This is a genomic window from Kitasatospora fiedleri, from assembly GCF_948472415.1.
GTDB classification, from domain to species: Bacteria; Actinomycetota; Actinomycetes; order Streptomycetales; family Streptomycetaceae; genus Kitasatospora; species Kitasatospora fiedleri.
Map to the genome: position 1 here is coordinate 4,664,259 of NZ_OX419519.1, position 112,775 is coordinate 4,777,033.

101 protein-coding genes, 1 tRNA gene and 5 pseudogenes (1 of these 107 only partly in view) are annotated in these 112,775 nt (G+C 73.0%); 63 read left to right on the forward strand and 44 right to left on the reverse strand.

The features are described 5' to 3' along the window. Positions 1 to 88 precede the first annotated feature (88 nt). A tRNA-Leu gene (locus QMQ26_RS21570) sits at positions 89 to 170 on the reverse strand. 350 nt (positions 171 to 520) lie between these two features. Between QMQ26_RS21570 and QMQ26_RS21575 the strand changes: the two genes are divergently transcribed. Further along, positions 521 to 1,294, forward strand: coding sequence for an ABC transporter ATP-binding protein (locus tag QMQ26_RS21575; RefSeq protein WP_100836591.1), 774 nt, complete (start codon positions 521 to 523; stop codon positions 1,292 to 1,294). Positions 1,295 to 1,366: 72 nt separating this feature from the next. Next, the gene (locus QMQ26_RS21580; protein ID WP_282202392.1) at positions 1,367 to 3,931 is read left to right on the forward strand and encodes an ABC transporter permease; all 2,565 of its coding nucleotides are present in this window, start codon (positions 1,367 to 1,369) and stop codon (positions 3,929 to 3,931) included. A gap of 62 nt (positions 3,932 to 3,993) precedes the next feature. On the opposite strand, the gene QMQ26_RS21585 is transcribed toward QMQ26_RS21580, so the two are convergent. Beyond that, positions 3,994 to 4,521, reverse strand: a complete 528-nt coding sequence (locus QMQ26_RS21585) for a peptidylprolyl isomerase (protein WP_100836589.1) — start codon at positions 4,519 to 4,521, stop codon at positions 3,994 to 3,996. A 169-nt stretch (positions 4,522 to 4,690) separates the two neighbouring features. On the opposite strand from QMQ26_RS21585, the gene QMQ26_RS21590 reads away from it, so the two are divergent. Further along, positions 4,691 to 5,572 carry a Bax inhibitor-1/YccA family protein gene (locus QMQ26_RS21590; RefSeq protein WP_282202393.1) on the forward strand — a complete coding sequence of 294 codons (882 nt, stop codon included), beginning with the start codon at positions 4,691 to 4,693 and terminating at the stop codon, positions 5,570 to 5,572. A 109-nt stretch (positions 5,573 to 5,681) separates the two neighbouring features. Then, a complete protein-coding gene (locus tag QMQ26_RS21595) occupies positions 5,682 to 6,095 on the forward strand; it encodes a hypothetical protein (RefSeq protein WP_282202394.1) in 414 nt (137 codons plus the stop codon). A 107-nt stretch (positions 6,096 to 6,202) separates the two neighbouring features. Here the strand turns inward: QMQ26_RS21595 and QMQ26_RS21600 are convergent, their stop codons facing one another. From QMQ26_RS21600 to QMQ26_RS21610, 3 genes are all read right to left on the reverse strand, one after another. Further along, the gene (locus QMQ26_RS21600; protein WP_282202395.1) at positions 6,203 to 7,141 is read right to left on the reverse strand and encodes a hypothetical protein; all 939 of its coding nucleotides are present in this window, start codon (positions 7,139 to 7,141) and stop codon (positions 6,203 to 6,205) included. 278 nt (positions 7,142 to 7,419) lie between these two features. Further along, entirely contained in the window at positions 7,420 to 8,640 is a 1,221-nt protein-coding gene (locus QMQ26_RS21605; RefSeq protein ID WP_282202396.1) for an acetyl-CoA C-acetyltransferase, read from the reverse strand. A gap of 57 nt (positions 8,641 to 8,697) precedes the next feature. Continuing rightward, positions 8,698 to 9,798 carry an SGNH/GDSL hydrolase family protein gene (locus tag QMQ26_RS21610; protein WP_282202397.1) on the reverse strand — a complete coding sequence of 367 codons (1,101 nt, stop codon included), beginning with the start codon at positions 9,796 to 9,798 and terminating at the stop codon, positions 8,698 to 8,700. Between the two features lie 196 nt (positions 9,799 to 9,994). On the opposite strand from QMQ26_RS21610, the gene QMQ26_RS21615 reads away from it, so the two are divergent. From QMQ26_RS21615 to QMQ26_RS21640, 6 genes are all read left to right on the forward strand, one after another. Next, on the forward strand, positions 9,995 to 11,419 hold the full coding sequence (locus QMQ26_RS21615) for a cystathionine beta-synthase (protein WP_404813931.1): 1,425 nt from the start codon (positions 9,995 to 9,997) through the stop codon (positions 11,417 to 11,419). A gap of 484 nt (positions 11,420 to 11,903) precedes the next feature. Next, entirely contained in the window at positions 11,904 to 12,230 is a 327-nt protein-coding gene (locus tag QMQ26_RS21620; protein WP_100836583.1) for a hypothetical protein, read from the forward strand. A 190-nt stretch (positions 12,231 to 12,420) separates the two neighbouring features. Next, positions 12,421 to 13,701 carry a L,D-transpeptidase gene (locus QMQ26_RS21625; RefSeq protein ID WP_282202398.1) on the forward strand — a complete coding sequence of 427 codons (1,281 nt, stop codon included), beginning with the start codon at positions 12,421 to 12,423 and terminating at the stop codon, positions 13,699 to 13,701. Positions 13,702 to 13,976: 275 nt separating this feature from the next. Further along, entirely contained in the window at positions 13,977 to 15,176 is a 1,200-nt protein-coding gene (locus QMQ26_RS21630) for a hypothetical protein (RefSeq protein ID WP_282202399.1), read from the forward strand. 139 nt (positions 15,177 to 15,315) lie between these two features. After that, a complete protein-coding gene (locus QMQ26_RS21635) occupies positions 15,316 to 15,900 on the forward strand; it encodes a DUF1203 domain-containing protein (RefSeq protein WP_318552003.1) in 585 nt (194 codons plus the stop codon). Positions 15,901 to 16,445: 545 nt separating this feature from the next. Then, entirely contained in the window at positions 16,446 to 17,600 is a 1,155-nt protein-coding gene (locus QMQ26_RS21640; protein ID WP_100836579.1) for a cystathionine gamma-synthase, read from the forward strand. A gap of 21 nt (positions 17,601 to 17,621) precedes the next feature. Here QMQ26_RS21640 and QMQ26_RS21645 read toward each other — a convergent pair whose 3' ends face one another. Next, a complete protein-coding gene (locus QMQ26_RS21645) occupies positions 17,622 to 18,185 on the reverse strand; it encodes a MarR family winged helix-turn-helix transcriptional regulator (protein WP_282202400.1) in 564 nt (187 codons plus the stop codon). A gap of 90 nt (positions 18,186 to 18,275) precedes the next feature. Here QMQ26_RS21645 and ilvA point away from each other — a divergent pair, with 90 nt between their 5' ends. The 3 genes from ilvA to QMQ26_RS21660 all read left to right on the forward strand — a co-directional run bounded on the left by ilvA (position 18,276) and on the right by QMQ26_RS21660 (position 21,609). Next, positions 18,276 to 19,487: a threonine ammonia-lyase gene (ilvA, locus tag QMQ26_RS21650; RefSeq protein WP_282202401.1), complete on the forward strand. Its 1,212-nt coding sequence runs from the start codon at positions 18,276 to 18,278 to the stop codon at positions 19,485 to 19,487. A 240-nt stretch (positions 19,488 to 19,727) separates the two neighbouring features. Then, positions 19,728 to 20,747: an ATP-binding cassette domain-containing protein gene (locus QMQ26_RS21655; protein WP_100836576.1), complete on the forward strand. Its 1,020-nt coding sequence runs from the start codon at positions 19,728 to 19,730 to the stop codon at positions 20,745 to 20,747. 1 nt (position 20,748) lies between these two features. Continuing rightward, the gene (locus tag QMQ26_RS21660) at positions 20,749 to 21,609 is read left to right on the forward strand and encodes an ABC transporter permease (protein WP_282202402.1); all 861 of its coding nucleotides are present in this window, start codon (positions 20,749 to 20,751) and stop codon (positions 21,607 to 21,609) included. A 140-nt stretch (positions 21,610 to 21,749) separates the two neighbouring features. Here the strand turns inward: QMQ26_RS21660 and greA are convergent, their stop codons facing one another. Then, positions 21,750 to 22,247: a transcription elongation factor GreA gene (gene greA, locus QMQ26_RS21665; protein ID WP_100836574.1), complete on the reverse strand. Its 498-nt coding sequence runs from the start codon at positions 22,245 to 22,247 to the stop codon at positions 21,750 to 21,752. Between the two features lie 378 nt (positions 22,248 to 22,625). Continuing rightward, positions 22,626 to 23,063 carry a DUF4307 domain-containing protein gene (locus QMQ26_RS21670; RefSeq protein ID WP_282202403.1) on the reverse strand — a complete coding sequence of 146 codons (438 nt, stop codon included), beginning with the start codon at positions 23,061 to 23,063 and terminating at the stop codon, positions 22,626 to 22,628. Positions 23,064 to 23,219: 156 nt separating this feature from the next. Between QMQ26_RS21670 and mca the strand changes: the two genes are divergently transcribed. Together mca and QMQ26_RS21680 are read left to right on the forward strand one after the other, a co-directional pair. Beyond that, a complete protein-coding gene (gene mca, locus QMQ26_RS21675; RefSeq protein ID WP_100836572.1) occupies positions 23,220 to 24,089 on the forward strand; it encodes a mycothiol conjugate amidase Mca in 870 nt (289 codons plus the stop codon). A gap of 69 nt (positions 24,090 to 24,158) precedes the next feature. After that, on the forward strand, positions 24,159 to 24,350 hold the full coding sequence (locus tag QMQ26_RS21680; RefSeq protein WP_100836571.1) for a hypothetical protein: 192 nt from the start codon (positions 24,159 to 24,161) through the stop codon (positions 24,348 to 24,350). A gap of 76 nt (positions 24,351 to 24,426) precedes the next feature. Here QMQ26_RS21680 and QMQ26_RS21685 read toward each other — a convergent pair whose 3' ends face one another. From QMQ26_RS21685 to QMQ26_RS21700, 4 genes and pseudogenes are all read right to left on the reverse strand, one after another. Further along, positions 24,427 to 24,960 (reverse strand): hypothetical protein, encoded by a 534-nt coding sequence (locus tag QMQ26_RS21685; protein ID WP_282202404.1) that lies wholly within the window; start codon positions 24,958 to 24,960, stop codon positions 24,427 to 24,429. Positions 24,961 to 24,986: 26 nt separating this feature from the next. Further along, complete coding sequence (locus tag QMQ26_RS21690) at positions 24,987 to 26,966, reverse strand: hypothetical protein (protein ID WP_282202405.1); 1,980 nt, start codon at positions 26,964 to 26,966, stop codon at positions 24,987 to 24,989. After that, positions 26,963 to 28,126 (reverse strand): 5'-methylthioadenosine/S-adenosylhomocysteine nucleosidase family protein, encoded by a 1,164-nt coding sequence (locus QMQ26_RS21695; protein ID WP_282202406.1) that lies wholly within the window; start codon positions 28,124 to 28,126, stop codon positions 26,963 to 26,965. Before QMQ26_RS21695 ends, QMQ26_RS21690 begins: the two co-directional genes overlap by 4 nt. Continuing rightward, a pseudogene (locus tag QMQ26_RS21700) lies at positions 28,127 to 28,869 on the reverse strand (NUDIX hydrolase). Positions 28,870 to 29,289: 420 nt separating this feature from the next. On the opposite strand from QMQ26_RS21700, the pseudogene QMQ26_RS38730 reads away from it, so the two are divergent. The 3 genes and pseudogenes from QMQ26_RS38730 to QMQ26_RS21710 form a co-directional block, all read left to right on the forward strand. Then, a pseudogene (locus tag QMQ26_RS38730) lies at positions 29,290 to 29,616 on the forward strand (IS256 family transposase); the annotation flags it as partial. Then, positions 29,608 to 29,817: pseudogene (locus tag QMQ26_RS38735) on the forward strand (IS256 family transposase); the annotation flags it as partial. The pseudogenes QMQ26_RS38730 and QMQ26_RS38735, both read left to right, overlap by 9 nt. Further along, on the forward strand, positions 29,814 to 30,281 hold the full coding sequence (locus QMQ26_RS21710) for a hypothetical protein (RefSeq protein ID WP_282202408.1): 468 nt from the start codon (positions 29,814 to 29,816) through the stop codon (positions 30,279 to 30,281). The pseudogene QMQ26_RS38735 and the gene QMQ26_RS21710, both read left to right, overlap by 4 nt. A 169-nt stretch (positions 30,282 to 30,450) precedes the next feature. Here QMQ26_RS21710 and QMQ26_RS21715 read toward each other — a convergent pair whose 3' ends face one another. Then, positions 30,451 to 30,750 (reverse strand): hypothetical protein, encoded by a 300-nt coding sequence (locus tag QMQ26_RS21715; RefSeq protein ID WP_282202409.1) that lies wholly within the window; start codon positions 30,748 to 30,750, stop codon positions 30,451 to 30,453. 235 nt (positions 30,751 to 30,985) lie between these two features. Continuing rightward, positions 30,986 to 31,316: pseudogene (locus QMQ26_RS21720) on the reverse strand (DNA-binding protein); the annotation flags it as partial. A 167-nt stretch (positions 31,317 to 31,483) separates the two neighbouring features. Between QMQ26_RS21720 and QMQ26_RS21725 the strand changes: the two are divergent. Then, on the forward strand, positions 31,484 to 33,517 hold the full coding sequence (locus QMQ26_RS21725; protein ID WP_282202410.1) for a thioredoxin domain-containing protein: 2,034 nt from the start codon (positions 31,484 to 31,486) through the stop codon (positions 33,515 to 33,517). Between the two features lie 16 nt (positions 33,518 to 33,533). Here QMQ26_RS21725 and QMQ26_RS21730 read toward each other — a convergent pair whose 3' ends face one another. Further along, positions 33,534 to 33,842 carry a putative quinol monooxygenase gene (locus tag QMQ26_RS21730; protein WP_111557041.1) on the reverse strand — a complete coding sequence of 103 codons (309 nt, stop codon included), beginning with the start codon at positions 33,840 to 33,842 and terminating at the stop codon, positions 33,534 to 33,536. Positions 33,843 to 33,958: 116 nt separating this feature from the next. On the opposite strand from QMQ26_RS21730, the gene QMQ26_RS21735 reads away from it, so the two are divergent. Next, positions 33,959 to 34,324: an ArsR/SmtB family transcription factor gene (locus QMQ26_RS21735; RefSeq protein ID WP_282202411.1), complete on the forward strand. Its 366-nt coding sequence runs from the start codon at positions 33,959 to 33,961 to the stop codon at positions 34,322 to 34,324. Positions 34,325 to 34,370: 46 nt separating this feature from the next. Next, complete coding sequence (locus QMQ26_RS21740; protein WP_282202412.1) at positions 34,371 to 35,222, forward strand: GNAT family N-acetyltransferase; 852 nt, start codon at positions 34,371 to 34,373, stop codon at positions 35,220 to 35,222. A gap of 30 nt (positions 35,223 to 35,252) precedes the next feature. Here the strand turns inward: QMQ26_RS21740 and QMQ26_RS21745 are convergent, their stop codons facing one another. After that, positions 35,253 to 36,185, reverse strand: a complete 933-nt coding sequence (locus QMQ26_RS21745) for a hypothetical protein (protein WP_100836564.1) — start codon at positions 36,183 to 36,185, stop codon at positions 35,253 to 35,255. A gap of 242 nt (positions 36,186 to 36,427) precedes the next feature. On the opposite strand from QMQ26_RS21745, the gene QMQ26_RS21750 reads away from it, so the two are divergent. Together QMQ26_RS21750 and QMQ26_RS21755 are read left to right on the forward strand one after the other, a co-directional pair. Further along, positions 36,428 to 37,072, forward strand: a complete 645-nt coding sequence (locus QMQ26_RS21750; protein WP_282202413.1) for a papain-like cysteine protease family protein — start codon at positions 36,428 to 36,430, stop codon at positions 37,070 to 37,072. 11 nt (positions 37,073 to 37,083) lie between these two features. Continuing rightward, positions 37,084 to 37,983 (forward strand): hypothetical protein, encoded by a 900-nt coding sequence (locus QMQ26_RS21755; protein ID WP_282202414.1) that lies wholly within the window; start codon positions 37,084 to 37,086, stop codon positions 37,981 to 37,983. 100 nt (positions 37,984 to 38,083) lie between these two features. Here QMQ26_RS21755 and QMQ26_RS21760 read toward each other — a convergent pair whose 3' ends face one another. Continuing rightward, positions 38,084 to 39,100 (reverse strand): GlxA family transcriptional regulator, encoded by a 1,017-nt coding sequence (locus QMQ26_RS21760; protein WP_404813932.1) that lies wholly within the window; start codon positions 39,098 to 39,100, stop codon positions 38,084 to 38,086. A 211-nt stretch (positions 39,101 to 39,311) separates the two neighbouring features. Between QMQ26_RS21760 and QMQ26_RS21765 the strand changes: the two genes are divergently transcribed. Next, on the forward strand, positions 39,312 to 40,244 hold the full coding sequence (locus QMQ26_RS21765) for an NADP-dependent oxidoreductase (RefSeq protein ID WP_282206584.1): 933 nt from the start codon (positions 39,312 to 39,314) through the stop codon (positions 40,242 to 40,244). Between the two features lie 244 nt (positions 40,245 to 40,488). Continuing rightward, positions 40,489 to 40,758: a hypothetical protein gene (locus QMQ26_RS21770; protein WP_282202415.1), complete on the forward strand. Its 270-nt coding sequence runs from the start codon at positions 40,489 to 40,491 to the stop codon at positions 40,756 to 40,758. A 36-nt stretch (positions 40,759 to 40,794) separates the two neighbouring features. On the opposite strand, the gene trhA is transcribed toward QMQ26_RS21770, so the two are convergent. Continuing rightward, a complete protein-coding gene (gene trhA, locus QMQ26_RS21775) occupies positions 40,795 to 41,463 on the reverse strand; it encodes a PAQR family membrane homeostasis protein TrhA (RefSeq protein WP_282202416.1) in 669 nt (222 codons plus the stop codon). Positions 41,464 to 41,727: 264 nt separating this feature from the next. On the opposite strand from trhA, the gene QMQ26_RS21780 reads away from it, so the two are divergent. Then, the gene (locus QMQ26_RS21780) at positions 41,728 to 43,557 is read left to right on the forward strand and encodes a phosphoenolpyruvate carboxykinase (GTP) (RefSeq protein ID WP_282202417.1); all 1,830 of its coding nucleotides are present in this window, start codon (positions 41,728 to 41,730) and stop codon (positions 43,555 to 43,557) included. A gap of 98 nt (positions 43,558 to 43,655) precedes the next feature. On the opposite strand, the gene QMQ26_RS21785 is transcribed toward QMQ26_RS21780, so the two are convergent. Further along, entirely contained in the window at positions 43,656 to 44,870 is a 1,215-nt protein-coding gene (locus QMQ26_RS21785; RefSeq protein WP_100836557.1) for a pyridoxal phosphate-dependent aminotransferase, read from the reverse strand. Between the two features lie 130 nt (positions 44,871 to 45,000). Between QMQ26_RS21785 and QMQ26_RS21790 the strand changes: the two genes are divergently transcribed. After that, on the forward strand, positions 45,001 to 45,666 hold the full coding sequence (locus QMQ26_RS21790; protein WP_159073081.1) for a prepilin peptidase: 666 nt from the start codon (positions 45,001 to 45,003) through the stop codon (positions 45,664 to 45,666). 130 nt (positions 45,667 to 45,796) lie between these two features. Here the strand turns inward: QMQ26_RS21790 and QMQ26_RS21795 are convergent, their stop codons facing one another. Next, positions 45,797 to 47,383 carry a chitinase gene (locus tag QMQ26_RS21795; protein WP_282202418.1) on the reverse strand — a complete coding sequence of 529 codons (1,587 nt, stop codon included), beginning with the start codon at positions 47,381 to 47,383 and terminating at the stop codon, positions 45,797 to 45,799. 334 nt (positions 47,384 to 47,717) lie between these two features. Here QMQ26_RS21795 and QMQ26_RS21800 point away from each other — a divergent pair, with 334 nt between their 5' ends. From QMQ26_RS21800 to QMQ26_RS21815, 4 genes are all read left to right on the forward strand, one after another. Then, a complete protein-coding gene (locus QMQ26_RS21800) occupies positions 47,718 to 48,512 on the forward strand; it encodes an isoprenyl transferase (RefSeq protein WP_282202419.1) in 795 nt (264 codons plus the stop codon). Positions 48,513 to 48,703: 191 nt separating this feature from the next. Then, the gene (locus tag QMQ26_RS21805) at positions 48,704 to 50,035 is read left to right on the forward strand and encodes a PhoH family protein (protein ID WP_282202420.1); all 1,332 of its coding nucleotides are present in this window, start codon (positions 48,704 to 48,706) and stop codon (positions 50,033 to 50,035) included. 409 nt (positions 50,036 to 50,444) lie between these two features. After that, positions 50,445 to 51,119, forward strand: coding sequence for an aggregation-promoting factor C-terminal-like domain-containing protein (locus tag QMQ26_RS21810; protein ID WP_100836552.1), 675 nt, complete (start codon positions 50,445 to 50,447; stop codon positions 51,117 to 51,119). A gap of 421 nt (positions 51,120 to 51,540) precedes the next feature. After that, positions 51,541 to 53,013 carry an AI-2E family transporter gene (locus QMQ26_RS21815; protein ID WP_282202421.1) on the forward strand — a complete coding sequence of 491 codons (1,473 nt, stop codon included), beginning with the start codon at positions 51,541 to 51,543 and terminating at the stop codon, positions 53,011 to 53,013. Positions 53,014 to 53,128: 115 nt separating this feature from the next. Here QMQ26_RS21815 and QMQ26_RS21820 read toward each other — a convergent pair whose 3' ends face one another. Then, positions 53,129 to 53,662, reverse strand: a complete 534-nt coding sequence (locus QMQ26_RS21820) for an alkyl hydroperoxide reductase (protein WP_282202422.1) — start codon at positions 53,660 to 53,662, stop codon at positions 53,129 to 53,131. A gap of 4 nt (positions 53,663 to 53,666) precedes the next feature. After that, a complete protein-coding gene (locus QMQ26_RS21825; RefSeq protein WP_014137851.1) occupies positions 53,667 to 54,218 on the reverse strand; it encodes a peroxiredoxin in 552 nt (183 codons plus the stop codon). Positions 54,219 to 54,383: 165 nt separating this feature from the next. Here QMQ26_RS21825 and QMQ26_RS21830 point away from each other — a divergent pair, with 165 nt between their 5' ends. From QMQ26_RS21830 to QMQ26_RS21840, 3 genes are all read left to right on the forward strand, one after another. After that, positions 54,384 to 55,385: a LysR substrate-binding domain-containing protein gene (locus QMQ26_RS21830; protein WP_282202423.1), complete on the forward strand. Its 1,002-nt coding sequence runs from the start codon at positions 54,384 to 54,386 to the stop codon at positions 55,383 to 55,385. Positions 55,386 to 55,474: 89 nt separating this feature from the next. Continuing rightward, entirely contained in the window at positions 55,475 to 56,371 is an 897-nt protein-coding gene (locus QMQ26_RS21835; RefSeq protein ID WP_404813933.1) for an AAA family ATPase, read from the forward strand. Then, the gene (locus QMQ26_RS21840; RefSeq protein WP_282202424.1) at positions 56,368 to 57,120 is read left to right on the forward strand and encodes an HNH endonuclease; all 753 of its coding nucleotides are present in this window, start codon (positions 56,368 to 56,370) and stop codon (positions 57,118 to 57,120) included. The genes QMQ26_RS21835 and QMQ26_RS21840 overlap by 4 nt, the downstream gene beginning before the upstream one ends. Here QMQ26_RS21840 and QMQ26_RS21845 read toward each other — a convergent pair. From QMQ26_RS21845 to QMQ26_RS21855, 3 genes are all read right to left on the reverse strand, one after another. Continuing rightward, the gene (locus QMQ26_RS21845; protein ID WP_282202425.1) at positions 57,117 to 58,877 is read right to left on the reverse strand and encodes an ATP-binding SpoIIE family protein phosphatase; all 1,761 of its coding nucleotides are present in this window, start codon (positions 58,875 to 58,877) and stop codon (positions 57,117 to 57,119) included. The two genes, QMQ26_RS21840 and QMQ26_RS21845, sit on opposite strands and share 4 nt — an antisense overlap. Before the next feature lie 52 nt (positions 58,878 to 58,929). After that, positions 58,930 to 59,667, reverse strand: coding sequence for a class I SAM-dependent methyltransferase (locus tag QMQ26_RS21850; protein ID WP_282202426.1), 738 nt, complete (start codon positions 59,665 to 59,667; stop codon positions 58,930 to 58,932). A 581-nt stretch (positions 59,668 to 60,248) separates the two neighbouring features. Further along, complete coding sequence (locus tag QMQ26_RS21855) at positions 60,249 to 63,230, reverse strand: AfsR/SARP family transcriptional regulator (RefSeq protein WP_282202427.1); 2,982 nt, start codon at positions 63,228 to 63,230, stop codon at positions 60,249 to 60,251. Positions 63,231 to 63,441: 211 nt separating this feature from the next. Between QMQ26_RS21855 and QMQ26_RS21860 the strand changes: the two genes are divergently transcribed. Then, positions 63,442 to 63,651, forward strand: a complete 210-nt coding sequence (locus QMQ26_RS21860) for a hypothetical protein (protein WP_100836544.1) — start codon at positions 63,442 to 63,444, stop codon at positions 63,649 to 63,651. Positions 63,652 to 63,726: 75 nt separating this feature from the next. On the opposite strand, the gene QMQ26_RS21865 is transcribed toward QMQ26_RS21860, so the two are convergent. After that, positions 63,727 to 65,388, reverse strand: coding sequence for a fumarate hydratase (locus tag QMQ26_RS21865; protein ID WP_282202428.1), 1,662 nt, complete (start codon positions 65,386 to 65,388; stop codon positions 63,727 to 63,729). 161 nt (positions 65,389 to 65,549) lie between these two features. Here QMQ26_RS21865 and QMQ26_RS21870 point away from each other — a divergent pair, with 161 nt between their 5' ends. Together QMQ26_RS21870 and QMQ26_RS21875 are read left to right on the forward strand one after the other, a co-directional pair. Further along, entirely contained in the window at positions 65,550 to 66,290 is a 741-nt protein-coding gene (locus QMQ26_RS21870) for a DUF1707 SHOCT-like domain-containing protein (protein ID WP_100836542.1), read from the forward strand. Between the two features lie 243 nt (positions 66,291 to 66,533). After that, positions 66,534 to 66,884 carry a WhiB family transcriptional regulator gene (locus QMQ26_RS21875; protein ID WP_100836541.1) on the forward strand — a complete coding sequence of 117 codons (351 nt, stop codon included), beginning with the start codon at positions 66,534 to 66,536 and terminating at the stop codon, positions 66,882 to 66,884. A 109-nt stretch (positions 66,885 to 66,993) separates the two neighbouring features. Here the strand turns inward: QMQ26_RS21875 and glpX are convergent, their stop codons facing one another. Then, positions 66,994 to 68,034 carry a class II fructose-bisphosphatase gene (gene glpX, locus QMQ26_RS21880; protein WP_100836540.1) on the reverse strand — a complete coding sequence of 347 codons (1,041 nt, stop codon included), beginning with the start codon at positions 68,032 to 68,034 and terminating at the stop codon, positions 66,994 to 66,996. 237 nt (positions 68,035 to 68,271) lie between these two features. On the opposite strand from glpX, the gene QMQ26_RS21885 reads away from it, so the two are divergent. Next, positions 68,272 to 68,799, forward strand: coding sequence for a DUF4245 domain-containing protein (locus QMQ26_RS21885; protein ID WP_282202429.1), 528 nt, complete (start codon positions 68,272 to 68,274; stop codon positions 68,797 to 68,799). Positions 68,800 to 68,919: 120 nt separating this feature from the next. On the opposite strand, the gene QMQ26_RS21890 is transcribed toward QMQ26_RS21885, so the two are convergent. From QMQ26_RS21890 to QMQ26_RS21915, 6 genes are all read right to left on the reverse strand, one after another. Beyond that, positions 68,920 to 69,513 carry a malonic semialdehyde reductase gene (locus QMQ26_RS21890; RefSeq protein ID WP_100836538.1) on the reverse strand — a complete coding sequence of 198 codons (594 nt, stop codon included), beginning with the start codon at positions 69,511 to 69,513 and terminating at the stop codon, positions 68,920 to 68,922. 147 nt (positions 69,514 to 69,660) lie between these two features. Further along, positions 69,661 to 69,900, reverse strand: coding sequence for an exodeoxyribonuclease VII small subunit (locus QMQ26_RS21895; RefSeq protein ID WP_282202430.1), 240 nt, complete (start codon positions 69,898 to 69,900; stop codon positions 69,661 to 69,663). 132 nt (positions 69,901 to 70,032) lie between these two features. After that, positions 70,033 to 70,413: an RNA polymerase sigma factor gene (locus tag QMQ26_RS21900; protein WP_282202431.1), complete on the reverse strand. Its 381-nt coding sequence runs from the start codon at positions 70,411 to 70,413 to the stop codon at positions 70,033 to 70,035. Beyond that, positions 70,392 to 70,751, reverse strand: coding sequence for an RNA polymerase sigma factor (locus QMQ26_RS21905; protein WP_282202432.1), 360 nt, complete (start codon positions 70,749 to 70,751; stop codon positions 70,392 to 70,394). The genes QMQ26_RS21900 and QMQ26_RS21905 overlap by 22 nt, the downstream gene beginning before the upstream one ends. Before the next feature lie 167 nt (positions 70,752 to 70,918). Then, positions 70,919 to 72,205 (reverse strand): exodeoxyribonuclease VII large subunit, encoded by a 1,287-nt coding sequence (gene xseA / locus QMQ26_RS21910; protein WP_282202433.1) that lies wholly within the window; start codon positions 72,203 to 72,205, stop codon positions 70,919 to 70,921. Between the two features lie 30 nt (positions 72,206 to 72,235). Further along, positions 72,236 to 73,600 (reverse strand): APC family permease, encoded by a 1,365-nt coding sequence (locus QMQ26_RS21915; RefSeq protein WP_282202434.1) that lies wholly within the window; start codon positions 73,598 to 73,600, stop codon positions 72,236 to 72,238. A gap of 74 nt (positions 73,601 to 73,674) precedes the next feature. Here QMQ26_RS21915 and QMQ26_RS21920 point away from each other — a divergent pair, with 74 nt between their 5' ends. Then, complete coding sequence (locus QMQ26_RS21920) at positions 73,675 to 74,649, forward strand: 4-hydroxy-3-methylbut-2-enyl diphosphate reductase (RefSeq protein WP_100836532.1); 975 nt, start codon at positions 73,675 to 73,677, stop codon at positions 74,647 to 74,649. A 153-nt stretch (positions 74,650 to 74,802) separates the two neighbouring features. Continuing rightward, a complete protein-coding gene (gene ppgK, locus QMQ26_RS21925) occupies positions 74,803 to 75,576 on the forward strand; it encodes a polyphosphate--glucose phosphotransferase (protein ID WP_100836531.1) in 774 nt (257 codons plus the stop codon). A gap of 27 nt (positions 75,577 to 75,603) precedes the next feature. Here the strand turns inward: ppgK and QMQ26_RS21930 are convergent, their stop codons facing one another. Continuing rightward, positions 75,604 to 76,038, reverse strand: coding sequence for a DUF6542 domain-containing protein (locus tag QMQ26_RS21930; protein WP_282202435.1), 435 nt, complete (start codon positions 76,036 to 76,038; stop codon positions 75,604 to 75,606). 325 nt (positions 76,039 to 76,363) lie between these two features. Between QMQ26_RS21930 and ychF the strand changes: the two genes are divergently transcribed. Further along, a complete protein-coding gene (gene ychF, locus QMQ26_RS21935) occupies positions 76,364 to 77,437 on the forward strand; it encodes a redox-regulated ATPase YchF (RefSeq protein ID WP_282202436.1) in 1,074 nt (357 codons plus the stop codon). A gap of 387 nt (positions 77,438 to 77,824) precedes the next feature. Continuing rightward, complete coding sequence (locus tag QMQ26_RS21940) at positions 77,825 to 78,502, forward strand: 2-phosphosulfolactate phosphatase (protein ID WP_282202437.1); 678 nt, start codon at positions 77,825 to 77,827, stop codon at positions 78,500 to 78,502. A gap of 1 nt (position 78,503) precedes the next feature. Here the strand turns inward: QMQ26_RS21940 and QMQ26_RS21945 are convergent, their stop codons facing one another. After that, positions 78,504 to 79,079 carry a Uma2 family endonuclease gene (locus QMQ26_RS21945; RefSeq protein WP_282202438.1) on the reverse strand — a complete coding sequence of 192 codons (576 nt, stop codon included), beginning with the start codon at positions 79,077 to 79,079 and terminating at the stop codon, positions 78,504 to 78,506. A 53-nt stretch (positions 79,080 to 79,132) separates the two neighbouring features. Here QMQ26_RS21945 and QMQ26_RS21950 point away from each other — a divergent pair, with 53 nt between their 5' ends. The 4 genes and pseudogenes from QMQ26_RS21950 (at position 79,133) to QMQ26_RS21965 (ending at position 81,662) form a co-directional block, all read left to right on the forward strand. Next, the gene (locus tag QMQ26_RS21950) at positions 79,133 to 79,708 is read left to right on the forward strand and encodes a TetR/AcrR family transcriptional regulator (protein WP_282202439.1); all 576 of its coding nucleotides are present in this window, start codon (positions 79,133 to 79,135) and stop codon (positions 79,706 to 79,708) included. A gap of 35 nt (positions 79,709 to 79,743) precedes the next feature. After that, positions 79,744 to 81,082, forward strand: a pseudogene (locus tag QMQ26_RS21955) (MFS transporter). A 12-nt stretch (positions 81,083 to 81,094) separates the two neighbouring features. Continuing rightward, positions 81,095 to 81,472, forward strand: a complete 378-nt coding sequence (locus QMQ26_RS21960) for a VOC family protein (RefSeq protein WP_159073079.1) — start codon at positions 81,095 to 81,097, stop codon at positions 81,470 to 81,472. A 52-nt stretch (positions 81,473 to 81,524) separates the two neighbouring features. Continuing rightward, positions 81,525 to 81,662: a hypothetical protein gene (locus tag QMQ26_RS21965; RefSeq protein WP_282202440.1), complete on the forward strand. Its 138-nt coding sequence runs from the start codon at positions 81,525 to 81,527 to the stop codon at positions 81,660 to 81,662. Here QMQ26_RS21965 and QMQ26_RS21970 read toward each other — a convergent pair. The 4 genes from QMQ26_RS21970 to QMQ26_RS21980 form a co-directional block, all read right to left on the reverse strand. After that, the gene (locus tag QMQ26_RS21970; protein ID WP_100836523.1) at positions 81,654 to 82,310 is read right to left on the reverse strand and encodes an HAD-IA family hydrolase; all 657 of its coding nucleotides are present in this window, start codon (positions 82,308 to 82,310) and stop codon (positions 81,654 to 81,656) included. The two genes, QMQ26_RS21965 and QMQ26_RS21970, sit on opposite strands and share 9 nt — an antisense overlap. Positions 82,311 to 82,380: 70 nt before the next feature. Next, positions 82,381 to 82,896, reverse strand: coding sequence for a deaminase (locus QMQ26_RS37495; RefSeq protein ID WP_318552006.1), 516 nt, complete (start codon positions 82,894 to 82,896; stop codon positions 82,381 to 82,383). Further along, positions 82,883 to 83,578, reverse strand: coding sequence for a RibD family protein (locus QMQ26_RS37500; protein ID WP_318552007.1), 696 nt, complete (start codon positions 83,576 to 83,578; stop codon positions 82,883 to 82,885). The genes QMQ26_RS37495 and QMQ26_RS37500 overlap by 14 nt, the downstream gene beginning before the upstream one ends. 93 nt (positions 83,579 to 83,671) lie before the next feature. Further along, the gene (locus QMQ26_RS21980; protein WP_100836520.1) at positions 83,672 to 84,256 is read right to left on the reverse strand and encodes a pyridoxamine 5'-phosphate oxidase family protein; all 585 of its coding nucleotides are present in this window, start codon (positions 84,254 to 84,256) and stop codon (positions 83,672 to 83,674) included. Between the two features lie 138 nt (positions 84,257 to 84,394). On the opposite strand from QMQ26_RS21980, the gene QMQ26_RS21985 reads away from it, so the two are divergent. The 5 genes from QMQ26_RS21985 (at position 84,395) to QMQ26_RS22005 (ending at position 89,684) form a co-directional block, all read left to right on the forward strand. After that, positions 84,395 to 85,213, forward strand: a complete 819-nt coding sequence (locus tag QMQ26_RS21985; RefSeq protein WP_282202441.1) for a methyltransferase domain-containing protein — start codon at positions 84,395 to 84,397, stop codon at positions 85,211 to 85,213. A gap of 131 nt (positions 85,214 to 85,344) precedes the next feature. Continuing rightward, positions 85,345 to 85,533, forward strand: a complete 189-nt coding sequence (locus tag QMQ26_RS21990) for an SPOR domain-containing protein (RefSeq protein ID WP_282202442.1) — start codon at positions 85,345 to 85,347, stop codon at positions 85,531 to 85,533. 105 nt (positions 85,534 to 85,638) lie between these two features. Next, positions 85,639 to 86,109, forward strand: coding sequence for a CYTH domain-containing protein (locus QMQ26_RS21995; RefSeq protein WP_282202443.1), 471 nt, complete (start codon positions 85,639 to 85,641; stop codon positions 86,107 to 86,109). Positions 86,110 to 86,184: 75 nt separating this feature from the next. Further along, positions 86,185 to 86,586 (forward strand): NUDIX hydrolase, encoded by a 402-nt coding sequence (locus QMQ26_RS22000; protein ID WP_282202444.1) that lies wholly within the window; start codon positions 86,185 to 86,187, stop codon positions 86,584 to 86,586. Positions 86,587 to 86,867: 281 nt separating this feature from the next. Then, a complete protein-coding gene (locus QMQ26_RS22005) occupies positions 86,868 to 89,684 on the forward strand; it encodes a SpoIIE family protein phosphatase (RefSeq protein WP_100836516.1) in 2,817 nt (938 codons plus the stop codon). Between the two features lie 7 nt (positions 89,685 to 89,691). Here QMQ26_RS22005 and QMQ26_RS22010 read toward each other — a convergent pair whose 3' ends face one another. Further along, on the reverse strand, positions 89,692 to 92,424 hold the full coding sequence (locus tag QMQ26_RS22010) for a PKD domain-containing protein (protein WP_282202445.1): 2,733 nt from the start codon (positions 92,422 to 92,424) through the stop codon (positions 89,692 to 89,694). Between the two features lie 297 nt (positions 92,425 to 92,721). Between QMQ26_RS22010 and QMQ26_RS22015 the strand changes: the two genes are divergently transcribed. Next, positions 92,722 to 95,184: a SpoIIE family protein phosphatase gene (locus QMQ26_RS22015; protein WP_404814193.1), complete on the forward strand. Its 2,463-nt coding sequence runs from the start codon at positions 92,722 to 92,724 to the stop codon at positions 95,182 to 95,184. Positions 95,185 to 95,202: 18 nt separating this feature from the next. On the opposite strand, the gene QMQ26_RS22020 is transcribed toward QMQ26_RS22015, so the two are convergent. Beyond that, a complete protein-coding gene (locus QMQ26_RS22020; protein WP_282202446.1) occupies positions 95,203 to 96,330 on the reverse strand; it encodes a tetratricopeptide repeat protein in 1,128 nt (375 codons plus the stop codon). Positions 96,331 to 96,541: 211 nt separating this feature from the next. Here QMQ26_RS22020 and typA point away from each other — a divergent pair, with 211 nt between their 5' ends. From typA to QMQ26_RS22075, 11 genes are all read left to right on the forward strand, one after another. Then, on the forward strand, positions 96,542 to 98,446 hold the full coding sequence (gene typA / locus QMQ26_RS22025) for a translational GTPase TypA (RefSeq protein WP_282202447.1): 1,905 nt from the start codon (positions 96,542 to 96,544) through the stop codon (positions 98,444 to 98,446). A gap of 354 nt (positions 98,447 to 98,800) precedes the next feature. After that, positions 98,801 to 100,429, forward strand: a complete 1,629-nt coding sequence (locus tag QMQ26_RS22030; RefSeq protein ID WP_100836512.1) for a peptide ABC transporter substrate-binding protein — start codon at positions 98,801 to 98,803, stop codon at positions 100,427 to 100,429. Between the two features lie 140 nt (positions 100,430 to 100,569). Next, positions 100,570 to 101,496: an ABC transporter permease gene (locus tag QMQ26_RS22035; protein WP_282202448.1), complete on the forward strand. Its 927-nt coding sequence runs from the start codon at positions 100,570 to 100,572 to the stop codon at positions 101,494 to 101,496. After that, positions 101,489 to 102,439, forward strand: coding sequence for an ABC transporter permease (locus tag QMQ26_RS22040; protein WP_282202449.1), 951 nt, complete (start codon positions 101,489 to 101,491; stop codon positions 102,437 to 102,439). The genes QMQ26_RS22035 and QMQ26_RS22040 overlap by 8 nt, the downstream gene beginning before the upstream one ends. A gap of 17 nt (positions 102,440 to 102,456) precedes the next feature. Beyond that, entirely contained in the window at positions 102,457 to 103,509 is a 1,053-nt protein-coding gene (locus QMQ26_RS22045) for an ABC transporter ATP-binding protein (protein WP_282202450.1), read from the forward strand. Next, a complete protein-coding gene (locus tag QMQ26_RS22050) occupies positions 103,502 to 104,521 on the forward strand; it encodes an ABC transporter ATP-binding protein (RefSeq protein WP_100836508.1) in 1,020 nt (339 codons plus the stop codon). The genes QMQ26_RS22045 and QMQ26_RS22050 overlap by 8 nt, the downstream gene beginning before the upstream one ends. 151 nt (positions 104,522 to 104,672) lie before the next feature. Then, on the forward strand, positions 104,673 to 106,298 hold the full coding sequence (locus tag QMQ26_RS22055) for a peptide ABC transporter substrate-binding protein (protein WP_282202451.1): 1,626 nt from the start codon (positions 104,673 to 104,675) through the stop codon (positions 106,296 to 106,298). Positions 106,299 to 106,380: 82 nt separating this feature from the next. Continuing rightward, positions 106,381 to 107,307, forward strand: a complete 927-nt coding sequence (locus QMQ26_RS22060) for an ABC transporter permease (protein ID WP_100836506.1) — start codon at positions 106,381 to 106,383, stop codon at positions 107,305 to 107,307. Beyond that, positions 107,300 to 108,313, forward strand: coding sequence for an ABC transporter permease (locus QMQ26_RS22065; protein WP_282202452.1), 1,014 nt, complete (start codon positions 107,300 to 107,302; stop codon positions 108,311 to 108,313). Before QMQ26_RS22060 ends, QMQ26_RS22065 begins: the two co-directional genes overlap by 8 nt. Positions 108,314 to 108,329: 16 nt before the next feature. Beyond that, entirely contained in the window at positions 108,330 to 109,382 is a 1,053-nt protein-coding gene (locus tag QMQ26_RS22070; RefSeq protein ID WP_282202453.1) for an ABC transporter ATP-binding protein, read from the forward strand. Next, positions 109,372 to 110,457 (forward strand): ABC transporter ATP-binding protein, encoded by a 1,086-nt coding sequence (locus tag QMQ26_RS22075; RefSeq protein ID WP_404813935.1) that lies wholly within the window; start codon positions 109,372 to 109,374, stop codon positions 110,455 to 110,457. Before QMQ26_RS22070 ends, QMQ26_RS22075 begins: the two co-directional genes overlap by 11 nt. 70 nt (positions 110,458 to 110,527) lie before the next feature. On the opposite strand, the gene QMQ26_RS22080 is transcribed toward QMQ26_RS22075, so the two are convergent. The 3 genes from QMQ26_RS22080 to QMQ26_RS22090 form a co-directional block, all read right to left on the reverse strand. Further along, positions 110,528 to 111,598, reverse strand: a complete 1,071-nt coding sequence (locus QMQ26_RS22080) for an ABC transporter ATP-binding protein (RefSeq protein ID WP_282202454.1) — start codon at positions 111,596 to 111,598, stop codon at positions 110,528 to 110,530. A 10-nt stretch (positions 111,599 to 111,608) separates the two neighbouring features. Beyond that, positions 111,609 to 112,676 carry an ABC transporter ATP-binding protein gene (locus QMQ26_RS22085; protein ID WP_282202455.1) on the reverse strand — a complete coding sequence of 356 codons (1,068 nt, stop codon included), beginning with the start codon at positions 112,674 to 112,676 and terminating at the stop codon, positions 111,609 to 111,611. 61 nt (positions 112,677 to 112,737) lie between these two features. Continuing rightward, positions 112,738 to 112,775: the final stretch of an ABC transporter permease gene (locus tag QMQ26_RS22090; RefSeq protein ID WP_100836500.1), read on the reverse strand. 940 nt of this gene lie beyond the right edge of the window; the window shows 38 of its 978 coding nt (coding positions 941-978); the start codon falls outside the window, past its right edge — the gene reads right to left on this strand; the stop codon is at positions 112,738 to 112,740.

Consider the following 112,775-nt stretch of genomic DNA (forward strand, 5'->3'; position numbering starts at 1 on the left):
GTTCCGGGGCCCGTGGCCGGGCCGCCACCCCGGCCCGGGGGCCCGTGACCGGGCCATCACCCCAGGTCACCGAGGGTGGGCAGGAGAGTGCCCAGAGCCGGACTCGAACCGGCACGGCCTCACGGCCAAGCAGTTTTAAGCTGCCCGTGTCTGCGTTCCACCATCTGGGCCTGGGAGCGCGGCGAACTCAGTCACTGAGCCTAGTCGGCCGGGCGAGTGTTTCGCATATTTCCCGGGACGGAAGTTGTCATGCTTCCATGCCATCTGACGAAGCGTCCGCCGTTTCGGCCACCCGGCGGCGGTTCTCGGCCACCCGGGTCCCGGGCGGAGGTCGGGGGAGGGGTCATCCCGCAGGAGGAGACGGCGGGAGGGGCCGTACGCCTGGCGGCGGTGGGGCAACCGTTCGGCGGAGCGACGTGGGCGGGCCCGGGCGGCGGTGAGGATGGAGTAGCGGTCGGAGGAGCCTTCCCGTCCGGTCGCGCCGTGACGAACCCCGACCCTCCGGACAGGAGTCCCCACCGTGAGCACCTCGACCGCGTACGCAGCCCACACCGGCCTGGCGGCGGCCCGCGCCACCGGTCTGCACAAGGTCTACGGCGAGGGCGAGACCCGCGTCGTGGCACTGGACGACGTCTCGGTCTCCTTCGGGCGGGGCGAGTTCACCGCGATCATGGGGCCGTCCGGCTCCGGCAAGTCGACGCTGATGCACTGCATGGCCGGGCTGGACAAGGTCACCTCGGGGTCGGCCACGATCGGCGAGACCGAGCTGGTCGGGCTGAAGGACAAGCAGCTGACCAAGCTCCGCCGGGACAAGATCGGCTTCGTCTTCCAGGCGTTCAACCTGCTGCCCACGCTGACCGCGCTGGAGAACATCACGCTGCCGACGGACATCGCGGGCCGCAAGGTCGACCGGGCCTGGCTGGACCGGGTGGTGGAGACGGTCGGCCTGTCCGGCCGGCTCTCGCACCGCCCGGCCCAGCTCTCCGGCGGCCAGCAGCAGCGGGTGGCGTGCGCCCGGGCGCTGGCCTCCAAGCCGGAGATCATCTTCGCCGACGAGCCCACCGGCAACCTGGACTCCCGCTCCGGCGCGGAGATCCTCTCCTTCCTGCGCAACTCGGTGCGCGAACTCGGCCAGACCGTGGTGATGGTGACGCACGACCCGGTGGCCGCCTCGTACGCGGACCGGGTGGTGTTCCTGGCCGACGGCCGGATCGTCGACGAGCTGTTCGGGCCGACCGCCGACACCGTCCTGGACCGGATGCGCCGCTTCGACGCCAAGGGCCGCACCAGCTGACGCCGCGCCAGCCGCGTCCGCCGCGTCAGCCCCCGTCGAACCGACCGCACCCCTCTCCCCAGGACTGACCCCATGCATCGCACCGCACTGCGCAACGTGCTGGCCCACAAGGGCCGACTCCTGATGACGGTACTGGCCGTGCTGCTGGGCACCGCCTTCGTGGCCGGCACCCTGGTGTTCTCCGACACCATGGGCCAGGCCATGCGCAACAGCTACTCCACCAGCTTCTCGGACGTCTCGGTGCTGGTCTCCGCCACCGGCGCGGACGACGGCGGCCCCACCGACGGCGACGCCCCGCGGCCGGAGCGGAACTCGCTGACCCAGGACACCGTCCAGCAGCTGGCCGCGCTGCCCGGCACCGAGCGGGCCCGCGGCGTGGTCTCCGGCTTCACCGGCGTCGCCGACAAGAAGGGCGACCTGGTCGGCCAGGTCTGGGGCGCCCGCGGCGCCAACTTCGTCCCGGACGCCTCCGGCGCGGACACCCGCTACCCGATGGCCGAGGGCCGCGGCCCGCGCGCCGGGGGCGAGATCGCGCTGAACCGGCAGGCCGCCGACAAGGCCGGCTACCACCTCGGCGACACCGTCCGGGTGGCCGGCAACGGCGCCGCCCGGGACGCCGTGCTGACCGGCGTCTTCACCACCGACGACCCGCAGGTCACCTCCGGCGGCACCCTGGTGCTGATGGACACCGCCACCGCCCAGCGGGAGCTGCTGGAGCCGGGCCGGTTCAGCTCGGTGGTGCTCACCGCCAAGGCCGGCACCTCCGAGCAGGCGCTGCTGGAGCAGGCCCGGGCGAAGACCGGCACCGACGGCGTCGAGCTGCAGACCGGCCAGGAGCTCAAGGACGAGCAGACCAGGATGGTCGCCGACTCGGTCAGCACCACCAAGACCATGCTGCTGGTGTTCGCCGGCATCTCGCTGTTCGTCGGCGTCTTCATCATCGTCAACACCTTCACCATGCTGATCGCCCAGCGGCTCCGGGAGCTGGCGCTGCTGCGGGCGGTCGGCGCCAGCCGCGGCCAGGTCACCAGGTCGGTGCTGGTGGAGGCGCTGGCGATCGGCCTGGTCGCCTCGGCCGGCGGCCTGCTCGCGGGCGTCGGCATCGGCGCGGGCCTGCAGTCCCTGCTGCACGCCTTCGACGAGGGCATGCCCACCGGCTCGCTGGTGGTCGCCCCGGCGACGGTGGTCGCCACCCTGGTGGTCGGCGTGGTGGTCACCGTGCTGTCGGCGCTGCTGCCGGCCGTCCGGGCCTCCCGGATTCCCCCGGTGGCGGCGATGAGCAGCGGCGAGCAGCCCAGCACCCAGCGCGGCCTGCTGATCCGCAACACGATCGGGGTGCTGCTGGCCGGCGCCGGGCTGGGCCTGATCCTGGCCGGCGCGAACGGCAGCGGCTCGGGCGCCCAGCACCTGCTGGAGCTCGGCGCCCCGGTCACCCTGATCGGCGTGTTCGTGCTGCTGCCGCTGCTGTCGCGGCCGGTGATCGCGCTGGTCGGTCCGGTGCTGGCCCGGCTGTTCGGCACCCCCGGCAAGCTGGCCCGGCTGAACGCGGTGCGCAACCCGCGCCGCACCGCCAGCACCGCGGCCGCGCTGACCATCGGCCTGACCCTGGTCACCGCGCTGACCGTGATCGGCAACTCGGTCACCAGCGCCGTCACCTCGATGGTCGCCGGGTCGATGAAGGCCGACTACGTGGTCGCCATGGCCAACGGCCGCCAGCTGTCCCCCGAGCTGACCGGGCTGGTGGCCGGGGCGAAGGGCGTCGAGGCGGTCAGCCGGGTCGACAACGTCTGGTGGCACCTGGACGGCTCCGACCAGGCCAAGGCGATCGAGGGCTACGACGCCGACGCCTTCGACCAGTTGGTCGGCCTGACCATGGCCTCCGGCTCCACCGGGGCGCTCAAGCAGGGCCAGGTGCTGGTCAACGACGAGTTCGCCGCCACCCACCACCTCGCGGTCGGCTCCACCCTGTCGGCCACCGCCCCGAAGGGCCAGGCCGTGACGCTCACCGTCGGCGGCGTCTTCGAGCGCAACGACGGGGTCTCCCCGGTGCTGGCCCCCAACCAACTGGTCGAGCGCTACGACCCCGACCCGCTGGTCCAGCAGATCCTGGTGAAGGGCGTCGACGGCCCGAGCGACGCGCTGAAGCAGTCGATCAAGGACGCCACCGGCCGCAACCCGGTGATGGAGGTCCGGACCATGAAGGACATGGTCGACGAGTTCAGCCGGATCATCTCGACCATGCTCAACCTGATGTACGGCCTGCTCGGCATGGCGGTGGTCGTCGCCGTCCTCGGCGTGGTCAACACGCTCGCCATGTCGGTGTTCGAGCGCAAGCGCGAGATCGGCATGCTGCGGGCGATCGGCCTGGAGCGGCGCGGCATCAAGCGGATGATCCGCCTGGAGTCCGTGGTGATCTCGGTCTTCGGCGCCTTCGTGGGCGTCCTGCTCGGCTGCTTCCTCGCCTGGGCCGCGACCCGGACCCTGGCTTCCGAACTGAAGGGACTGACCACCGTGATCCCGTACGGCAGCGTGCTGCTCTTCCTCGCCCTCGCCGCCCTGGTCGGCATGGTCGCCGCCCTCTGGCCGGCCCGCCGGGCCGCCCGGATGGACATCCTGACCAGCATCAAGACCGACTGACCCGACGTCGGGAAGCCGCCCGTCCCGGTCGCGGGGCGGGCGGCTTCCGGGTGCCGGACCGGTCAGCGGGTCTCGATCGCGACCTTCTCGATCACCACGTCCTGCACCGGGCGGTCGTTGCGCGGGTTGGTCGCGGTGGTGGCGATCGCGTCGACGACCTTCCGGCTGGCCTCGTCCGCGACCTCGCCGAAGATGGTGTGCTTGCCGGTCAGCCAGCTGGTCGCGCCGACCGTGACGAAGAACTGCGAACCGTTGGTGCCCGGGCCCGCGTTGGCCATCGCCAGCAGGTACGGCTTGGTGAAGGCCAGGTCCGGGTGGAACTCGTCGGCGAACTCGTAGCCCGGGCCGCCGGTGCCGTTGCCCAGCGGGTCGCCGCCCTGGATCATGAAGCCCTCGATCACCCGGTGGAAGACCGTGCCGTCGTACAGCGGCGCGTTGCTGGGCTGCCCGGTGTTCGGGTCGATCCACTGGCGCTCACCCGTCGCCAGCTCCACGAAGTTCTTGACCGTCTTGGGCGCGTGGTTCGGCAGCAGCCGGATCACGATGTCGCCCCGGTTGGTCTTCAGCGTGGCGTACAGCTCCTCGGCCATCGGGGGCCGCCTTTCTGGGTATGCGTCAGTTGCGCCACCCACCCTGCCCCCTCGGTGGCCCCCCGCGCAGCCGACACGGATCATCCTCACGACCGACGCGGAATACTTTGCCAAACCATTACTCTTGTGCTCTGTGTGGGTGGTGCCGTACCGCCCCGGAGGGAATGTGATGAGAAGCAGGAACCCGGTCTTCTCGCGGGAGGGGTCCTTCACCCGCGACAACCAGTACGCGGGGTTCGGCACGCAGCCGGCCGCCCAGCCCGGGCAGCCGGCCTACGGGTCCCCGTACGCGGGCGGCCCGTACGGCGGCCCGCAGGCCGCCGGGCAGCCGCCGCTGACGGACGACCAGCTCGCCGCGATGTACGGCGCGCCGTCCGCCGGTCCGGCCCGGACCGGCCGGATGACGATGGACGACGTGGTGGCCCGGACGGCCATGACGCTGCTCACCCTGGTCGCCTTCGGCGCGGTGGCCTGGTTCACCGTGCCGGTGGACAACTTCGCCCCGGCGATCGGCGCCGCCCTGGTCGCCATGGTCATCGGCCTGGTGGTGAGCTTCAAGCGCAGCGTCAACCCCGGCCTGATCCTGGCTTACGCGGCGCTGGAGGGCTTCTTCCTCGGCGCGCTCAGCAAGGCCTTCGAGACGCTCTTCGAGGGCATCGCCATCCAGGCCGTGCTGGGCACCGCCGCGGTGTTCGCGGCCACGCTGATCGCCTACCGGAGCGGCCGGATCCGGGTCACCCCCCGGTACACCCGGATCGGCCTCACGATCGCCATGGGCTTCCTGCTCCTGATGCTGGTCAACCTGGTCGCGATGCTCTTCGGCGCCGACTTCGGCCTGCGCTCGGGCCCGCTGGGCATCGTGGTCGGCCTGATCGGCATCGCGCTCGGCGCGTTCTTCCTCACCCTCGACTACGCCGAGATCGAGGAGGGCATCCGGCAGGGCGCCCCCGAGAAGGAGGCCTGGCGGGCCGCCTTCGGCCTGACGCTGTCGCTGGTGTGGATCTACCTGGAGATGCTGCGCCTGATCGCCATCCTGCGCGGCGACGACTGACCGCGCCGGCACGACCGACCGCGCCGCACGGCGCGGACCGCGGCGGGCCCCGGAGGAACGATCCTCCGGGGCCCGCCGCACGCCCCGGCGAGGGCCTACCCTCGGGGGCATGTCCGAGCACCTCCCCGCCGCCCCGCAGCCCCCCGCCGAGCACCCGCCCGCCGAGGGCCTTCCCGCCGAGGACCTCGCCGCCGACGCCGCGCGGCTGACCGCCGCCGTCGACCGGCTCGCCGACCGCTTCCGGGCGATGCCGCAGAGCCGCCTGCTGGCCGTCGTCCCCGGGCACCCGTCCCGGGCCGCCGCCGCGCTCGACCTGGCCGGTCGGCTGGCCGACCGGGCCCGGGCGCTGGAGGGCCTGCCCGCGCTGGCGGTGCCCGACTGCGGGGCGTTCGCGGTGGGCGACCAACTCGCGGTCACCGGGCACGACCTGGCGCTCGCCGCGGGCACCGGCCACCCGGACGCGCCGGCCGCGCTGGCCGCCGCGCTCGCCGAGGTCGAGCGGACCGACCGGCTCACCGCCTGACGCCCCGTCAGGGCCGTCCGGGCGCCGGAACGCCGACGGGGCGCCGAGCCGGCCCGGGCAACCCCTTGCCGGGCGGTCGGCGCCCCGTCGCGGGCGCGGGCGGGCGGTCAGATCGAGGCGACCACCCGGTCGGCGAGCACGTAGACCGTCTCGTCGTCGGTGGAGAAGGTCAGCGAGTACGAGCCGGAGAACCGGGACCCGCCGAGCAGCCGGACGTCCTCGCCGGCCCGGACGGCGTCGATCAGCCGGTAGGCGGCCTCCCGGTCGCCGGGGGCGACGCAGAGCGTGGTGCCGTCGGCGAAGGCGTACACGTCCAGGGTGCCGAGCGGGCCGGGGCGGACGTCGGTCAGCGCGATCCGCTCCTCGGCGAGCGCGGCCAGCCGGTCGTCGGTCCACTCGCGGGACGGGGTCGGGCTGGGGATGAAGTCCGGGTGCGAGGGGTGCCGGCGCGGGTCGGGCGCGGCCGCGGGCTCTCCCTCGGCGTCCAGCAGCCCGGCCTCCAGGCCGGTGGCCAGCAGGTCGGCCTCCCGGCGGGCCTGCACGTCGCCGTTGTCGCCGGGCGCCGGGAAGCCGCCGCCCTGCGCGGGGTGCGCCGGGTGTGCGGGGTGCGCCGGGTGCGGGGCGCGGGCGCCGCCGGCCGGGCCGCCGTCCGCCGGGGCGTCCTTGATCAGGTCCTCCAGCGCGTGCCGCAGCGCCTCGCCGAACTCCGGGTCCATCACGCCGTTGTCGGCGGCCTCCTGCGGCCCGGTCGGGCGCGGGAAGAAGATCGGCCAGTCCTCGCCGATGGTGGTGAACGGGGTGTCGAACAGCGGGGAGTCCTCGGCGGCGCGGGCCTCCTGCTCGGCCCAGAACGCCCGGGCCTCGGTGATCTCCCGCTCCCGGTCGGCGGCCAGGGCTTCGGCGACGGCGCGGCGTATCAGCGCCTCGTCCCACTGCGGGTTCGGCTGCCGGTCTGCCAACTTCCCAGCCAGTGCGCGGAGGTGGAGCAGGACAGCGGTGGTCAGGGCGATCAGTACCAGCAGCAGGGAGAGGAAGACGGCGCTCACGGAACGTACTCCCAACGAGGAGCGGAACGGGGTTACGCCTCCACACTGCCGTATCGGCGGCCGTTACTGCAGTGGCTGATGTCGGATTTGTCGTGCACTTTCCCACTTGTCCTCAAATTGTTAGGTAATACCTTTCTACGCTGCGGAGTTGATCCAATCCGGTGCGTCGACAATCCGGTCCCGGAAGGACGAAAAACGGGCCGGATCGCACCTCGGGTGTGATCCGGCCCTCAATCACGCTGCGTCACTCCAGATGGGTGAGACGCGCGTCACAACGCTCAGCTCAGGCGCTCGATGACCATCGCCATGCCCTGCCCGCCGCCCACGCACATGGTCTCCAGGCCGAACTGCTTGTCGTGCCACTGGAGGGAGTTGATCAGCGTGGTGGTGATCCGGGCACCGGTCATGCCGAAGGGGTGGCCGACCGCGATCGCGCCGCCGTTCACGTTCAGCCGGTCCAGGTCCACGCCCAAGTCCCGGTAGGACGGGATGACCTGGGCCGCGAACGCCTCGTTGATCTCCACCAGGTCGATGTCGCCGATCGACAGCCCGGCCCGCCGCAGCGCCTGCTTGGACGCCTCCACCGGGCCGTAGCCCATGATCTCGGGGGAGAGGCCGGACACGCCGGTGGACACCACCCGGGCCAGCGGCGTGATGCCCAGCTCGCGCGCCTTGGTGTCCGACATGACCACCAGCGCCGCCGCGCCGTCGTTCAGCGGGCAGCAGTTACCGGCCGTCACGGTGCCGTCGGGGCGGAACACCGGCTTCAGGCCGGACACGCCCTCCAGCGTCACGCCCGCGCGCGGGCCGTCGTCCGCGCTCACCACGGTGCCGTCCGGCAGCGTCACCGGGGTGATCTCGCGCTGCCAGAAACCGGCCTCGATCGCCGCCTCGGCCAGGTTCTGCGACCGCACGCCGAACTCGTCCTGCTCGGCCCGGGTGATCCCCTTCAGCGCGGCCAGGTTCTCCGCGGTCTGGCCCATCGCGATGTACGCGTCCGGCAGCAGGCCGTCCTCGCGCGGGTCGTGCCACTCGCCGCCGCCGGTCTCGGCGCGGTGCTTCGTGCGCGCCTGGGCCTCGTCGAACAGCGGGTTCGTGGTGCCCGGCATGCCGTCCGAGGTGCCGTTGACCGAGCGCGAGACGGTCTCCACGCCCGCCGAGACGAAGACGTCGCCCTCGCCCGCCTTGATCGCGTGCAGTGCCATCCGGGTGGTCTGGAGCGAGGACGAGCAGTAGCGGGTGACCGTCGCGCCCGGCAGGTAGTCCATGCCCATCTGGACGGCCACGATCCGGGCCAGGTTGTGGCCCTGCTCGCCGCCCGGCAGGCCGCAGCCCAGCATCAGGTCGTCGATCTGCCGCGGGTCCAGCTGCGGGACCTTCGCGAGCGCGGCACCGATGATCTGTGCGGTCAGGTCGTCCGGGCGGACGTCCTTCAGCGAACCCTTGAACGCCCGGCCGATCGGCGAACGGGCGGCGCTGACGATGACGGCTTCGGGCATGGCGGGCTCCTCGCTGAGTGACCTCGGGACGCGATCCGGTGGATCTCCCCGGGAAAGTTACCGCTTGGTAGCTCCGGCGTCATCCGCCTCCGGATGTGAGTTCGCCGACGCGATCGCCCGCGACGGGCGGCCGCCCGCCACCCGCGCGGGCGCGGCGTCCTCCCCGCCGGGCAGGGCCAGCCGGAACCGCTGCTTCAAGGTCGCCCACCGCCAGGTGCCGTTCACCGGACCCGCCGCCGTCACCTCGGTGCCCGAACGCCCGGCCGCCGCGGCGGCGGCCACCGCCACCGGCAGCACCGCCTGCGGCTCCACCACGCCGCCCGCCTCCGGCGACTCCTGCGGCCACAGCCCCAGCGCCGCGCAGAGCGAGGGCAGCAGCGCCATCGCCGCCGTCGCGTAGCCCTGCGCGGACGGGTGGTAGCGGTCCTCGGCGAACAGCTCCGGCCGGGACGCGAACTCCGGACCCAGCAGCGAACCCAGCGAGACCGTCCGCCCGCCCGCCCCCACCACCGCGATGGTCTGCGCCGCCGCGAGCTGCCGGCTCACCCGCCGCGCCACCCAGCGCAGCGGCGGCCGGACCGGCTTGATGGTGCCCAGGTCCGGACAGGTGCCCACCACCACCCGGCAGCCCGCCGAGACCAGCGCGCCCACCGCCTCGCCCAGCTCGCGCACGCTGCGGGCCGCCGGGGCGTGCCGGGTCACGTCGTTCGCGCCGATCATCACCACCGCGACGTCCGGCCGGTGCGCCAGCGCCGCCTCCAGCTGCCGGGCCAGGTCCGACGAGCGCGCCCCCGACTTCGCCACGTTCACCAGCCGCACCCGGCGCTCCGCGACCGAGGCCAGTCCCGAGGCCAGTAGCGCACCCGGCGTCTCCTGCGAGCGCTGCACCCCCAGCCCCGCCGCCGTCGAGTCACCCAGGAACGCCAGCACCAGCGGCGGGTGCACGTCCTGCGGATCGGCGAAACCCTCGCCGTACACCCCGTCCGCGAACGGCGGCTCCCCGTCCAGCACCCCGATCGCCCGGACCGCCATCCGGCTCTCGGTCAGCAGCACCCCGGCCAGCCCCACCCCCAGCAGCCCCAGCCCCCCGCCCCCGTACGCCGCCGCCGTGGCGATCCGCCGCGCCACCCGGGCCCTCGACGCCTGCGAGCCGGCCATGGGCCCACCCCCTCTCCGCTCCGCACAACCGCTACCACCCTGGATACCCCCCGACCGCACCGCCGTACCGGCCCGCCCCCGCAGAACCACCCGCCCGCCGGACCGCGCCGCACCGCGGGCACCCCGGCGGCGGGGGCCGCGCGGGGCGGTCGGGGCCGGGAGGGGGGCCTAGGCTGGGGGTTTCGGCAGAACAGTGATGCCACGGACCGGGAGGACCCCCGTGCGGTACCACAATTCGATCATCGAGCTGGTCGGCGACACCCCGTTGGTGAAGCTCAACAAGGTCGCCGAGGGGATCAGCGCCACCGTGCTGGCCAAGGTCGAGTACTTCAATCCGGGCGGTTCGGTGAAGGACCGGATCGCCGTGCGGATGATCGAGGCGGCGGAGGCTTCCGGCGCGCTCAAGCCCGGCGGCACCATCGTCGAGCCCACCAGCGGCAACACCGGGGTGGGGCTGGCGATCGTGGCCCAGCAGAAGGGCTACCGCTGCATCTTCGTCTGCCCGGACAAGGTGTCGACGGACAAGATCAACACCCTGCGGGCGTACGGCGCCGAGGTGGTGGTCTGTCCGACCGCGGTCGCCCCGGAGCACCCGGACTCGTACTACAACGTCTCGGACCGGCTGGTCCGGGAGACCCCGAACGCGTGGAAGCCGGACCAGTACTCCAACCCGGAGAACCCGGCCTCGCACTACCACTCCACCGGTCCGGAGCTGTGGGAGCAGACCGGGGGGCGGATCACCCACTTCGTGGCGGGCGTCGGCACCGGCGGGACGATCTCCGGCACCGGCAACTACCTCAAGGAGGTCTCCGGCGGGAAGGTGCAGGTGATCGGCGCGGACCCGGAGGGCTCGGTGTACTCGGGCGGCACCGGGCGGCCGTACCTGGTGGAGGGCGTCGGCGAGGACTTCTGGCCGACCGCCTACGACCGGCAGGTCGCGGACCGGATCGTCGCGGTCTCCGACAAGGACTCGTTCCAGATGACCCGCCGCCTCGCCAAGGAGGAGGGCCTGCTGGTCGGCGGCTCCTGCGGGATGGCCGTGGTGGCGGCGCTGGAGGTGGCCCGGGAGCTGGGGCCGGAGGACGTGGTGGTGGTGCTGCTGCCGGACGGCGGCCGCGGCTACCTGTCGAAGATCTTCAACGACGACTGGATGGCGGACTACGGCTTCCTGCCGACCGCCACCGACGAGGCGCACATCGGCGAGGTGCTGGGCCGCAAGGACGCCGTCGAGCACGAGGGCATCCCGCAGTTCGTGCACATGCACCCCAACGAGACGGTCGCCGAGGCGGTCCGGGTGCTGCGGGACTTCGGCGTCTCGCAGATGCCGGTGGTCTCCCCGGGCGCCGGGCACCCGGACATCATGGCCGGCGAGGTGATCGGCTCGGTGGTCGAGCGGGAGCTGCTGGACGGCCTGTTCAGCGGACGCATCCAGCTGACCGACACGCTCGACGGGGTGATGTCGAAGCCGCTGCCGGTGGTCGGCTCCGGCGAGTCGGTGACCAACCTGATGGCGGTGCTGGAGAAGGCCGACGCGGTGGTGGTGCTGGTCGAGGGCAAGCCGCAGGGCATCGTGACCCGCCAGGACCTGCTGTCCTTCCTGACCGCCCGGGCCGGCCACTGACCGTCCGCCCGGGCGGCTCCGCCCGCCGTCCGGGTGAGGAATCCGGGCCCCGGAACAGTTGGTACTCGGACGTCACAGCTGCGCATCATCCGGTTAACACGGGCACGGCATCTTTGAAGCACGGCAAGAAGCCGAGAGCGGTGACAGCGCAGGACGGGAGCGGCTCCCCATCCTGAGCGGTCACCCAGGACACGACCGGTCGGCCCTGACCCGGCCCACCGTGTCCGGACCGTGGGAGGCGCCGTCGTCCCGCCCCTGTCATCAGGGTGCGGCGGCTCCCGCGGCTAGAGATCGCGCCGCGAGGCGCGGCTCCGCGAGCTCCCGGGTGGGGGAGTCCGAGCGGAGGAAGAAGGGCCGGTCCGGGTTCGCCCGGGCCGGCCCTTCCTCATGCCCGCCGCCGCACCCCGCTCCGTACCGGCTCCGGGTCCGGCTCCCGGCCCCGTCTCGTTTCCGGAAGGGTGTGCGAGGCCCTAGGCTCGCTGACATGACCAGCACCGACCTGCCCGAGCAGGACGCACCGCGCTACGTTCGCCTCACCATCGAGCTGATCGCCGAGATCACCGACGAGGGGGCCCTCAAGGCCGCCGCGCTCACCCAGGTCTCCGACGACGAGTACCTGGACGACGACGAGCGGGCCCAGGCCGTCGAGGCGATCGAGGTGGACCCGACCGGTTCCCTCGCCCACTTCGTCGACCCGGTCGCCCTGCTCGGCGACGTCCCCGGCGTGGAGCTCGCCTCCGCGACCTGGGAGTCCGCCAGCACCGACTACGACCCCGACGACGAGAGCTGGGACGAGTACGAGGTGCAGTGACACCGCGTCCCGTCCGGGGCCCGTCCCCGGGTCCCGGACGCGCGGGGCCCGAACACGCGGGTCCCGCCCGCGTTCCAGCCGTGCGAGAGCCCGGTCCGGCAGTCCCGGACCGGGCTTTTGTCCTTTCTGCCCACTGCTTGGGTACCCTCGTACGATCTGCACACATATGCGTGATCTTGGAACGAGGAGCGTGGACGTGACCGCACCGGAGAAGCAGGACCGGCCGCGTGGCGGCAACTGGAGTCGGCGCGGCGTGCTCTCCGGGTTGCTGGGCGCCCCCGTGCTGCTGGTCGCGGCCTGCACGGGCGGCGGCGGGAAGTCCGGCCCCGCCGGCGCCTCCGGCTCGGCCCCCGCCGCGGGCGGGGCCTCCGCCACCCCGTCCACCAGCCCGAAGGCCTCGGTGGCGGAGATCACCATCAAGCCCGCCGACGGCGTCACCGCCGCGCCGTTCACCGAGCCGGTCACCGTCACCGTGCTGAACGGCACCCTGACCTCGGTGACCGTCACCGACCGGTCCGGGCAGCCGATAGGAGGATCGCTCTCCGACGACGGCGCGAGCTGGACCTCCACCGACCAGCTCGCCAGCGGCACCGCGTACACCGTCGCCGCCTCCGCCGTGGACGCCGAGCAGCGCCCGGCCGACGCCAACGCCAGCTTCTCGACCGCCTCCCCGGCCAACACCTTCGTCGGCTACTTCACCCCCGAGGACGGCAGCACCGTCGGCGTCGGCATGCCGGTGTCGATCAACTTCAACAAGGCGATCACCGACCGGAAGGCCGTGCAGCAGGCGATCACCGTGGTCGCCGACCCGCCGGTGGAGATCGTCGGCCACTGGTACGACGCCACCCGGCTCGACTTCCGCCCGCGCGACTACTGGGCGAAGGGCACCAAGGTCACCCTCAAGCTGCGGCTCAAGGACGTGGCCGGGGCCAAGGGCGTCTACGGCACGCAGTCCAAGGACGTCGGCTTCACCGTCGGCCGCAGCCAGGTCTCCACCGCCGACCTGAAGGCCGACACCCTCACCGTCCGCACCGACGGGCGGGTCACCGCGACCTACCCGGTGATCGGCGGCGCGCCCGAACACCGCACCTGGGGCGGCAAACTGGTGATCTCCGAGCGCTACCAGCAGACCCGGATGAACTCCAGCACGGTCGGCCTGGGCAGCGAGTACGACATCCCGGACGTGCCGCACGCCCAGCGGCTGACCAGCTCGGGCACCTTCATCCACGGCAACTACTGGTCGCCCGCCGGGCAGTTCGGCAACGACAACACCAGCCACGGCTGCATCGCGCTGCAGGACGTCCAGGGCGGGAACGACCCGAGCACCGACGCCGCGCAGTTCTACGCGAGTTCGATGATCGGCGACGTGGTCGAGGTGGTGAACTCCGGCGACCGCACCGTCAACCCCGGCAACGGCCTGAACGGTTGGAACATGGCCTGGTCGGACTGGGTGGCCGGGAGCGCCGTCTGACGCGTGCACGGAGAGGGCACGGTTCGGACACGGAAGGTGGGGGGCCGGTGAGAGTGTCCTAAACGAATGGTAAAAATATTCGCGTGCGGGGGGACGCGCCACTGTGCTGAGCTTGCCTCCGCGGCAGGGCCGACCGGGCCCGAACCGTCTCCAGGTAGCAGGAGCAAGCCATCAACACCGTCATCCGCCGCCGCACCGTCCGCGCGGGCATAGCCGTCACCACCGGAGCCGTCCTCCTCGGCGGCGGCCTCGCCGCCTGCGGCACCGTCGAGCAGTTGACCGCCGGTCAGAAGCTCGACAAGGCGTTCGACAAGCTCGGTGACGCCAAGACCGTCACGGTCGACCTCTCGCTCGACGCCAGCTCCTCGCAGCTGATCGCGTTCGGCGAGGCGATCGACGACCCGATCGAGAAGCAGGCCGCCGACCTGCTCTCCGACCTCAAGCTGTCCGTGTCGGTCGGCTACGACAAGCCGCTCAAGGACGCCGGGGGCTTCAAGTCCGGCTGCGCCGCCGGCGGGAGCGGTGGGAGCGCCAAGAACGAGGGCGTCACGCTCGGCTACGCGCTGAACAGCAAGAAGGACGGCAAGACCTACGCCGACTTCCGGCTGGTCGGCGACAAGGCGTACCTCAAGGTCGACGTGCGCGGCATCGCCCAGCTCGCGGGCGAGGACAGCTCGGAGTTCGAGTCCGGCCTCGACCAGCTGCCGCCCGAGGCCGCCCCGCTCAAGGACCTGGTCGGCGGCAAGTGGGTCTCGGTGGACGTCGCCAAGCTCCAGGAGCTGTCCCAGCAGACGGCCGGCGGCGCGGCCGGCAAGGGCGCCACCCCGAAGCCCTCGCCCAGCCTCGACCCGTCCGTGCTCAACGACTTCTGCGACTCGCTGAGCGACGCCCTCTCCGACAACGTCACGCTGGAGGACAAGGGCAAGAGCGCCGACGCCGACGACGTGATCCGGGTCTCCGCGCCCGCCCGCCCGCTGGTCGAGGCGCTGTACAAGTCGTTCGCCGGCGTCGCCAAGAGCATCCCCGGCTCCCCGGGGCTCCCGACCGAGGACGACTTCTCCGACGTCCCGGACCGCAAGCTCTCCGCCGACGTGCAGATCAAGGACGGCCGCCCGCAGGCGGTCACCTTCGACTTCGCCCAGCTCGTCGAGAAGTCCGACTGGTCGGCGCACCTGCCGCTGCGGATCGGCATCTCCACCGGCGGCACCACCCAGGGCGCCCCGACCGGCGCCACCGAGATCGACCTCGGCCAGCTCCAGGAGATGTTCGCCTCGATGGCCGGCGGCGGCTTCGAGGACGGCACCGACCCCGACATCGACCTCGGCGGCATCGACCTGGGCCAGGCCGCCCCGCTGACCGACGCGCAGTACGCCGAACTGGGCAAGCTCGGCATCGACCGGAGCGTCGCCGAGTCGATGAACCACAGCGGCCTCAGCTTCGAGGAGATCAAGGAACTGGCCCCCGAGCTGACCTGATCCGCCGTCAGCACACCGGTACGGCACGGCCCGCCGCGGGAAGCCCCCGCGGCGGGCCGTCGCGCGTTCCGGGCCCCGGCCGCAGCGCGACGTCCGGAAGCCGCCGGACCGCGGCGGGCGTCGGGCGCAGGCTGGACGCATGGAAACCGCCACCGCCACCGCAATTCCGTCCGCCGCCACCGCAATTCCGTCCGCCGCCACCGTGGTTCCGGCCACCGCAGCTCCCGCCACCGCAGCTCCCACCACCGCCCCGGCGCTCGACGTCCGCGCCGTCCCCGGGCCCGTGCTGGACGCGCTGCGCCGCACCGACGACGCCGGGCGCGCCCGGACGGCCGCCGTCACCGAGCAGGGCGGCGAACCGCTGCGCTGCTGCCTGACCAGGGCCCGGCCCGGCGAGCGGATCACCCTGCTGTCGTACGCGCCGCTGCTGCGCTGGGCCGCCGAGACCGGCTGCGACCCCGGGCCGTACCTGGAGACCGGCCCGGTGTTCGTGCACGCCGAGCCGTGCCCGGGCCACCCCGGCGGCTGGCCGGCGGGCTTCCACGGCGGGCCGCGGGTGCTGCGGGCCTACGCGGCGGACGGCCGCATCCTCGGCGGCCGACTCGGCGGGCCGGCCGAACTGCCCTCGCTCGCGGCCGAACTGCTGGCCGACCCGGCGACCGCCGTACTGCACGTGCGGGCCGTCGAGTTCGGCTGCTTCCTGCACGAGGTGCGCCGCGGGTAGCCGTCGGACGCCCGGCTCCGCGCAGTACGGCGCCCCCTGTCGGTCGAGCACCGCGCGCGCCTGCGCGGGCCTGCGCGCGCCTGCGCGGGCCCACGGCGTGGGGCCGGGCGGCCCGGGGCGACTCCGGATCGCGGCCACCGGCCATCGGCCATCGGCCACCGGCACGGGCCGTGGACGGCGGGCGGCGGGCCATGGGCGGCGGGCCGCGGGTCGGGGGCACCACCCGCAGCACCGGGGAGCCGGCGGCGGCGCTCAGCAGCCACGGCTTCACCGGGCCCGGCTGGGACCGGTCCGACCCGGCGGCCAGGGCCCGGCCGGAGCGGCGTGAACCGGTGGACATTCCGCGTCCCCGCGTCCCTCCGTGTCCCCCCGTGTCCCCCCGTGTCCCCCGGGTGTCGATCGGGCGTGCGGTCGGTCGATCGTGGCGGTACGACCCTTGGTGCTGCGAGACTTCACCGGTCGCGGACCGCCGGTCCGGCGTCCGGGTCCGGCGTCCCGTCGCGGCACGCCCCGGGGAACCCTCCCGTCGCACTAGGCTCGGGCGCATGACCGAGCACCAGCTTTCCCACGGCTTCGAGACACTCGCCATCCACGCGGGCCAGGAAGCGGACCCCCGGACCGGGGCAGTCGTGACGCCGATCTACCAGGTGTCCACCTACAAGCAGGACGGCGTCGGCGGACTGCGCGAGGGCTACGAGTACAGTCGCTCCGCCAACCCGACCCGCACCGCGCTGGAGGAGTGCCTGGCCGCGATCGAGGGCGGCGCGCGCGGCCTCGCCTTCGCCTCCGGGCTGGCCGCCGAGGACACCCTGCTGCGCACCCTGCTCAAGCCCGGCGACCACATCGTCATCCCCAATGACGCCTACGGCGGCACCTTCCGGCTGTTCGCCAAGGTGCTGACCCGCTGGGGCGTCGAGTTCTCCGTCGCCGACACCCACCACCCCGAGAAGGTCCGCGAGGCGATCCGTCCGACCACCCGCGCGGTGTGGGTGGAGACCCCGTCCAACCCGCTGCTCGGCATCACCGACCTCGCCGCGGTCGCCGAGATCGCGCACGCCGCCGGCGCCAAGCTGGTGGTCGACAACACCTTCGCCAGCCCCTACCTCCAGCAGCCGATCTCGTTCGGCGCGGACGTCGTGGTGCACTCCACCACCAAGTACATGGGCGGGCACTCCGACGTGGTCGGCGGTGCCCTGGTGGTCGCCGACGCGGGCCTGGCCGAGGAGGTCGCCTACCACCAGAACGCGATGGGCGCGGTGGCCGGGCCGTTCGACGCCTGGCTGGTGCTGCGCGGCATCAAGACGCTCGGCGTCCGGATGGACCGGCACTCGGAGAACGCCGAGAAGGTCGCCGAACTGCTGGCCGGGCACCCGAAGGTGAGCCAGGTGCTCTATCCGGGCCTGCCCGGCCACCCCGGGCACGACGTCGCCGCCAAGCAGATGAAGGCGTTCGGCGGCATGGTCTCGTTCCGCGTCGCGGGCGGCGAGCAGGCCGCCGTCGAGGTCTGCAACCGGGCCGAACTGTTCACCCTGGGCGAGTCGCTGGGCGGCGTCGAGTCGCTGATCGAGCACCCCGGCCGGATGACCCACGCCTCCGCGGCCGGCTCCCCGCTGGAGGTGCCCGCCGACCTGGTGCGCGTCTCGGTGGGCATCGAGTCCGCCGCCGACCTGCTCGCCGACCTGGAGCAGGCCCTCGGCTGACGGCCGGTCCGGCTCCCCGGTTCAACGGCGGTCCAGCAGGCCGTCGTTGAACCGGGCCAGCAGCGCGCAGAACACCGCCCGCTCGCGGGTCGTCCAGCCCGCCGTCAGCTCGGCGATCAACTCCCGCCGCCGCTCCCGGACCTGGGCCAGCCGACCGGCCCCCAGCGGCGTCAGCGCCAGCTGCACCGCGCGCCGGTCCGCCGGGTACGGCAGCCGCGCCACCAGGCGCTCCCGCAGCAGCGGCGCGGCCTGCCGGGTCACCGTCGAGGAGTCCACACCGAGCGCCGCCGCCAGTGTCTTCACCTTGGCCGGACCGGTGGCGGCGAGCTGCTCCAGCAGCAGGAACGAGGCCCGGTCCAGCTCCCCGGCGGCGCAGATCCGCCGGGCGAACACCGCGACCTGGTAGGGGAGTTGGCGGTCCGCGTCGGGGCGGTCCGCGTCGGGGCGGTCCGGGCGTCCGGCGCGGTCGGGACGTCCGGCGCGTCCGGCGCGGTCGGTACGTCCGGCGCGGTCGGGGCCGTCATTGCCTTCGGCGCGGCCGGGGCCGTCGGGATCGGAGGGTCCGTCGGACGGGGGCAGGGTCATCGCGGCTCACGGGGGGTGCGGGCGACTCGTCCCAGCAGCGTACGCGCGCCGGGCGACCGGCGGAACAGCGCGCGCCCTACGCTGGCCCCCATGCACAGGTGGCCGATCACGGTGGACGACGTCCGGGGCGCGCAGAAGATGCTGGCGGGGGTGGCCCGGGTCACCCCGATGCAGACCAGCCGCCACCTCTCCGGGACGGCCGGCACCCCCGTCCACCTCAAGTGCGAGAACCTCCAGCGCACCGGCTCGTTCAAGCTGCGCGGCGCGTACGTGCGGATCGCCGGGCTGTCCCCGGTCGAGCGGGCCGCCGGGGTGGTCGCGGCCAGCGCGGGCAACCACGCGCAGGGCGTCGCGCTGGCCGCCTCGCTGCTCGGGGTGCGCTCCACCGTCTTCATGCCGGTCGCCGCGCCGCTGCCGAAGGTCGCCGCCACCCGCGAGTACGGCGCCGAGGTCCGGCTGCACGGCGCCAACGTCGACCAGGCGCTGCGGGCCGCCCGGGAGTACGCCGAGGACACCGGCGCGGTCTTCATCCACCCCTTCGACCACTGGGACGTGATCACCGGCCAGGCCACCGTCGGCCTGGAGGTCCTGGAGCAGTGCTCCGAGGTGCGCACCGTGCTGGTCGGCACCGGCGGCGGCGGGCTGCTGGCGGGCGTGGCGATCGCGATCAAGGCGCTGCGCCCGGACGTCCGGGTGATCGGCGTGCAGGCCGCCGCCGCGGCCGCGTACCCGCTGTCGCTGGCGGCCGGGCGCCCGGTCGCGCTGGAACGGTTCGCCACCATGGCGGACGGCATCATGGTCGGCCGCCCCGGGGACATCCCGTTCGAGGTGGTGGAGGCCCTCGCGGACGGGGTGCTGACGGTCTCCGAGGACGCGCTCTCCCGGGCCCTGCTGGTCGGCCTGGAGCGGCTCAAGCTGGTGGTCGAACCCGCCGGGGCGGCGCCGATCGCCGCGCTGATGGCCGAACCCGGGCGGTTCGAGGGCCCGGTGGTGGCGGTGCTCTCCGGCGGCAACATCGACCCGCAGCTGATGCAGCGGGTGCTCCGGCACGGCCTGGCCGCGGCGGGCCGCTACCTGTCGCTGCGGGTCCGGCTGACCGACAAGCCGGGCGCGCTGGCCGACCTGCTGGGCGTGCTGACCCGGATGGACGCCAACGTGCTGGACGTCGCGCACGTCCGGATCGACCCGCAGCTGGGCCTGACCGAGGTCGAGGTGGACCTGCACCTGGAGACCAAGGGGCCCGAGCACTGCGCGGCGGTGATCGGCGAGCTGCGGGAGGACGGGTACGTGGTCAGCCGCTGAGGCCCGTCGGGGCCCGCTGAGGCCCACCGGGGCCCGCTGGGGCCCAGTGGCACCGGGTGGGCCCGGGTTGTCAGTGGTGACTGGGAGGCTGTGACCCGCCTCACCTGCGGCGCTTGACGCGATATATCGCGAGTGACAGCATCTTGCGATGTATCGCGAGCTTCGCCGCCGGCGGGCCCGGGTACCGAACCCGATGATTTCCCCACAGAACCGACTCGCATCAGGAGATGAGGCAGGCCCATGGCGGCAGCCATCGAAGCCGAGAACCTGGTCAAGACCTTCGGTGACGTCCGCGCCCTGGACGGCGTGAGCCTGGACGTGCCCGAGGGCACCGTGCTCGGGCTGCTCGGACCGAACGGCGCGGGCAAGACCACCACCGTGCGCGTCCTGACCACCCTGCTCCAACCCGACTCCGGCCGGGCCACCGTCGCCGGGGTCGACGTGCTCAAGCACCCCAACAAGGTGCGCAGCCTGATCGGCCTGTCCGGCCAGTACGCCGCCGTCGACGAGTACCTCACCGGCCGGGAGAACCTCCAGATGGTCGGCGAGCTCTACCAGATGAGCGCCCGCGACGCGAAGCGGCGGGCCCTCGAACTGCTGGAGTGGTTCAACCTCTCCGCAGCCGCGGACCGCACCGCCAAGACCTACTCCGGCGGCATGCGCCGCCGCCTCGACCTGGCCGCCGCTCTGGTGGTCCGGCCCCCGGTGATGTTCCTGGACGAGCCCACCACCGGCCTCGACCCGCGCAACCGGCTCGCCCTGTGGGAGGTCATCGAGACCCTGGTCGAGCAGGGCACCACCCTGCTGCTCACCACCCAGTACCTGGAGGAGGCCGACCGCCTCGCCCACGACATCGCGGTGGTCGACCACGGCAGGGTGATCGCCCGCGGCACCGCCGACGAGCTCAAGGCCCAGATCGGCGGCGAACGCATCGAGGTGGTCGTCCGCGCCGCCGACCTCGTCCCCGAGGCGGTCGCCGCGCTCACCCCGTACGCCAAGGGCGAGCCGACGGTGGAGCGCAACACCCGCCGGATCACCGTCCCGGTCAGCGGCGGCGCCCGGGTACTGGCCGACGCCATCCGCGAACTGGACGCCCACTCCATCGAGATCGACGACATCGGCCTGCGCCGCCCGACCCTGGACGACGTCTTCCTCTCCCTCACCGGCCACGCCACCGAGGACGGGACGGGCGAGGACGAGGGCGGCACGCCCGCCGCGTCCGCCGGGAAGGGCCGCCGCGGCCAGCGAGAGGACGCCTGAGATGACACTCGCCAGCACCGACGGCGCCATCGGCGGCGCCCCCGTCGCCCCGCGCCGCGGCGTCGCCGCCACCGCCCACGACTCCTGGGTGGTCGCCAAGCGGAACCTTCGCCGGATGACCAGGATTCCCGAGATCGTCGTCTTCGGGCTGATGCAGCCCGTCATGTTCGTGCTGCTGTTCTCGTACGTCATGGGCGGCGCGATCGCGATCCCCGGCGCCCCGCCCGGCCACGACGTGTACATCGAGTACCTGATGGCCGGCATCTTCGCCCAGACCGTCACCTTCGCGGTGGCCGGCGCCTCGGCCGGCATCGCGGAGGACATGACCAAGGGCCTGGTCGACCGCTTCCGCTCGCTGCCGATGGCCCGGGCCGCCGTGCTCACCGGCCGCACCCTGGCCGACCTGGTGCAGACCGCGTTCATCCTGGTCGTGCTGGCGCTGGTCGCGCTGCTGGTCGGCTGGCGCATCCACCACGGCGTGCTGGACATGCTCGCCGCGTTCGGCCTGCTGCTGCTGCTCGGCTACGCCTTCTCCTGGATCGGCGCGCTGATCGGCCTGTCGGTGCGCAGCCCCGAGGCGGCCACCTCGGCCGGCCTGATCTGGCTGTTCCCGCTGACCTTCGTCTCCAACGCGTTCGTGCCGGTCAGCTCGATGCCGAGCTGGCTCCAGCCGGTCGCCTACTGGAACCCGTTCTCCGCCACCGTGCAGGCCTGCCGCAGCCTGTTCGGCAACCAGCTCGGCGAGGTGCCGGACTCCTGGCCGATGCAGCACGCCGCGCTGGTCTCGGTGGTCTGGTCGCTGCTGATCACGGCGGTGTTCTCCTGGCTGGCGGTGCGCAAGTACCGCCGCGCGGCAGGCTGAGGAACGCCGCACCGGGCGGCTGAGGACCGCGGTGCCGGACGCACCGGCCCCGGACGCACCAGCCCTGACGCACCGGCCCCGGACGCGGAACGGCCGCTCCCCCCACCCGGGGGAGCGGCCGTTCGGCGCGGGGCGTGCGGTCAGCCGGAGAAGGGCTTGGCGTCGATGATCTTCACGCTGGCCTTCTTGCCGTTCGGCAGCTCGTACTGGGCGTTCTCGCCCACCGACTTGCCGATGATGCCCCGGCCCAGCGGCGACTGCGGCGAGTAGACGTCGATGTCGCCGTCGGTGACCTCGCGGGAGGCCAGCAGGAACTCCATGGTGTCGTCGAGGTCGCCGTCGAAGGCGACCTTCACCAGCATGCCCGGGGCCACCACGCCCGAGTCGGCCGGCGCCTCGCCGACCTTGGCCCGCTCCAGCAGCTGGGTCAGCTGGCGGATTCGCGCCTCGGTCTTGCCCTGCTCGTCCTTGGCCGCGTGGTAGCCCGCGTTCTCCTTGAGGTCGCCCTCCTCGCGCGCGGCCTCGATCTTCTGGGCGATCTCGATGCGCCAGGGCCCGGTCAGGTGGTCAAGCTCGGCCTTGAGCTTGTTGTAGTGGTCCTGAGTGAGCCAGGTCACGTCATCGTTGGTCTGGGTCACAGGAGTGCTCCTCGTCGGTGCTGGCGCCGCCCCGGGGGTGGACCGGCGGCGGTGTGCTCGATTTTCTGGGCAGATGCAAAGCAACGCCCGCTTCCGTGCCGATCGGCGCGGAAGGGGCGAAACCACGAGCCTAACAAGTTCCCGGCCTGGACGGGAGGTCTCCGAGCGGCCCGCCCCCGGGGCCGGTGGTCGGCGGGCCGGTGGGCGGGTGCGGGCCGGGTGCTGGGCGCGGGTGCGGGCCCGGTACGGGCCGGGTGCTGGGCGGGTGCTGGCCCGGTACGGGCCGGGGGCGCTCCGGCGGCGGGTGGTCGGAGAACGCGGTGGCATCCGCGCGCGGCGGTGCCTCCGAAAGGGTGAGCGAGCGGGCGGGGCGGGGCGTTACTTCTTGTCGGGGGTGCAGCCGAGCAGCTCCGCGGTGGTGCCGCGGGCCGTGGTGCGCAGCGTGACCACCTCGTCGTAGCTGGTGCCCGCGGCCGGGACCGGGAAGTCCGACTGGCCGACCACCGCGCCGTCCGCGCCCTGCGAGCGGACCGTGCAGACGCCCGCGGTGCCGTCGCTCTTGCGCACCGAGAGCTGCAGCTGCAGCTCGGTGTCCGACACCGGCTGGAAGGTGGGCACCGTACCGTTCAGCCGGGTCTCCCGCAGCAGGTACGAGCCGCCCAGCCAGGCGATCAGTCCGAGGAACAGCACCCCGCACACCACCGCGGCGATCCGCAGCCTGCGGTCGGCGGCCCGGTCGTCGGCCCGGCTGTAGCGGCCGGCCGGCGGTGCGGCCGGGGTCGCCGCCGGCGTCGTGGGCGTAGGGCTGTGGTCCATGGCGGGGCTCGGTCCTTTCGCGGAGGCGGTTCGTCCTTCGGTGGGAATGGACGGGCCCTCCAGTCCGTCACTATAGGAGGGGCACGTCCGCGCCGGAGGCGGCGGGGGAGCCGACCCGACGAAGCGGACATACCTGTACCTGAAGGGGACCAGGCGTTGAGCGAGCAGTTGCGTTTGATGGCGGTGCACGCGCACCCGGACGACGAGTCCAGCAAGGGCGCCGCCACCATGGCGATGTACGTGTCGCAGGGGGTGGAGGTCCTGGTCGCCACGTGCACCGGAGGGGAGCGGGGCTCGATCCTCAACCCCAAGCTCCAGGGCGACCCGTGGGTCGAGGAGAACATCCACGAGGTCCGCCGCAAGGAGATGGACGCCGCCCGGGAGATCCTCGGCGTCCAGCAGGCGTGGCTCGGCTACGTCGACTCCGGCCTCCCCGAGGGCGACCCGCTGCCCCCGCTGCCGGAGGGCTGCTTCGCGCTGGAGGACGTCGAGGTGGCGGCCGGGGCCCTGGTCAAGCTGATCCGCGAGTTCCGCCCGCACGTGATCACCACGTACGACGAGAACGGCGGTTACCCGCACCCCGACCACATCATGACCCACAAGATCACCATGGTGGCCTTCGACGCCGCCGGCGACCCCGCGGCCTACCCCGAGGCCGGCGAGCCCTGGCAGCCGTCCAAGCTGTACTACAACCACGGCTTCCCGATGGGCCGAATCCGCGCCCTGCACGCCTACCTCAGCACCAACGGCCACGAGTCCCCCTACGGCGAGTGGATCGAGGGCTGGGAGAAGTCCGGCCGGGCCGAGCGGGAGATCACCACCCAGGTCGCGTGCGGCGACTTCTTCGAGATCCGCGACAAGGCCCTGATCGCCCACGCCACCCAGATCGACCCCGACGGGCCCTGGTTCCGCGTCCCGCTCGACATCCAGCGCGAGGTCTGGCCCACCGAGGACTACGAACTCGCCAAGTCCCTGGTCGACACCGACCTCCCCGAGACCGACCTCTTCGCGGGCCTGCGCAAGTAACCGCACCCCGCCACGCCCGTACCACCCCCCGGTGACCCGGCCGCCTTAAGGCCGGGTCACCATGGAGGAATGAGCACCCCCGTGAACCCCGTCCAGCTCGCCACCGCCCTGGCCCTCGACGAAACCAAGGTCACCCCCGGCCTCCTCGGCTTCGTCGTCTTCGCGGTCCTCGGCATCGCCACCTGGTTCCTCCTGAAGTCGATGAACGCCCAGTTCAAGAAGATCGACTTCACCGAGCAGCCCGACCCCAAGGACGACTGACCTCCGGTGGCCCCACCCCCTGGACCGAGACCCGCCCGGGGCGAACGGCGTCGCGGCCCGCGTGCCGGTGCCGGTGCTACCGCTCCGTACGGCGCAGGAACTGCCAGCCCAGTACGGCCAGGGCGAGCGTCTGCACGAGGGAGGCGAGGACGAGCAGGGGCTGAACGGTGGGGGAGCACCAGAACGCGGTCGTGCAGACCATGGGCAGGGCCAGGTACGTGAACAGGTCCACTGCGGTCTGGAGCCGCTTGCGCACGGTGCGGCCCGCGAGGTTGCGGTGGTAGGCCTCCCAGTCGAACACCGTGCCGCGGGCGGAGGTGAGTTCCCCGAGCCTCGGTCCCAGCCGGTCGTGGACGTAGTGGCCGATCGCGGAGATCTTCTCGTCGTTGACCAGGTAGGTCCAGCCCAGGATCAGGCAGATCGCGGGGACGGAGAGCAGCAGCGGGAACTGCCCGCTCTGGACGGTGACCGCCACGACCGCGGTGGCCGCGGCGAGGGTGAAGTAGAGCAGGTTGTCGCGGAACCCTATCCGGGTCTTCTGCTCCTCCTTGAGGTGGTCGTACTCGGTCAGCAGGATCCTGCTCTCGGAGACGTCGTCCGTGGAGGTCACAGGCGCTCCTATGCTCGAGTTCGGGGTCAGCCGACGACCTGAAGGGACGTCAGGTTCTCGGAGCCGTGCCGTTCGATCCAGCTCCTCCCGTCGGCCGCTATCCCCTCCAGAAGGCGGAAGGTGTGGGTGGAGCCGGTCGCGCTGAGGGTGATCTCGGAGATCTCCTGGGAGTTCTCGTCCGGCGCCAGTTGGTGGGCGTCGGCGTCCTTGATGCGGATCTTCCTGGCCGGTCCGTTGGTGAGGACGAGCTCCAGGTCGTAGCCGATGTCGACGTTCTCCGTCACCTGCACGGAGGAGAGTGCGTCGAACCGGTAATTGCTCCGCTGCTCGTTCCGGCGTGTCGCGTCCGAGAAGTTGAACTCGGAGCTGACCTCGCGGATGCCGTCCCGGGTGAACAGGAACAGGCGGAAGACGTAGTGCGAGTACCGCCAGGGGCCGCCCCTGACCCGGCCGCGCTTGTAGGAGGGACCCGGGGCCACCAGGATGGTGTGGGTGATCAGGTCGCGCCAGGTGAGCCGGTGGTGCCGGAGCGCCTCGTCGACGAACGAGGTCTTGTCGCAGGTGAGCCAGGTCTCCATCTCCCGCTCGCTGGGGCGCAGGTCGTCCAGGCGTGACTTCCAGCGCTGGTAGGCGGCCTGCCGTGCGGTCAGCTGCTCCTGGTACTCCAGGGTCTCCCGGGCCAGCCGGTACTCCTCGCGCCGGACCTCCAGCCACCGGGAAGCGGCCGCGTGCCCGGACCAGGCCGCACCGAGCACGGCCAGGAACGTCCACAGCGGGCGGGGTTGGGCGGCGCCGGACAGCGCCGTGCCGCACGCGGCCAGGGTCGCGGCGGCGGCGACGGCGAGGGCCGCCACGGTCAGGGCCTTCGTCCGATCCGGGGTCCGCTCCTGGTGCCGGTCGAACAGGGTGCCGTTGTTGTGGCGGTTCCGGGTGTCCTCGGCGAGGTGCCGGATCAGCCAGTTGACCCGGTCCACACCGACCCGGCTCTCCCGGTAGAGGTCCGCGATCTCTGCGGCGAGGCTGCTGCGGACCTCGGCGGTGTGGGCGAGCCAGGACTCCGAGGTGAACCCGTAGGGCGCGCGGATGCTGAAGTAGTAGTCGAACGACTGGCGGACGCTGTCGGTGAACCTGCCCTCGGCCGGAGCCGGATCGCGCGGGCGCGGGATTCCGGACCCGGCCGGGCGGCCCGGCCGGATCTCCCGCCCCCACCACCGGACGCCTAGGCGGGCCGCGGCCGAGCCCGCGGCGAGCGCCACCAGCAGCTCGGCGACCGCCCGGGTCGGCTCCGCGACCAGTGCCAGGGCCCAGAGCAGCGCGCTGCTGACGACGAACAGGGCCACCCGGGCCGGGAGGGCCGCCCGGGCGGCAGCAGCGGTGCTCGGGCGGGGCGGGAGGGCCCGCGCCCCGATGGGGACGGGCGCGAAGTAGGCCCAGACCCGTTGGGCCCGATCATTGCCGAAACGCTCTGCCCCGGCCCGTTCGAGGGTCTCCGCCCACAGGTCGTCCTTCAGCCCCCCGGTGAGCATGAGGTCGAGGTGACGGAGGATCGCGTCGTGCTGGTAGGACGGCAGGTCCTGCAGTTGCTTCAGCACGGGGCCGGTCTCGCCGCCGGCCGTGCTGAGCACCGCCAGCAGGTCGAAGGTGACGCGCAGGGCCTCCTTCCACCCGTCCTCGGCGTAGGTCCGCACGAGTCCGGAGGCGTGGCGCAGTGCCTGGACCTCTTCGGTGCCGAGGTCGTGGTGGGTGCGGGCGCTGAGCATGGCGAGCACCCAGTGGAAACGCACCTCCGCACCGTCGTACCCGCGGGCGATCGCGTCGGTGATCATCTTGCGGGCGCGGCTGGGGACGCCGTCCTGCAGGAGCCGTACGCCCACGCGGTACTTCTCCTGCGGCGAGGCATCCGGGTGGGTGATGTAGACGGTGGAGTCGTGCACGATCTGGGCCTGGATCCCGATGGTGGAGCCGTGGGCGGACGAGCTGTACGCGGCACCGTTGTCGTTGCTCATGCCGGGCCGCCGGCCGCGGTGACCAGGGAGTTCAGGGCGGTCACCAGCGCGGGGCACTCCGCGACCAGTCCGCGCAGCCTCCTGAGCGTCATGACCGTCCGCTTCGACGTTTCGGGGGTGTTCCCCCCGGCCGACCGGAGGGCGGAGTCCAGGTCGGTCAGGGCCTCCCGGTAGGTGTCCTCGTCGAGGATGCCCTCGGCGCGGTGCCGACCCAACTGCTCGCGGAAAAAGTTCAGTTCCGCGATCAGGTCGGTCGGGCCGGATGCCTGCGGGAGCGTGTTCAGGTGGACGCTGCTACCCGTGACCGTGCCGGCCATGATGCCGACGGTGCTGTGGTGGGCGGTGTTGTTGATGTGGTGGTCGAGCCGGTCGGCCGAACGGATACTGTCGTCCCGGGGCACGGCGCTCTCCTCCTGTTCCCTCGCCAGTTCCACCGCCAGCCGGGTGGCGAACGCCGCCGCGTTCGCCGCGGCCCGCGGCTGCCAGTTGCGGTCGTCCGCGCTGTTCTTCGTGCCGTCCGCCCGGTCGCTGATCCCCCGGATGACGGCCACCGGCGCCCCGTTGAGATGGCCGGCCTGTGCCACGCCGGCCGCCTCCATCTCGATGGCGAGTGCGTCGTTGTAGTGCTGCCGGATCCACTTCGCCTCGGCCGAGATCCGCGAGTTCTGGACGACCTCGCCGGCGGCGATCGCCCCGAAGCGGACCTGCGGCGCGTCCTCGCGGTCGGGCGCGGGGTCCGCCCAGTCGTTCAAGCGGGCCAGGTGCGAGGCGAGCTGGCTGATGCCGTGCGGTGCTTCCCACACCCGGGGGCGGGCTTTGAGCCCGTCGTCCTCGCTGGTCCCGCCGTGGTAGGCGTACACGTGCGACGCCATCACCACGTCGCCCAGCCTGGTGGTGTCCCACAGGGCGCCGGCGACTCCGACGAACAGCACGGCCACCGGCGAGAACTCCTGGATCGCGCGTTCGGCGATCACCGCGGCGGAATGGTTCCCCTTGTTCGTCAGACCGAGCGCGACACGGCACGACGTACCCTGCACGGTTCCCACCTCGAACCGCGTCCCACGTTCGTGGCGGTGCACCTGCGGATTCGCCAGCTTCTGGCGCACGGCCTGGTACTCGAGATTGAGGGCGGTGAGAATCACCACCGGGCCTTTCGACATCTACTCCTCTTCCTCTCTCGTGTCCTCTTCCGCCGCGGACGGCGCGGGTCGGATCAGCGGCGGGAACAGCACGGTTTTCGGACCCGCCCGGTACAGCCGTGCGGGCCGCCCGCCCGTGGTCCTGCGGTCCGTGCCGACGGGGACGATGAATCCCTTCGCGGCTTGGACCTTCCGGTAGAAATTGCGGGTGTCGAGTTCGGTGCCCCAGACGGCCTCGTACACCTGTTGCAGCTCCGCGATGGTGAATTCCTCGCCGCAGAACGCCGTGGCCAGCGCCGAGAACTCGAGCTTGGTGCGCGCGTGCTCGATCCCGTCCGTGGCGATTCGGCGGTGGTCGAAGGCGAGTTCCACCTCGCCGGAGAGCACGGCTTCCGCAGGCACCCACGCGGCATCGGTGGCATCCGTTCCCGCGACCGGATCGGGCAGCCCCGGGGCGATCGCCAGGTGGGCCACGGAGACGACCCGGCCCCGCGGATCGCGGCCCGATTCCCCGTACACGGCCAGCTGTTCAAGGTGCACCCAGCCGGCGGCCAAGGCCGTTTCCTCGCTCAGTTCGCGGTGAGCGGCATCCAGGATCTCCTCGCGATCGTGGTTCAGGAATCCTCCGGGCAGGGCGGACATGCCCCGAAGGGGTCTTCGCCCCGCTCCACCAGGAGGACGTGCAGGCGGTTCTCCCGCAGCGTCAGGATCACGAGATCGACCGTCAGCAGTACAGGAGTTGGTGACCACACGTCATCTTGCATGTCCTGCAAGGTACTTCAGTTACTGTCATTTGCACAAGAAGGGGGTGGGGGCGGCTGCGCCGTGCGACTCCGCGCCTGCGGCGCGCGGAAGGGCCGCGCGGACCGACCGGCGGTGCAGGGGCGACAGCTTCCGAACCGGCCCCATGTCGCGAGGTAGTGGCGCAAGCGCCAAGAGCGACGACCTCGAAGCGGGGGCGGCGCCCGGACGGAGGAGCGCCCTGCCCGCTCGCTGGCCCGGTCGTCGTAGCCGGGCTCGTCGGAGGTGCGTCCGCCTTGCCTCGTGGCGGGCACGCACCCCGGAGCAAGGCCCAGGTCTTGTGGATCGGTTTCGGGAAGGCGTGCGGAGGGCGTACCTTCCCGAATGATCCGTAAAGTCTTCGAGTGGGCCCGCGCTGCAGTGCGGGTCGGGAGGGTGCGCCCTTGCTCAGCGCAGTCACCGGCGACGGTTCCACGCAGTCCGGCTCCCTGAGCGACGAGATCGTCCGCGAGGACGCTCGCCGGATGCTCGCCGCGGCGCCGGAGGTGGAAGTCAGCCTGTACAAGGCCGAGTTGACTGCCGGAAGCGACGGACACGGGCGATGTCCCGTGGTCCGCAACGGCCACCACCGGCCCCGGACAGTGGTCACCGCCGCCGGACCGGCCAAGGTCGAGGCCCCGCGGATCGACAGCCGCCGCGTCGACGACGCCACCGGCGGGCGCAAGCGGCCCTCCTCCAGGATTCTCGCCCTGTGGTGCCGCAAGTCGCCCTTCTCGACCGTCAAGCTCCGCACCGAGGTCACCCGCGGTGCGAGCATCCCGGCGGCCGCGCTCGCGATGGTGTTCAAGCCGGTCGAGTCCGCCCAGTCGCGCCGGCGCGCGATCACCGGAACCCACCTGGTGCCCCTGGCCCGCGTCGGCGCACGATTCGAGAACGGCGTTTTGGCCGAGCGCGGGGAGCAGGCCGCATGAACCTCGACGACATCCTGCAGAACCCGGACGAGCACGTCCGCTTCGTGGCATACCTCGACCACCTGGGGCACGTTGCCGCCCGAGACGAGGTCGACCTGGTCAGCCGCGTTCTCACCGATCCGGATCAGACGATGGCCCAGTCCGCCGTGCTGCGGCACGTGGACCGTCGAGCCGCCGACCTCTACCCCGGGCCGGCCTACGAGCGGTGGGTGCAGTCGATGATCCAGGCCGCGATCGACCACCCCTTCCTGGCTCAGCGCCTGCGGGAGTGGTCACTCTTCCGCGCCGTCACGCTCGAGTTGCCCTGGCAGCCGGACGACCTGCTCGCGTCATCCAACTGGCTCCAGCTCCGGACTGCCGCCGGGACGAACACCGAGGCCACCGAGATCCTCGCCGAAGCCGGCCGCACCAAGCGGATCCGCAACACCGCCCAGGCCGGCCTGGACCTCCGCAGCGAAAGCTGAAATCAACTCGCTCGAAATTCCTGATCACTGCTCGCTCTCAGCTTCCTCCGCGCCAAGAAGGAAGAGACCAAAGGCTGGACCAAGCGGCCCATCGTCGACCTTGGCACCCCCGGAGCGAGGTCTGCGGCCGGCAGGCCCGACCGGCCATGTCGACCGGGCTGTCGTGCAGTCAGTAGCGAAAGCGGGCCTTGTTCCCGTTGATCCGAAGGAGGAACTTTGTGAGCGGTGCCCCACCGTCCATGGGAACAAGAACCAGCCCTACAGCATGGATTGCCTCATCAGCTTCCACAGCAGCGTCTGTGTCACCGGTCCTCCAGGCGTCCCGCAAAGCCTCGAAAAGAGGGCGCAGGTTCTCCCACCCGGGACTGGGAACGAAGCGGCAGTCCGTCCAGAACATGTCGACCTCTTCGAGGACCAGCGTTCCTATCAGGCCGTCGCCACGCTTGATCTGCCAGCTCTCCTCAGTCACTTCTTCTCCTCGATGATTCGGAGAGCACAGTAGCGCGCAGGCTCCAGCCTTGAGCTCACCGACGGTTGCAGTCCGGCCGGTGCTGACAGGTGTCCGTTCTCGGCCCTCAACGAAGCCCGGTCGTCGGACGAGGCCTGGAGTTACGCCAGGACCGCCCCCAGACAGAGCCGGGCACGATCACGGACTCCCCGGAACTCGGTGCAGCTCAGGTTGCTGGGCGAACGAGTCCTGTGCCGGACGGCTGAGTCGACGCGAGCGCGGCGACGAGGGCGTCGATCGCGTACTCGTGACCGGGGAGGTCGCCTGCCTCCCGCAGGAGCGAGACCGCTGTCAGAGAATCCTCCTGACCGACCGGCTCCATCTGGAGCCGTGGGAGCGTCCACTTCAGTCGCGCCGGATCGGTCTTCCCCTGTATGGCTTCGGCAACGGTCAGAGCGGACAGGAGGGTGAGGCCCCCGGCCTGCCGTGACGCCTCGATGCGCGCTGCCATCCTGCGGTTGTTCTGCAGAATGTAGTGAGAACGCCCCGGAGTCGAGCACCAGGGAGCGGGCCGGCCGCTCCTTCACGCAGCGCCCCGTTCGACGTCGCCGGCACCCTCGTCGCCGAACAGCCCGCGACGCCCGGTCCGGGACCGAAGTTCACTGACCAGGTCGGCAGGCATGGGGACTGGTTCCCGGGTCCCCTGGCTCCGTGTCGGTTGGCAGGGGCGCCCGGATGTGCGGGACCATGGGGCATGCCGAATCGCCTCGCGGACGCGACCTCCCCGTACCTGCTGCAGCACGCCGAGAATCCGGTCGAGTGGTGGCCGTGGGGGCCCGAGGCGTTCGCGGAGGCGGAGCGGCGGGGGGTGCCGGTGCTGCTGAGTGTGGGGTACGCGGCGTGTCACTGGTGCCACGTGATGGCGCACGAGTCGTTCGAGGACGAGGCGACGGCGGCGTACCTGAACGAGCGGTTCGTGGCGGTGAAGGTCGACCGGGAGGAGCGGCCGGACGTCGACGCGGTGTACATGGAGGCGGTGCAGGCGGCGACGGGGCAGGGTGGGTGGCCGATGACGGTGTTCCTGACGCCGGGGAAGGAGCCGTTCTACTTCGGGACGTACTTCCCGCCGGAGCCGCGGCACGGGATGCCCTCGTTCCGGCAGGTGCTGGAGGGCGTGGACAAGGCGTGGACGGGGCGGCGGGACGAGGTCGGGGAGGTGGCCGGGCGGATCAGCCGGGACCTGGCGGAGCGGGCCTCGGTGTACGCGGTGGGCAGCGGGGTGGCGCGGGTGCCCGGGGAGGGGGAACTGCACCAGGCGGTGGTGGAGTTGGCGCGGTCGTTCGACGAGCGGCGGGGCGGGTTCGGCGGGGCGCCGAAGTTCCCGCCGTCGATGGTGCTGGAGTTCCTGCTGCGGCACCACGCGCGGACCGGGTCCGAGGCGGCGCTGCAGATGGTGGAGCGCAGCTGCGAGGCGATGGCGCGCGGCGGGATCTACGACCAGTTGGGCGGCGGGTTCGCCCGGTACGCGGTGGACGCGACCTGGACGGTGCCGCACTTCGAGAAAATGCTGTACGACAACGCGCTGCTGCTGCGGGTCTACCTGCACCTGTGGCGGGCCACCGGCGAGCCGCGGGCCCGCCGGGTCGTGCTGGAGACCGCCGACTTCCTGCTGCGTGAACTGCGCACCCCCGAGGGCGGGTTCGCCTCCGCGCTGGACGCCGACTCGCTGGACGCGGCGAGTGGGAAGACCGCCGAGGGCGCGTACTACGCGTGGACGCCGGAGCAGCTGGAGCAGGTGCTGGGCGAGGCGGACGCCGCCCTCGCGGTGGAGCTGTTCGACGTCACCGGGACGTTCGAGCACGGCAGTTCGGTGCTCCAGTTGCTCAGGGACCCGGAGGACGGGGAGAAGTACGAGGAGATCCGGGCGAAGCTGTTCGAGGCCCGGGCGCGGCGCCCCGCCCCCGCGCGGGACGACAAGGTGGTGGCGGCCTGGAACGGCCTGGCGATCGCCGCGCTCGCCGAGGCCGGCGCGCTGCTGGAGCGCCCGGACCTGGTCGAGGCCGCCGAGCGGGCCGCCGACCTGCTGATCGCCGTCCACCTCACCTCCGAGGGGCGGCTGCTGCGCACCTCGCGGGACGGCCGGGCCGGGGCCAACGCGGGCGTGCTGGAGGACTACGCCGACACCGCCGAGGGATTCCTCGCGCTGTACGCGGTCACCGGCGAGGCGTCCTGGCTGCAACTCGCCGGGGAACTCCTCGACCTGGTGCTGCTGCACTTCACCGACGAGGCGTCCGGCGCGCTGTACGACACCGCCGACGACGCCGAGCAGCTGATCCGCCGCCCGCAGGACCCCACCGACAACGCCACCCCGTCCGGCTGGACCGCCGCGGCCGGCGCCCTGCTCACGTACGCCGCGTACACCGGCTCGGCCCGCCACCGCACCGCCGCCGAACGGGCGTCGGGCATCGTCTCCACGCTCGGCACCCGCGCCCCCCGGTTCACCGGCTGGGGCCTCGCCGTCGCCGAGGCGCTGCTCGACGGCCCGCGCGAGGTCGCCGTGGTCGGACCCGCCGACGACCCCGGCCGGGCCGCGCTGCACCTGGCCGCGCTGCGCTCCACCGCGCCCGGCGCGGCCGTCGCGGTCGGCGAACCCGGTGACACCGAGGTGCCGCTGCTCGCGGACCGCCCGCTGCTGGACGGCCGGGCCGCCGCGTACGTGTGCCGGCACTTCGCCTGCGAGCGCCCGACCGCGGAGGTCGCCGAGCTGGAGGAGCGGCTGCGCGGCTGAGGCCGGGGCGGGGGTGTCAACTCCCGTACGGGCTGTGCATGGTGAGGAAGTGGACGGTCAGGTCCTCGGCCAGGTAGTCCATCCGGCGCTCCTGGAACGCGCGCAGGTGCGGGAGCGCCAGGTGGGCCGCCAGGTCGGCCTCGGTGCGCCAGGCCTCGTAGAAGACGAACACGCCGGGCTCGTCCCGCTTCTCGTGGAAGTGGTACTCCAGGCAGCCCTCCTCGGCGCGGGTCGGCTCGACGAAGGAGAGCAGCAACTCCCGCAGCTCGTCGACGCGTTCGGGCTTCGGGCGGGCGGTGCCGACCAGGGTGAAGGGCTGCGCCACGGGGCTCCTCCGAAAGGTGGAAGGTGGACGGTGGAAGGTAAGAGATTTTTCGTACCTTGGGGACGCTAGCGGGCGAGGGAGGTACGATGCAAGCCTTACCTGGAAGGTGGTGGACGGTGCCCGACCGCGAAGGACACCCGGAGACGGACGAGATCGAACTCGGCGCGGTGCTGTCCGCGCTGGCCGACCCGCTGCGGCGGCGCGTCGTCCGCGAACTCGCCCTCGCCCCCGCCGACACCGCCCGCACCTGCAGTTCCTTCGCCCTCCCGGTCAGCAAGGCCACCGTCACCCACCACTTCCGCGCCCTGCGCGAAGCCGGCCTGATCCGCCAGGTCGACCGGGGCAACAGCCGCGCCGCGACCCTGCGCCGCGCCGACCTCGATCAGCGCTTCCCCGGGCTGCTCGCGCTGCTCACCGCGGAGGGGGAGGCAGGCGGGCGGGACGAGAAGCGGGACGAAAAGCGGGACGGGAACGGCGGATAGCGGATAAGCGATGGCCGCGGGCGCCGGCGCCGGGAGAGGATGCGGCATGGGCTGGACACTCACCACGTCACTGGACGAATTCCGCACCGCGGCCGGGGCGTTCCTCGCGGCCGATCCCGCCGAGAACACCGTGCTGCTCACCATCCTCGACCGCGTCGACCGGGACGGCCCGCACGTCTACGGCGAAGCCGCGCCGCGCTACGGCTGGTGGCGGGAGCCGGACGGCACCGTCACCGGCGCCACCCTGCGCACCCCGCCGTACGGGCAGCGCCTCGGGCGGATGGGCACCGCCGCCGCCGAGGAGCTCGCCCGGCTGCTCGCGGCCGGCGACGAGCGGCCGGACGACGCGGGCGGCGGGCGCGAGACGGTGTTCGCCTTCGCCCGCGAGCTGGAGCGGCTCACCGGCCGCGGCTGGGCCGTCGGCACCAACGAACGGCTCTATCGGCTGGGCGAGTTGACGCCCCCGCCCGCCCCGCCCGCCGGTCGGGCCCGGCTCGCCGCCCCGGCGGAGCGGGAGCTGGTCGCCCGGTGGCTCGCCGCGTTCGCCGCCGAGGCCGGGGTGAACGTCCCCGGCGACGTGCAGGCCGACGCCGACCAGCGGATCGCGGTCGGCGCCCTGCTGGTCTGGGAGGACGCCGACGCCCGCGTCACCTCCCTCGCCGGAGCCAGCCCGGCCGTCGCCGGGATGTCCCGGGTCGGCCCGGTCTACACCCCGCCGGAGCGGCGCGGCCACGGCTACGCGAGCGCCCTGACGGCGGCGGCCTCCGCCCACGCGCGGGCCGGCGGCGCCGCGGAGGTGCTGCTCTACACCGACCTCGCCAACCCCACCAGCAACGCGATCTACCAGCGCATCGGCTACGTCCCGGTCGGGGACGCGGTGCACGTCGTCTTCCGCTGAGCGCGCGGCGCGAGGACGGGTGGCCCGCCGCTACTCCCAGTCCCAGCGCAGGCCGAGCAGGCAGGGCGGCAGGTCGGCGGCCACCAGGTGCGCGCAGTGGTGGCCGTCGAGGGTCAACTCCTCGGTCTCCAGCGGGGACCGGCCGGGGGTGGGCCGGGTGAAGCGATCGCAGCGGACGGGCAGGGCGGCCGGGTCGAAGGTGACCTGGAGGACGTACTGGCCGGCGCCCGCGTTGAAACCGCGGACGTACTCGCGGCTGGGCCCGGTGGACGGGGCCTCGTCGAAGCCGTAGCCGAGCAGGTGGGTGTCGCCGGTGCGCAGGCGGCGGTCGAGGAGGAGTTCGGCGACCAGCATGTGCGCGGCGGGGTCGCGGCGGATTCGGCCGGGGCGGCAGTTCTCCTCGGCCCGGACCCGGACGCGTTCGATGTCGCAGCCCGGGTCGCCCTGGTAGATCGCCAGGTAGCGGTCGATGCCGTCGCGGTGCGCGCGCAGCACGTGCTGGGAGTCGCGGCGCAGCAGCCGGCGGTCCGGGCCGACCCTGATCCGCTCGATGTGGGTGATGGTGTGCAGGCCGGTGTCGGGCGGCCCGGACAGCACGGCGAGCAGGCCGTCGACGGCCTCGGCGGGGCTGATCAGGTCCCGGTAGGGGCGGACCGCCGGGCCGGTCGGGTCGGGGGTGCTGCGACGCGGGCCGAGCAGCCGGGTCAGCGAGTGCTCGGGGAGCTCCAGCACCTCCTCCAGCGCCGCGACGGCCCGCAGCGACTCGGCCCGCTCGGGGCGCCGCAGCCCCTGCTGCCAGTAGCTGAGACTGGTCACCCCGACCCGCACGCCGCGCTGCGCGAGCCGCTCGCGCAGCCGGTGCAGGGCCAGGCCGCGGGCGGCGATCGCGGCCCGCAGCGCGAGGTGGAACGGTCCGGTGCGCAGGGCGAGGGCCAGGTCGGACGGTGCGGACGGCTGCTGCATGGCCACCTCCTCGATTGACCGTGAATATTCACACCTCCGGCCCGCCTTGTCATCGGCCCGGCAGATACCCGCGCTGCCCAGGGCCGCCGCGTTCACACCGCCACCGGGCCCGTTCACACCCCGACCGCCGTACGGGAGACGGCCGTTGACCCGCGCACCGGCCCGGCCGGATGCTCGTCCAGCGCCGTCCGGACGCCGCCCCCCACATCCACTCCTCGCCCCTGCCAGGAGGCCGAACCCCCATGCCACACCTCCCGATCCGGCTGCGCCGGACGGCCGCCGCACTCGCCCTGGGCGTCCTCGCCCCGGTGCTGGGCGCGGCCGCCACCGCCGCCCCCGCCCAGGCGGCCGCCGCCCCCACCACGGCAGCCGCCCCCGCCGCGCCCCAGGCCCCGGCGATGGCCGGCACCTCGCGCATCCTCAACCTCACCATGCAGTCCCAGCAGCAGAGCAACTGGTGCTGGGCGGCCGGCGGCAACACCATCGCCACGTACTACGGCTACACCTACAGCCAGAACCAATTCTGCAACCTCGCCTTCGGACGCTCCGTCAACTCCACCTGCCCCAACAACCAGGCCAGCCTGGCCGAGGTGCAGAACGCGCTGTACCGGATCGGCATCAGCACTGGCTCGTACGTCAACGGCTACCTGCGCTACGCCACCGTGCAGGGCGAGATCGACGCCGGCCGGCCCGTCGAGACCCGAATCCAGTGGAGCTCCGGCGGCGGCCACATGAACGTCCTCTACGGCTACGACCTCAGCAACAACTGGCTGTACTGGGGCGACCCCTGGCCGTCCAACTACCGCTACAACTGGGGCGACTACACCTACTACGTGAGCAACGGCTCCTTCTCCTGGACCCACTCCCTGTACCGGATCGGCGCGTGAGGAGCCCCGTCATGAACAGCCACCGCGTCCGTACCGCCCGCGCCGCCGCCGCGCTCACCGCGGCCCTCGCCCTCGGCCTCGCCGCCGCCCCGGCACACGCCGCCGACACCCCCGCCGGAGCCCCCGCCGCGCTCGGCACCGGCGACCTCGCCGCCGCCCGCGGCGCGACCGGGGCGCCCGCCGTGCTCGACCAGCTCGGGCACTTCTTCGCCCGCAAGGGCGTGCCGCCCACCCAGCGGCTCGGGACCAGCGCCGCCGACGAGGCCCGGGCCGCGACCGCTGCAGCCCCCCGGCTCACCGGCGACACCGTGCCCGTCTACACCCTCTCCGCCGGGTTCGTCTCCGGCCGCGCCGGGGCCCCGGTCGCCGAGGTCGAGTTCACCGCGACGACGGCCGTCGCCGCGGACGGACAGCGCGCCTCGGTCTGGGCCGCCCGGCAGGACGGCGGCTGGCGGGTCGTCAACATCGCCTCCGGCAGCGACGAGGGCGACTACGCGGCCAAGGCCGCGGCGGACGGCGGCACCGCCTTCCGCGAACCCCAGCTCGACGCCTGGTACGAGCTCAAGGACGGCCGCGTCCTGCCGCTCGACGACGAGGCGAGCCGCTCGGTCGGCGCGCGCGGCAGCACCGTCGCCGCCTACCAGCGCCTCGTCCAGCAGCGCTACGGCGACAAGCTGCCCGGCTCCGGGTACGACGCCGCCGGCAAGGCGGGCGGCTTCGCCACCGAGGCCACCGAGGCCGGCGGGAACGCCGGGAGCGTCGGGAACGCCGGGAGCGGCACCAGGACGGCGAGCGCCGCGCCGGACCGGACGGCACCGCTGCTCACCGCCGGCGCCGCGCTCGGGCTGACCGCCCTGGTCGGCGCCGGGCTGGGCCTGCGGCGGCGCAGGACGGCCCACATCACGTACTGAACGCACTGAGCGCACTGAGCTGAGCGCACTGAACGAGCCCGCCCGCCGTTCCCGCCGTCCCCGCACCGAGGGGTCGGCGGGGCCGGCGGGCACCGGCTTGCTAGGGAGTGGCCCCGGCGAAGGTGCGCCGGTAGGCGAGGGGGGAGACGCCGATCGCGCTGTGCAGGTGCTGGCGCAGCGAGACGGGGTTGGCGAAGCCGACCCGGGTGGCGATCTGGTCGATGGTCAGGTCGCTGGCTTCGAGGAGGTGGCGGGCCAGCGCGATGCGCTGCTGGGTGAGCCAGCGGCCGGGGCTCTGGCCGGTCTCCTCCTGGAAGCGGCGGGCGAAGGTGCGGCTGCTCATGCTGGCGTGGGCGGCGAGTTCGGCCAGGGTGAGGGGACGGTGCAGTCGGGCGAGGGCCCACGCGCGGGTGGGGGCGGTCCCGGTGCTGCCGGCGGTGGGGACGGGGTGCTCGATGTACTGGGCCTGGCCGCCGTCGCGCCAGGGCGGGACGACGCAGATCCGGGCGGCCCGGTTGGCGGCGGCGGTGCCGTGGTCGTTGCGCAGGACGTGCAGGAAGAGGTCGACGCCGGACGCGGCGCCCGCCGAGGTGAGGACGTCGCCGTCGTCGACGAACAGCACGTCCGGATCGAGCCGGACCCGCGGGAAGAGGGCGCGGAACCGGTCGGCCAGGGCCCAGTGGGTGGTGGCGGGGCGGCCGTCGAGCAGCCCGGCGGCGGCGAGCACGAAGGCGCCGGTGCAGATGGAGATCAGCCGGGTGCCGGGCCGGACCAGGGCGAGCGCGGCGGCGGTGGCGGGGTCGAGCGCGGCGCTCTCGGGGACGGGCCCGTACGGCGGGACGACGACGGTGTCGGCGGTGGCGAGGATCTCGGGGCCGTGGTCGGGCGCGACCGCGAAGTCCGCGTTCGTGCGGACCGGGCGGCCGTCGACGGTGCAGGTGGACAGCCGGTAGAGACCGTCGGTGCTGCCGAACACCCGCTGCGGGATTCCGAGTTCGAAGGGGTACACGCCGTCGAGGGCGAGCACGGCGACCCGGTGCGGGGCGGGCGCGGACGCGGCCGGGGCTCCGGACAGGGCTCCGGACAGGGCTTCGGACGGCGGCGGGGCGGTGGCCAAGGCGTACCTCCTGGCGGGCTGGCGTGATCCCATCGGACGGTGACCATCCTGCCACTCCCGGCCGGGCCGCGCGCCCGCCAGGCTGGAGGGCATGACGACGAACCAGACCCACCGGACCGACCCGACCCACCGGACCGACCCGACCCACCAGGCCGACCCGACCCACCAGGCACAGCAGGCGCACGAGACACCGCAGGACGGCGGTGGCACGATGCGCGCGGTCAGCCAGGACGTCCTCGGCGGCCCCGAGGTGCTGCGCGTGGTGGAGCTGCCGCGCCCGCGGCCCGGGACGAGCGAGGTGCTGGTCCGGGTGCGGGCGGCCGGGCTGAACCCGACCGACTGGAAGCACCGGGCGAGCGGCCTCTTCCTCGGCCGACCGCCGTTCGTCCTCGGCTGGGACGTGGCGGGCACGGTGGAGGCGGTCGGCCTCGGCGTCACGCTGTTCGCGCCGGGCGACGAGGTGTTCGGCATGCTGCCGTACCCGCACGGCGCCGGCTCGCACGCCGAGTACGTGACCGGCCCGGCCCGGTCGTTCGTCCGCCGGCCCGCCTCGGTGGACGCGGTGCAGGCGGGGGCGCTGCCGCTGGCCGCGCTGACGGCCTGGCAGGCGCTGGTCGACACCGCGCAGGTCCGGGCCGGGGACCGGGTGCTGGTGCACGCCGCGGCCGGCGGGGTCGGGCACCTGGCGGTGCAGATCGCCAAGGCCCACGGCGCGTACGTGATCGGGACGGCCAGCGCGGGCAAGCACGACTTCCTGCGCCGGATCGGGGTGGACGAGCCGGTCGACTACCGGGAGACCGACTTCGCCGAGGCGGTGCGCGACGTCGACGTCGTGCTGGACACCATCGGCGGCGACTACCAGCTGCGCTCGCTGCGCACGCTGCGCCGGGGCGGGCTGCTGGTGTCGATCCTGCCGTTCCCGGCCGAGGGCCTGGCCGCGGCGGCGGAGCGGCTCGGGGTGCGGACCGCGATGCTGCTGGTGGAGGCCGACCACGCGGGCATGGCGGGCGTCGCGGACCTCGCCGAGCGCGGCCTGCTGCGGGCCGAGATCGCCGGGACGTTCCCGCTGGCGGAGGCGGCGAAGGCGCACGAGGTGGGCGACGGCGGGCGGGTCACCGGGAAGCTGGTGCTGCTGGCCGACTGAGCCGCCGGCGCGCTCCCGCCCGCCGGTCCGCCGACCTGCGGGCCCGCCGATCTGCACCCCCGCCGGCCGGGCCGCGCTGGCCGGGCCGCGCCGACCGGAACGCCTCCCTGCGCGATTCCCCCCTCTGGAATTGACGCGTTGTTGATCCCCCGTTCGCCCCCGCAGCGTGCCGAACGTGTCACCGTAGGTGGGGAGTTCTCTGACGACCTGTCAGAAGACCTGTCGGCCGGCGGGAGGTTTGCCGATGGAGTACGGTGCGGCGCGGTTCTGGAGCGGCGTGGTCGGTGTGCTGGCCGCGCTGGCCGTCATCGCCGGGTACCTGATCGGCGGGGCCCGCCTGGTCTGGGGCGTCTCCGCGATCGAGGTGCTGGCGGTGATGGCCTGGGTCGCGCACCGCTTCCGCGGTCGGGCCCACCGGCGCACGGCGGGCGAAGGGCCCGGCGCGGCGCACTGCGAGCGCTGCCGCCGGGCCCGGGAGCGGCTGGAGGGCAGGGCCCAGCCGGTGCGGTACTGAGGTACTGAGCTGCCGGAGTACCGCGGGGAGCGGGGGTCAGGAGGTGAGGGTGTACGCCACCAGCGAGACCCCCACGTACTGCACGATGAACGCGCCCAGGGTGAGGGCGTGGAACACCTCGTGGAAGCCGAACCAGCGCGGTGACGGGTTCGGCCGCTTGAGGCCGTAGACCACGCCGCCGACCGTGTAGAGCACGCCGCCGACGACGATCAGGGTCAGCACGGCCGCGCCGCCCCTGTGCAGGAAGTCCGGCAGGAAGAACACCGCCGCCCAGCCGAGGGCCACGTAGCACGGGGTGTACAGCCAGCGGGGCGCGCCGACCCAGAACACCCGGAACGCGATCCCGGCCAGCGCCCCGCCCCACACCAGCCACAGCAGCACCTGCTGTCGCGCGCCGTCCAGCAGCAGCATGGTGAACGGGGTGTACGTCCCGGCGATGATCAGGAAGATGTTGGCGTGGTCGAGCCGGCGCAGCACCGCCTCGCCGCGCGGCCCCCAGGTGAAGCGGTGGTAGAGCGCGCTCACCCCGAACAGCATCCAGGCGCTCACCGAGTAGACGACGCAGGCGACCCGCGCCGCCGTCGAGTCGGCCAGGCAGATCAACACGATTCCGGCGGCCAGGGCGGCCGGGAACATTCCGGCGTGCAGCCAGCCACGCCACTTGGGCTTCAAGAGCTCCAGCGCTTCCGCGGTCATGGACAGCATCTTACGGAACCGTAGGTTACTGGCGCGTAGTGAAGTGGCGATCCTCACTCTTGTACGTTATGGAGCATTGGGGCCGAGTGATCAAGGTCTCCCCGGGGCATTCGAGGAGCAGTTCCGGGCCCCCGAATCAGACAGTCCGTAGTAAAAATCTCGTCAATGACGCCAATTGGACGAAGAAGAGGGCTCGACCCGGAGCTACCGTGTAACCACCCTCAACCCCCGCGAAGCCGTCTCCTGGCCGAGATGGTGTGAAACGGAGCGATCGTGCCGCCTCAGACCTCTGCACTCGCCGAGTCCGCGCCCACCCGCCACCAGCGCCTGGTGGACTGGGTGAACGAGATTGCCGACCTCACCCAGCCGGACCGCGTCGTCTGGTGCGACGGCTCGGAGGAGGAGTACCACCGCCTCGCCGAGCAGCTCGTCGCCCAGGGCACCTTCACCAGGCTCGACCGGGCCAAGCGCCCCAACTCCTACTACGCGGCCTCCGACCCGTCCGACGTCGCCCGCGTCGAGGACCGCACCTTCATCTGCTCCGAGCGCGAGCAGGACGCCGGCCCGACCAACCACTGGAAGGCCCCCGCCGAGATGCGGAGCGTCTTCCAGGGCGAGGACGGCCTGTTCCGCGGCGCGATGCGCGGCCGCACCATGTACGTGGTGCCCTTCTCGATGGGCCCGGTCGGCTCCCCGCTGGCCGCGTACGGCGTCGAGATCACCGACTCCGCGTACGTCGCCGTCTCGATGCGCGTGATGACCCGGATGGGACAGGCCGTGCTCGACCAGCTCGGCGAGGACGGCGAGTTCGTCAAGGCCGTGCACACCGTCGGCGCCCCGCTGGCCGAGGGCCAGGACGACGTGCCGTGGCCGTGCAACAGCACCAAGTACATCTCGCACTTCCCGGAGACCCGGGAGATCTGGTCCTACGGCTCCGGCTACGGCGGCAACGCGCTGCTCGGCAAGAAGTGCTACGCGCTGCGGATCGCCTCCACCATGGCCCGCGACGAGGGCTGGCTGGCCGAGCACATGCTGATCCTCAAGCTCACCCCGCCCTCCGGCGAGGTCAAGTACGTCGCCGCCGCGTTCCCGTCCGCCTGCGGCAAGACCAACCTCGCCATGCTCCAGCCGACCGTCCCGGGCTGGAAGGTCGAGACCATCGGCGACGACATCGCCTGGATGCGGTTCGGCGCCGACGGCCGGCTCCACGCGATCAACCCGGAGGCCGGCTTCTTCGGCGTCGCCCCCGGCACCGGCGAGGACACCAACGCCAACGCGATCAAGACCCTCTGGGGCAACACCGTCTTCACCAACGTCGCCCTCACCGACGACGGCGACGTGTGGTGGGAGGGCCTCACCGAGGAGCCGCCCGCGCACCTCACCGACTGGCGCGGCAACGACTGGACGCCCGCGTCCGGCACCCCCGCCGCCCATCCCAACGCGCGGTTCGCCGTCCCCGCCGCGCAGTGCCCGACCATCGCCCCGGAGTGGGAGGACCAGGCCGGCGTGCCGATCTCGGCGATCCTGTTCGGCGGACGCCGGGCCACCGCCGTCCCGCTGGTCACCGAGTCCTTCGACTGGCAGCACGGCGTCTTCCTCGGCGCCAACATCGCCTCCGAGAAGACCGCCGCCGCCGAGGGCACCGTCGGCGAGCTGCGCCGCGACCCGTTCGCCATGCTGCCGTTCTGCGGCTACAACATGGGCGACTACTTCGCGCACTGGCTCAAGGTCGGCGCGGACGCCGACCCGGAGAAGCTGCCGAAGATCTACTACGTCAACTGGTTCCGGAAGAACGCCGACGGCCAGTTCGTCTGGCCCGGCTACGGCGAGAACAGCCGCGTCCTGAAGTGGATCGTCGAGCGCCTGGAGGGCACCGCGGCGGGCGTCGAGACGCCGATCGGCGTGCTGCCCGAGGTGGACGGCTTCGACCTGGACGGGCTGGACCTCTCCGACGCCGACCGCGAGCTGCTGTTCACGGTCGACCGGGAGATCTGGAAGCAGGAGGCCGCGCTGGTCCCGGCCCACCTGGAGCTGTTCGGCGCGCACACGCCGAGCGCGCTGTGGGACGAGTACCGGGCGCTGGTCAAGCGGCTCGGCGACTGACCTCCGGTCGCGGCCCGACGCACCGCGGGGTCCGCCCGGCGAGGAGACCCTCCTCGCCGGGCGGACCCCGCCACCGTCGGCCCGGCTCCGCCCCCGCGCTACGGCTGGGCGTAGCCGGACAGGAAGTCGCCGATCCGGGTGACCGCGTCGGTGATCTCCTCCGGGCGGGGGAGGGTGACCAGCCGGAAGTGGTCGGGCTCGGGCCAGTTGAAGCCGGTGCCCTGGACGATCAGTATCCGCTGGGCGCGCAGCAGGTCCAGGACCATCTGCGCGTCGTCCTTGATCTTGTAGACCTGCGGGTCGAGCCGCGGGAAGGCGTACAGCGCGCCCTTCGGCTTGACGCAGGAGACGCCCGGGATCTCGTTCAGCAGCCGGTACGCGGCGTCCCGGGAGGCGAGCAGCCGGCCGCCGGGCAGGATCAGGTCGCGGATCGACTGCCGACCGCCGAGCGCGGCGGCGACCGCGTGCTGGGCGGGCATGTTGGCGCACAGCCGCATCGAGGCGAGCACGTTGAGGCCCTCGATGTAGGAGCGGGCCCGGTGCCGGTCGCCGGAGAGCACCATCCAGCCGGAGCGGAACCCCGCGACCCGGTAGGACTTGGACATGCCGTTGAAGGTGACGCAGAACAGGTCGGGCGCCAGGGTGGCCAGCGGGGTGTGCTCGACGCCGTCGTAGAGGATCTTGTCGTAGATCTCGTCCGCGTAGATCACCAGCCGGTGTCGCCGGGCGAGTTCGGCGATGCCCTCCAGCAGCTCGCGCGGGTACACCGCGCCGGTGGGGTTGTTGGGGTTGATCACCACGATCGCCCGGGTGCGGTCGGTGATCTTCGCGGCGATGTCGGCCAGGTCCGGGTACCACTCGGCCTGCTCGTCGCAGCGGTAGTGCACGGCGGTGCCGCCGGCCAGCGAGACCGAGGCCGTCCAGAGCGGGTAGTCGGGCGCCGGGACGAGCACCTCGTCGCCGTCGTCGAGCAGGGCGGTCATGGCGAGCTGGATCAGCTCGGAGACGCCGTTGCCCAGGTAGACGTCCTCGACGGTGAGACCGTGCAGGCCGCGCTCCTCGTAGTGCATCACCACGGCCCGCCGGGCCGACAGCAGGCCCTTCGAATCGCCGTACCCGTGGGCCGAGTTGAGGTTGCGGAGGATGTCCTGGAGGATCTCGGGCGGCGCCTCGAAACCGAACGCGGCCGGGTTGCCGGTGTTGAGCTTCAGGATGCGGTGGCCCTGCTCCTCCAGCCGCATCGCCTCGTCGAGGACCGGACCGCGGATGTCGTAGCAGACATTGGCGAGCTTGCTGGACTGGATGACCTGCATACCCGCCTACTTTACGGGCGGCCCGCGCCGATCACCGCGTGGTGTTCGCCACCTGGACACGGACGGGCGAACGCCCCGGGCGGTAGGGTCGCGGCGGACCGTCAGGGGAGGGCCGTCAGGGGAGGGCCGGATGTTCGGGGCAGTGCTCGGGGCCGTGCTGGGACTGCTCGCGGGGCCGCCGCTGCGGGTCGCGGTGGCGCGCTACGCGGTGCCGCCCGGCGAGCCGTGGCGCAGCTGCCGGCCCACCCCGCTCGGCCGCTGCCTCCGGCACGGCGAACGGATCGGCCCGCCGCCGCTGTCCGTCGAGGCCGCCGCCGCGGCGCTCGGCGCGGCCCTGGGCGCCTGGGCGCCCGGGCGCTGGCTGCCGGTGCTGGTGTGGCTGGCCCTGTTCGGCACCGTGCTGGGCTTCGTGGACGCCGCGGTGAAGCGGCTGCCGGACGCGCTGACCCTGCCGCTGTTCCTCGGCACCGCCGCGCTCGTCCCGCTCGCCGACCACCGCCCGGCGGTGTGGCTGCGCTGCGCGCTGGCGGCGGGCGTCCTCGGGCTGCTGTTCCTGCTGCTGGCGCTGCTCGCCCCGATGGGCCTGGGCGACGCCAAGCTGGCCCCGTCACTGGGCGCGGTCCTGGGCCTGGCCGGCTGGCGGACGGTCTACGGGGGCCTGTTCGCCATGTGGGCGGTCGCCGCGCTGTGGGCGGTGGCCCTGCTGGCGCTGCGCCGGGCGGGCCGGCGCAGCGAGCTGGCGTTCGGCCCGGCGATGCTGCTGGGCACGCTGGCGGCGGTGCTGGCGGCGCCCTGATCCGTGGGCGCACCGGCCTGCGAGGGGCGCGGGCCATGGGCGGGGCCCGCCGTACCCCAGCGGTACGGCGGGCCCCTGTGCGTGCACCTACCCCACCCTCGAGGAGCGGCGCACCGGCTCTCTGTCCTGCTTACTGCATGCCGTGCGCGAAGGCGCCGACGTTGGTGGAGAAGTCGTTGCCGTTGGCGGCGTCCCAGTTGGTCGACCAGGTCATCGCGCCGCGGATGGTCGGCCACTTGGCCGGCGGGACGAAGCTGCCGCAGTGGTTGCCGGTGGCCAGGCAGTCCAGCGCGTTGTTCACCACGGTGGAGTTGACGTAGCCGCCGCCCGCCGCCTTGGTGGAGGCGGGGACGCCGATGCCGACCTGGTCCGGACGCAGGCCGCCCTGGATGTGGGTGCAGACCTGGGCGGTGATGAAGTCGATGGTGCCCTGGGTGTACACCTTGCCGTCGCAGCCGTTCATGCCGCCCGAGTTGTAGAACTGGGTGTTGACGACGGTCAGGATGTCCTTGGTGTTCAGCGCGAGCTGGAAGTACGCGCCGGCGGTGGAGTACATGCCGATGGTCTCGGGCGCCATGGTCAGGATGAAGCCGGAGCCGACCTTGGACTGCAGGGTGTGCAGCGCCTGCGCCATGTAGGTCGGGTCGACGCCGTTCTCCAGGTCGACGTCGATGCCGTCGAAGCCGTACTGCTGGATCAGGGCGTACGCCGAGTTGGCGAAGTTGGTCGCCGCGGTGGAGTTGCCCACCGAGATGGCGCCGTTCTGGCCGCCGATGGAGAGGACGACCTTCTTGCCGGCCGCGTGCTTGGCGGCGATGTCGGCCTTGAAGTCGGCGTCGGAGTAGCCGCCGAGCTTGGTGGCCAGCGCCGGGTCCAGGGTGAAGGAGATCGCGCCCTGGGTGGTGGTCGCGTCGGCGAAGGAGACCGCGATGATGTCGTACGCGGACTGCACGTCGCGCAGCCGCTGCACGGTCGCGCCGTTGTCGAAGTTCTGCCAGTAGCCGGTCAGCGCGTGCTTGGGCAGGCCGGTGACCGGCGGCGGGGTGCTCGCCGAGGCCGACGGGCTGGGCGAGGAGCTCTTGGTGGGCGAGGCCGACGCGGACGGCGAGGCGCTCTTGGTCGGCGAGGCCGACGGGGAGGGCGAGGCGCTCTTGGTGGGCGAGGCCGACGGGGTCGGGGAGGCGGTGCCGCCCGGGCCGATCAGCTGGATGTCGTCCGCGTAGTACGTGGGCTGGCCGTACCAGCCGTGGACGTACAGCGTGACGCTGGTGGTGTTGGCGCCGGTGGTGAAGGTGGTGTTCAGCTGGTTCCAGGCGCTCTGCGCCGACCAGGTGGACGGGTCGGTGCCGCCGGTGCCGCGGGCGCCCAGGTAGACGTACTGGCCCTGGACCCAACCGTTCAGCGTGTAGGCGGTGTTGGGGAGCACCGAGACGGTCTGGGTGCACTCCGCGGTGTCGCCGGCGCCGGGGGTGGCGGACAGCGCGCCGGTGCCCGAGTGCACGGGGGTGGAGACCGCGGCGGTGGTGCCGGTGCACGACCAGCCGGCGAGGCCGGAGTCGAAGCCGCCGTTGGTGACCAGGTTGCCGACCGCGGCGCTCGCGCCGCCGGCCGACAGGGCGAGACCGGTGCCGGCCAGGGCCAGCGCGGTCGCGGTGGCGAGCACCGCCGGGATCTTGTTGCGGCGCCGGTGGGACGGCTGCTGCAGGGTACGGGCCATGACAGGCTCCAGTGCGGGGAGTGGGGGTACGGGTGTGGGGAGGCACGCCGGAATGTCGGGGAGAGCCGCCGCGGTGGGGGTCGCGGCGGCTCCGCCTGTGGGGGAGGGTCCGCTGTGGTGCTGACCACACGCTGGACTAGACCAATGGCAAGCGTCAAGACCCGGAATCCGGTTTAGGGGCGGTTTAAGGATTCGGAGACCGTTCCGTAGCCGTCCCCGTGCGCGCACTGTGACAAGACCGGTACCTGCGGTTTTGCCGCGCGCAAACCCGGGCGGAGTAGGCTGCCGCAGGGATTTCGCACCCGGAGCAATCAGCACGGAGGGGCCGTTCACGATGGGTCTGCGCGATGTGGTGGAACGCACGCCGGGGCTGCGCACCCTGCTGGACCGGGCCTACCGGCTGTACGGCCGCCGGGTCGAGGTGCACCTGGCGAACACCCCGCACCACATCGGCGTGATCCTGGACGGCAACCGGCGCTGGGCCAAGGCCACCGGCGGCAGCACCGCCTACGGGCACCGGCGCGGCGCCGACAAGATCAGCGAGTTCCTGGGCTGGTGCGCGGAGACCGACGTCCGGGTGGTCACCCTGTGGATGCTCTCCACCGACAACCTGGCCCGCCCCGCCGAGGAGCTCGTCCCGCTGCTCGGCATCATCGAGGACGCGGTGCGCGGCCTGGTCGAGGCCGGCCGCTGGAAGGTCCACCCGGTCGGCGCGCTCGACCTGCTGCCCGCGCGCACCGCCGAGGTGCTCAAGCGGGCCGCCCAGGAGACCGCGCACATCGACGGGCTGACCGTGAACGTGGCGATCGGCTACGGCGGCCGCCAGGAGATCGCCGACGCCGTCCGCTCGCTGCTCCAGGAGCACGCCGGGCGCGGCACCTCGATCGAGGAGCTGGCCGAGGTCCTCGACGTCGAGCACATCGCCGAGCACCTCTACACCAAGGGCCAGCCCGACCCGGACCTGGTGATCCGCACCTCCGGCGAGCAGCGGCTGTCCGGCTTCCTGCTCTGGCAGTCCGCGCACAGCGAGTTCTACTTCTGCGAGGCGTACTGGCCGGCCTTCCGGAAGGTCGACTTCCTCCGGGCGCTGCGCGACTACCAGCTGCGCAACCGGCGGATGGGGCGCTGACCCCGGGTCAGGCTCCACTACCCGTGGGACGGGTGGGAAAACGTTCACCCGGTGTGATCCCGCCATTCGCGCGGGCGCGAATGCGGGGCCGCTCGCCTGGGAATACACCCTTCAGACCGTCCTCCCGGCCAGCGGGGCCGCGGGGGCCGGTGGGCCGCGGGTGACGTCGGGTCACCCGCTCTGGAGGGCTAGTGGTCAGTTCCAAGAGCCGCCGGACACCTGACCGGCGCACGTACGTCCTCGACACCAGCGTGCTCCTGGCGGACCCGATGGCGATGACGCGCTTCGAGGAGCACGAGGTGGTCCTCCCGGTCGTCGTCGTCACCGAGCTGGAGGCCAAACGGCACCACCCGGAGCTGGGCTACTTCGCCCGCCAGGCACTGCGGATGCTGGACGACTACCGGGTGCGGCACGGCCGGCTGGACGAGCCGATCCCGGTCGGCGAGCTCGGCGGCACCATCCGGGTCGAACTGAACCACTCCGACACCTCGATCCTCCCGGCCGGCTACCGGGTCGGCGGCGGCGAGGCGGACACCCGCATCCTCGCGGTCGCCCGCAACCTGCAGGCCGAGGGCTACGACGTCACCGTCGTCTCCAAGGACCTGCCGCTGCGGATCAAGGCCAGCTCGGTCGGCCTGCTGGCCGAGGAGTACCGGGCCGAGCTGGCGATCACCTCCGGCTGGACGGGCATGACCGAGCTGCACGTCCCCGCCGACCAGGTGGACCGACTGTTCGCCGGCCAGGAGCACGCCCTGGAGGTGGAGGGCGCCGAGCAGCTCCCGGTCCACACCGGCCTGGTGCTGCACTCCGAGCGCGGCCGGGCGCTGGGCCGGGTGGCCCCCGACGGCCGGGTGCAGCTGGTGCGCGGCGACCGCGAGGCGTTCGGCCTGCGCGGCCGCAGCGCCGAGCAGCGGATCGCCCTCGACCTGCTGCTCGACCCGGAGATCGGCATCATCTCGATGGGCGGCCGGGCCGGCACCGGCAAGTCCGCGCTCGCCCTGTGCGCCGGGCTCGAAGCCGTCCTGGAGCGCCGCCAGCACCGCAAGGTGATGGTCTTCCGCCCGCTGTACGCGGTCGGCGGCCAGGAGCTCGGCTACCTGCCCGGCAGCGAGGCCGAGAAGATGGGCCCCTGGGCGCAGGCGGTCTTCGACACCCTCTCCGCCGTCACCACGCCCGACGTGATCGAGGAGGTCATCTCCCGCGGCATGCTGGAGGTGCTGCCGCTCACCCACATCCGCGGGCGCTCGCTGCACGACGCCTTCGTGATCGTGGACGAGGCGCAGTCGCTGGAGCGGAACGTGCTGCTCACGGTGCTCTCCCGGATCGGCCAGAACTCCCGGGTGGTGCTCACCCACGACGTCGCCCAGCGGGACAACCTGCGGGTCGGCCGGTACGACGGGGTGGTCGCCGTGGTGGAGAAGCTGAAGGGGCACCCGCTGTTCGCCCACATCACGCTCACGCGGTCCGAGCGCTCGCCGATCGCCGCCCTGGTGACCGAGATGCTGGAGGACATCCAGCCCTAGGCCATACCGGGACACAACGGGACGAAGGGGCCTGGCGCATAGCGTCAGGCCCCTTCGCTGTCAGTCGAACTGACGTCCCCTCGGCGTCCGTTCCGCCAAAGCCGCAGGTCGAAAAGTTTGTGAGATCCGCCACGGCCAAGGGAATTGCGTAGACACGCTCGCGTGCGGCATGGTGTGGGTTCTGTCAGGCCCCGCGTACGGCAACCGCACGCCCGGCGACCCTGGTCGGCGGGTGGACAACTGAACAACCGCAAGGCCGTACGCCGCTCGATCCAACCGCCGCTCCGGGCCCGCCCGGGGGACGGCCGAGCCCGTGCCTCCCGTGACCAGCGTTCGACGGAGGCCAGTGCCAGGGGGCAGATAACGCGCCCCTACGGTCACAGGACGGGCGACGCCGGAAGGAAACCATGTGACTCGGATCTCGGTCCGGGGAGTCGCTGTCGCCTCCGCCACCGCGGTGACCGCCGTCGGTGCCGTCGTGGGTGCGGCCTCTGGCAGCGAGGGCAAGGCCGTCCAGACGGTCGACGTCGCGAGCGCCACCCTGCTCGCCGACGCGCCCACCGGTGCGCAGGCCCAGAACGTCAGCGACGGGATCGGCCGGCAGGCCGACGCCCAGCAGGTGTCCGCCGACACCGCCGCCCGCAAGGCCGCCGCCGAGGCCGCCCGGCAGAAGGCCGCGGCCGACGCCCAGGCCAAGGCCGACGCGGACAAGGCCGCCAAGGAGGCCGAGGCCAAGCGGGCCAAGGAAGAGGCCAACCGGGCCGCCGCCCGCAGCGTGCTCGCCACCGTCAGCCCCGGCTCGGTCCAGGACATGGCGCTGCAGATCGTCGGCGACCCCACCCAGTTCCAGTGCTTCAGCCAGATCGTGAAGCGCGAGAGCGGCTGGAACTACACCGCGACCAACGCCTCCTCCGGTGCCTACGGCCTGGTCCAGGCGCTGCCGGGCTCCAAGATGGCCTCGGCCGGCGCGGACTGGCGGACCAACCCCGAGACCCAGATCAAGTGGGGCCTCAACTACATGAACAGCCGCTACGGCAGCCCCTGCGGCGCCTGGTCGTTCTGGCAGGCCCACAACTGGTACTGAGCCACCCCCGATTCGGACCCGCACGCGACACCAGGGCCCCGGCTCCCGCGAGGGAGCCGGGGCCCCGCGCGTGCTGCCACCGGACGACCGGCACGCAACGGCCGCCGACGGCGCGGGCCGCCCCGCCCGGGCGACGCTGACCAGTGCGCCGCGGGCGGCGACGGCTCGGTGCGGACGCGGGGGAGCGGAGCGGGTCCTGGTTTCCTCCGCTCCCGGCCGGTCCGCCGGCAGAAGGTCCGTCTGCTCACCCCCTTCCCCCTCCGCGCCGGGTGAAACATCCGCAAAGCCGATGATTTGCCCGTTTTTAGCGGTAGTTGACCGGGCCACCCCCGAGACCCGGCCCGCCCGCGCCGGGTAGCGTTCCTCACCGACGGCCGTGCGACCCGCGGCCGACAGGAACCGACGCGGGGGAGACCGGGCAGTGACGGAAGAAGAGCCGGGCGGCGGCCGCTGGCGCGGCATCGCCAAGATCGGAGCGGTCGCGGCCGGGCTGTTCGCCGCCGCCGAACGCCGCCGCCGCGCGGCCATCTCCGCCGAGGCGCACGTCCTCGCCACCGAACAGGCCGTCGAACTGGCCGCCGAACGCGCCGCCCTGCGCAGCGCCGAGCGGACGGCCCGCCAGCTCGCCGCGGCCCACGGCGCACCGGCCGACCCCGGCGCGCCCGTCCCACCGGAAGGAGCGGCCGTGCGGACCGACGACACCGTCCCCGCCCCGCGCCCCGCGCAGCCCGCCGACTCCCCGGTCGCCGAACTCCCGGCCGCCGAACTCCCGGCCGGCGCCGCCCCGCTCGGGCGGCCCGCCAACCCGGTGGACGCGGTGCCCTGGTCGCTGCGGGTCGCCGCCGAGTCCACCTGGCGGCTGCTGCTGCTCGGCGTCGCCCTCTACGTGGTGCTCCGGGTGGTCGACACCCTCAAGCTGGTCGCCTTCGCCGCGATCGCCGCCCTGCTCATCTCCGCGCTGCTCGAACCCACCGTCTCCTGGCTGCGCCGGCGCGGGGTGCCCCGCTCGGTGGCCGCCGCGATCACCTTCCTGGCCGGCCTGGCCAGCATCGGCCTGGTCGGCTGGTTCGTGTTCTGGCAGGTCTCCAGCAACCTCGACCCCGTCACCGTCCAGGTCCAGAACGGCGTCCGGCAGCTGCGCGACTGGCTGCTGACCGGCCCGTTCCACCTCACCCCCGACCAGCTCGACAACGTCACCAACCAGATCACCACCGCCATCGGCAAGAACTCCGAGCAGCTCACCTCGGCCGGCTTCACCGGCGTCACCATCGCCGTCGAACTGCTCACCGGCGTGGTGCTCACCGCCTTCACCACCTTCTTCCTGCTCTACGACGGCGCCCGGATCTGGAGCTGGGTGCTGCGCGGACTGCCCCGGCACTCCCGCTACGCGCTGGCCGGCGCCGGGCCCAAGGCGTGGGCCACCCTGACCGCGTACGTCCGCGGCACCGTCACCGTGGCCTTCATCGACGCGCTCTGCATCGGCATCGGGCTCTTCATGCTCGGCGTGCCGATGGCCATCCCGCTCGCGGTGATCATCTTCCTGGGCGCGTTCGTGCCGCTGGTCGGCGCGCTGGTCACCGGCACCATCGCGGTGCTGATCGCGGTGGTCACGGTCGGGCCGGCCAAGGCGCTGATCGCGCTGGCCATCCTGATCGGCGTCCAGCAGTTGGAGGGCCACATCCTCCAGCCGCTCATCCTCGGCCGCGCGGTCCGGGTCCACCCGCTGGCCGTGGTGCTCGGCGTCGCCACCGGCTCCATCCTCGGCGGCATCCCCGGCGCGATCGTCGCCGTCCCGCTGATCGCCGTGACCAACACCGTCACCGGGCACCTGCGCCGGCGCAACGCGGCCGGGCAGGAGGTCTTCCAGGCCATCGAGGCCGCCAAGAAGCAGTGAGGCCCGCCGGGCTCGGGCGGGCGCCGCACGCGGAAAGGTCCGCCCGGCGCACGCGGAAAGGTCCGCCCGGGGAGAGAACCCTCTCCCCGGGCGGACCTTCCGGTGTGCGGCGGACCTACTGCGGCAGCTGCGCCTCGGCGTCCAGCACCGCGGCGACGGCCTGGACGGTGGCGGCGATCTTGATCGCGGCCTGGATCACCTCGCGGTCGACCCCGGCCTTGCGCAGCACGCCCTCGTGCGAGTCGAGGCACTGGCCGCAGCCGTTGATCGCCGAGACGGCGAAGGACCACAGCTCGAAGTCGACCTTGTCGACGCCCGGGTTGCCGATGATGTTCATCCGCAGACCGGCCCGCATCGTCCCGTACTCCTTGTCGGAGAGCAGGTGCAGCGTCCGGTAGTAGACGTTGTTCATCGCCATGATCGCGGCCGCGCCCTTGGCGGCCTCGTACGCCTCGGGCTTCAGGTTGGCCCGGGCCTCCGGCTCCAGCTCGCGCAGCACGCTCGCCGAGCGGGTGGCCATCGCGCAGGCCAGCACGGTGCCCCAGAGCTGCTGCCCGGGCAGGTCGGAGTTGCCGATCACCGAGCCGAGGTTGAGCTTGAGGTCCTTGGCGTAGTCCGGCAGGGCGGCCTTCAGTTCGTCGAGCGCCATCGGGTCAGCCGGCCAGCAGGGACTGGGCGTCGAGGGTGTCCTCGCCCTTGGTCCAGTTGCACGGGCACAGCTCGTCGGTCTGCAGGGCGTCGAGGACCCGCAGCACCTCCTTGGGGTTGCGGCCGACGGAGCCCGCGGTCACCATCACGAACTGGATCTCGTTGTTCGGGTCGACGATGAACACCGCGCGCTGGGCGGTGCCGTCCGCGCCCTCGACGCCGCAGGCGCGCATCAGGTCGTGCTTGACGTCGGCCAGCATCGGGAAGGGCAGGTCGCGCAGGTCCTTGTGGTCCTTGCGCCAGGCGTGGTGCACGTACTCGGAGTCGCCGGAGACGCCGAGGATCTGGGCGTCGCGGTCGGCGAACTCCTCGTTCAGCTTGCCGAACGCGGCGATCTCGGTCGGGCAGACGAAGGTGAAGTCCATCGGCCAGAAGAAGACGACCCGCCACTTGCCCTCGTAGGACTTGTGGTTGATCTCGGCGAAGGCGCTCGCAGCGTCGAGGTCCACGCAGGCGTTGAGTTCGTACTCGGGGAACTTGTCGCCGATCGTCAGCACGTCGCTTCTCCAAAACTTGGGACGAGGGATGTCCGGATTGCGGACGGTACCCAGCCTCGCACAGAGAAACTGATCAGTGAAATCGGTTCTGACGCGCGCCGCGATAGGCAAGTCCGATCAGTGCGGCAGACTGGAGGGGAGTACCGGACCGGCAGGAAGCACCCCGTGAAGCCCCACCCCCCGCACACCCCCCGCACCCCCACCGTCTCCCAGCTGCGCGCCTTCGCCGCGGTCGCCGAGCACCGGCACTTCCGGGAGGCCGCGTCCGCGATCGGCACCAGCCAGTCGGCGCTGTCCGGGGCGGTCGCCGCCCTGGAGGAGTCGCTCGGCGCGCAGCTCGTCGAACGGACCACCCGCCGGGTCGTGATCACCCCGCTCGGGGAGCGGATCGCCGAGCACTCCCGGCGGGTGCTCGGCGCGCTGCACGCGCTCACCGAGGAGGCCGAGGCCGCCCGCCGCCCGTTCACCGGGCCGCTGCACCTCGGGGTGATCCCCACCGTCGCGCCCTACCTGCTGCCCGCCGTGCTGCGGCTGGTCCGCGACGCCTACCCCGACCTCGAACTGCACGTCCACGAGGAGCGCACCCCCTCGCTGCTGGGCGGCCTGGCCGACGGGCGGCTCGACCTGCTGCTGCTCGCGCTGCCCGCCGGCGGGAGCCTGCCGGTGGCCGAGATCCCGCTGTTCGACGAGGACTTCGTGCTGATCGTGCCGCCCGAGCACGAACTCGCCGGGCGGATCGACGTCCCCCGCGACGCCCTGCTCGACCTGGACGTGCTGCTGCTGGAGGAGGGGCACTGCCTGCGCGACCAGGCGCTCGACATCTGCCGCGAGGTCGGCGCCGAACCGGCCGGCGGCAGCACCCGGGCCGCCGGGCTCTCCACCCTGGTCCAACTGGTCGCCGGCGGACTCGGCGTCACCCTGCTGCCCGCCACCGCCCTCGACGTCGAGACCGGACGCACCGACCGCCTCGCCGCCGTCCGCTTCGCCCACCCCGCGCCCGGCCGCCGGATCGGCCTCGCCCACCGGCCCGGCTCCGCCCGCACCACCGAGTACGGCCGCTTCGCGGCGGCCCTGCGCGAAGCACTCCGCGGCCTCCCGCTCCGGCTGGCCGCCCCGCCCGGCAACCCCGCCCGAACGGGTGAGGGCGAGGCGCGGTACGGCGGTTGACGCCCCGGCGGGTGGGCGGGCCGGGGCGTGGGCATACATCGCCCCGAGGGGGTGGTCCGGTGTACGTGTCGCGGATCAGGGTGTCCGGGGTGAAGTGCTTCACCGGTGCGCGCGAGGTCGACCTCGCGGTCCCGCCGGAACCGGGGTGGACGGTGTTCGCCGGGCCGAACGGCAGCGGCAAGAGCACGCTGCTGCTGGTGCTCGCGATGGCGCTCGGCGCGCTGCCCTCCGGCCCCGCCGCGCGCTGGGGCGCCGGGGGCTGGGCCCAGGCGGACCCGGCCCCGCGCTGGCGGGTCGGCGATCCGCCGGGCACCCCGCGCGCCCGCTACCCGCTGCGCGCCGAGGGCCGCCGCGTCCCGCTGGACGCCGACCTGGCGGGCCGGGTGCTGCCCGACGGCTGGCGGGTCAGCGACCCGGAGCGGCAGTACGTCGCCCGCGGCGGCCTGGAGCTCCCGCTGGACGAACTCGGCAGCGGAACAGCCGAGTTGGCCCGCCTGGTCAGCCAGCTCGCGACCGCCCCCGACCGGGGCCCGGTCCTGCTGGACGACATCGACCGGCACCTGCACCCCGCCTGGCAGCAGCGGATCGGCCCCTGGCTCACCGAGCACTTCCCGCACACCCAGTTCCTGGTCGCCACCCACAGCCCGTACGTCTGCCAGGCCGCCGACCCCGGCGCCCTGATCCGGCTGCCCGGCCCCGACGAGGACCGCGCCCCCTACCGGCTGGACGAGGAACTGCGCCAACGGGTGCTCTACGGCAGCGGCGAGGACACCGCGCTCTCCGAACTGTTCGCGCTGCCCAGCGCCTACTCGCCCGCCGCCGAGGCCGAACGCCGGCTGCTGGTGCGCCTGGAGCGCAAGATGTACGCCGGACAGGCCACCGCCGCGGAACTCGCCGAGTACCGCGAACTGGGCGCCCGGCTGAACAGCTCGCTGACCGCCCGGGTCGACGAGGTCACCGCCCGGCTGCTCGGCCGGGACGGGTGATCCCGCTCCAGCGGCCGCCGCTGCAACCCCGGCTGGCCGCCGAACTCGAACGCGCCACCGCCCAGGTGCGCGCCGCCGGCCCCGACACCGCCTCCGGACGCGCCGCCTGGCGCCGCGCCGTCCGGCCCAAGGCCCAACTGCGGCTGCTGCTGCGGCAGATGGCCCCCGGCCTGGAACGCTGCATGTACTGCGGCGACAACCTGGGCACCGACATCGACCACTTCGAACCGATCGCCCACGCCCCGCTGCGCACCTTCGACTGGCAGAACCACCTGCTGGCCTGCGCGCACTGCAACAGCAACCGCAAGCGCGACCGCTTCCCGCGCGACCCCGCCACCGGCGACGGCCTGCTGATCGACCCCTGCCGCGAGGACCCGGCCGACCACCTGCGGCTCTACCTCGACTCCGGCGCCTACGACCCGCTGACCGCCCGCGGCGAGGCCACCATCGAGGTGTTCGGCCTCAACGAGCGGCCCGAACTCGTCCGCGGCCGGCGGATGATGTTCGCCGTGGTCAAGGCACTGCTGCTGACCTGGCGGGCCGCCCCGCCCGCCGAAGCCGCCGAGTACGCCGCCGCCCTGCGCGAGATCCACCACGCCGACGTGCTGCGCACCGTCCTCGGCCTGCGCCGCAGCCCCCCGCTGGCCCTCGCCGTGCTCGGCCCGGACGTGCTCGACGCGCTCGAACGGCTGGTGCGGGAGGCCGGGGAGGAACGGGGGGCCGGGGAGGAGCGGGCAGCCGACGCCTAGGGTCGGTCCAGCCGCTGCTCGAACCAGACCACCTTGCCCGCCCCCAGCCGGGTCGCCCCCCAGCGGTCCGCGCACCGGGCGACTATCTGCAGGCCCCGGCCGCGCTCCTCCTCCGGACCGGCCCGGCGGGTGCGGGGCAGCGCCGGGGAGTCGTCGCCCACCTCGCAGCGCAGCACCGAGGTGCGCACCAGGCGCAGCGTCACCGGCCGGGTGGCGTGCTGGATCGCGTTGGTGACCAGCTCGCTGACCATCAGCTCGCAGCTCTCCGCGAGGTGGTCCAGCCCCCACTGGCGCAGCGCGTGCCCGGCCAGCCGGCGGGCCCGGCCCGGCGTCTCGTGCCGGGGCTGTAGGTGCCAGTGCGCCACGTCCTCGGCCGGGATGCCGTCGAACGCGGCCGCCAGCAGCGCGATGTCGTCGGCCCGGTCGCCCGGCGGCAGGATGCGCAGCGCCTCCTGGCACAGCTGCTCCGGGGTGAACCGGTGCCCGCCCGCCAGCCGGGCCCGCAGCAGCTCCAGGCCGGTGCCCAGCGGGCGGCGCCGGGTCTCCACCAGGCCGTCGGTGAACAGCAGCAGCGCCGAACCGGGCGGCGCGGGCAGCTCCACCGAGGCGAAGTCCACCCCGCCGACGCCGATCGGCGCGCCCGAGGGCAGCTCCAGCAGCTCGCTGGTGCCGTCCGGACCGATCAGCACCGGCGGCACGTGCCCGGCGTTGGCGATCCGCACCCGGCCCGCGATCGGGTCGTACACCGCGTACACGCAGGTCGCCAGGTGCTGCTCGCGGCCCAGCCGCTGGGCCTGCTCGTCGAGGTGGTACAGCACCTCGTGCGGCGGCAGGTCGAGGCCCGCCAGGGTCTGCGCGGAAGTGCGCAGCTGGCCCATCACGGCGGCCGAGGTCAGCGAGTGGCCCATCACGTCGCCGGTGATCAGGGCGACCCGGTTGCCGGGCAGCGGGATCGAGTCGTACCAGTCGCCGCCGACCTGCGCGCCGCGCTCGCCCGGCAGGTAGCGGTGCGCCAGCCGGACGCCGTGCGGCTGCGGCAGGTGGGCGGGCAGCATCGAGCGCTGGAGCTCGTCGGCGATCTCCCACTCGCGGGTGTAGCGCAGCGCGGTGTCCACCGCGAGGCCGCCGTGGGTGGCCAGGTGGGCGGCGGTCGCCGCGTCGGCCGGGTCGAAGCCCGCCGGGGAGCCGTCCGGCCGCGGGCGGCGGACCAGCAGCAGCATGCCCAGCGCGGCCTGCCGCCCGTGCAGCGGCAGCGCCAGCAGCGCCGTCCCGGCCGGCAGCCGGCCCAGCGCCCGGGCGCCCAGCAGTTCGGCGGCCGGACCGCCCCAGCGGCGGTCGTCCAGCACGGTCGGCCCGCTCGCGGCGCGGCGGGCCAGCACCCGTTCCAGTTCGCCGCCGGGCAGCACCGGGCGCACCCCCGCGCTGCGGCCCAGCCTGGTCCCGCGGGTGTGCCGCACCCGCAGCGCCCGGGGCGGGCCCGGGTCGCGCTCGACGTCCGGCAGCGGGTCGCGGACCAGCACCACCAGGGCGTCCGCGACCGCCGGGACGAGCACCCGGCCCAGGTTGCGCAGCGTCGCCGTCAGGTCGAGCGAGCTGTTGATCAGCCGGGCCGCCCGGTCCAGCGCCGCCAGCCGCTCCGCCAGCCGCCCGGGCACGCCGGAGGCCGCCTCGCCGGACCGGCCCGCGCCGGGCGGCGGGTGCCGCTGGACGGGAACGGCGGGCTGCTGCCCCGCCAGGGACTCCAGGTGGTCGCGCACGGGCTGCCCGATCTGTGCAGATGTGGTCTCGGGGACGGAAGCCGACGCCTCGTCAGCCGGTGCGCCGACAGCGCAGGTACAGCTGGGTCTCCGGCGGCTGCGCGGACCCGGCGGGCGCGTACGACCGGCTGTCCACCGCCCGCACCGCGAAGCCGCTGCGCTCCAGCAGCCCGGCCAGCTCCTCGCGCAGGTAGCCGCTGACCCGGATCTCCTGCTCCAGGAACGGCAGCGGCGCGTCGTCCAGGTCCGCCTCGACCATGCCCAGCGCCAGCAGGCCGCCGGGGCGCAGCAGGGCGCGGAGCCGGCCGAGCGTCTCGGCGATCTCGGCCCGGGGCAGCATCAGCAGCGAGAAGAACGCGGTCGCGGCGTCCAGCGAGCCGTTCCCGTCCGGGCCCAGCTCCTTGACGCCCCAGCGGGACGCGGCGCCGTCCAGGCCCAGGTCCAGGACGTCCATCCGGTGGAACTCCGCCGCCGGGACGGCCGCCCGGGCCCGCGCCAGCATGCCCTCGGACAGGTCGACGCCCGTCACCCGCAGCCCGCCGTCGGCCAGTTGGCGGGCGGTCGGCTCGCCGGCCCCGCAGCCCACGTCCAGCACCCGGGCCCCGGGCGGGAGTTCGGCCAGCAGCCAGTCGCCGCACGCGAGCTGCCCGGCCCTGGCCGGAAACACCTCCTGGTAGCGGGCCCCGACCGCGTCGAACACGGCGGCCCGGCGGGCCCGTTCCTCCCGGCGCGCACCCGCCGCGGACGCCGGGCCGGCGTCGTCGGCGGCAGCGGTCTGTTCGTCCGTCACGATGATCTGGGCACCTCTCCCGCGCGCGTCCTGCCCTGCCCGTCGTGGCCCGCACTCCACTCCCGACCCTGGCCTTCGAGAATAAACGCGATCACCGGACCGTGGAGTCCGTTTCCGGCCAACTCGTGCGCCGTTGGGCGCTTATCGCCCGCCAGGGGAAGCACACCGGGGCCCGCGACGGAGCGCGCCACCGCGCCGCGCGCCGCATGGCGCACCGGCGGCAGGGCGGTGACCTGCGCCGACGCCGGATCGACGGCCCGGCCGCAGGCGTTTATCGAACGTCAATCGCGACCTGTCAGAGTCTTCTCAGCGCCGGGGAAGCGTCAAAGCGTTCCCGCAGCCGGGGGCTGCGGGGACGCTGACGCTCCGGGGGGACGGGCTTCCGCCAGGGGGGAACACCAGGGGGGAACGGGAGCCCAGGCCCTGTCCGGCCGATCTTGCCGGGCGCGCGACGCCGGATCATCCCGGCTGGAAGCACCGGCGAAACACCCGAGTACACCCAGTACGAGGGCGTTCCGCCGGCACTCCCAGCCGGGCGCCCGACGCCGCGCGCTGATCCGACAAGATCGACCGGACCGGGCCTAGGGCGCGGTGGGGGGAACAGGGGGAGGGGGAGGCTCGGTGTGCCGAGACGTGATGAGGTCCTGCACGGGCTGGGCCTCGGGCACACCGAGCCGCGTGAACACCGTGAGCGCCTCCTGGAGGCACGCCAGCCCACGTGAGGGCTGCCCCAGCTCCAGGAGCGCCTCGCCCAGCGCCGCGTTCGCCATGCCCTGGCAGTACGCGGCCTCGATCTCCTGGGCGATCGACAGCGACTCCTCGGCCGCCTCCGCCGCCGCCGGGAACCGGCCGTCCGCCAGCAGGCAGGCCGCCAGCCGGGCCAGCGAGTAGCCCTCCCAGATCGGGTGCTGCTGCTGCCGGTACAGCTGGTGCGCCTCCCGCAGGTGCACCGCCGCCTCACCCGGCGAACCGGTCGAGCGCAGCACCACGCCCAACTGGTAGAGCGTGTCCGCCAGGCACGGCACGTTCCCGGACGCCCGGGCCGCCGCCACCGCGGCGCGCGCGGCGTCCACCGCCTCGGCGTGCCGGTCCAGGCCGACGTGGGCGCGGGCCATGTTGGCGAGCAGCCGGGCCTCGCCGATCGGGGAGTCCAACTGGTGGACCACCTCCAGCGCCTGCTGGTAGAGGGACAGGGCCTCGGCGGGCCGACCGGCCAGGATCAGCGTGATGGCCAGGCCGTTGGCGGTGGACAGCCGGAGCGTGGTGGCCCGGTCGGAGGGTTGCAGCGCCAGGCTGCGGGCCAGTGACTCCTCCGACTCGGAGAGTTCGGAGGCGGTCCGGTGGATCTGGCCGAGCGCGTGGTGCACGCAGGCCAGGGTCTCCGGGTCCCGCAGCACCACCGGACTCGCCGCGGCCGCCCGGAGCATGGCGAGGACCCGCGGGGCGAGCGTGGGGTCCTCGCTCACGAACGTCAGGGTCTGCAGGATGTCCACGGCGGGTTGCAGCAGACCGAGGGGGGCATCGGCGGCGGCCTCGACGGCACCCAGCAGCACGCCGATCTCGGACCGGAGCCAGTCGCGGGCCGCGTTGCCGTCGGCGAACGACTGACCGGTCGAGTCGGCTCGGTGCAGCGGCTCGATGGCCAGGTCGTCCGGTTCGATCACCTGCTGGACGTTGCGCACGGTGGCGTGCAGCAGGTCCAGCAGCCGCAGCAGCGCCTCCTGCTGCTGGTCGACGTCCCCCAGCTTCGCGTTCTGCCGCTGCGCGTACAGGCGCAGCAGGTCGTGGTACCGGTACCGGCCGGGGGTGAAGCACTCCAGCATGTTGGCCTCGACCAGGGACTCCGCCAGGTCCTCGGCCTCCTGCTCGGAGGTGCCGAGCAGTGCGGTGACGGCGGGCAGCGGCAGGTCGGGGGAGTCGACCAGGGCGAGCAGCCGGAACGCCCGGGCCTCCTCGGTACGGAGCTGGGCGTAACCGAGCCCCAGGGTGGTCTCCACGGCGAGGTTGCCGAGCTGGAGCTCCTGGAGCCGGTTGCGCTGGTCCGCTAACCGCCGGGCCAGGTCGGAGACGCTCCAGCGCGGACGGCTGGCCAGCCGGGCGGCGGCGATCCGGACCGCCAGCGGCAGGAAGCCGCAGGAGGTCACCACCTGGAGCGCAGCCTCGGGTTCGGCGCCGACCCGCTCGGCCCCGACGATCGCCGAGAACAGCGCCAGCGCCTCGTCCGGGGTCAGCTCCTCGATGTCCACCAGGTGCGCGCCGGGCAGTTCGGCCAGCCGGGAGCGGCTGGTCACCATCACCGCGTTGCCGGAGACGCCGGGGATCAGCGGCCGCAGCTGCCCGGCGTCGCGGGCGTTGTCGAGCAGGATCAGCATCCGCTTGTCGGCCAGCAGCGAGCGGTACAGCGCGGCGCGCTGGTCCAGCGAGTCGGGGGCGTCGGACGCGCCGAGCGCGTGCAGGAAGTCGCCGAGCACCACGGCCGGGTCGGCCGGGGAGGCGCCCGCGCCGCGCAGGTCCACGTACAGCTGCCCGTCCGGGAAGTCCGGCCGCAGCGAGTGCGCCACGTGCACCGCGAGGGTGGTCTTGCCGACGCCGCCGATGCCGGCCAGAGAGGTCACCACGACGGCTTGGCCGGAACCCGCCCTCAGCACGTCCCGCAGCTCGCCGACCAGCTTGTTGCGGCCGCTGAAGTCCGAGACGTCGGCCGGGAGTTGGGCGGGCGGAACGAAGGCGGGCGGTTCCTCGGCGGCCTTCGGCGGGGCGGCCGAGGTGGCCAGCAGCTCCGGGTCGCCGGCCAGGATCCGGGCGTGCACCGCGGAGAGTCCGCCGCCCGGTTCCACGCCCAGCTCGTCGATCAGCAGCTTCCGGGTGTCCGCGTACACACCCAGCGACTCGGCCTGCCGGCCGCTGCGGTACAGCGCCAGCATCAGCAGTTCGCGCAGCCGCTCGCGCAGCGGGTACGCGGCGGACAGTGCGTTCAACTCGGCCACCACGTCGGCGTGCAGGCCGATCTCCAGGGCCAGTGCGCAGCGCTCCTCGGCCACCGCGAGCTGCCGTTCCGCCAGCCGGTTGCGCTGGGTCTCGGCGTACGGGCCCGGCACGCCGGGCAGCGGGCGGCCGCGCCACAGGTCGAGCGCGGCGACCAGGGTGTCGTGGGCGGAGCGCAGGCCGCCGTCGCCCCGGGCGGCCCCGGCGTCCGCGACCCGGTGCTCGAAGTCGGTCAGGTCCAGGGCGTCGGCCGGAATCCGCAGCGCGTAGCCGTCGGTCATCGAGACCAGGACCTCGGCGGGCTTGCGGGCGGCCCGGTTCGGCTCCAGCACCGAGCGCAGCCGGGAGACGTAGGTGCGCAGCGCGGCCACCGCCTGCGGCGGGGTGCGCTCCCCCCAGATGCCGTCGACCAGGTCGTCGGTGGTCACCGGACGGCCCTCGCTGAGCAACAGGGCCACCAGCACGGCCTGTTGCTGCGGCGATCCGAGCGCCAGCGGCGCGTCACCGCGCCACGCCTGGACAGGGCCGAGCACTTGGAAACGCAACGCCTCGGCGGAGCGCGTGTCCTGATGCTCCATGTCCTCCCCTGTGGCCGATGAACCGTCTGTTCCCCACGCCGCCGCCGGTCGTGCGGGGGCGACAGCTTATGAGGAAGCGCGCAAACATCCACCAAGTGGATGCGCGGTGCAACGTTTATAAGACATTTAGCGGTTCCTACGATACTGTCCGCGCGCCCGGGCACAGTCGTCCGGGTGATCGAACCCTCTCAGCTGAAAGGCGGCCCGCCCCATGGCCGACGAGACCACCACCACCGTTCCCGAGGCCGAGCAGACCCCGGCCCCGGTCGAGCACACCGCCGACGCCGCCGACCCGAACGCGATCGAGCACGCCCTGGAGGTGCTGGCCGAAGGGCAGCCCGTCGCGCCGGCCGTGGAGCAGATCAAGACCGAGGACGGCGAGACCTTCGAGCCGCTCGGCGTCATCGGCAACTGCCCGTGACCCGTGCCCGCGTGAACGGGACGAGCCCCGGCCCTCACCGGCCGGGGCTCGTCCCGTTTCAGCGCGCGGCCGGCGTCACTGCGCCGAACGCACCCGCAGGTTGGTGATCAGCGGGCCGTCGGTGACCTCGGCGAAGAAGTCGTTCCCCTTGTCGTCCACCACGATGAACGCCGGGAAGTCCTCCACCTCGATCCGCCAGACCGCCTCCATGCCCAGCTCCGGGTACTCCAGCACCTCGACCTTCTTGATGCAGTCCTGCGCGAGCCGGGCCGCCGGGCCGCCGATCGAGCCCAGGTAGAAGCCGCCGTGCTCGGCGCACGCCTTGGTGACCTGCTTGGAGCGGTTGCCCTTGGCCAGCATCACCATCGAGCCGCCCGCCGCCTGGAACTGGTCGACGTAGGAGTCCATCCGCCCGGCCGTGGTCGGGCCGAACGAGCCGGACGCGTAGCCCTCCGGGGTCTTGGCCGGGCCCGCGTAGTAGACCGGGTGGTCCTTCAGGTACTGCGGCATGCCCTGACCGGCGTCCAGCCGCTCCTTGATCTTGGCGTGCGCGATGTCGCGGGCCACCACCAGCGTGCCGGTGAGCGAGAGCCGGGTCTTCACCGGGTACTTGGACAGCTCGGCGCGGACCTCGGCCATCGGCCGGTTCAGGTCGATCCGCACCACGTCGTCGTTCAGGTGCTCGTCGGTGGTCTCCGGCAGGTACTTCGCCGGGTCGGTCTCCAGCTGCTCCAGGAACACGCCCTCGGCGGTGATCTTGCCGAGCGCCTGGCGGTCCGCCGAGCAGGACACCGCCATCGCGACCGGCAGCGAGGCGCCGTGCCGCGGCAGCCGGATCACCCGCACGTCGTGGCAGAAGTACTTGCCGCCGAACTGCGCGCCGATGCCGATCTTCTGGGTCAGCTCGAAGACCTTCTGCTCCAGCTCCAGGTCGCGGAAGCCGTGCCCGGTCCGCGCGTCGCCGCCGGTGGGCAGGTTGTCCAGGTAGTGCGCGGAGGCGTACTTCGCGGTCTTCAGGGCGAACTCGGCGCTGGTGCCGCCGACCACGATCGCCAGGTGGTACGGCGGGCAGGCCGCGGTGCCCAGCGAACGGATCTTCTGCTCCAGGAAGTTCAGCATCGACGCCTCGTTGAGGATCGCCTTGGTCTCCTGGTACAGGTACGACTTGTTGGCCGAGCCGCCGCCCTTGGCCATGAACAGGAACTTGTAGGCGTCCCCGTCGGTGGCGTACAGCTCGATCTGGGCCGGCAGGTTGTTGCCGGTGTTCTTCTCGTCCCACATGGTCACCGGAGCCATCTGGGAGTACCGCAGGTTGAGCTTGGTGTACGCGTCGAACACGCCGCGGGCGATCGCCGCCTCGTCCTCGCCGGAGGTCAGCACGTGCTGGCCGCGCTTGCCCATCACGATCGCGGTGCCGGTGTCCTGGCACATCGGCAGGATGCCGCCCGCCGAGATGTTGACGTTCTTCAGCAGGTCCAGCGCCACGAACCGGTCGTTCGGGCTGGCCTCCGGGTCGTCCAGGATTCGGCGCAGCTGCGCCAGGTGTGCCGGGCGCAGGTAGTGCGAGATGTCGTGCATCGCCTCGGCCGTCAGCAGCCGCAGCGCCTCCGGCTCGACCTGCAGGAAGGTGCGACCGCCGGCCTCGAAGGTCGAGACCCCCTCGGAGGTGAGCTTGCGGTACGGAGTGGTGTCCGTGCCGAGCGGGAGCAGGTCGCGGTAGGCGAACTCTGGGGCCATGGGGTGATCCTTCGGTTCTTTCGGCTTCGTCGACGAGGCACCCTCCAGGTTAGGCGCACCTGTCCGCGCCCCCGGCGGTAAGGTCGGCCTGCGTGACCGGCGTCACGCGCATTGCGTCGAACCGCCGTTCGGTTCCGGGGTCGGCTCGCTAGGCTTGTGACGTGGACAACTCTCCCGTGCAGGACCCGCAGGGCCCGCTGCCCGCCCCGCTGCCGAAGAACGAGCCCGCACCGGCTCCCGACCGGACCCCCGGTACCGACCTGGCCGCCGAACTGCGCGCCTCCGACGCCGACCGCGAACGCGTCGCCGACCTGCTCCGCGACGCCTACGCCGAGGGCCGGCTCACCGTCGACGAGCACGCCGAACGCATCGAGGCCGCCTACGGCGCCCGCACCTTCGGCGAGTTGGAGCCCCTCACCCGCGACCTCCCCGGCCATCCCGGGCCGATCCGGCACAACCTCACCAAGGCCCCGCTGGACGACCGGGCTCCCGCGCCGCAGCCCGCGCTGCCCCCGGCCCGGGCCGAGGCGCCCACCATGGTCGCGGTGTTCGGCGGCGCCGCCCGCAAGGGCCGCTGGCGGGTGGGCTCCCACCTCAAGGCGGTCGCCGTCTTCGGCGGCATCGAGATCGACCTCACCGACGCGGTCTTCGAGTCCCCCGAGGTGGTCATCGAGGTGGTCTCGGTGTTCGGCGGGGTCGACATCCGGGTCCCCGAGAACGTCAGCCTGCACGGCGGCGGCGCCGGGGTGTTCGGCGGCTTCGAGGTCCGCGAGCAGACCTCCGCCGACCCGTACGCGCCCGTGGTCCGGGTCAAGGGCGCCGCGGTGTTCGGCGGAGTCGACGCCAAGCCGCGCCGCGGCAAGAAGCTCAAGGAGTGGGTGCGCCGGCAGCTCGACAGCTGACCTGCGCGGTCACCGGCGGGGCGTCAACTCGCCGGGCGGCACTCGTCGTTGTCCCGAGTGCAGGGCGTAGTCGATTGCGTGCGGTGTGCATGAATCCGGGAGCGGCGGGGTAGTTCCCCTCGCACATCGTTCCTGTACGGCTGTGACCCCGCGGGTCGGCGACGGTGCCACGGCGAGGGAGCACGGGGCAGTCGGGCAGGAGGCGACATTGTCCCCGAGCCTTGAGCCTGGTCAGGAGTCACCGTGCTGCATCCGATCGAGTCCAGCGCCACCGCCGCCGCCCGCCGCCCGGCGGCCCAGCCGGACGTGGACGACAACCCCTGGCACACCTCGGCCGCCTGCCGCAGCGACGAGGCCGGGCTGTTCTTCGCCCCCTCCAAGGAGCCGACGGCCGCCCGGCTCTCCCGCGAGGAGCAGGCCAAGCGGGTCTGCGCCCGCTGTCCGGTCCTGCTCGAATGCCGCGAGCACGCCCTCGCCCAGCCCGAGCCCTACGGCGTCTGGGGCGGCCTCACCGCCGCCGAACGCCGGGTCGTCCTCACCCGCCGCCGACGCCGGGACACGGAGATCCGCGTCCCGGCCCGGATAGCCGGCTGACGCCCGCCGCGCCGGACGCCGCGGGACCGCACCGAGGAGCACGGCACCAGGAGCACGGAACCGGGGGCGCGGGGAACCGCGCCCCCGACTCCGCGCCCGCGCGCCAGCGCTAGTTGGCGCGGTCGAAGTCGATCGCGCTGTACGCCCGCAGCTTGGCGAGCTTGTGGGTGGAGTCGATCCGGCGGATCGTCCCGCTCTTGGAGCGCATCACCAGCGACGAGGTGGTGGCGGTCTCCTGCCGGTAGTGGACGCCGCGCAGCAGCTCGCCGTCGGTGATGCCGGTCGCGACGAAGAACACGTTCTCGCCGCTGACCAGGTCGTCCGTGGTCAGGACGCGGTCCAGGTCGTGCCCGGCGTCCAGCGCCTTCTGCCGCTCGGCCGCGTCCTTCGGCCAGAGCCTGCCCTGGATGACGCCGCCCATGCACTTCATCGCGCAGGCCGCGATGATGCCCTCGGGGGTGCCGCCGATGCCCATCAGCAGGTCGATGCCGGTCTCCTCGCGGGCGGCCATGATCGCGCCGGCCACGTCGCCGTCCGAGATGAACTTGATCCGGGCGCCGGCCTCCCGGATCTCCCGGACCAGGTCGTCGTGCCGGGGCCGGTCCAGCACCACGACGGTGACGTCCTCGACGGCGGAGCCCTTGGCCTTGGCGACTCGGCGGATGTTGACCGCGGGCGGGGCGGTGATGTCGACGTAGTCGGCGGCCTCGGGGCCGCAGACCAGCTTGTCCATGTAGAACACCGCGCTGGGGTCGAACATGGTGCCGCGGTCGGCGACCGCGAGGACCGCGACCGCGTTGTTCATGCCCTTGGCGGTGAGGGTGGTGCCGTCCACCGGGTCGACGGCGACGTCGCACTCGGCGCCGGTGCCGTCGCCGACCCGCTCGCCGTTGTAGAGCATCGGGGCCTCGTCCTTCTCCCCCTCGCCGATGACGACGATGCCGTTCATCGAGACGGTGGAGACGAGGGTGCGCATGGCCTTCACGGCCGCGCCGTCGGCGCCGTTCTTGTCGCCCCGGCCGACCCAGCGGCCGGCGGCCATCGCGGCGGCCTCGGTGACCCGGACCAGTTCGAGGGCGAGGTTGCGGTCGGGGGCCTCCGGAGCGACCTCCAGAGCGGAGGGGAGGTGGTGCGGGTACTGCGTGGTCATCGTCGTTACCTCTCTGTACGCGACGGCCAGACAGCACCGGGACGCGGAGGGTCACCGGCACTGCGATGAGGGTTGCTGCGATCGTATCGGCAGGTGGAAGGGGTGTCTGTGGCGCACTCCCCGCGTACCCCTCACCGGCCTCGCCACCCCGCCCCGCCCGCCCCGTCCGCCCCTCCCGCCCGGTCCCGCCCCGCCCCGGCACGCGATGCCCGCGTAAGCGCCGCCTACCATGGGCGGGTGGCAGGCAACAGCAGCAACAGGGGCCGTCAGACGGTACGGGACATGGTCCTGTCGATGGCGGCGGTCGGCGTCGTGGTGGTGGTCGCGTACTTCTCGATCCCCAGCGCGGACGGCAAGAACGGCGTCCACGCGGTGCCGTACCAAGTCGAACTGGCCTCGGCGAAGCGGGCCGCGCCGTACCCGCTGCTCGGACCGGAGCAGCTCCCGGACGGCTGGAAGGCCACCTCGGTCAGCTACGGCCGGGACGACAAGGGCCGCGCCGCCTGGCACCTGGGCCTGAACACCGCCTCCGGCCAGTACGCGGCGGTCGAGCAGAGCGACGGCAAGTCCGCGGACGTGGTGGCGCTGAACGTGCCGGGCGCCGAGCCGGACGGCACCGCCACGGTGGCGGGCCAGGAGTGGCAGCGGGTGCAGGGCGACCGCTACCGGGCGCTGGTCCGCCCGGCCGGCGACACCGGCACCACGGTGCTCACCGGCACCGCCTCCTACGAGGAGCTCGCCCGGCTCGCCGAGACGCTCCGGTAGCGCGCGACGGCGACGCGCGGAGGCAGTCCACGACCGCAGCGCACGACGAAGGCCCCCGCCGGGGAACGGCGGGGGCCTTCGCGGTCACCGGTGCCGGCGGAGCGCCGGCGGCCGGGAGGATCAGACGGTGGTGACGACCTCGTCGTAGGCCAGGCGCGGGCTGCGCGGGAACCAGGCGTCCTCGCCCGGCTTGCCGATGTTGACCACGGCCAGCACCGAGTGCTCGCCGTCGCCGAAGAACTCCTTGTTGATGCCCTCGGCGTCGTAGCCGGTCATCGGGCCGGCGGCCAGGCCGGCGGCGCGGACGCCGATGATGAAGTAGGCGGCCTGCAGGGCGCCGTTCAGGGTGGCGGAGGACTCGCGGACCGCGCGCTCGGAGAAGAACATGTCCTTCGCCTGCGGGAAGTGCGGCAGCTGGGTCGGGAGCTCCTCGTGGAACTCGTTGTCGGCGGCCAGGATGGCGACCAGCGGCGCGCCGGAGGTCTTGGCCTTGTTGCCGTCGGCCATGTGCTGGACGAGGCGGGCGCGGCCCTCCTCGGAGCGGACCAGGACGATGCGCAGCGGCTGCTGGTTGAAGGCGGTCGGGCCGAACTTCACCAGGTCGTAGATCGCCTGGACCTGCTCGTCGCTGACCGGCTCGTCCGAGAAGGTGTTGGCGGTGCGGGCCTCGCGGAAGAGCAGGTCCTGAGCGGCGGCGTCGAGTGCCAGGGTCATGTCTGTGTCCTACCTCAGATGGAGACGGGGTCCGGTCGGCGGCTGGGGTGCCGCACGCTGAGGTGCAACTTCGATGAAACTTAAACCATTCCCGCACGGGGTGGTGACGTACCTCACAGCCCCGCCGCCGCCCCGGGCGGCCGGCCGTCACTCCTCGGCGGGCTCCCCGGCGGCCAGCGCCGCGTCCAACCGGGCCCGGGCGCCGTCCAGCCAGCGCTGGCAGACCTTAGCCAACTCCTCGCCGCGCTCCCACAGCGCCAGCGACTCCTCCAGCGTCGTCCCGCCGGTCTCCAGCCGCCGGACCACCTCCAGCAGCTCGTCCCGCGCCTGCTCGTACCCGAGCGCCTGCTCCGGACCCGCTTCCCGCTGACCGCGCTGATCTGCCATGCCGCCCAGGGTAGGCGCTGCTCCCGACAAACCCGGCGCACCCCGGCCCGCGTCCGCCCCGGCCTGTTCCGCTCCGCTCTGTTCCGCTCTGCCGGACCTGAGCACCCCGCGCCCGGGCCCGCACCGGGGCCCCTACCGCGGCCGCGGCTTCCGCGAGCACTCCACCGCGCCCTCCCGGCGGCGCCCGCCGACCGCCTGACCCGCCGTCCGGACCGCCGACCCCGCCGTGTCCGCAGTCCCCGCCCCCGCCGTCCGGCGGCGCGGCCCCACCCCGTGCCGGGCCGGGGGCGGCGCGCCCTCGGCCAGCGATCGGCGCAGGTTCAGCCGGGCCCGGTAGGTCAGCGTCTTGACGGCGCCGACCCGCAGCCCGATCCGGTCCGCGATCTCCAGCGAGCTCAGCCCGTCCCAGTAGCGCAGCCGGAGCACCGCCCGCTGACGCTCGTTCAGCACCGCCAGCGCCGCGCCCACCCGCTCCGCCTCCACCGCCGCGATCACCGCCTCCTCGACCCGCACCCCGAATCCCGGTCCGCGACCGCCGCCACCGTCGACTCGCGCCGGGTGGAACGCCGTTTCTCGTGGTCCAGCAGCACGTGGCGGGCGATGGTGAACATCCACGCGCCGATATCCGTGCCCGTCCAGTGGAAACCGCGAATTCCCGCCATCGCCCGGACGAAAGTGTCCTGGGCCAGGTCCTCGGCCAGCGGGCGGTTCCCGGTCCGGCGCAGCAGGAACCCCAGCACCGCGCCGTGGTGGCACCGGTAGATGACCGCCCAGGCCTCGCGGTTCCCGGACTTCGCGGCCTCGATCAGCGCGGGCGTCACCGCCGGTCGGCCCGCCGGGGGGACGTCCATGCCAAACCTCCGGAAAACGCCGGAAAAGGGAAGGGCCGTCACACTAGGACCCGTCCCGACCCGGTGCAAGCAGTTCCCGGGAAAGCGCCGGCAATTCCCGCCGATTTCCGCGCGGAGGGGGGCTCGCGGGCAATTCCGCGAGCCGGTTCCGGACGGTCGACGGACCGTCAGCCCGCCGCCCCGGCGGTCTCCTCCCCGGCTTCCCCGTCCGGCCCGGCCCCGGCCTCCTCGGCCCCGGCCTCCTCAGCCCCGGCCACCCGCACCTCGAACGCGCCGCCCGCCACCCGGGCCCGCAGCGCCTCGCCGGTCGCGGCCTGCCCGGGATCGGTCAGCACCGTGCCGTCCGCCCGCTGCAGCACCGCGTACCCGCGCTCCAGGGTGGCCAGCGGCGACAGCGCCACCACCCGGGCCAGGGCGTGCCCCAGGTCGGTCTGGGCATGGTCCAGCCGGTGCCCCAGCACCCGCCGGGCCCGCTCCACCAGCGCGTCCACCTCCGCCCCGCGGGCCGCCACCGCCTCGGCCGGCGCCGCCAGCACCGGGCGGCTGCGCACCGCGGCCAGCCCCGCGGACTCCCGCTCCACCCGGTTCAGCACGTGCCGCCGCGCCCGGTCCCGCAACTGCCGCACCTTCGCCAGCTCCTCGCCCACGTCCGGCACCACCCGCTTCGCCGCGTCGGTCGGCGTGGAGGCCCGGAAGTCCGCGACGAAGTCCAGCAGCGGCCGGTCCGGCTCGTGCCCGATCGCGCTCACCACCGGCGTCCGGGCCGCCGCCACCGTCCGCACCAGCTCCTCGTCGGAGAACGGCAGCAGGTCCTCCACGCTGCCGCCGCCGCGGGCCACCACGATCACCTCGACCTCCGGCAGCGCGTCCAACTCCCGCACCGCCGCGCACACCTGGCCCACCGCCTGCGGCCCCTGCACCAGCACGTTGCGCACCTCGAAGCGCACCGCCGGCCAGCGCCGCCGGGCGTTCTCCAGCACGTCCCGCTCGGCCGCCGAACCCCGGCCGGTGACCAGGCCCACGCAGCCCGGCAGGAACGGCAGCGGCCGCTTCCGGGCGTCCTCGAACAGGCCCTCGGCGAACAGTCGCCGCTTCAACTGCTCCAGCCGGGCCAGCAGTTCACCCAGGCCGACCAGCCGCAGCTCGGAGGCCCGGAGCGAGAGCGTGCCGCGCGCCGTGTACCACTCCGGCTTCGCCCGGACGATCACCCGGGCGCCCTCCTGCACGGCGTCCGCGACCTGCTCGAACACCTGCCGGAAGCAGGTCACCGTCAGGGAGACGTCCCGGTCCGGGTCGCGCAGGGTCAGGAACACCATGCCCGCCCCCGGCCGCCGGTTCAGCTGCGCGATCTGTCCCTCCACCCAGACCTCGCCCAGCCGGTCGACCCATCCGCCGATCAACGCCGAGACCTTGCCCACCGGCAGGGGCGCTTCAGGACTGCTCGTGTTGGCCATCCCCCGAGGCTAGCCCCCGGGCGGGACACCTCAGGGGCGCGTCCCGCTCCCGCGCGCCCGGTTCCGCCCGCGCTGGGCGACCAGCACCACCAGCCCCACCGCCAGCCACACCGCCCCCACCACCTGCGCGGTGTGCGCGGCCTCCACCAGCACCGCCACCAGCACCGCGACCCCCAGCACCGGCACCACCCCGTGCCGCAGCCAGTCCCGCGAGCCCCCGCGCACCACGTACCAGCCCACCACCGAGGCGTGCAGCAGCACGAACGCGGTCAGCGCGCCGACGTTCACCACCGAGGTCAGCTGGTCCAGCCCGTCGTCCCGGCGGGCCGCCCAGACCGCCGCCACCAGCGTGATCACGGCCGCGGTCAGCAGCGCCCGCCGGGGCACCGCCGTCCGCTCGTCCACCACGCCCAGCAGGCGCGGCAGCCGCCCCTCCCGCCCCATCGCGAACACCAGCCGCCCGGCCGCCGCCTGCCCGGCCAGCGCCGCGAACGCCGCCCCGATCGCCTTGGACACCGCGATCAGCACGTGCAGCCAGTGCCCGACCGCGGACTCCACGGTGTCGTAGAACGCCGAGCCCTGCGCCTCCGGGTCGGCCGCCAGCTGCTGCGGCGCCGTCGGCTCCAGCAGCGCCGCCAGGTAGGTCTGCGTCACGAACAGCAGCCCGGCCAGCGCCAGGCACCACAGCACCGCCCGGGCCACCGCCGCCGACGCGCCGACCGCCTCCTCGACGAACGAGGCGATCGCGTCGAAGCCCAGGTAGGAGAGCACCGCCACCGACACCGCCGACAGCACCGCCGTCAACGAGAACCCGCCGACTCCCCCGAACGGGGACCCCCAGTCGCGCGCCGCCCCGTCCCGGGCCAGCACCACCACCGCCGCGACCACGAAGACCGCCAGCACCACGACCTCCATCGCCAGCACCGCGAACCCGACCACCGCCGCCGTCCGCACCCCGGTCAGGTTGAGCGCCGTGGTGACCAGCACCGCCAGCACCGTCCACACCCAGCGCGAGACGTCCGGCACCAGCGAGTTGAGCGCGATCCCGGAGAACAGGTACGCCACCGCCGGGATCAGCAGGTAGTCGAGCATCGCCATCCACCCGGCGACGAACCCCGGCCCCTCGCCCAACCCGGCCCGGGCGTACGCGAACACCGAGCCGGCCCGCGGCACCGCCCGCACCATCTCGGCGTACGACAGCGCGGTGAACCCCATCGCCACCGTCGCCACCAGGTACACCGCCGCCACCGCGCCGTGGCTCTTCGCGTCCAGCACGCCGAACACGCCGACCGGCGCCATCGGGGCGATGAACAGCAGCCCGTACACCATCAGATCCCGCACCCCGAGGGTGCGCCGCAGCCCAGCCGTGCTCGCCTGTGTGCTCACCCTGGCCATTCCACCCGGCCGCACCCGTCCGGCGGCGGCGGCGCGCGTCCGCCCCCCGCGGGACTCGCCCGTACGATGGAGCCATGTCCACCAGTGCTCAGCGCCGTGTCCTGCTCGCCGCCCCCCGTGGCTACTGCGCGGGTGTCGACCGCGCCGTGATCGCCGTGGAGAAGGCCCTGGAGCAGTACGGGGCGCCCATCTACGTCCGCAAGCAGATCGTCCACAACAAGTACGTCGTGCAGACCCTGGAGAAGCAGGGCGCGATCTTCGTCGACGAGACGGAGGAGGTGCCCGAGGGCTCGATCGTGGTCTTCTCGGCCCACGGCGTGGCCCCGTCCGTGCACGACGAGGCCGAGACCGGCCGGCTCGCCACCATCGACGCGACCTGCCCGCTGGTCACCAAGGTGCACAAGGAGGCCCGCCGCTTCGCCGACGAGGACTACGACATCCTGCTGATCGGCCACGAGGGGCACGAGGAGGTCGTCGGCACCATGGGCGAGGCCCCCGAGCGCATCCACCTGGTGGACGGCGCCGAGGACGTCGCCAACGTGCAGGTCCGCGACGAGTCCAAGCTGGTCTGGCTCTCCCAGACCACCCTCTCCGTGGACGAGACCATGGAGACCGTCGGCGCCCTCAAGCAGCGCTTCCCGCTGCTGGTCTCCCCGCCCAGCGACGACATCTGCTACGCCACCCAGAACCGCCAGGTCGCGGTCAAGCAGCTCGCCCCCGAGGCCGACCTGCTGATCGTGGTCGGCTCCAGGAACTCCTCCAACTCGGTCCGGCTGGTCGAGGTCGGCCTGGAGTACGGCGCCAGGGCCGCCCACCTGGTCGACTTCGCCGAGGAGATCGACCCGGCCTGGCTGGAGGGCGTCACCACGGTCGGCCTGACCAGCGGCGCCTCGGTGCCGGAGATCCTGGTCGACGGCGTGCTCCGGCTCCTCGCCGAGCACGGCTTCGAGGACGTCCAGGTGGTCAAGACCGCCGAGGAGCACCTCACCTTCTCGCTCCCCAAGGAGCTCCGCCGCGACCTGCGCGCCGAGGCCGCCGGCAAGCTCTGACCCCCCGTCACCCCGACCGCGGTCCGGCCCCCTCCCCGGAGGGCGCCGGACCGCGCGCGTCGCAAGGGCTGCGCCCGTTCCGCTCCGCCCGTACGTTTGGTACGAGGACCGGCGGGCAGCGGATGCTCACGGCTAGTACGGGAGGCGACGGCAGTGACGACGTTCTTCGGCGTGGACATCGGCGGCTCGGGCATCAAGGGCGCACCGGTCGACCTGGACAAGGGCGTGCTCGCCCAGGAGCGGCACAAGGTGCTCACCCCGCACCCGTCCGGCCCGGACGAGGTGATCGGCGCGGTCTGCGAGGTGGTCCGGCACTTCGACCACCGGGGGCCGGTCGGCCTGACCTTCCCCGGCGTGGTCGTCGACGGGCGCACCATGACCGCGGCCAACGTCGACAAGGGCTGGATCGGCCTGGACGCCGCCCACCGGTTCAGCGAGGCGCTCGGCCTGCCCGCCACCGTCGTCAACGACGCCGACGCGGCCGGGATCGCCGAGGTCACCCACGGCGCCGGGCGCGGCCGCAAGGGCGTCGTCCTGCTGCTCACCTTCGGCACCGGCATCGGCAGCGCCCTGTTCTCCGACGGCGTGCTCGTCCCCAACACCGAACTCGGCCACCTCGAACTGCGCGGCAAGGACGCCGAACGGCGCGCCTCCTCCGCGGCCAAGGAGCGCCACGACCTCAGCTGGTCCGAGTGGGCCGGGCGGGTCGACGAGTACCTCGACCTGGTCGAGATGCTGTTCTCCCCACAGCTGGTCGTCATCGGCGGCGGCGTCAGCCGCAAGCACGAGAAGTTCCTGCCGCTGCTCAAGGACCGCCGCGCCGAGGTCGTCCCGGCCGAACTGCGCAACGACGCGGGCATCGTCGGCGCGGCCATGGCGGCGAGCCTGCGGCCCACCGTGCCCGCGCCCGAACCCCCGGTCGGCTGACCGGGCCGGTCGGGCGGCCCGGCGGGCTCAGCGGACCCGGTGCCGCCGGCGCTGGGCCACGTGACGCGCGGTGACGATCGCGGCGGCCAGGGCGGTGCCGGCGAACAGCCAGCCCGCCCGCAGCGCCAGCCCGCCGGCCAGCGCCACCACCTCGCCGGTCACGCCCTGGGCGGGGCCCGGCTGCAACAGCACCAGCGCCGCCGCGAAGGCGATCGGCCCGCAGATCGGCGCCGCCGGCAGGTCCGAGTACCGCACCCGCACGGCCAGCTGGAAGCACACCGCCAGATAGCCGAGCCCGAACAGCACCCCGAGCCCGCCGAACAGCAGCCGGTCCACCCCCGCCGACACCAGCGTCCCGGCCACCGCCGCGACCCCGGTGCCCACCGCGGTCAGCCGGGCCGGCCGCCCGCTCCCGCCGCGCCGCCGCCGGGCCGCCAGCAGCCGCTGCGCCGCGCGCTGCACGACCGGCGGACCGGTCCGGGCGCCGGAGGCCGACCGCAGCCGCGAGTCGGGGGGCCCGCTCTGCCCCGGAACGGCGGCCTCGGCGGCGCCCCGACCGGGCGGTCGCCTTCTCGGCCCTGGCGGCTGGGTACGGGTGCTCTGCTCCACCCGACCAACGTACGGTCCGATCATCGACACCTTGTGTAATGGCTCCCCGGCAATTGTCCGTGTCCGGCCGGAGCGCGCCCCACCGCGCTGCCGGAGGCCCCGCGCGCGCCCCGTAGACTGGGGGATCGGCCCGTACGGGCCACCACGACGCCCTCCAAGCCACGGGACACCACTCTCCATGTCGCTCACGATCGGAATCGTCGGCCTGCCGAACGTCGGCAAGTCGACCCTGTTCAACGCCCTGACCAAGAACGACGTGCTGGCGGCCAACTACCCGTTCGCCACCATCGAGCCGAACGTCGGCGTCGTCGGTGTCCCCGACCCGCGCCTGGAGAAGCTCGCCGAGATCTTCGGTTCGCAGCGCGTCCTCCCCGCCACCGTCGACTTCGTCGACATCGCGGGCATCGTCCGCGGTGCCAGCGAGGGCGAGGGCCTGGGCAACAAGTTCCTCGCCAACATCCGCGAGGCCAACGCGATCTGCCAGGTGGTCCGGGCCTTCACCGACCCCGACGTGGTCCACGTCGACGGCAAGGTCTCGCCCAAGGACGACATCGAGACCATCCACACCGAGCTGATCCTCGCCGACCTCCAGACCATCGAGAAGGCGCTGCCCCGGCTCCAGAAGGAAGCCCGCCTCAAGAAGGACACCGCCCCCGTCCTCGCCGCCGCCGAGGCCGCCCAGGCCGTCCTGGAGACCGGCAAGACCCTCTTCGAGGCCGGCTTCGACACCACCGCCGTCCGCGACCTGCACCTGATGACCTCGAAGCCCTTCCTCTACGTCTTCAACGTCGACGAGGACGCCCTCTCCGACGAGGACTTCAAGAACGCCCAGCGCGCCCTGGTCGCCCCCGCCGAGGCCATCTTCCTCAACGCCAAGATCGAGTCCGAGCTGATCGAGCTGGACGACGCCGAGGGCCTCGAACTCCTCCAGTCCATGGGCCAGGACGAGCCCGGCCTCGCCACCCTCGCCCGGGTCGGCTTCGACACCCTCGGCCTGCAGACCTACCTCACCGCCGGCCCCAAGGAGACCCGCGCCTGGACCATCAAGCAGGGCGCCACCGCCCCCGAGGCCGCCGGTGTCATCCACACCGACTTCCAGAAGGGCTTCATCAAGGCCGAGGTCACCTCCTTCGACGACCTCGTCGCCGCCGGCTCCCTCCCCGAGGCCCGCGCCAAGGGCAAGGCCCGCATCGAGGGCAAGGACTACGTCATGCAGGACGGCGACGTGGTGGAGTTCCGCTTCAACGTCTGACCGCACCCGCGGCCGCAGCGGCTCCCCGGACACCGGTCCGGGGAGCCGCTCGTCGTGTCGGCTCCCGTAACGATGAGGGTGTCGGTCCGCGCGGGGACCCTGCGGTCCCGGGCTGCGACCGCAGGCGGTCCTCCCGGGCGCGGGAGGTGAAGGTGCTCCTCAGTCCGTCGCTGCCGGTTCGGCGCGGTGCCGCCCGCGGCCTCCGGCTCCTCGACGGAGGCCGGCGGGCGGCGCGCGTCGGCAGGGCTGTGCCACAGGTGGGCGGTCTCCTCGGGGGGAGCCGTGGTCCTCCAGCGAGACGACGGCCACCGGTTCGCGTCCGGCCCGGGCCCCGGTGGCGGAAAACCCGGTGGTGCCGGGGGTGGCGGGCCGGTGAGGATGGCCGGCATGGAGACCCGCTTCCTCGCCGTCGGCGAACTCACCGGCACCCCGTCCGTCGCCGTCGTCATCGACGTGATGCGCGCCTTCACCACGGCGGCCTGGGCCTTCGCGCAGGGGGCCGAGCGGATCGTGCTGGCCGAATCGCTCGACGGAGCACGGGAACTGAAGGCGCGCCACCCCGGGTGGATCGCCCTCAAGGACGGGCCGCCCGCGCCCGGCTTCGACGCCGTCAACTCGCCCGGCCTGATTCGCGGCACCGACCTCACCGGCCGCACCCTCGTGCAGAAGACCACCGCCGGAACGGTCGGCGCGCTCGCCGTCCGCGGCGCCGACCTGGTGCTGTGCGCGAGCTTCGTGGTCGCCGGAGCCACCGCCCGCGCCCTGCACGGCCGTCCCGAGGCCACCTTCGTCGTCACCGGCGAGGACGGCCGCGCCGAGGAGGACCTCGCCTGCGCTCGGTACATCGCCCACCGCGCCACCGGCCCGTCCCCCGACCCCGCCCCCTACCTCCGCCGCGCCGCCGAATCCACCGCCGCGGCCGAACTCGCCCAGGGCGTCCGGGAAGGCGTCCACCCGGACGACGTGCGGCTCTGCCTGGAGCTCGACCGCTTCCCCTTCGCGATGGCCGCCGCCCCGGAGGACGGGCTCATGGTGCTGCGCCCGTACGGGGAGGACGGGCGGTAGTTCAGAGGTCGGCCACGAGCTGGTCGAGGTCGAGGTCGATGTCGAACGGCACCGGGCGCCGGAGCGCGCCACGGAAGATGCCGGCCGGGGCGTAGCTCCCGGTCGCCCCGTCGAGTTCGTAGACGTGGGCGACAGGGCGGCCGTCCTCGTCCTCGATGCGCCAGTGGTGGGGAATCCCGGCTTCCGCGTACGTGCGGAGTTTGACGGTGCGGTCGCGGTGGGCGGATTCGGGGGAGACCACTTCGACGGCCAGTACGACGTCTTCGGGCGCGAGCCAGGTGCGGTCGCGGTCGATCGGGGCGTCGGTCGCCAGCAGGTCGGGTTCGGGCCGGTTGCGGGAGTCGAGCCTGACGGTCATCTCCCGGCCGATCTTGACCCCCGGTGGGCACTGCCGCATGAGGGTGACGGTGAGCATGGTGACGAGGTGGCCGTGCCACCACCGCTGCGGGGACGTCATGAAGACGAGCGCTCCGTCGATCAGTTCCGTATGGCGCGGTGCCTCGGGCAGGCAGTCGAGATCCTCCGCGAACCAGCCTTCCGCGCGCGGTGGGCGCATCCAGTCGGGCAGTGAGGTCACGTCCCCAGAGTAGTCGGTAGACACTGTCTGCTCATGGCTGGTAGACAGTGTCTATGGAGAGTGGAGCGGAGCGTCCCCTGCGGGAGCGACTGGTGGACGCCGGGGTCGAACTGGTGCTGGCGGAGGGGTCGGGGGCGGTCGGGTTGCGGGAGATCGCGCGGCGGGCCGGGGTGTCGCACGGCGCGCCGCGGCGGTACTTCCCGACGCACCGGGCGTTGCTGTCGGCGGTGGCGCGGCGGGGGTTCGAGGAGCTGGCGGGGCGGTTCGCGGGGGTGCGGGCGGGGGACGCGCGGGCGCGGGTGGCGGGGATAGCGCGGGTGTACCTGGCGTACGCCGCCGAGCGGCGCGGGATGTTCGAGCTGATGTTCCGGCACGACCTGCTGGACGGGGAGGGGCGGCCCCCGTTGCGGGAGGCGACGGTGCCGCTGTTCGGGGAACTGGCGCGGCTGGTGGGGGAGTGCACGGGGGAGGCGGAGCGGGCGCCGGTGGCGACGGCCGCGCTGTGGGCGAACCTGCACGGGCTGGCGCAGTTGCGGGGCTGGGGGAGCACCGGGCTGATGCTGGGGGAGGGCCGCGAGGAGGAGTTGCTGGAGGCGGTGCTGGCCGCGCACCTCGGCGGTGCGGCGTGAGCCGCCTCGCGCTGCCGGTGAGCGCCGGCGCGGCCATGCTGGTGGCCCTGGACGGCACGGTGCTGCTGATGGCGCAGCCCGGCATGCGGCGCGAACTCGGCTGCACGACCGCGCAGTTGCAGTGGACGAGCACCGGCTACCTGGTCGCCGTCGCCGCCCTGCTGGTGCTCGCGGGCCGGCTCGGCGACCGGTACGGCCACCGCCGGACGCTGCTGGCGGGCGTGCTCGGCTTCGGCGCGTCCTCGGCCGGGATCGCGCTCGCGCCGACCGTCGGCTGGGTGGTCGGACTGCGGGTGGCGCAGGGCGTGTTCGGCGCGCTGCTGCAACCCGGGACGCTTGCGCTGCTGCGGCTGTGCTGCCCGCCGGAGCGGCTCGGCCGGGCGGTCGCCGTCCGGACCGGGGCGATCGCGGTGGCGGCGGGCGCGGGCCCGCTGCTCGGCGGGGTGCTGGTGGAGGCGTTCGGCTGGCGCGCGGTGTTCTGGATCAACGTCCCGGTGGCCGCCCTGATCGCCGCCATGGCCTTCGCCCTGTGCCCCGAGCGGGAGCGCCCCGAGCGGGAGCCCTCCGAGCCGGAGCCCTCCGAGCCGGAGCCCTCCGAGCCGGAGCCCTCCGGTCAGGGGCCTTCCGACGATCGGCGGCTCGACCTGGCGGGCGCCGCCCTGCTCGCGGCCGCCCTGGCCGTCCTGGTGCACGCGCTCTCCCGCGTCCCGGAGCGCGGCTGGGGCGGGACGTCCGCCGAACTGGCGGGCGCGGCGGCCCTGTCGGCGGTGCTGGTGGCGCACGAGCGGCGGGCCGCGAGCCCGGTGGTGCCGCGTCCGGTGGTCCGGTCGCGGCCGGTGGCGGCATCCCTCGTCCTGCTGCTGACCGCCTCGGCGGGGCTGTTCGGCACCCTGTTCAGCACCACCTTCCGGCTCCAGGACGCCCTGGGCGTGGGCCCGTTGGATGCCGCGCTGCGGATGCTGCCGCTGACCGCGCTGATGGTGCTGGGCGCCCCGGCGGACGGCGCTGGCGGGGGTGGCGCTGCTGGTGGCGGGCATCGCGGGGCTGGCCGGCCCGGGCGGCGGGGGCGGGTCGGCCCCGGCCACGGGGGTGGCGTCGGCGCTGCTGGGCGCGGGGTTCGCGGCGGTGATGGTGACGGCCACCGGCACCGTGGTCGGCGACGCCCCGGCGGGGTACGCGGGCGCGGTCGGCGGGCTGAAACAGACCGCGATGAACATGGGTCCGACCCTGGGCGTCGCGACCGCCGCCGGTGCCGGGACGCACGGCTCCCTGCCGCTCCTGGCCGCCCTCGCCGCCGTCGGCCTGCTGCCCGCCGCCGCCCTGCCCGGCGCCCGACACGCACCGCGCCGCGGAGCCGCTGTCGGCGGGGCGTGACACGCTGAGCCGGTGACGGAACGACGGACGGCGCAGGCCGTGGGCACGCTCGGCTCGGTGGTGCTGGACTGCGCCGACCCCGAGCAGTTGGCGGCCTTCTACCAGCAGGTGACGGGCTGGCCGGTGACGTACCGCAGCGAGAGCTACGTGTTCATCGGCGAGGGCCCGGTGCGGATCGGCTTCCAGCGGATCGGCGGGTACCGGCCCCCGCACTGGCCGGAGGACGGCTCCCGGGCCCATCTCGACTTCACCGTCTTGGAGTTGGGCCCGGCGGTGGCGGCCCTGCTGGCGGCGGGCGCGACCAGGCCCGAGCACCAGGCCGGCGGCGAGCACTGGGTGACGCTGCTCGACCCGGCCGGGCACCCGTTCTGCCTCGCCGTCCCCGACTGACGGACGGCCGACCGCTCACCCGCCCGACCGCCCGCCAGCGAGAAGAGACCGGATGGACTTCGTCGAGTCGACCGTCGAGGCGGACGGCGAACGCCTGGCCTGCACCGCGGTCGAGCCGGACGCACCGGTCACCCCGTACCGGCCGCGCCGGGAGGCCCGGCCCGGCCCGAGCGGTAGCCGCTCAGGGTAGTTCGACCACCAGCCGGCCGTCCGCCGCGCCGGTGACGCGGACGCCGGACAGGTCGTCCACGTGGTGGTCTGGCCGGTGGGCGGCGGCGCGCGGGCCGATGCCGAGCACCGGCATGCCGGCGGCCCGGGCGGCGGCGATGCCCGCCTCGGAGTCCTCCAGCACCAGGCACTCGGCGGGGGCGACGCCCAGTTCGGCGGCGGCCTTGAGGAAGCCCTCCGGGTCGGGCTTGCTGGCGCCGACGTGCTCGGCGGTGATCATCCGCGGCGGCAGCGGGACGCCGGCGGCGGCCATCCGGACCCGGGCGAGCCGGTCGTCGGCGGAGGTCACCAGGGCGTGCGGCAGTCCGGCCAGCGAGGCCACCAGCCGGGCCGCGCCCGGGACTTCGACCACGCCGTCGGTGTCGGAGCTCTCCTCGTCCAGCATCACCGCGTTCTCGGCGAGGTTCTGCTCGACCGGCCGGTCGGGCAGCAGCAGGCCCATGGTCAGGTGGCCCTGCCGCCCGTGCGCGACCCGCATCACCTCGTCGCCGTCCAGGCCGTTGCGCTCGGCCCAGCGGCGCCAGCAGCGTTCGACCACGGCGTCGGAGTTGACCAGGGTGCCGTCCATGTCGAGCAGGACGGCCCGGACCGGCGGGGTGAGGACGGGCATCGGGGCTCCTCGAGAGACCTCGTACGAATGTTTGTTCCTCAATCGTACAAAACCGGCCGGGGGCGGCCGTTCACCCCACCAGGTGCGCGTTGACCGCCCGGGCCTCCGCGCCGAGCTCCGGCAGCTCCACCACCTCGACGCCCGCGCCGGTCAGCAGCGCGGTGCCCCGGCACGCCTCGACGAACAGCGCGGGCTCCCGCCAGGCCACCACCACCCGCGGCACCCCGGCCGCGACGATCAGCTCCGCGCACGGGTGCGGCCGGGAGGCGCGCTGCCCGCAGGGCTCCAGGGTCGAGTAGACGGTGGCGGTGCGCAGCCGCAGGTCGCCGGCGGGCAGCTTGCCGAGCGCGGCCTCCTCGGCGTGGTTCACGGCGTCCACCTCGCGGCTGTAGCCCTCGGCCAGCACCTCGCCGTCCGCGCCGACCACCACCGCGCCGACCGAGAAGGCCGTCCCGGACGGCGGGCAGCGCCGGGACAGTTCGACGGCGCGGCGCATCCACCGCAGGTCGCGCTCGCGGTCGGGTTCGGGCGTGCGGTCGGGTTCGGGCGCGCGGTCGGGCGCGGGCGTGCGGTCACTGGTGGTCATCGGGGGACTCCTTCGGGGCGTACCGCAGCAGGACGACGTCCCCCACCGTATGTGCCCCCAGCAGCCGCATCCGGCGGGTCGGGCCGCCGGGGTAGGCGGCGGGGGAGAGGAAGCGGGGGGCGTCGGCCTGGCCGACCAGCAGCGGGGCGACGGCCAGGTGCAGCTCGTCGGCCAGGCCCTCGGCGAGGAACCGGGTGTGCACGCTGCCGCCGCCCTCGACCATCAGCCGGCGCACCCCGCGCGCGCCCAGGTCGTCCAGCACCGCGCCCAGCGGCACCGCCCCGCCCAGGGCGACCACCTCGGTGCCGGGCGCCCCGGCCAGCGTGGTGCGCAGCGCGGGCGCGGCGGCGTCGGTGGTGTAGACGAGCTTGGCGCCGCCGGTGTGCCAGAACTTCAGGCCGGGGGCGAGCGCGCCGCTCGCGCTCAGGGTGACCTTCAGCGGGTACGCGGGCCGCCCGGCGGCCACCCGGACGGCGCGCCGCTCCGGCGAGTTGACCAGCAGCCGCGGATCGTCGGCGCGCAGCGTCCCGCCGCCGACCAGGATCGCGTCGCTGTCGGCGCGCAGCGCGTCGACCCGGTCGAAGTCCTCGGCGTTGGAGAGCAGCAGCCGGTCGGGCGAGGCGTCGTCGAGGTGGCCGTCGATCGACACCGCGGCGCTCAGCAGGACGTGGGGGCGGGGCACGGGCGGGGCTCCAGGGTCGGCGGGCGGACGGAGTCCCACCGTACGCCGCGCCCCGCCCGCCCCCGCGCCCCGCACCGGCAGCGGGAGGTCGGCTCAGGACGGCCGGGGCGGCACCGGCAGCGGCAGGGCGGGCAGCCCGTTGATGCTGACGCCGACGTACTCCTTGCCCTCGCAGTACTCGCTGAACCGGTCGTCGCCCCTGCGCTCGAAATACTCGGCGAGCAGCGTCCGGTCGGAGCGGTAGTCCATGAACGGGACGGCGAACCCGCAGGAGTCGCTGACCCGCTCGGCCCGCACCAGGATGATCGCGCGCAGCGCGGCGCCGTCCGCGGCGGGGTCGAAGCGGCCGAGCAGTTCGGCGAACCGCGGGTCGTCGCGGAACACCGGCTCGCCGTGCCCGTGCACCCGCACCACGGTGGGCGGGCCCTCGAAGGCGCACCACATCAGCGCGATCCGCCCGTTCTCCCGCAGGTGGGCGATGGTCTCGGCGTGCGAACCGCCGAAGTCCAGGTAGGCGACGGTGAGTTCGTCGAGCACGGCGAGGGTGCCGGCCCGACCCTTGGGGGACAGGTTGAGGAAGCCGTCGTCGGCCAGCGGGGCGGTCGCGACGAAGTAGACGGGCTGTTTCTCGATGAACGCGCGCAGCCTGGCATCGATGCGCTCATAAGTCTTTCCCATGCCGACGATTCTGCTCCCGGCAGGGCGCGCCGGGCCAGGCGATGACGCACGCATCTCACCATACGAAACAAGATTGTCCGAAAGGCGGAACGTTTTCCTATCCTGGAGGAGTCGCCTTCGAGGGAGAGGGAACCCGCCATGTCCGGCTACACCCACGGCCACCACGCCGCCGTCCTGCGCTCGCACCGCAGCCGCACCGCCGCCAACTCCGCCGCCTACCTGCTGCCCGAACTGCGCCCCAGGCAGCGGCTGCTGGACGTCGGCTGCGGCCCGGGCACGATCACCGCCGACCTGGCCGAGCTGGTCGGCCCGGACGGCCGGGTGGTCGGCATCGAGCCGGTCCCCGAGGTGCTGGCCGAGGCCGCCGCGCTGGCCGCCGAGCGCGGGCTGACCAACCTGTCGTACGAGGTCGCCGACGCGTACCGGCTGCCGTACGCCGACGCCTCGTTCGACGTGGTGCACGCCCACCAGGTGCTGCAGCACCTGGCCGACCCGGTCGCCGCGCTGCGCGAGATGCGCCGGGTCACCGCCCCTGGTGGGGTGATCGCGGTCCGCGACTCGGACTACGCCGCGATGACCTGGTATCCCGAACTGCCTGAGCTGGACGAGTGGTTGAGCCTCTACCACGCGGTCGCCCGGGTCAGCGGCGGCGAACCCGACGCCGGCCGCCGACTGCTGGCCTGGGCGCGCGCGGCCGGCCTGGCCGACGACTCCGGCGACAACCCGCGCTGCTCGTCCAGCAGCTGGACCTTCGCCACCGAGGCCGAGCGGGCCTGGTGGTCGGGGCTCTGGGCCGAGCGCACAGTGCACTCGAAGACCGCCGCCACCGCGGTGTCCGAGGGCCTGGCCACCCCCGCCGACCTGGAGCGGATCGCCGCCGGCTGGGCCCGCTGGGGCGCCGACCCGGACGCCTGGTTCGCCGTACTGCACGGCGAACTCCTGTTTCGCGTAAGCTAGTTGGGCACGCCCCCCGCGTTAACGAGACGTTGACCGGATGCGTACCGCCCGGTAGCAATCACCGTCCAGCCTGGAGGCCGGACGGGCGGTCCGACCCGCCCCCCACCGGGTCGGACCGCTACCGTGTGGGCATGGACCGCGAGCAGCGCACCGGTGGCGCCCACCGGGTGATGCGCCAGGACGACAACGGCAACCGCTTCCTGCTCGCCCGCGGCCTCGACCGGGTCGAAGCCGAGTCGCTGGCCGCCGAGTTCGAGGCCCGTGGCCACAAGCAGCTGTACTGGGTCGAACCCGAGGACCCGCCGGAGCCCACCGCCTGACCCCGCCGCCCGCCCCGCCCGCGTACCGTGGCATCCGGCACCCGGCGACCGGTCCCGGGTGCGGAGCGCGCGGCAGAGGCGCGGCAGGGAACACGGGGAGGCCCGGTGGGCACCGAGATCGAGCGCAAGTTCCTCGTCCCGGACGGCGGGCACGTCCCCGACGGGCCGGAGTCCGAGATCCGGCAGGGGTACCTGGTGATCGGCCCCGAGGGCGCCGAGGCGCGGGTGCGCCGGCAGGACGAGGAGTACTCGCTGACGGTCAAGCGCGGCAGCGGACTGGCCCGCGGCGAGTGGGAGACCCCGCTGAGCGCCGAGCAGTTCGCCGCCCTGTGGCCCGCCACCGAACCGGCCCGGATCGCCAAGACCCGCCGGTCCGTCCCGCTCGGCCCGCACCTCGCCGCGGTCGACACCTACCACGGCCGGCTCGCCGGACTGCGCACCGCCGAGGTCGAGTTCACCGACCCGGAGGCCGCCGCCGCGTTCACCCCGCCGCCCTGGTTCGGCCCCGAGGTCACCGACCGCCCCGACCTCAAGAACCAGCGGCTGGCCACCGCCTCCGCCCCGCCCCTGACATAGGGTCGGACCCCGGGGGCCCGGCGGAGCCGGTACCGGCACACCAGGGCACGAAGGCACGAAGGCGCGAGGACGGCGATGGCGATCCTGATCGACACGGTGGCGTGGGTCCGGCTGGAGGGCGGCAGGATCCTCTGCGCCCGCCCGCGCGGCAAGGACGTCTTCTACATCCCCGGCGGCAAGCGCGAGGGCGCCGAGACGGACCTGCAGACCCTGGTCCGCGAGGTCGCCGAGGAACTCACCGTCGCCATCCGCCCCGACACCGTCACCCATGTCGGCACCTACCACGCCGAGGCCCACGGCCAGGGCCCCGGCGCCACCGTCCGGATGGCCTGCTACGCCGCCGACTACACCGGCACCCTCGCCGCCAGCAGCGAGATCGAGGAGGTCGACTGGTTCGGCTACGCCGACCGCGACCGCGTCCCCCCGGTCGACCAGGTCCTCTTCGACGACCTGCACCGCGACGGCCGCCTGCGCTGAGCCCACCTGCGCCAGGCCCGCCCGCGCCGAACCGGCCCGCACCGGGCCCGTCCGCGCCGAACCGACCCGCACGGCAACCGCCCGGCCGCACCCCGGGTGTCCGTTCTGTACGCCAATCGGACAGACGACCCGTATGCCGGGATAGCGGGGCGATTCCCTGGGTATGGCAGAGTTCGGCAGCATTCGTCACGATCCGTGAGCCCGTGGTGGCACGGTGTGGCAGCGGCCCGCGCCTCGGCGACCAGCCGGGGGCGTCCCAGTGGCGGCGGGAGGCACCGTAGGTGGCGAAGCCGGGTGACGGCGGGGGAGAGCGCGAGGCGTCCGGCCTGCCCGCGCACGGGGCGCGGCGGCCCGGCGGCGCGCCGCTGCCCGCCCGCACCGCGGCCGGCCGGGCCGCCGCCCGGGCCCGGCTGCGCCGGGGCCGTCCCGGCCCGGGCGAGCGGCCCGCCGCCCTGCCCGGCAGCGCCCCGACGGCCGGCGCCGCGCCCCGTCCGCCCACCGAGCCGCCCGGGCCCGGCGGCGGGGTCGCCCCGGCCCGCGGCCGCCCGGCCCGGGCCTTCCCGGGCACGCCCGAGGCGCACCCGGGGGCCCGCTCCGACACCGGCCCGACCACCCTGCACCCCAGCCGCCGCACCGAGGGCGGCAGCCTGCTGGACGTGGTGCGGGTGGCCATCGTCATCCTCGACACCTCGGGCCGGGTGGTGCTGTGGAGCCCGGCCGCCGAGGAGATGCTCGGCTGGCCCAGCGAGGTGCTGGTCGGCCGCGCCGTCGACGAGCTGATCCCCGACCCGGCCCAGGTGCAGCGGACCCGCTCCGCCCTCCAGGAGACGCTGCGGCGCGGCTCCTGGAACGGCTTCACCGAGATCGCCGACCGGGACGGCCTGCCGGTCGAGGTGGAGGCCCGGCTGTCGCTGCTGGTCGACGGCGACGGCGCCCCGTACGTGCAGGCCGCGCTCACCGAGGCCGCCGCGCTGCGGGCCGTCGAGCGGGACCTCGCGGTCCGCGACGCGCTGTTCGAGCAGTCGCCGCTGGGCATCGCGGTGCTCGACACCGAGCTGCGCTACACCGCCGTCAACCGCACCCTGGCGGAGATGAACGGCCTGCCCGCCGAGGAGCACATCGGCCGCACCACCGGCGAGACGCTGCCCGAGCGCTCCGCCGACGAGATCACCGCCGTCCAGCGCCAGGTGCTGGCCACCGGCGAGCCCGTCATCGACGTCACGCTGGCCTCCCCGTCCACCGCCCGCTCCGGCTACCGGTCGATCTCCTACAGCCGGATGACCGACCGCTCCGGCCGCGTGCTGGGCATCTCCGGCACCGTGATGGACGTGACCGAGCGCTACCGGGCGGTGGCCAAGGTCGAGGGCGCCCGGCGGCGGCTGTCGCTGCTCAACGAGTTCGGCTCCCGGGTCGGCGACCTGCTGGACGCCTCGATGATCGCCCAGGAGCTGGCCGGCGCGGTGGTCCCCCGGCTCGCCGACTACGCCGGGGTGATCCTGCTGCAGGCCGTCGCGCACGGGGACGACCTGCCCCGGCACGGGCACGACCGGCGCACCTCGCTGCTCCAGCTCGGCGTCGCCGCGGTCCAGCACAGCCCGGCGGTGGAGACCATGCTGCGGCACGGCGCCCGGATCACCTACGAGGAGGACTCGGTCTACGGCCGGGTGCTGCGCAGCGGCGTCCCCGAGATGCTCTCCGGCGGCAACGGGCCAGAGGAGCTGTCCTTCCCCGGCGACCCCAAGGTCGAGGCCGCCCGCGAGCTGGGCGTGCACTCCCGGCTGGTGGTCCCGCTGCGGGCCCGCGGCATCGTCATCGGGCTGCTGGTGGTCAGCCGGGCCGGCTACCGCGAGGGCTTCGACCGCGACGACCTGGCCTTCACCGTCGAACTGGCCGACCGGGCCGGCAGCTCGCTGGACAACGCCCGGCTGTACGCCCGCGAGCGCACCGCCGCGCTCACCCTGCAGCGCACCCTGCTGCCCCAGCAGGTCCCGCAGCCGCCCGGCGTCGAGGTCGCCTACCGGTACGTGCCCGGCTCCAGCGGCACCGAGGTCGGCGGCGACTGGTTCGACGTCATCCCGCTGCCCGGCGAGCGCACCGCGCTGGTGGTCGGCGACGTGATGGGCCACGGCCTGCGGGCCGCCGCCACGATGGGGCGGCTGCGCACCGCCGTGCGGGTGCTGGCCGCCCTCGACCTGGCCCCCGAGGTGGTCCTGCGGCACGTCCACGAGCTCGCCGACGACCTCGCCCAGGGCCCCGACGAGGCCCTGCTCGCCACCTGCGTCTACGCGGTCTTCGACCCCGCCCGGCGCAGCCTGACCGTCACCAAGGCCGGCCACATCCCGCCGGTCCTGGTGGTGCCCGGCGCCGACGCCGAGCCGGCCCGCTCCGGCGGCCCGCTGCCCGGCGGCGCCGGACGGGTGCTCGACCTGCCCTCCGGCGCGCCGCTCGGCGTCGGCGGGGTGCCGTTCGAGTCCATCGAGATGCGGATCCCGGACGGCAGCCTGCTCGCCCTGTGCACCGACGGGCTGGTGGAGTCCCGGGACAAGGACCTGGACGTGGGACTGGGGAGGTTGATCAGCGTGCTCGAACAGCCGTACGCCTCGATCCAGCAGGCGTGCGAGGCCGTCCTCGGCACCATGGAACAGGGCCGCGAGCCCGACGACGTGGCGCTGCTGCTGGCCCGGCTCGGCCAGGGCCGGGCCGACGCGCCCACCGCCGGCTGGACCCTGCCCGCCGAACCGACCGCGGTCTCCCGGGCCCGCCGGCTGGTCCGCGGCACCCTGGCGGACTGGGGCACCGAGGAGCTCACCGACACCGCCGAACTGCTGGTCAGCGAACTCGTCACCAACGCCGTCCGCTACGCCAGCGCCCCGATCGGCGTCCGGCTCACCCTCGGCGACCTGCTCCTGGTGGAGATCTCCGACCCGCTGCCCGACCCGCCCCGGGAGCGCCACGCCGGGGCCGGCGACGAGGGCGGGCGCGGCCTCGAACTGGTCCGCCGGCTCGCGCTGCGCTGGGGCACCAGGGCCGAGGGGCTGGGCAAGGTGGTCTGGTTCGAACTCTCCCCCGGGGCGGACGGGGCCGCCCCGGGGGAGTGACGCGGCGTCAGGGGGCGGTGTAGCCCTGGATGTCGACGATCGCGTCGGTGCTGCCCACGTGGTTCGCGACCTCGATCAGGCCGTCGCGCACGGGCACCAGCGCCAGGTTCGAGACGATCGCCCCGGGCACCAGGTTGAGGTTCGAGGTGGTCCACTCGGTGGTCGCGGGGTCGCCCGCGGCCAGCCAGTCCTCGTACCGGGAGTTCAGGCCGGTCAGGTTGACCAGCACCGCCGTGGCGTCGGCCGGGACGCCGTACTTCCGGACGTCCACCAGGGTCTCGGACGCCGGGCTGACCGGCTTCCCGGCGGTCCGGGTGTCCAGCGCGCGCACCGGGCGCACCGGCACCAGCGGGTTGTCCGCGGCGCCGTAGTAACCCTGCAGGTCGGCGATCACCTGCACGGCGCCGACGTGGTTGTACAGCCTGACCGTGCCGTCCGCGGCGATCGGGACGGTGACCTGGTTGGCGACGGTCGCGCCCCGGCTCACGTTCAGGTTCGAGACCGACACCGGGAACGACGGGTTCGCCGCGATGTAGGTGTGCTCGGTGGAACCGGTCGCGGTCAGGTTCAGCACCGCCACCTTCGCGTCGTCCGGCAGCAGGCCGGGCCCGCGCACCTTGAACGACAGCGAGGCGTCCGCGCCCAGCGCCCCGGCCCGCGCGCCCAGCCCGCTGCGGGTGTCCAGCGCCCGGACCGCCCGCACCGGGTGCAGGTCCGTCCGGACCTGCGGCTTCACGCCGTAGTAGCCCTGCACGTCCGCGACCAGGTCGGTGCGGCCGGAGTGGTTGTACAGCGTGATGGTGCCGTCCGCCGCCACCGGGACCATCGCCGTGTTGCCGACGTCCCGGCCCGGCACGGCGTTCAGGTTCGAGGTGTCCGGCCGGGTGCCGTCCCCGTACGCGATGACGTGGGTCTCCTCGGTGCTGCCGGTCGCCGTCAGGTTGACCAGCACCGCCGTCACCGTGCCGTCGCCGGGCACCCCGGCCGTACCGGTCACCTTCAGCTTCAGCGTGCCGTCCGGCCCGAGTCGCCCCTTCGGCGCACCCAGCCCGCTGCGGGTGTCCAGCGTCCGCACCGGCTGCGCCAGCGGCACGTACGCGGGACCGACGGTGACCGTGGCGGTCCGGTCCGTGTCCAGCGTGCGGCCGCCGGCGTCCGCGAGGTTCATCCGCACCGTGTACGTGCCGGGCGCCGCGTAGCGGTGGGTGGTGGTCGGCGTGGCGGACGAGGAGGTGCTGCCGTCGCCGAAGTCGTACCGGTAGGAGACCACCGGGTACGGGCTGTACGGGTCGACGGCCTCGACCCGGGTGGTGAGCAGGTCCGCGCCCTCGACGGGCCGGACCTCCAGGCCGGCGCTGATCGGGCCCGCCGGGAGCGTCAGGGGGCGCGTCGAGACGACCGGCTTGCCCGTGGTGTCGACCACCCTCAGCTCCACCTGGTAGCTGCCGTTCCCGGGGAAGGAGTGGACGACCCGCTGGCCGTCGGTCACCGCCACCGGCGCGCTGCCGTCGCCGAAGTCCAGGGTGGCGGAGGCCACCGGGAACCACGGCGAGGAGTACGCGACGTCGAACGCCACGCCGTACGGGCCGGGCAGCGGCGGCTCGTTGGTGACCTGGAGACCGGCGGTGAGCGGGTTGGTGACCTCGCCCGCCCCCCGGTCGTACCAGCCGGGGCCGGTACCGGTGTTCGCGACGTTCGGGTGGTCCACCCGGGCGTCCCCGAACGCCGTGCCGGAGGTGCCGCGGGCCCCGGCGTCCGCCGAGTCGACCGCGGAGTCGTTCACCCGTTCGATGTACGGGCTGGTGAAGTCCCGCTCGCCCTGGCCGGTTCCCGCCCGGAACGCGTCCGCGCTGGTGTAGGCCGTCCCGGCCCAGCGGTACGCGGGCTCCACGGTCTCCACCGAGTCGTACCGCGCGGACGTCCCGGCCACCGAGTCGGTCGACACGTCGATGCCGTACCGGAGCTGCCCGGGGCAGCGGTTCTGGGTGTCGTAGCCGGACAGCACGTTGTTCGCGATCAGGCCACCGGTCGAGCCGTTGCCGAACCGGACCTTGGTCGCGCAGCCGTAGGTGACGACGGTGTTGGACGTCACCGCGGTGCCGGGCGCCCCGTCGACCACGATGGCGCGGTTCAGGCTGGGTGTCACCCAGTTGGTGCCGAAGGTCGTCCCGGTGGAGCCGCCGTCGATCTCGACCGGCGCGTTGAAGCTGCTCCGGGTCACCGACACGTCCGTACCGCCGCCGACGTGCAGGGCGTCCCGCTCGTCCCCGTACGGCGTGCCGACCCGCAGCCGGGACAGCCCGACCTGCTGGGAGTCCGTCACGTCGACCACCGCCCGGGTGCCCGAGGCCGCGGGGGCGACCACCCCGAGCTCGGCGACCTCGACGTGGTGCACGCCGTCCAGCACCAGCGAGTTCACCCGGCTCGTCCCGGGCATCCCGTGCACGGCGGGGCCGGTGAAGACGATCGGCGCACCCGCCGTCCCCGAGCGGGTCAGCACCACGTCCTCGGGGTAGGCCCCCGGCGCGATGTGCACGGTCTGGCCCGGCCCGGCCGTCCGCGCGGCCGCGGAGACCGTGCAGAACGGGGCCGCCTTGCCGCCCGGGCCGTCGTCCGCGCAGTTCGCGCTGGACCGGTCGACCCAGAGGTCCGTGGTCTGCGCCGAGGCCGCCACCGACGGCAGCACCCCGGTCGCGGCGAGAACCGTCACGGCCGCCGCTGCCACACGTCTTGAACGCATGGGTGTTCCTCCCCAAGTTCCGGTAAAAACCGAAGGTAGGGGCGTGATGATGCCAGACCGGTCGTACACCGCCGCGCGAGGGTCGCCCCAAGTCCCGTGAGCCCGTCACGGGGTGTTGGGACACCCGATTCGATGTTGTGACGTGGAAGGGTGTGTGCGCCCGCGCCCGGATGATGAATACTCGGACATCGAATACTCGGTCTTCTCGACACCGGATGGGCGCGGGTTGGAGGGGTCGGTCCGTTGAACAGCTTCCCGGCACGGAACGTGACGCACGGCAGTAGCGGCTATGCCGCGGTGCCGGAGCAGCCGGGTGCCCCGACGACCCCCGCCCCGCTGCCGCTCGGCTGGGGACAGGGCGGCTCGGGCACCATCTACGACTACATCCGGGTCGCGACCTTCGCGATCGGGGCCGACGGGCGGATCGCGCAGTGGAGCGACCGGGCCGCCGAGTTCTTCGGCGTCCCCGCCGCGGAGGCGGTCGGCGCCGACCCGATCACCGCGTTCGTCCCGCGCGAGCTGTGGCAGCGCGGGCGGGCCCGGCTGGAGCGCATCCTGTCCGGCGAGGAGTGGGTCGGCACCGCCCCCTACCGGGACCAGTCCGGCGCCGAGAGCCTCGCCGAGGTCTACGCGATGCCCGCCAGCGCCGACGGCTCGGCCACCTGCCTGGCCGTCGACCTGGGCCGGCTGCGCGCCATCGAGACCGACCTGGCCGCCTCCGAGGCGGTCATCGGCCAGACCCCCACCGGCTTCTTCCTGTTCGACACCGACCTCAAGCTCCAGCGGGTCAACGCCGCATTCGCGGCCGGCGTCGGCCGCAGCCCCGCCGCCCTGCAGGGCCTCGCCCCCGGCGACGTGTTCCGCCCCTCCGACGCGGACCGGCTGCTGCTCGCCCTGCGCAAGGTGCTCACCGGCCAGGAGCCCGTCCTCGACCTGCGGCTGTCCGGCCCGGTCCGGGCCGCCCGCCCCAGCGCCGGCCGCGACGAGGACCAGCGCACCTGGGCCGTCTCGCTGTACCGGCTCACCGCCGCCGGCGGCCGCCCGATCGGCGTGGCCGGCCAGGTCCAGGACGTCACCAGCCGGCACATCGCCGAGCGCGAGGCGGCCGGCGTGCGCCGCAGCCTCGCCCTGCTGAACGAGGCGTCCACCCACATCGGCTCCACCCTCGACCTGGAGACCACCGCCAAGGAACTGCTCGACGTGATCGTCCCGCAGTTCTGCGACGTCGCCACCGTCGACCTGTACACCGCGCTGCTCACCGGCGACGCCGCCCCGCTCACCGCCAACCCGGAGAGCGGCGAACTGCGCCGGGTCGCCGTCTCCAGCGTGGTCGGCAACGCCCCCTCGGTGCTCGGCACCGAGCGCGGCGGCGTCCGGGTCGCCGAGGCCGGCGGCACGCTCTGCTACCCGCCGCGCTCCCCGCACGCCCGCGCCCTGCGCACCGGCCGCAGCGTCGTCCCGCAGCCCGGGCCCGACCCGCTGCTGCGCTCCACCCTGGTGGTGCCGCTGGTCGCCCGCGACCAGGTGCTCGGGCTGGTCCAGCTCTCCCGGGCGATCGGCAGCGAGCCGTTCGACGCCCGCGAGGTGGCGATCGCCGAGGAACTCGTCGCCCGCGCCGCCGTCTGCGTCGACAACGCCCGCCTCTACCGCCGCGAGCACGAGCGCGCGCTGATCCTCCAGCGCAGCCTGCTGCCCCCCGGCAACCCGGCCGCCTCCGGCCTGGAGATCGCCCGCCGCTACCTGCCCAGCAACAACAACACCGAGGTCGGCGGCGACTGGTTCGACGTCATCCCGCTGCCCGGCAGCCGCACCGCCCTGGTGATCGGCGACGTGATGGGCCGCGGCCTGCGCGCCGCCGTCGCGATGGGCCAACTGCGCACCGCCGTACGCACCCTGGCCATGCTCGACCTCGACCCCGAAGAGGTGCTCTCCGCCCTCGACGAGATCGCCCGCGGCCTGGGCAACGACGAGGACCCGGACCGCTCCAGCGCCGAGGTCTACCTCGCCACCTGCGTCTACGCCGTCTACGACGCCGTCAAGCAGCGCTGCACCTTCGCCAACGCCGGCCACCTCCCGCCGGTGCTGCTGGCCCCCGGCCAGGGCGCCCGGACCATCACCGTGCCGCCCGGCCTGCCGCTCGGCGTCGGCGGCGAGCCGTTCGAGGAGGTCACCGTCGACCTGCCGGAGGGCGCCGTGCTGGCCCTCTACACCGACGGCCTGGTCGAGTCCCGCAAGCACCAGCTCGACGAGGGCATCGACGCGTTCCGGGCCGCCCTGGAGGGCGGCTCCGACCGGATCGAGGAACTCTGCGACCAGGTGCTGGAGGAGCTCAACCCGCACCACGGCGAGGACGACATCGCCCTGCTGATGGCCAAGGTCAAGGGCCTGCCCAAGGGCTCGGTCGGCGACTGGCGGCTGCCCCCCGAGCCCACCTCGGTCGCCAAGGCCCGCGAGGCCGCCTGCGGCTGGCTGCTGGAGCGCGGCCTGGACGAACTGGTCGACACCTCCGAGCTGCTGGTCAGCGAGCTGGTCACCAACGCGCTGCGGCACGGTCGCGGCGAGATCCGGCTGCGGCTGCTGCGCGACAAGACCATGGTCTGCGAGGTCTGGGACGACGCCTACGCCCAGCCCCGCCAGCGCCGCGCCCAGGAGACCGACGAGGGCGGCCGCGGCCTCCAGCTGGTCTCCCTGCTGGCCGAGCGCTGGGGCAGCCGGCGCACCCCCAAGGGCAAGATCGTCTGGTTCGAGCTGTCCCTCTAGCCGAACGCCGGCCGGAGGCTAGTCGAGGACGACGGCCGCGGCCCGGCCCTCCACGAGGGCGATCCGGGCCAGGGCGGGGAACAGCTTCCGGGCCCGCTCCAGCGCCCGGCGGGCCTGGTCGGGGCGTCCGGCGGCGAACAGGGCCGCCGCCAGCGAGCACTCGGCGTTCGCCGCCGTCAGCGGGTCCGGCTGCATCCGGAGGGCCTGGCCGGCCGCCTTCACGGCCTCCTCCCGCTCCCCGCGCAGCCGCAGCAGGTCGGCCCGCACCGGGCTGCGCAGCAGGCGCTGTTCGAGCGCCGCACCCTGCGCCGCCAGCCGCGGCAGGTACTCGGTGGGCGGCAGCAGCCCGGCTTCCGCCGCGCACACCAGGGCCTCGGCGCGCACCAGCGCGGCGGCCCAGCCCAGGTGGGCGACCGGCCCGGCGGCGGTGATCCGCTCGGCCCGCTCCAGGGCCCCGGCCCACTCGCCGACGGCCAGCAGCGCGCGCACCCGGAGCATGCCGTCGTGCAGGGTGCCGCTCTCCGGTTCGGCGGCCAGCACGGCCACCGCCTCGGCGGGCCGCCCGTGCGTCAGCGCCAGGGAGGCCGCCCGCTGTCCCGGGGAGGTGCGGGCCTCGGCCAGCGCCTCGGGGGAGGCGGTGGGCAGCCGGAACACCACCCAGCCCGGGCAGCCGGGGAAGCGGGCCTGCAGGGCCAGCTCCAGCAGGAGCGGCACCGCCACCATCAGGCCGAACACCCACCAGCCGCCCCGGGCCGTCGCCAGCAGCCACCCGCCCAGCACCAGCGCCGGGACGTACGCGGCCGTCATCCCCGCCCAGGTCCGCGCGCGCGGCCCGGAGACGAGCTGGTACGCACCGGAGACCACCGGCAGCGGCACCGAGCGCACCGCGAGCGGGCGCGAGCCCGCCCGCAGAACGCGGGACACCCGGCCGAAGCCCAGCGAGTACGCGATCGGCACCAGCCCGGCGGGCCCGGCCAGCAGGGCGAGGCCGCACTGGGTCAGCAGGTTGCCGGTCACCAGGCCGCCGTAGATCGCGGGCAGCGCGACGTACAGCGGCGGGAACTCGGCTCCGGACACCAGCGGAACTCCGGCCGCGAACACGACGAACGTCCCGAGGACGATCAGGGAACGGGTCTTCTTCTTCACCGCCGTAGCTTCCCGGTCCTTGGTGCGTACCGGAAGCAGCGATACCCAGTTGTGATCTCCGCCGCCCCGCGACCGCCCGTTTCGGCTCCATTGAGCCCTTCCCCGTACGATGGGAAGAAGCCGAGGCATGTGCCGTGCCCGGTGGGTGGACCGGTGAATGCTGACGCGGGCCGGGCACCGTGACCCACGATTCCGGGAGAATCAGCGCCGCATGCCCACGCGCAACGACATCCGAAACGTCGCCATCGTCGCCCACGTCGACCACGGCAAGACCACCCTGGTCGACGCCATGCTGAAGCAGGCCGGCGCCTTCGCCGCCCACCAGCAGCTCGACGACCGGATGATGGACTCGAACGACCTGGAGCGCGAGAAGGGCATCACCATTCTCGCGAAGAACACCGCGGTCAAGTACCACCCCAAGGACGGTGGCGCGCCGATCACCATCAACATCATCGACACCCCCGGCCACGCCGACTTCGGCGGTGAGGTCGAGCGCGGCCTGTCGATGGTGGACGCGGTCGTCCTGCTGGTCGACGCCTCCGAGGGCCCGCTGCCGCAGACCCGCTTCGTGCTGCGCAAGGCGCTCACGGCCCGGCTGCCCGTCATCCTGTGCATCAACAAGACCGACCGTCCGGACGCCCGGATCGACGAGGTCATCAACGAGACCTACGACCTGTTCCTCGACCTGGACGCGGACGAGGACCAGATCGAGTTCCCGATCGTCTACGCCTGCGCCCGTGACGGCGTGGCCTCGCTGACCAAGCCGGAGAACGGGACGGTGCCGGCCGACTCCGACAGCCTGGAGCCGTTCTTCTCCACCATCCTGGAGCACGTCCCGGCCCCGGTCTACGACGAGGACGCCCCGCTGCAGGCGCACGTCACCAACCTGGACGCCGACAACTTCCTGGGCCGCATCGCGCTGCTCCGGGTCGAGCAGGGCGAGCTGCGCAAGGGCCAGACGGTGGCCTGGATCAAGCGCGACGGCTCGATCCAGAACGTCCGGATCTCCGAGCTGCTGATGACCGAGGCGCTCACCCGCAAGCCGGCCGAGAAGGCCGGCCCCGGCGACATCTGCGCCGTCGCGGGCATCTCCGAGATCATGATCGGCGAGACCCTCGCGGACACCGAGAACCCGATCGCGCTGCCGCTGATCACCGTCGACGAGCCGGCGATCTCGATGACCATCGGCACCAACACCTCGCCGCTGGTCGGCAAGGGCGGCTCCGGCAAGGGCGCGGACGCCAAGTCCGGCGCCAAGGTGGACCGCAAGGTGACGGCCCGCCAGGTGAAGGACCGCCTGGAGCGCGAGCTGATCGGCAACGTGTCGCTGCGCGTGCTGGAGACCGAGCGCCCGGACGCCTGGGAGGTGCAGGGCCGCGGCGAGCTGGCGCTGGCCATCCTGATCGAGACCATGCGCCGCGAGGGCTTCGAACTGACCGTCGGCAAGCCGCAGGTGGTCACCCGCGAGGTCAACGGCAAGACCCACGAGCCGGTCGAGCGCCTCACCGTGGACGTCCCCGAGGAGCACATGGGCGCCGTCACGCAGCTCATGGGCATCCGCAAGGGCCGGATGGACAACATGTCCAACCACGGTTCGGGCTGGGTCCGGATGGAGTTCGTGGTGCCGTCCCGCGGCCTGATCGGATTCCGGACGGAGTTCCTCACCAACACCCGCGGCACCGGCATCGCGCACTCGATCCACGAGGGCTACGAGCCGTGGTTCGGCCAGCTGACGACCCGCAACAACGGCTCCCTGGTCGCCGACCGCTCCGGCGTGGTCACCGCCTTCGCGATGACCAACCTGCAGGAGCGCGGCGTGCTGTTCACCGACCCCGGCACCGAGGTGTACGAGGGCATGATCGTCGGCGAGAACTCGCGCGCCGACGACATGGACGTGAACATCACCAAGGAGAAGAAGCTCACCAACATGCGTTCCTCGAACGCCGACGTGGCGGAGTCCATCGTGCCGCCGCGCAAGCTCTCGCTGGAGCAGTCGCTGGAGTTCTGCCGCGAGGACGAGTGCATCGAGGTGACCCCGGAGACCGTGCGCATCCGCAAGGTCGTCCTGGACGCCAAGGAGCGCGGCCGCACCGCCTCGCGCGCCAAGAAGGGCTGACCCCGCCCGGCTCCACCCCGTTCGGCCGACCGGCCGGCGTCCTCGCGGACGCCGGCCGGTCGCGTTTTCCGTGACGTTCCGTCACCGGACCCCGGACGCGGAACGTTCGTTAATCGGACGTCACGGATCGTCATCCGAGACAACTGTCCGTTTCGCCCGTGTCTGGGTATGTCTGCAATGTCCGTTTTCCGGGATTCATCCGGCGTTCATGTGACCAAATTGAAATCCGTATTGGTCATTTCCGTATCCGTGAGTGACCGATAGTGGGTGCAGTCGAGCTCGGGTCGAGGCTCCTGCGCAGGGGTGCGCGCCAGGCCGCGAGTGATCTGCAACACGATTTCAGGAGGCACACCCATGCGCGGTGCCAACCAGGCCAAGTGGGTTGTCGCAGCCGTCGCGGTCGCCCTCGCCGCCACCGCTTGCGGCAGCGGCAGCTCTTCGAGCGGCTCCACCGGGGCGTCCAACGCCCAGGGCACGTTCAGCTACCAGAGCACCGAGCCGCAGAACCCGCTCCAGCCGGCGAACGCCATGGAGGTCGGCGGCGGCCGCATCATCAAGACCCTGTTCAAGGGTCTGGTCGACTACGACCCCACCAGCGGTGAGCTCCGCAACCAGGTCGCCGACAAGATCGAGACCACCGACGCCCAGAACTACACCGTCACCCTGAAGTCGGGCTGGACCTTCCACGACGGCACCCCGGTGACCGCCAAGTCCTTCGTGGACGCCTGGAACTGGTCCGCCAACACCAAGAACAAGCAGATCAACTCGGACTGGTTCTCGGACATCCAGGGCTACGCGGACGTCCACCCGGACGAGGGCGACCCGAAGGCCGACACCATGTCCGGCCTGAAGGTCGTGGACGACACGCACTTCACCATCGCGCTGAACGGCCCGGTCTCGTACTTCGAGTACAAGCTCGGCTACACCGCCTTCTCGCCGCTGCCCGAGGTCTTCTTCACCGACCCGGCGAAGTACGGCCAGGCCCCGATCGGCAACGGCCCCTACAAGTTCGTCTCGTGGGAGCACAACAAGGCCGTCACCGTCGCCGCCTACGACAAGTACGCGGGCGTCGACAAGCCGAAGAACGGCGGCATCGTCTTCAAGAACTACGCCCAGGCCGAGGGCGCCTACAAGGACCTGGTCTCCGACAACCTGGACGTGCTGGACCAGGTCGACCCGAGCGACCTGGCCTCGTACAAGACCGACCTGGGCGACCGCGCCGTCGACCAGGCCCAGGGCGCCATCCAGTCGATCTCCTTCTCGCTGTACGCGGACGACTGGAAGCCGGAGAACCTGGCCAAGGTCCGCCAGGGCCTGTCGATGGCGATCGACCGCGACACCATCACCAAGACGGTGCTCAACGGCTCGCGCCAGCCCGCCAACTCCTGGGTCGCCCCGGGCGCCATGGGCTACAAGGACAACACCTGCGGCGAGTACTGCACGTACAACCCGGAGAAGGCCAAGCAGCTGATCACCGAGGGCGGCGGCGTCCCCGGCAACAAGATCACCGTGCTGTACAACGCCGACGGCGGCCACAAGGAGTGGGTGGACGCGGTCTGCAACTCCATCCGCCAGGCCACCGGCGTGGAGTGCACCGGCGACGCCAAGCCGGACTTCAAGACCTCCCGCGACCTGATCAAGAACAAGAAGGTCGACGGTCTGATGCGCACCGGCTGGGTGCAGGACTACCCGCTGAACGCCAACTACCTGCGCGACGTCTACGGCACCGGCGCCGCGGCCAACGACGCCGGCTACTCCAGCCCGGAGTTCGACAAGCTGGCCGCCGAGGCGGACAAGGCCACCTCGGTCAAGGAGACCGCGGACCTGTACCAGAAGGCCGAGGAGCAGCTGGCCAAGGACATGCCGGCCATCCCGCTCTGGTACTACAAGACCACCGCCGGTTACTCGAAGAACGTGCAGAACGTGAAGTACGACTCCTTCGGCGACCCGGTCTTCACCCAGGTCGAGGTCAAGCAGAAGTAACCGAGCCGGCACCGCGCGGCTCGAACAGACACGGCCGGTGCCGTGCCCCGCCCCACCGGGCGGCCCGGCACCGGCCGTTGTCACGTCCAGAACTCTGACACCGGGACGACAGCCCGTCAGAGCAGTCAATTGGAGGCACGATGGGGCGCTACGTCGCGAGGCGACTGCTCCAGATGATCCCGGTGTTCCTGGGCACGGTCACCATCATCTTCTTCATGACCCGTCTGCTGCCCGGCGACCCCGCGGCGGCGATGTGGGGCGACAAGGCCGCCGACCCGGCCCAGCTCGCCGCGTTCAAGCACGACATGGGACTCGACGTCTCCAAGTGGCAGCAGTACCTCAACTACATGGGGAACCTGCTCACCGGCAACTTCGGCACGGCCATGAACGGCCGCAAGGTCATCGACCTGATCGGCGAGGCCCTCCCGGTCACCGTCCGACTGGCGCTGCTGGCCTTCGTCTTCGAGCTGGTCGTCGGCATCGGCATCGGCCTGTTCGCCGGCCTGCGCCGGGGCAAGGCGTTCGACAAGTCGACCCTGGTCCTGACCCTGCTGCTGATCTCCGTCCCCGTCCCGGTGCTCGGCTTCGTCTTCCAGACCGTCTTCGGCATCCAGCTCGGCTGGGTCACCCCGACGGTGCAGAGCAGCACCGACCTGAGCCAGCTGATCCTGCCCGCCGTCGTGCTGGGCTCGATCTCGCTCGCGTACGTCGCCCGCCTGACCCGGACCTCCATCGCGGAGAACCTGAAGGCCGACTACATGCGCACCGCCGTCGCCAAGGGCCTGCCCCGGCGCAAGGTGATCGGCACCCACCTGCTGCGCAACTCGATGATCCCGGTGGTCACCTTCCTGGGCACCGACCTGGGCGCCCTGATGGGCGGCGCGATCGTCACCGAGGGCATCTTCAACGTCCAGGGCGTCGGCCACGCGCTCTACCAGGCCATCAACCGCAACGAGGGCGCGACCGTCTCCGGCTTCGTCGTGGTGCTGGTGCTGGTCTACCTGGTTGCCAGCCTGCTCGTCGACCTGCTCTACGCGGTCCTGGACCCGAGGATCCGGTATGCCTGACCTGATCACGAAGAACGCCCCCGCCGGGGACGGCGAGACCCCCGCCGAGCGGGTCGCCGTCCCGATGCCCAAGACCGAGAAGCCGCGCAGCCTCGGCCTGGACGCCTGGCACGACCTGCGCAAGCGCCCGGTCTTCATCATCTCGGCCGCGCTGATCGTCCTGCTGGTGCTGTTCGCGATCTTCCCCAGCCTGTTCACCTCGGTGGACCCGCGGGCCGGCGACCTGCGCCACCACTACCTGACCAAGCCGCAGTACCTGCACTTCTTCCAGGCCGACTGGTTCGGCTACGACGGCCAGGGCCGCTCCATCTACGCCCGGGTGATCTACGGCGCCCGCGCCTCGGTGGTCGTCGGCATCTGCGTCACCACCGGCGTCACCGTCCTGGGCGGCCTGCTGGGCATGGTGGCCGGCTACTACGGCGGCTGGGTCGACACCATCGTCTCCCGCTTCACCGACATGGTCTTCGGCATCCCGCTGCTGCTCGGCGCGCTGGTCATGCTGAACGCCTTCTCGGTCCGCACGGTCTGGTCGGTGGTCTTCGCCCTGGTGGTGCTCGGCTGGACGCAGATGACCCGCGTGATGCGCGGCTCGGTGATCACCGTCAAGCAGTCCGACTACGTGACCGCGGCCAAGGCGCTCGGCGCCGGCACCGGCCGGATCATGTTCAAGCACATCCTGCCGAACGCGATCGCCCCGGTGATCGTGGTGGCGACCATCGCGCTGGGCGGCTACATCGCCACCGAGGCCACGCTGAGCTTCCTCGGCATCGGCCTCCAGGACCCGACCATCTCCTGGGGCATCGACATCAACTCGGCCCAGAAGGTGATCCGGCAGGCGCCGTTCGCGCTGTTCTTCCCGGCCGGCATGCTCAGCCTCACCGTGCTGGCGTTCATCATGCTCGGCGACGCGGTGCGCGACGCCCTCGACCCGAAGCTGCGTTGAGAGAGGCGGCCCGCATCATGACCACCGCACGTGAGAAGACCACTGCCGTGAAGGACCGTCCGGCCCCCGGCACCCCGCTGCTCGAAGTCCGCGACCTGCACGTCGAGTTCAAGACCCGGGACGGCGTCGCCAAGGCCGTCAACGGCGTCAACTACTCGGTCGCGGCCGGCGAGACGCTGGCCGTGCTGGGCGAGTCCGGCTCCGGCAAGTCCGTCACCGCGCAGACCATCATGGGCATCCTCGACATGCCGCCCGGCCGGGTCACCGCCGGCGAGATCCTGTTCCGCGGCCGGGACATGCTCAAGATGTCCCACGAGGAGCGCCGGAAGATCCGCGGCCGGAAGATCGCGATGATCTTCCAGGACGCGCTCTCCTCGCTCAACCCGGTGCTCTCCGTCGGCTACCAGCTCGGCGAGATGTTCCGGGTGCACGAGGGCGCCTCCAAGAAGGAGGCCAAGGCCAAGGCCATCGAGCTGATGGACCGGGTCCGCATCCCCGCCGCCGCCCAGCGGGTGGGCGACTTCCCGCACCAGTTCTCCGGCGGCATGCGCCAGCGCATCATGATCGCGATGGCGCTGGCCCTGGAACCGGACCTGATCATCGCCGACGAGCCGACCACCGCGCTGGACGTCACCGTCCAGGCCCAGGTGATGGACCTGCTCGCCGAGCTCCAGGCCGAGTACCACATGGGCCTGATCCTGATCACCCACGACCTCGGCGTGGTCGCCGACGTCGCGGACAAGATCGCCGTCATGTACGCCGGCCGGATCGTCGAGACCGCCCCCGTGCACGACCTGTACGCCAACCCCGCCCACCCCTACACCGAGGGCCTGCTCCGGTCGATCCCGCGACTGGACCAGAAGGGCGAGGAGCTGTACGCGATCAAGGGCCTGCCGCCCAACCTCTACAAGGTCCCGGCCGGCTGCGCGTTCAACCCGCGCTGCGACAAGGCCGTCGACCTGTGCCGTACCGAGGTCCCCGCCCTGCACCAGGTCACCGACCGGGACGGCGCGGAGCTCGCCGGGCGCAAGAGCGCCTGCCACCTCTGGAAGGAGACCCTCCATGGCTGAGCAGCCCATCCTGGAGGTCCGCGACCTGGTCAAGCACTACCCGCTGACCCAGGGCATCCTGTTCAAGAAGCAGGTCGGCGCGGTCAAGGCCGTCGACGGCATCTCCTTCAGCCTGAACAAGGGCGAGACGCTCGGCATCGTCGGCGAGTCCGGCTGCGGCAAGTCCACCCTCGCCAAGGTCCTGATGAACCTGGAGCGGGCCACCGCCGGCCAGGTGCTCTACAAGGGCGAGGACATCTCCCGGCTCTCCGGCGCCGCGCTCAAGGCGGTGCGCCGCAACATCCAGATGGTCTTCCAGGACCCGTACACCTCGCTGAACCCGCGGATGACGGTCGGCGACATCATCGGCGAGCCGTACGAGATCCACCCCGAGGTGGCGCCCAAGGGCGACCGCCGCAAGGCGGTGCAGGACCTGCTGGACGTGGTCGGGCTCAACCCCGAGTACATCAACCGGTACCCGCACCAGTTCTCCGGCGGCCAGCGCCAGCGCATCGGCATCGCCCGCGGCCTGGCGCTCAAGCCGGAGATCATCATCTGCGACGAGCCGGTCTCCGCGCTGGACGTCTCGGTGCAGGCCCAGGTGATCAACCTGCTGGAGCAGCTCCAGCAGGACTTCGAGCTCTCCTACATGTTCATCGCGCACGACCTCTCCATCGTCCGGCACATCTCCGACCGGGTCGGCGTGATGTACCTCGGCAAGATGGTCGAGATCGGCACCGACCTGGAGATCTACGACCACGCCACCCACCCGTACACCCAGGCGCTGCTCTCCGCGGTGCCGGTGCCGGACCCGGCGGACCGCGAGAACCGCGAGCGGATCATCCTCTCCGGGGACATCCCCTCCCCGGCCAACCCGCCCTCCGGGTGCCGGTTCCGCACCCGCTGCTGGAAGGCGGAGGAGCGCTGCGCCACCGAGGTCCCGCTGCTCGCCGTCCCGGAGCTGCCGGCCCCCGGCGCCCGGCACGAGTCGGCCTGCCACTTCGCGTCGGAGCGCGAGACCGCCGCGGCGTGAGCCGGACGCGGCCGCGGACGGGGGCACCGGGAGACACTCCCGGTGCCCCCGTCGCGTTCCTCCCCCGTCCGGCCCTACTGCGGTCGCGTCGCCGCGGCCCGGCCCTTCTCATGAGGTGAGATGCGTCTTACCCCCCTGAGGAGGAAGCTCCATGCCTGCAGGCACCCGCGTGCGCTGGGCCCTGGTCAGTGCGACGTCCGTGGCCCTGGTGGCCACGGGCTGTGGCAGTAGTGGCAGCGGCTCCGGCAGCGGTTCGTCCGACACCAGCAAGACGTTCACGTACCAGAGCAGCGAGCCGCAGAACCCGCTGCAGCCGGCCAACGCCAACGAGACCGGCGGCGGACGCATCGTGCAGAACCTGTTCAAGGGCCTGGCCGACTACGACCCGTCCAACGGCAAGCTGCGGATGCAGGTCGCCGACTCGATCGACACCAGCGACTCGCAGACCTACAACGTGACGCTCAAGTCGGGCTGGACCTTCCACGACGGGACGCCGGTGACCGCGAAGAGCTTCGTGGACGCCTGGAACTGGGCGGCGAACACCGGCAACAACCAGATCAACAGCTCCTGGTTCGGGGACATCGAGGGATACAAGGACGTCCACCCGGACAGCGGCTCGCCGACCACCGACAAGATGTCCGGCCTGACCGTCCAGGACGACACCCACTTCACCATCAAGCTCTCCAACAAGGTCTCGTACTTCCCGTACAAGCTGGGGTACGTGGCCTTCTCGCCGCTCCCGGAGGGGTTCTTCAAGGACCCGGCGGGCTACGGGCAGAAGCCGGTGGGCAACGGCCCCTACGAGTTCGTCAGCTGGGACCACAACTCGCAGGTGGTCACCAAGACCTTCGCCAACTACCAGGGCGTGGACAAGCCGAAGAACGGCGGCGTCGTCTTCAAGATGTACACCACCGCCGAGGCCGCCTACGCGGACCTGCAGTCGAACAACCTGGACGTGATGGACCAGGTGCCGCCGTCGGCGCTGGCGAACTACAAGAACGACCTCGGCGACCGGGCGATCGACTCCCCGCAGGGCGCGATCCAGAACATCGGCTTCACCCTCTACCAGGCCGACTGGCAGGGCCAGGACAAGGCCAAGGTCCGGCAGGGCCTGTCGATGGCGATCGACCGGGACACCATCACCAAGACGGTGCTCCAGGGCTCGCGCAAGTCGGCCACCGCCTGGGTCGCCGAGGGCGTCGAGGGCTACAAGTCCGGTACCTGCGGGGACTACTGCACGTACAACCCGGACAAGGCGAAGCAGATGATCACCGAGGGCGGCGGTGTCCCGGGCAACGCCGTCAAGATCACGTACAACGCGGACGGCGGCCACAAGGAGTGGGTGGACGCGGTCTGCAACTCGATCCGGCAGGCGACCGGGGTGGACTGCAGCGGCGACCCGAAGACCGACTTCAAGACCGCCCGCGCGGCGATCACCGGGCACCAGATCAACGGCCTGTTCCGCACCGGCTGGGTGCAGGACTACCCGCTGAACGCCAACTTCCTGGCCGACGTCTACAAGACCGGCGCCGCCTCCAACGACTTCGGCTACTCCAGCCCGGAGTTCGACAAGCTCGCCAACGAGGCCGACCAGGCCGCCTCGATCCAGGACACCGCGACCGGCTACCAGAAGGCCGAGGAGCAGCTGGCGATCGACATGCCGGCCATCCCGCTCTGGTACTACCGGACCAACTCCGGCTACTCCACCAACGTCAAGAACGTCACGTTCGACTCCTTCGGCAACCCGGCCTGGACCCAGGTCGAGGTCAAGGGCTGACCGTGCCCGGCACCGGCCCCGCCCTCCCCGCACGGGGGGCGGGGCTCCGGTACTACGTCACCCCTTCGGAGGGAGGGCTCCCATGGGCCACTACGTGCTACGCCGCGTGCTCCAGATGATCCCGGTGTTCTTCGGGGCCACGCTGCTGATCTTCCTGATGGTGTACAGCCTGCCCGGCGACCCGATCGCCGCGATGTTCGGAGACAAGGCGGCCGACCCGGCGACCGTGGCCAACCTGCGGCACCAGTACTACCTCGACCAGCCGCTGTGGAAGCAGTACCTGCACTACATGGGCAACATCTTCCGCCTGGACTTCGGCACCAGCTTCACCGGCCGCCCGGTCTCCGAGATCATGGCGGACGCCTTCCCGGTCACCATCCGGCTGGCCCTGGTCGCCTTCTTCTTCGAGATCGTGATCGGCCTGCCGCTCGGTCTGCTGGCCGGCCTCAAGCGCGGCAGCATCGCGGACTCCCTGGTGCTGGTGCTGACCCTGGTGGTCATCTCGATCCCGGTCTTCGTGCTCGGCAACATCGCCCAGACGGTCTTCGCGATCAACCTCGGCTGGGTGACGGCGACCGTCCAGGACTCCAAGGACATCAGCCAGTTGATCCTGCCCGGCCTGGTGCTGGCCTCCCTGTCGCTGGCGTACGTCGCCCGGCTCACCCGCACCTCGATCGGCGAGAACCTGCGCGCCGACTACATCCGCACCGCGGTGGCCAAGGGTCTGCCGCGGCGCACCATCATCGGGCGGCACCTGCTGCGCAACTCGCTGATCCCGGTGGTGACCTTCCTGGGCACCGACCTGGGCGCGCTGATGGGCGGAGCGATCGTCACCGAGGGCATCTTCAACATCGCCGGCGTGGGCAACGTCCTCTACAAGGCGATCAACCAGAAGGAAGGCCCGACGGTGGTCGGCATCGTCACCGTGCTGGTGCTGGTCTACCTGGTCGCCAGCCTGATCGTCGACCTGCTCTACGCCGTCCTGGACCCGAGGATCCGCTATGCCTGAGCGCAACGAGGACATCCCCGACGACCACGACCCGCTGCGCAACATCCAGCCGACCGACAGCGACCACCTGGACTACGTCGGCCAGCAGGGCCTGGCGGTCGAGCAGGAGACGCTGATCGAGCCCGACCCGGCCAAGCGGGAGCAGGCGCGCAGCCTGTGGGGCGATGCCTGGCGGGACCTGCGGCGCCGGCCGGTCTTCCTGATCTCGGCGGTGCTGATCCTGCTGCTGGTGCTGGTCGCGATCTTCCCCGGGCTGTTCACCGACACCGACCCGCGGGCCGCCGACCTGACCAAGGACTACCTGCGCAAGCCCGACTACACCGACTTCTTCGGGGCCGGCTGGTTCGGCTACGACGGCCAGGGCCGCTCGATCTACGCCCGGGTGGTCTACGGGGCGCGAGCCTCGATCACGGTCGGCATCTGCGTCACCCTGGCGGTGACCCTGCTCGGCGGGCTGGTCGGCATGGTGGCCGGCTACTTCGGCGGCTGGGTCGACGCCGTGCTCTCCCGGCTCACCGACATCTTCTTCGGCATCCCGCTGCTGCTCGGCGCCCTGGTGCTGCTGAACGCGTTCGCCACCCGCACCGTCTGGTCGGTGGTGGTCGCGCTGGTCTTCCTCGGCTGGACACAGCTGGCCCGCGTGATGCGCGGCTCGGTGATCACCGTCAAGCAGTCCGACTACGTGGTCGCCGGGCGGGCACTGGGCGCCGGCACCCGGCGGCTGATGCTCCGGCACATCCTGCCGAACGCGATCGCCCCGGTGATCGTGGTCGCGACCATCGCGCTGGGCGGCTACATCACCGCGGAGGCCACGCTGAGCTTCCTCGGCATCGGCCTCCAGGATCCGACGATCTCCTGGGGCGTGGACATCTCGTCCGCGCAGCGGGTGATCCGCCAGGCGCCGTTCGCCCTGTTCTTCCCGGCCGCCGCGCTCTCCGTCACCGTGCTGGCCTTCATCATGCTGGGCGACGCGGTGCGCGACGCCCTCGATCCGAAGCTGCGCTGAGCGAGGGGAAAGGCACATGAGCACCGTTGCCGACCGGGCCCGACCGGCCCGTGAGGAGCCCTTCGCCGGGCCGCTGCTGGACGTGCGGGACCTGCACGTCGAGTTCAAGACCCGGGACGGCGTCGCCAAGGCCGTCAACGGCGTCAACTACACCGTCAGCGCGGGCGAGACGCTGGCCGTGCTGGGCGAGTCCGGCTCCGGCAAGTCCGTCACCGCGCAGGCCATCATGGGCATCCTCGACATGCCGCCGGCCCGCATCCCCAAGGGGGAGATCCTGTTCCGCGGCCGGGACATGCTGACCATGCCGAAGGACGAGCGCCGCAAGATCCGCGGGCAGAAGATCGCGATGATCTTCCAGGACGCGCTCTCCTCGCTCAACCCGGTGCTCACGGTCGGCTACCAACTCGGCGAGATGTACCGCAAGCACCGCGGCGACAGCCGCAAGGACGCCAAGGCCAAGGCCGTCGAGCTGATGGACCGGGTCCGCATCCCCGCCGCCAAGGAGCGGGTCAACGACTACCCGCACCAGTTCTCCGGCGGCATGCGCCAGCGCATCATGATCGCGATGGCGCTGGCCCTGGAGCCCGACCTGATCATCGCCGACGAGCCGACCACCGCGCTGGACGTCACCGTCCAGGCCCAGGTGATGGACCTGCTCGCCGAGCTCCAGGCCGAGTACCACATGGGCCTGATCCTGATCACCCACGACCTCGGCGTGGTCGCCGACGTCGCGGACAAGATCGCCGTCATGTACGCCGGCCGGATCGTCGAGACCGCCCCCGTGCACGAGCTCTACGCCCGGCCCGCCCACCCCTACACCCGGGGGCTGCTGGACTCCATCCCGCGGCTCGACCAGAAGGGCCAGGAGCTCTTCGCGATCAAGGGCCTGCCGCCCAACCTGCTGCGCATCCCGCCGGGCTGCGCCTTCAACCCGCGCTGCCCGCGGGCGCAGGACGTCTGCCGGCAGGAGGTGCCGCCACTGGCCCAGGTGACCGAGGACGACGGGACGCCGCTGGCCGGACGGCGCAGCGCGTGCTTCTTCTGGAAGGAGACCCTCCGTGACGGTTAACGGTGCCACCCCGCTCGGGGCGACCACCCCCGAGGAGGTCGCGTTCACCCAGGACGTGCCGCGCGGCGAACCCATCCTGGAGGTCCGCGACCTGCGCAAGCACTTCCCGCTCACCAGGGGCGTCCTGTTCAGGAAGCAGGTCGGCGCGGTCAAGGCCGTCGACGGCGTCTCCTTCGACCTGATGCAGGGTGAGACGCTCGGCATCGTCGGTGAGTCCGGCTGCGGCAAGTCGACGCTCGCCAAGGTCCTGATGAACCTGGAGCCCGCCACCTCCGGCTCGGTGAAGTACAAGGGCGAGGAGATCTCGCACCTGTCGGGTTCGGCGCTCAAGGCGGTGCGCCGCAACATCCAGATGGTCTTCCAGGACCCGTACACCTCGCTGAACCCGCGGATGACGGTCGGCGACATCATCGGCGAGCCGTACGAGATCCACCCCGAGGTGGCGCCCAAGGGCGACCGGCGCAAGGCGGTGCAGGACCTGCTGGACGTGGTGGGCCTGAACCCGGAGTACATCAACCGGTACCCGCACCAGTTCTCCGGCGGCCAGCGCCAGCGCATCGGCATCGCCCGCGGCCTGGCGCTCAAGCCGGAGATCATCATCTGCGACGAGCCGGTCTCCGCGCTGGACGTCTCGGTGCAGGCCCAGGTGATCAACCTGCTGGAGCAGTTGCAGAGCGAGTTCAACCTGTCGTACATGTTCATCGCGCACGACCTCTCGATCGTCCGGCACATCTCGGACCGGGTCGGCGTGATGTACCTCGGGCGGATGGTCGAGATCGGCACCGACCTGGAGATCTACGACCACGCCACCCACCCGTACACCCAGGCGCTGCTCTCCGCGGTGCCGGTGCCCGACCCGACCGCGCGGGAGCACCGGGACCGGATCGTGCTGACCGGCGACGTGCCCTCCCCGGCCGACCCGCCCTCCGGCTGCCGGTTCCGCACCCGGTGCTGGAAGGCCCAGGAGAAGTGCGTCCGGGAGGACCCGGCGCTGACCGTGCGGGACTGGCTGGAGGGGCGGGCCCGGCACGACTCGGCCTGCCACTTCGCCGGCGAGCGGGACAACCTGATCTGACCCCGGCCCGGAACGCGGCAGGGCCCCACCGAACGGATCGGTGGGGCCCTCGCGCGGGGCGGTCGGGGGCTCAGACCCCGGCGCGCTGCTCCGGGACGGCGCTGGTGGTGCCCTCTTCGGGGAAGTGGCAGGCCGTCAGGTGCCCGGCGGCGTTGCCGGAGAGCTGGATCAGCGGCGGCTCCTCCACCGCGCACTTCTCCTGCGCCTTCCAGCAGCGGGTCCGGAACCGGCACCCGGAGGGCGGGTTGACCGGGGAGGGCACGTCGCCGACCAGGCGGATGCGCTCGCGGTCGTCGTCCGGGTCGGCCTCCGGGACGGCGGAGAGCAGGGCGTGGGTGTACGGGTGCCGGGGGGATTCGTACAGCGACGTGCGGTCGGCGATCTCGACGATCTTGCCGAGGTACATCACCGCGACGCGCTGCGAGAAGTGCCGCACCACCGACAGGTCGTGGGCGATGAACAGGAAGGCGATGCCCAGCTCGCGCTGGAGCTCCTGGAGCAGGTTGACCACCTGCGCCTGGATCGACACGTCCAGCGCCGAGACCGGCTCGTCCGCGACGATCAGCTTCGGGCTCAGCGACAGCGCGCGGGCCACGCCGATGCGCTGGCGCTGGCCGCCGGAGAACTCGTGCGGGAAGCGGTTGTAGTGCTCCGGGTTGAGGCCGACCGTCTCCAGCAGCTCCTGGACCCGGCGCTGGACGCCGCCCTTCGGGTTGATCCCGTTGATCTCCATCGGCGCGCCGATGATCGAGCCGACGGTGTGCCGCGGGTTCAGCGAGGAGTACGGGTCCTGGAAGATCATCTGGATCTCGGACCGGATCGGCGCGAGCTCCTTGCGGCCGGCGTGCGTGATGTCCTGACCGGCGTAGCGGATCTCGCCGCCGGTCGGCTCCAGCAGCCGGGTCACCAGGCGGCCGGTGGTCGACTTGCCGCAGCCGGACTCGCCGACCAGGCCCACCGACTCGCTGGGGAACACCTCCAGGTCCAGGCCGTCCACCGCGTGCACCGCGCCGACCTGGCGCTTGAACAGGAAGCCGTCCATCACCGGGAAGTGCTTCTGCAGGCCCTTGAGCGACAGCAGCGGGTCACCGGGGGCGGGCACCGGGACGGCCGGCTTGTCGAGGGTCAGTTCGTTGCTCATGAGGTCCCTCTCAGCCGAGCCGCGGCTTGATCTGGTCGATGAAGATGTCCTGCCGCTGCGCCGGGTTCAGGTGGCAGGCGGCGGCGTGCCCGGTGGCGGGGGAGAGCGGCGGGCGCTCCGTGGTGCAGCCGCCGCCGATCACGTACTCGCGGAAGTCGCAGCGCGGGTTGAACGGGCAGCCGGACGGCAGGTTGATCAGGCTCGGCGGGGTGCCGCGGACCGGCCGCAGCGGCACGTTCACGTCGCCGGTCAGGCTCGGCATCGAGGCCAGCAGGCCCCAGGTGTACGGGTGCTGAGGGGCCTTCAGCACCTCGCGGACGGTGCCGCGCTCCACGGCCCGGCCCGCGTACATCACCATGATGTCCTGGGCGGTCCGGGCGACCACGCCCAGGTCGTGGGTGATCAGGATGATCGCGGTGCCCATCTCCTGCTGGAGGTCCTTCAGCAGGTCCAGGATCTGGGCCTGCACGGTGACGTCCAGCGCGGTGGTCGGCTCGTCCGCGATGACCAGCTTGGGGTCGCAGACCAGCGACATCGCGATCATCGCGCGCTGGCGCATGCCGCCGGAGAACTGGTGCGGGTAGTCGTCGACCCGCAGGGTGGGCTGCGGGATGCCGACCTTGGTCAGCATCTCGATCGCCCGGTCCCGGGACTCCTTCTTGGAGGCGCCGGTGTGCTTGCGGTAGGTCTCGCCGATCTGCTTGCCGATGCTGTGGAACGGCGACAGCGCGGTCAGCGGGTCCTGGAAGATCATCGCCATCTTCCGGCCGCGGAGCTTCTCCAGCGTCCGGTTCGAGGCGCCGATCAGCTCCTGGCCGTCCAGCTTGATCGAGCCGGTGATCTCGGTCCGGTCCGGGTTGTGCAGCCCCAGCACGGCCAGGTTGGTCACCGACTTGCCGGAGCCGGACTCGCCGACGATGCCGAGCGTGGAGCCCGGGGCGACGTCGAAGGAGAGGTTGTCCACGGCCCGGACCACGCCGTCCTCGGTGCTGAAGCGGACCGAGAGGTCGCGGACGGAGAGGAACGGCGTGCCGCCGCTGCCGGCGGACACCTCCTCGGGCTTGGCCTGGGTGGTCATGGACTGGGCTCCTCGGTGCGGTACGTGAGGTCGGGACTGCCGGTCGGCCGGGGTGTGGCCGTCAGGCCAGGCGGATGCGCGGGTCGATCAGGGCGTAGG

What these genes read in the sequence shown, in the direction of transcription:
- QMQ26_RS21725 (WP_282202410.1), top strand. Translation starts at nt 31,484, where the DNA reads ATGCCGAATCGCCTCGCGGACGCGACCTCCCCGTACCTGCTGCAGCAC.
- QMQ26_RS22010 (WP_282202445.1), bottom strand. Translation starts at nt 92,424, where the DNA reads ATGCGTTCAAGACGTGTGGCAGCGGCGGCCGTGACGGTTCTCGCCGCG.
- QMQ26_RS21985 (WP_282202441.1), top strand. Translation starts at nt 84,395, where the DNA reads ATGTCCGGCTACACCCACGGCCACCACGCCGCCGTCCTGCGCTCGCAC.
- typA (WP_282202447.1), top strand. Translation starts at nt 96,542, where the DNA reads ATGCCCACGCGCAACGACATCCGAAACGTCGCCATCGTCGCCCACGTC.
- QMQ26_RS22030 (WP_100836512.1), top strand. Translation starts at nt 98,801, where the DNA reads ATGCGCGGTGCCAACCAGGCCAAGTGGGTTGTCGCAGCCGTCGCGGTC.
- xseA (WP_282202433.1), bottom strand. Translation starts at nt 72,205, where the DNA reads ATGGCCAACACGAGCAGTCCTGAAGCGCCCCTGCCGGTGGGCAAGGTC.
- QMQ26_RS21895 (WP_282202430.1), bottom strand. Translation starts at nt 69,900, where the DNA reads ATGGCAGATCAGCGCGGTCAGCGGGAAGCGGGTCCGGAGCAGGCGCTC.
- QMQ26_RS21645 (WP_282202400.1), bottom strand. Translation starts at nt 18,185, where the DNA reads ATGACCCTGCCCCCGTCCGACGGACCCTCCGATCCCGACGGCCCCGGC.
- QMQ26_RS22000 (WP_282202444.1), top strand. Translation starts at nt 86,185, where the DNA reads ATGGCGATCCTGATCGACACGGTGGCGTGGGTCCGGCTGGAGGGCGGC.
- QMQ26_RS21990 (WP_282202442.1), top strand. Translation starts at nt 85,345, where the DNA reads ATGGACCGCGAGCAGCGCACCGGTGGCGCCCACCGGGTGATGCGCCAG.
- QMQ26_RS21610 (WP_282202397.1), bottom strand. Translation starts at nt 9,798, where the DNA reads ATGGCCGGCTCGCAGGCGTCGAGGGCCCGGGTGGCGCGGCGGATCGCC.
- QMQ26_RS21795 (WP_282202418.1), bottom strand. Translation starts at nt 47,383, where the DNA reads ATGGCCCGTACCCTGCAGCAGCCGTCCCACCGGCGCCGCAACAAGATC.
- QMQ26_RS21820 (WP_282202422.1), bottom strand. Translation starts at nt 53,662, where the DNA reads ATGGCGCTCGACGAACTGAAGGCCGCCCTGCCGGACTACGCCAAGGAC.
- QMQ26_RS21865 (WP_282202428.1), bottom strand. Translation starts at nt 65,388, where the DNA reads ATGGCCCCAGAGTTCGCCTACCGCGACCTGCTCCCGCTCGGCACGGAC.
- QMQ26_RS21745 (WP_100836564.1), bottom strand. Translation starts at nt 36,185, where the DNA reads ATGCAGCAGCCGTCCGCACCGTCCGACCTGGCCCTCGCCCTGCGCACC.
- QMQ26_RS21620 (WP_100836583.1), top strand. Translation starts at nt 11,904, where the DNA reads ATGACCAGCACCGACCTGCCCGAGCAGGACGCACCGCGCTACGTTCGC.
- QMQ26_RS21790 (WP_159073081.1), top strand. Translation starts at nt 45,001, where the DNA reads ATGTTCGGGGCAGTGCTCGGGGCCGTGCTGGGACTGCTCGCGGGGCCG.
- QMQ26_RS21965 (WP_282202440.1), top strand. Translation starts at nt 81,525, where the DNA reads ATGGACTTCGTCGAGTCGACCGTCGAGGCGGACGGCGAACGCCTGGCC.
- ychF (WP_282202436.1), top strand. Translation starts at nt 76,364, where the DNA reads ATGTCGCTCACGATCGGAATCGTCGGCCTGCCGAACGTCGGCAAGTCG.
- QMQ26_RS21940 (WP_282202437.1), top strand. Translation starts at nt 77,825, where the DNA reads ATGGAGACCCGCTTCCTCGCCGTCGGCGAACTCACCGGCACCCCGTCC.
- QMQ26_RS21695 (WP_282202406.1), bottom strand. Translation starts at nt 28,126, where the DNA reads ATGTCGAAAGGCCCGGTGGTGATTCTCACCGCCCTCAATCTCGAGTAC.
- QMQ26_RS21905 (WP_282202432.1), bottom strand. Translation starts at nt 70,751, where the DNA reads ATGGACGTCCCCCCGGCGGGCCGACCGGCGGTGACGCCCGCGCTGATC.
- QMQ26_RS21970 (WP_100836523.1), bottom strand. Translation starts at nt 82,310, where the DNA reads ATGCCCGTCCTCACCCCGCCGGTCCGGGCCGTCCTGCTCGACATGGAC.
- QMQ26_RS22050 (WP_100836508.1), top strand. Translation starts at nt 103,502, where the DNA reads ATGGCTGAGCAGCCCATCCTGGAGGTCCGCGACCTGGTCAAGCACTAC.
- QMQ26_RS22045 (WP_282202450.1), top strand. Translation starts at nt 102,457, where the DNA reads ATGACCACCGCACGTGAGAAGACCACTGCCGTGAAGGACCGTCCGGCC.
- QMQ26_RS22070 (WP_282202453.1), top strand. Translation starts at nt 108,330, where the DNA reads ATGAGCACCGTTGCCGACCGGGCCCGACCGGCCCGTGAGGAGCCCTTC.
- QMQ26_RS21635 (WP_318552003.1), top strand. Translation starts at nt 15,316, where the DNA reads ATGGAAACCGCCACCGCCACCGCAATTCCGTCCGCCGCCACCGCAATT.
- QMQ26_RS21755 (WP_282202414.1), top strand. Translation starts at nt 37,084, where the DNA reads ATGAACAGCCACCGCGTCCGTACCGCCCGCGCCGCCGCCGCGCTCACC.
- QMQ26_RS21680 (WP_100836571.1), top strand. Translation starts at nt 24,159, where the DNA reads ATGAGCACCCCCGTGAACCCCGTCCAGCTCGCCACCGCCCTGGCCCTC.
- QMQ26_RS22085 (WP_282202455.1), bottom strand. Translation starts at nt 112,676, where the DNA reads ATGACCACCCAGGCCAAGCCCGAGGAGGTGTCCGCCGGCAGCGGCGGC.
- ilvA (WP_282202401.1), top strand. Translation starts at nt 18,276, where the DNA reads ATGCACAGGTGGCCGATCACGGTGGACGACGTCCGGGGCGCGCAGAAG.
- trhA (WP_282202416.1), bottom strand. Translation starts at nt 41,463, where the DNA reads ATGCTGTCCATGACCGCGGAAGCGCTGGAGCTCTTGAAGCCCAAGTGG.
- glpX (WP_100836540.1), bottom strand. Translation starts at nt 68,034, where the DNA reads ATGACCACGCAGTACCCGCACCACCTCCCCTCCGCTCTGGAGGTCGCT.
- QMQ26_RS22040 (WP_282202449.1), top strand. Translation starts at nt 101,489, where the DNA reads ATGCCTGACCTGATCACGAAGAACGCCCCCGCCGGGGACGGCGAGACC.
- QMQ26_RS21655 (WP_100836576.1), top strand. Translation starts at nt 19,728, where the DNA reads ATGGCGGCAGCCATCGAAGCCGAGAACCTGGTCAAGACCTTCGGTGAC.
- QMQ26_RS37495 (WP_318552006.1), bottom strand. Translation starts at nt 82,896, where the DNA reads ATGACCACCAGTGACCGCACGCCCGCGCCCGACCGCGCGCCCGAACCC.
- QMQ26_RS21750 (WP_282202413.1), top strand. Translation starts at nt 36,428, where the DNA reads ATGCCACACCTCCCGATCCGGCTGCGCCGGACGGCCGCCGCACTCGCC.
- QMQ26_RS21920 (WP_100836532.1), top strand. Translation starts at nt 73,675, where the DNA reads ATGTCCACCAGTGCTCAGCGCCGTGTCCTGCTCGCCGCCCCCCGTGGC.
- QMQ26_RS22060 (WP_100836506.1), top strand. Translation starts at nt 106,381, where the DNA reads ATGGGCCACTACGTGCTACGCCGCGTGCTCCAGATGATCCCGGTGTTC.
- QMQ26_RS21595 (WP_282202394.1), top strand. Translation starts at nt 5,682, where the DNA reads ATGTCCGAGCACCTCCCCGCCGCCCCGCAGCCCCCCGCCGAGCACCCG.
- QMQ26_RS21640 (WP_100836579.1), top strand. Translation starts at nt 16,446, where the DNA reads ATGACCGAGCACCAGCTTTCCCACGGCTTCGAGACACTCGCCATCCAC.
- QMQ26_RS22065 (WP_282202452.1), top strand. Translation starts at nt 107,300, where the DNA reads ATGCCTGAGCGCAACGAGGACATCCCCGACGACCACGACCCGCTGCGC.
- QMQ26_RS22055 (WP_282202451.1), top strand. Translation starts at nt 104,673, where the DNA reads ATGCCTGCAGGCACCCGCGTGCGCTGGGCCCTGGTCAGTGCGACGTCC.
- QMQ26_RS21690 (WP_282202405.1), bottom strand. Translation starts at nt 26,966, where the DNA reads ATGAGCAACGACAACGGTGCCGCGTACAGCTCGTCCGCCCACGGCTCC.
- QMQ26_RS21785 (WP_100836557.1), bottom strand. Translation starts at nt 44,870, where the DNA reads ATGCAGGTCATCCAGTCCAGCAAGCTCGCCAATGTCTGCTACGACATC.
- QMQ26_RS21890 (WP_100836538.1), bottom strand. Translation starts at nt 69,513, where the DNA reads ATGACCCTGGCACTCGACGCCGCCGCTCAGGACCTGCTCTTCCGCGAG.
- QMQ26_RS22080 (WP_282202454.1), bottom strand. Translation starts at nt 111,598, where the DNA reads ATGAGCAACGAACTGACCCTCGACAAGCCGGCCGTCCCGGTGCCCGCC.
- QMQ26_RS21605 (WP_282202396.1), bottom strand. Translation starts at nt 8,640, where the DNA reads ATGCCCGAAGCCGTCATCGTCAGCGCCGCCCGTTCGCCGATCGGCCGG.
- QMQ26_RS21950 (WP_282202439.1), top strand. Translation starts at nt 79,133, where the DNA reads ATGGAGAGTGGAGCGGAGCGTCCCCTGCGGGAGCGACTGGTGGACGCC.
- QMQ26_RS21615 (WP_404813931.1), top strand. Translation starts at nt 9,995, where the DNA reads ATGCCACGGACCGGGAGGACCCCCGTGCGGTACCACAATTCGATCATC.
- QMQ26_RS21765 (WP_282206584.1), top strand. Translation starts at nt 39,312, where the DNA reads ATGCGCGCGGTCAGCCAGGACGTCCTCGGCGGCCCCGAGGTGCTGCGC.
- QMQ26_RS21855 (WP_282202427.1), bottom strand. Translation starts at nt 63,230, where the DNA reads ATGGAGCATCAGGACACGCGCTCCGCCGAGGCGTTGCGTTTCCAAGTG.
- QMQ26_RS21580 (WP_282202392.1), top strand. Translation starts at nt 1,367, where the DNA reads ATGCATCGCACCGCACTGCGCAACGTGCTGGCCCACAAGGGCCGACTC.
- QMQ26_RS21770 (WP_282202415.1), top strand. Translation starts at nt 40,489, where the DNA reads ATGGAGTACGGTGCGGCGCGGTTCTGGAGCGGCGTGGTCGGTGTGCTG.
- QMQ26_RS21915 (WP_282202434.1), bottom strand. Translation starts at nt 73,600, where the DNA reads ATGGCCAGGGTGAGCACACAGGCGAGCACGGCTGGGCTGCGGCGCACC.
- QMQ26_RS22035 (WP_282202448.1), top strand. Translation starts at nt 100,570, where the DNA reads ATGGGGCGCTACGTCGCGAGGCGACTGCTCCAGATGATCCCGGTGTTC.
- QMQ26_RS21980 (WP_100836520.1), bottom strand. Translation starts at nt 84,256, where the DNA reads ATGGGAAAGACTTATGAGCGCATCGATGCCAGGCTGCGCGCGTTCATC.
- QMQ26_RS21670 (WP_282202403.1), bottom strand. Translation starts at nt 23,063, where the DNA reads ATGGACCACAGCCCTACGCCCACGACGCCGGCGGCGACCCCGGCCGCA.
- QMQ26_RS21590 (WP_282202393.1), top strand. Translation starts at nt 4,691, where the DNA reads ATGAGAAGCAGGAACCCGGTCTTCTCGCGGGAGGGGTCCTTCACCCGC.
- QMQ26_RS21585 (WP_100836589.1), bottom strand. Translation starts at nt 4,521, where the DNA reads ATGGCCGAGGAGCTGTACGCCACGCTGAAGACCAACCGGGGCGACATC.
- QMQ26_RS21800 (WP_282202419.1), top strand. Translation starts at nt 47,718, where the DNA reads ATGGGTCTGCGCGATGTGGTGGAACGCACGCCGGGGCTGCGCACCCTG.
- QMQ26_RS21660 (WP_282202402.1), top strand. Translation starts at nt 20,749, where the DNA reads ATGACACTCGCCAGCACCGACGGCGCCATCGGCGGCGCCCCCGTCGCC.
- QMQ26_RS21860 (WP_100836544.1), top strand. Translation starts at nt 63,442, where the DNA reads ATGGCCGACGAGACCACCACCACCGTTCCCGAGGCCGAGCAGACCCCG.
- QMQ26_RS21740 (WP_282202412.1), top strand. Translation starts at nt 34,371, where the DNA reads ATGGGCTGGACACTCACCACGTCACTGGACGAATTCCGCACCGCGGCC.
- QMQ26_RS21710 (WP_282202408.1), top strand. Translation starts at nt 29,814, where the DNA reads ATGAACCTCGACGACATCCTGCAGAACCCGGACGAGCACGTCCGCTTC.